At 60.9% G+C, this 115,343-nt stretch carries 102 protein-coding genes, 1 tRNA gene and 1 pseudogene (2 of these 104 cut by a window edge); 52 read left to right on the forward strand and 52 right to left on the reverse strand.

Annotation, left to right across the window (positions count from 1 at the left end):
- Positions 1-694, forward strand: partial view of a lipid A export permease/ATP-binding protein MsbA gene (gene msbA / locus P9875_RS25170; protein WP_099402833.1) — the end only. It extends 1,040 nt beyond the left edge of the window; the window shows 694 of its 1,734 coding nt (coding positions 1,041-1,734); its start codon lies beyond the left edge, outside the window; its stop codon occupies positions 692-694.
- A gap of 35 nt (positions 695-729) precedes the next feature.
- On the forward strand, positions 730-1,830 hold the full coding sequence (locus tag P9875_RS25175) for a glycosyltransferase family 9 protein (protein ID WP_099402832.1): 1,101 nt from the start codon (positions 730-732) through the stop codon (positions 1,828-1,830).
- Between the two features lie 15 nt (positions 1,831-1,845).
- Here the strand turns inward: P9875_RS25175 and P9875_RS25180 are convergent, their stop codons facing one another.
- The 4 genes from P9875_RS25180 to P9875_RS25195 form a co-directional block, all read right to left on the reverse strand.
- Positions 1,846-2,457, reverse strand: a complete 612-nt coding sequence (locus tag P9875_RS25180) for a response regulator transcription factor (protein WP_176387562.1) — start codon at positions 2,455-2,457, stop codon at positions 1,846-1,848.
- Entirely contained in the window at positions 2,444-4,039 is a 1,596-nt protein-coding gene (locus P9875_RS25185) for an ATP-binding protein (RefSeq protein WP_176387560.1), read from the reverse strand. Before P9875_RS25185 ends, P9875_RS25180 begins: the two co-directional genes overlap by 14 nt.
- 119 nt (positions 4,040-4,158) lie before the next feature.
- Complete coding sequence (locus P9875_RS25190; RefSeq protein WP_278316914.1) at positions 4,159-5,547, reverse strand: ATP-binding protein; 1,389 nt, start codon at positions 5,545-5,547, stop codon at positions 4,159-4,161.
- Complete coding sequence (locus tag P9875_RS25195) at positions 5,544-6,230, reverse strand: response regulator (RefSeq protein WP_278316915.1); 687 nt, start codon at positions 6,228-6,230, stop codon at positions 5,544-5,546. The genes P9875_RS25190 and P9875_RS25195 overlap by 4 nt, the downstream gene beginning before the upstream one ends.
- A 157-nt stretch (positions 6,231-6,387) precedes the next feature.
- On the opposite strand from P9875_RS25195, the gene P9875_RS25200 reads away from it, so the two are divergent.
- From P9875_RS25200 to P9875_RS25215, 4 genes are all read left to right on the forward strand, one after another.
- Complete coding sequence (locus P9875_RS25200) at positions 6,388-7,209, forward strand: MipA/OmpV family protein (protein WP_278316916.1); 822 nt, start codon at positions 6,388-6,390, stop codon at positions 7,207-7,209.
- 103 nt (positions 7,210-7,312) lie between these two features.
- On the forward strand, positions 7,313-7,795 hold the full coding sequence (locus P9875_RS25205) for a hypothetical protein (protein ID WP_278316917.1): 483 nt from the start codon (positions 7,313-7,315) through the stop codon (positions 7,793-7,795).
- Between the two features lie 66 nt (positions 7,796-7,861).
- Positions 7,862-8,857 carry a VirK/YbjX family protein gene (locus tag P9875_RS25210; protein ID WP_278316918.1) on the forward strand — a complete coding sequence of 332 codons (996 nt, stop codon included), beginning with the start codon at positions 7,862-7,864 and terminating at the stop codon, positions 8,855-8,857.
- A 113-nt stretch (positions 8,858-8,970) separates the two neighbouring features.
- Entirely contained in the window at positions 8,971-9,201 is a 231-nt protein-coding gene (locus tag P9875_RS25215) for a DUF6139 family protein (protein ID WP_278316919.1), read from the forward strand.
- A gap of 69 nt (positions 9,202-9,270) precedes the next feature.
- On the opposite strand, the gene dnaE is transcribed toward P9875_RS25215, so the two are convergent.
- Entirely contained in the window at positions 9,271-12,771 is a 3,501-nt protein-coding gene (dnaE, locus tag P9875_RS25220; protein WP_278316920.1) for a DNA polymerase III subunit alpha, read from the reverse strand.
- 176 nt (positions 12,772-12,947) lie between these two features.
- Between dnaE and P9875_RS25225 the strand changes: the two genes are divergently transcribed.
- The 28 genes from P9875_RS25225 (at position 12,948) to P9875_RS25360 (ending at position 44,537) form a co-directional block, all read left to right on the forward strand.
- Positions 12,948-13,844, forward strand: a complete 897-nt coding sequence (locus tag P9875_RS25225; RefSeq protein ID WP_278316921.1) for a sulfurtransferase — start codon at positions 12,948-12,950, stop codon at positions 13,842-13,844.
- Between the two features lie 487 nt (positions 13,845-14,331).
- Positions 14,332-15,414, forward strand: coding sequence for a dTDP-glucose 4,6-dehydratase (rfbB, locus tag P9875_RS25230; RefSeq protein ID WP_035821832.1), 1,083 nt, complete (start codon positions 14,332-14,334; stop codon positions 15,412-15,414).
- Positions 15,414-16,307 carry a glucose-1-phosphate thymidylyltransferase RfbA gene (gene rfbA / locus P9875_RS25235; protein WP_278318873.1) on the forward strand — a complete coding sequence of 298 codons (894 nt, stop codon included), beginning with the start codon at positions 15,414-15,416 and terminating at the stop codon, positions 16,305-16,307. Before rfbB ends, rfbA begins: the two co-directional genes overlap by 1 nt.
- A 3-nt stretch (positions 16,308-16,310) precedes the next feature.
- Complete coding sequence (gene rfbC, locus P9875_RS25240) at positions 16,311-16,859, forward strand: dTDP-4-dehydrorhamnose 3,5-epimerase (RefSeq protein ID WP_099402824.1); 549 nt, start codon at positions 16,311-16,313, stop codon at positions 16,857-16,859.
- Positions 16,856-17,770: a dTDP-4-dehydrorhamnose reductase gene (gene rfbD / locus P9875_RS25245; RefSeq protein WP_099402823.1), complete on the forward strand. Its 915-nt coding sequence runs from the start codon at positions 16,856-16,858 to the stop codon at positions 17,768-17,770. The genes rfbC and rfbD overlap by 4 nt, the downstream gene beginning before the upstream one ends.
- 74 nt (positions 17,771-17,844) lie before the next feature.
- Positions 17,845-18,615, forward strand: coding sequence for a glucose-1-phosphate cytidylyltransferase (gene rfbF, locus P9875_RS25250; RefSeq protein ID WP_278316922.1), 771 nt, complete (start codon positions 17,845-17,847; stop codon positions 18,613-18,615).
- Positions 18,615-19,682, forward strand: a complete 1,068-nt coding sequence (gene rfbG / locus P9875_RS25255) for a CDP-glucose 4,6-dehydratase (RefSeq protein WP_099404139.1) — start codon at positions 18,615-18,617, stop codon at positions 19,680-19,682. Before rfbF ends, rfbG begins: the two co-directional genes overlap by 1 nt.
- A 30-nt stretch (positions 19,683-19,712) precedes the next feature.
- On the forward strand, positions 19,713-21,041 hold the full coding sequence (gene rfbH, locus P9875_RS25260) for a lipopolysaccharide biosynthesis protein RfbH (RefSeq protein ID WP_278316923.1): 1,329 nt from the start codon (positions 19,713-19,715) through the stop codon (positions 21,039-21,041).
- Position 21,042: 1 nt separating this feature from the next.
- Positions 21,043-22,140 (forward strand): NAD-dependent epimerase/dehydratase family protein, encoded by a 1,098-nt coding sequence (locus P9875_RS25265; RefSeq protein WP_099401462.1) that lies wholly within the window; start codon positions 21,043-21,045, stop codon positions 22,138-22,140.
- A complete protein-coding gene (locus P9875_RS25270; protein ID WP_099401463.1) occupies positions 22,137-22,940 on the forward strand; it encodes a transketolase in 804 nt (267 codons plus the stop codon). Before P9875_RS25265 ends, P9875_RS25270 begins: the two co-directional genes overlap by 4 nt.
- A 40-nt stretch (positions 22,941-22,980) precedes the next feature.
- Positions 22,981-23,865: a transketolase family protein gene (locus tag P9875_RS25275; protein WP_423221805.1), complete on the forward strand. Its 885-nt coding sequence runs from the start codon at positions 22,981-22,983 to the stop codon at positions 23,863-23,865.
- A gap of 10 nt (positions 23,866-23,875) precedes the next feature.
- On the forward strand, positions 23,876-25,222 hold the full coding sequence (locus P9875_RS25280) for a lipopolysaccharide biosynthesis protein (protein WP_278316925.1): 1,347 nt from the start codon (positions 23,876-23,878) through the stop codon (positions 25,220-25,222).
- Positions 25,223-25,226: 4 nt separating this feature from the next.
- Positions 25,227-26,213 carry a hypothetical protein gene (locus P9875_RS25285; protein ID WP_278316926.1) on the forward strand — a complete coding sequence of 329 codons (987 nt, stop codon included), beginning with the start codon at positions 25,227-25,229 and terminating at the stop codon, positions 26,211-26,213.
- 150 nt (positions 26,214-26,363) lie between these two features.
- Positions 26,364-27,524: a non-hydrolyzing UDP-N-acetylglucosamine 2-epimerase gene (wecB, locus tag P9875_RS25290; RefSeq protein ID WP_341353809.1), complete on the forward strand. Its 1,161-nt coding sequence runs from the start codon at positions 26,364-26,366 to the stop codon at positions 27,522-27,524.
- Positions 27,521-28,789, forward strand: a complete 1,269-nt coding sequence (gene wecC / locus P9875_RS25295; protein WP_099401468.1) for a UDP-N-acetyl-D-mannosamine dehydrogenase — start codon at positions 27,521-27,523, stop codon at positions 28,787-28,789. Before wecB ends, wecC begins: the two co-directional genes overlap by 4 nt.
- A 77-nt stretch (positions 28,790-28,866) precedes the next feature.
- On the forward strand, positions 28,867-30,057 hold the full coding sequence (locus P9875_RS25300) for an EpsG family protein (RefSeq protein WP_158300086.1): 1,191 nt from the start codon (positions 28,867-28,869) through the stop codon (positions 30,055-30,057).
- Between the two features lie 71 nt (positions 30,058-30,128).
- On the forward strand, positions 30,129-30,986 hold the full coding sequence (locus P9875_RS25305) for a glycosyltransferase family 2 protein (protein ID WP_099401470.1): 858 nt from the start codon (positions 30,129-30,131) through the stop codon (positions 30,984-30,986).
- Complete coding sequence (locus tag P9875_RS25310) at positions 30,983-31,804, forward strand: glycosyltransferase (protein ID WP_099401471.1); 822 nt, start codon at positions 30,983-30,985, stop codon at positions 31,802-31,804. The genes P9875_RS25305 and P9875_RS25310 overlap by 4 nt, the downstream gene beginning before the upstream one ends.
- Before the next feature lie 75 nt (positions 31,805-31,879).
- Positions 31,880-33,013, forward strand: coding sequence for an N-acetyl sugar amidotransferase (locus P9875_RS25315; RefSeq protein WP_099401472.1), 1,134 nt, complete (start codon positions 31,880-31,882; stop codon positions 33,011-33,013).
- Entirely contained in the window at positions 33,010-33,624 is a 615-nt protein-coding gene (gene hisH / locus P9875_RS25320; protein ID WP_099401473.1) for an imidazole glycerol phosphate synthase subunit HisH, read from the forward strand. The genes P9875_RS25315 and hisH overlap by 4 nt, the downstream gene beginning before the upstream one ends.
- 3 nt (positions 33,625-33,627) lie before the next feature.
- On the forward strand, positions 33,628-34,386 hold the full coding sequence (locus P9875_RS25325; protein WP_099401474.1) for an AglZ/HisF2 family acetamidino modification protein: 759 nt from the start codon (positions 33,628-33,630) through the stop codon (positions 34,384-34,386).
- A 61-nt stretch (positions 34,387-34,447) separates the two neighbouring features.
- Positions 34,448-36,583 carry a bi-domain-containing oxidoreductase gene (locus P9875_RS25330; RefSeq protein WP_099401475.1) on the forward strand — a complete coding sequence of 712 codons (2,136 nt, stop codon included), beginning with the start codon at positions 34,448-34,450 and terminating at the stop codon, positions 36,581-36,583.
- Positions 36,522-38,270, forward strand: a complete 1,749-nt coding sequence (locus tag P9875_RS25335) for a heparinase II/III family protein (RefSeq protein WP_278316927.1) — start codon at positions 36,522-36,524, stop codon at positions 38,268-38,270. Before P9875_RS25330 ends, P9875_RS25335 begins: the two co-directional genes overlap by 62 nt.
- Positions 38,267-39,481 (forward strand): glycosyltransferase family 4 protein, encoded by a 1,215-nt coding sequence (locus P9875_RS25340; RefSeq protein ID WP_099401476.1) that lies wholly within the window; start codon positions 38,267-38,269, stop codon positions 39,479-39,481. Before P9875_RS25335 ends, P9875_RS25340 begins: the two co-directional genes overlap by 4 nt.
- A gap of 20 nt (positions 39,482-39,501) precedes the next feature.
- Entirely contained in the window at positions 39,502-40,446 is a 945-nt protein-coding gene (locus P9875_RS25345; RefSeq protein ID WP_099401477.1) for a UDP-glucose 4-epimerase family protein, read from the forward strand.
- Between the two features lie 5 nt (positions 40,447-40,451).
- A complete protein-coding gene (locus P9875_RS25350; RefSeq protein ID WP_278316928.1) occupies positions 40,452-41,012 on the forward strand; it encodes a sugar transferase in 561 nt (186 codons plus the stop codon).
- A gap of 77 nt (positions 41,013-41,089) precedes the next feature.
- Positions 41,090-43,012 carry a polysaccharide biosynthesis protein gene (locus P9875_RS25355; RefSeq protein ID WP_099401479.1) on the forward strand — a complete coding sequence of 641 codons (1,923 nt, stop codon included), beginning with the start codon at positions 41,090-41,092 and terminating at the stop codon, positions 43,010-43,012.
- Positions 43,013-43,307: 295 nt separating this feature from the next.
- On the forward strand, positions 43,308-44,537 hold the full coding sequence (locus tag P9875_RS25360; RefSeq protein ID WP_099401480.1) for a lipopolysaccharide biosynthesis protein: 1,230 nt from the start codon (positions 43,308-43,310) through the stop codon (positions 44,535-44,537).
- 280 nt (positions 44,538-44,817) lie between these two features.
- Here P9875_RS25360 and P9875_RS25365 read toward each other — a convergent pair whose 3' ends face one another.
- From P9875_RS25365 to P9875_RS25375, 3 genes are all read right to left on the reverse strand, one after another.
- Complete coding sequence (locus tag P9875_RS25365) at positions 44,818-45,342, reverse strand: IS630 family transposase (RefSeq protein WP_423221806.1); 525 nt, start codon at positions 45,340-45,342, stop codon at positions 44,818-44,820.
- 71 nt (positions 45,343-45,413) lie between these two features.
- Entirely contained in the window at positions 45,414-45,818 is a 405-nt protein-coding gene (locus P9875_RS25370) for a helix-turn-helix domain-containing protein (protein ID WP_278316929.1), read from the reverse strand.
- Between the two features lie 267 nt (positions 45,819-46,085).
- A complete protein-coding gene (locus P9875_RS25375) occupies positions 46,086-47,633 on the reverse strand; it encodes a DEAD/DEAH box helicase (RefSeq protein ID WP_278316930.1) in 1,548 nt (515 codons plus the stop codon).
- A 375-nt stretch (positions 47,634-48,008) separates the two neighbouring features.
- Between P9875_RS25375 and P9875_RS25380 the strand changes: the two genes are divergently transcribed.
- Entirely contained in the window at positions 48,009-48,227 is a 219-nt protein-coding gene (locus P9875_RS25380) for an oxidoreductase-like domain-containing protein (RefSeq protein ID WP_035821869.1), read from the forward strand.
- Here P9875_RS25380 and P9875_RS25385 read toward each other — a convergent pair whose 3' ends face one another.
- Positions 48,228-49,910, reverse strand: a complete 1,683-nt coding sequence (locus P9875_RS25385) for a methyl-accepting chemotaxis protein (protein ID WP_035821871.1) — start codon at positions 49,908-49,910, stop codon at positions 48,228-48,230.
- A 561-nt stretch (positions 49,911-50,471) separates the two neighbouring features.
- Between P9875_RS25385 and P9875_RS25390 the strand changes: the two genes are divergently transcribed.
- The 3 genes from P9875_RS25390 (at position 50,472) to P9875_RS25400 (ending at position 52,611) form a co-directional block, all read left to right on the forward strand.
- The gene (locus tag P9875_RS25390) at positions 50,472-51,191 is read left to right on the forward strand and encodes a Crp/Fnr family transcriptional regulator (protein ID WP_035828139.1); all 720 of its coding nucleotides are present in this window, start codon (positions 50,472-50,474) and stop codon (positions 51,189-51,191) included.
- A 270-nt stretch (positions 51,192-51,461) separates the two neighbouring features.
- Positions 51,462-51,953: a DUF4265 domain-containing protein gene (locus P9875_RS25395; protein ID WP_035821876.1), complete on the forward strand. Its 492-nt coding sequence runs from the start codon at positions 51,462-51,464 to the stop codon at positions 51,951-51,953.
- A gap of 256 nt (positions 51,954-52,209) precedes the next feature.
- Entirely contained in the window at positions 52,210-52,611 is a 402-nt protein-coding gene (locus P9875_RS25400) for a hypothetical protein (RefSeq protein ID WP_278316931.1), read from the forward strand.
- 56 nt (positions 52,612-52,667) lie between these two features.
- Here the strand turns inward: P9875_RS25400 and P9875_RS25405 are convergent, their stop codons facing one another.
- Positions 52,668-53,198, reverse strand: a complete 531-nt coding sequence (locus P9875_RS25405; protein ID WP_278316932.1) for a DUF2947 family protein — start codon at positions 53,196-53,198, stop codon at positions 52,668-52,670.
- The gene (locus P9875_RS25410; RefSeq protein ID WP_099401489.1) at positions 53,186-53,911 is read right to left on the reverse strand and encodes a pyridoxine 5'-phosphate synthase; all 726 of its coding nucleotides are present in this window, start codon (positions 53,909-53,911) and stop codon (positions 53,186-53,188) included. The genes P9875_RS25405 and P9875_RS25410 overlap by 13 nt, the downstream gene beginning before the upstream one ends.
- A gap of 125 nt (positions 53,912-54,036) precedes the next feature.
- Between P9875_RS25410 and P9875_RS25415 the strand changes: the two genes are divergently transcribed.
- Together P9875_RS25415 and P9875_RS25420 are read left to right on the forward strand one after the other, a co-directional pair.
- Positions 54,037-54,750 carry a YjjG family noncanonical pyrimidine nucleotidase gene (locus tag P9875_RS25415; RefSeq protein ID WP_099401490.1) on the forward strand — a complete coding sequence of 238 codons (714 nt, stop codon included), beginning with the start codon at positions 54,037-54,039 and terminating at the stop codon, positions 54,748-54,750.
- 96 nt (positions 54,751-54,846) lie between these two features.
- Complete coding sequence (locus P9875_RS25420) at positions 54,847-55,323, forward strand: DUF2726 domain-containing protein (RefSeq protein WP_278316933.1); 477 nt, start codon at positions 54,847-54,849, stop codon at positions 55,321-55,323.
- 16 nt (positions 55,324-55,339) lie between these two features.
- Here the strand turns inward: P9875_RS25420 and P9875_RS25425 are convergent, their stop codons facing one another.
- The 10 genes from P9875_RS25425 to ybiB form a co-directional block, all read right to left on the reverse strand.
- On the reverse strand, positions 55,340-55,675 hold the full coding sequence (locus tag P9875_RS25425) for an FKBP-type peptidyl-prolyl cis-trans isomerase (protein ID WP_099401492.1): 336 nt from the start codon (positions 55,673-55,675) through the stop codon (positions 55,340-55,342).
- 254 nt (positions 55,676-55,929) lie between these two features.
- Positions 55,930-57,027, reverse strand: a complete 1,098-nt coding sequence (locus tag P9875_RS25430) for a hypothetical protein (RefSeq protein ID WP_158300089.1) — start codon at positions 57,025-57,027, stop codon at positions 55,930-55,932.
- Positions 57,028-58,551 carry a DUF3696 domain-containing protein gene (locus P9875_RS25435; RefSeq protein ID WP_278316934.1) on the reverse strand — a complete coding sequence of 508 codons (1,524 nt, stop codon included), beginning with the start codon at positions 58,549-58,551 and terminating at the stop codon, positions 57,028-57,030.
- Between the two features lie 547 nt (positions 58,552-59,098).
- Positions 59,099-59,177, reverse strand: a tRNA-Ile gene (locus tag P9875_RS25440).
- 109 nt (positions 59,178-59,286) lie between these two features.
- Entirely contained in the window at positions 59,287-61,527 is a 2,241-nt protein-coding gene (rpoD, locus tag P9875_RS25445) for an RNA polymerase sigma factor RpoD (protein ID WP_046686139.1), read from the reverse strand.
- Between the two features lie 464 nt (positions 61,528-61,991).
- Positions 61,992-63,788 (reverse strand): DNA primase, encoded by a 1,797-nt coding sequence (dnaG, locus tag P9875_RS25450; protein ID WP_099376654.1) that lies wholly within the window; start codon positions 63,786-63,788, stop codon positions 61,992-61,994.
- Positions 63,789-63,917: 129 nt separating this feature from the next.
- Entirely contained in the window at positions 63,918-64,370 is a 453-nt protein-coding gene (locus P9875_RS25455) for a GatB/YqeY domain-containing protein (RefSeq protein ID WP_278316936.1), read from the reverse strand.
- Positions 64,371-64,560: 190 nt separating this feature from the next.
- Positions 64,561-64,773, reverse strand: coding sequence for a 30S ribosomal protein S21 (rpsU, locus tag P9875_RS25460; RefSeq protein WP_008451879.1), 213 nt, complete (start codon positions 64,771-64,773; stop codon positions 64,561-64,563).
- Between the two features lie 183 nt (positions 64,774-64,956).
- Positions 64,957-66,171, reverse strand: coding sequence for an NAD(P)/FAD-dependent oxidoreductase (locus tag P9875_RS25465; RefSeq protein ID WP_278316937.1), 1,215 nt, complete (start codon positions 66,169-66,171; stop codon positions 64,957-64,959).
- A 56-nt stretch (positions 66,172-66,227) separates the two neighbouring features.
- The gene (gene ybiB / locus P9875_RS25470; RefSeq protein ID WP_278316938.1) at positions 66,228-67,220 is read right to left on the reverse strand and encodes a DNA-binding protein YbiB; all 993 of its coding nucleotides are present in this window, start codon (positions 67,218-67,220) and stop codon (positions 66,228-66,230) included.
- Positions 67,221-67,377: 157 nt separating this feature from the next.
- Between ybiB and P9875_RS25475 the strand changes: the two genes are divergently transcribed.
- Together P9875_RS25475 and P9875_RS25480 are read left to right on the forward strand one after the other, a co-directional pair.
- On the forward strand, positions 67,378-68,055 hold the full coding sequence (locus P9875_RS25475) for a hypothetical protein (protein WP_278316939.1): 678 nt from the start codon (positions 67,378-67,380) through the stop codon (positions 68,053-68,055).
- A 143-nt stretch (positions 68,056-68,198) separates the two neighbouring features.
- Positions 68,199-69,260, forward strand: coding sequence for a 3-deoxy-7-phosphoheptulonate synthase (locus tag P9875_RS25480; RefSeq protein WP_278316940.1), 1,062 nt, complete (start codon positions 68,199-68,201; stop codon positions 69,258-69,260).
- 76 nt (positions 69,261-69,336) lie between these two features.
- On the opposite strand, the gene P9875_RS25485 is transcribed toward P9875_RS25480, so the two are convergent.
- A complete protein-coding gene (locus P9875_RS25485; RefSeq protein WP_278316941.1) occupies positions 69,337-69,744 on the reverse strand; it encodes a nitrite reductase (NAD(P)H) small subunit in 408 nt (135 codons plus the stop codon).
- A 208-nt stretch (positions 69,745-69,952) separates the two neighbouring features.
- On the opposite strand from P9875_RS25485, the gene tsaD reads away from it, so the two are divergent.
- Positions 69,953-70,993 carry a tRNA (adenosine(37)-N6)-threonylcarbamoyltransferase complex transferase subunit TsaD gene (gene tsaD / locus P9875_RS25490; RefSeq protein WP_278316942.1) on the forward strand — a complete coding sequence of 347 codons (1,041 nt, stop codon included), beginning with the start codon at positions 69,953-69,955 and terminating at the stop codon, positions 70,991-70,993.
- On the opposite strand, the gene eutC is transcribed toward tsaD, so the two are convergent.
- The 21 genes from eutC to ybaK all read right to left on the reverse strand — a co-directional run bounded on the left by eutC (position 70,994) and on the right by ybaK (position 92,097).
- Complete coding sequence (eutC, locus tag P9875_RS25495; protein WP_278316943.1) at positions 70,994-71,767, reverse strand: ethanolamine ammonia-lyase subunit EutC; 774 nt, start codon at positions 71,765-71,767, stop codon at positions 70,994-70,996.
- Positions 71,768-71,775: 8 nt separating this feature from the next.
- The gene (locus P9875_RS25500) at positions 71,776-73,164 is read right to left on the reverse strand and encodes an ethanolamine ammonia-lyase subunit EutB (RefSeq protein ID WP_278316944.1); all 1,389 of its coding nucleotides are present in this window, start codon (positions 73,162-73,164) and stop codon (positions 71,776-71,778) included.
- A 43-nt stretch (positions 73,165-73,207) separates the two neighbouring features.
- Entirely contained in the window at positions 73,208-74,671 is a 1,464-nt protein-coding gene (locus P9875_RS25505; RefSeq protein WP_278316945.1) for a TIGR01777 family oxidoreductase, read from the reverse strand.
- Positions 74,668-75,306: a DUF4166 domain-containing protein gene (locus tag P9875_RS25510; RefSeq protein ID WP_278316946.1), complete on the reverse strand. Its 639-nt coding sequence runs from the start codon at positions 75,304-75,306 to the stop codon at positions 74,668-74,670. The genes P9875_RS25505 and P9875_RS25510 overlap by 4 nt, the downstream gene beginning before the upstream one ends.
- Complete coding sequence (locus P9875_RS25515; RefSeq protein WP_219307885.1) at positions 75,303-75,857, reverse strand: GbsR/MarR family transcriptional regulator; 555 nt, start codon at positions 75,855-75,857, stop codon at positions 75,303-75,305. Before P9875_RS25515 ends, P9875_RS25510 begins: the two co-directional genes overlap by 4 nt.
- Before the next feature lie 67 nt (positions 75,858-75,924).
- Positions 75,925-77,040 (reverse strand): fatty acid desaturase family protein, encoded by a 1,116-nt coding sequence (locus tag P9875_RS25520; protein ID WP_278316947.1) that lies wholly within the window; start codon positions 77,038-77,040, stop codon positions 75,925-75,927.
- Positions 77,037-78,152 carry a sterol desaturase family protein gene (locus P9875_RS25525; protein WP_278316948.1) on the reverse strand — a complete coding sequence of 372 codons (1,116 nt, stop codon included), beginning with the start codon at positions 78,150-78,152 and terminating at the stop codon, positions 77,037-77,039. The genes P9875_RS25520 and P9875_RS25525 overlap by 4 nt, the downstream gene beginning before the upstream one ends.
- Complete coding sequence (locus P9875_RS25530; RefSeq protein ID WP_278316949.1) at positions 78,149-78,772, reverse strand: phosphatase PAP2 family protein; 624 nt, start codon at positions 78,770-78,772, stop codon at positions 78,149-78,151. Before P9875_RS25530 ends, P9875_RS25525 begins: the two co-directional genes overlap by 4 nt.
- A gap of 11 nt (positions 78,773-78,783) precedes the next feature.
- Positions 78,784-80,079, reverse strand: a complete 1,296-nt coding sequence (locus P9875_RS25535) for a F390 synthetase-related protein (protein ID WP_099401507.1) — start codon at positions 80,077-80,079, stop codon at positions 78,784-78,786.
- A complete protein-coding gene (locus P9875_RS25540; protein WP_278316950.1) occupies positions 80,076-80,906 on the reverse strand; it encodes an MBL fold metallo-hydrolase in 831 nt (276 codons plus the stop codon). The genes P9875_RS25535 and P9875_RS25540 overlap by 4 nt, the downstream gene beginning before the upstream one ends.
- Entirely contained in the window at positions 80,899-81,936 is a 1,038-nt protein-coding gene (locus P9875_RS25545; RefSeq protein ID WP_278316951.1) for an NAD-dependent epimerase/dehydratase family protein, read from the reverse strand. Before P9875_RS25545 ends, P9875_RS25540 begins: the two co-directional genes overlap by 8 nt.
- Before the next feature lie 10 nt (positions 81,937-81,946).
- On the reverse strand, positions 81,947-82,927 hold the full coding sequence (locus P9875_RS25550; protein ID WP_099401510.1) for a 3-oxoacyl-[acyl-carrier-protein] synthase III C-terminal domain-containing protein: 981 nt from the start codon (positions 82,925-82,927) through the stop codon (positions 81,947-81,949).
- Between the two features lie 32 nt (positions 82,928-82,959).
- Positions 82,960-83,868, reverse strand: a complete 909-nt coding sequence (locus tag P9875_RS25555; RefSeq protein WP_278316952.1) for an ion transporter — start codon at positions 83,866-83,868, stop codon at positions 82,960-82,962.
- An 80-nt stretch (positions 83,869-83,948) separates the two neighbouring features.
- Positions 83,949-85,700 carry a cation:proton antiporter gene (locus P9875_RS25560; protein ID WP_099401512.1) on the reverse strand — a complete coding sequence of 584 codons (1,752 nt, stop codon included), beginning with the start codon at positions 85,698-85,700 and terminating at the stop codon, positions 83,949-83,951.
- Positions 85,701-85,811: 111 nt separating this feature from the next.
- Positions 85,812-87,044, reverse strand: coding sequence for a metal-dependent hydrolase (locus P9875_RS25565; protein WP_278316953.1), 1,233 nt, complete (start codon positions 87,042-87,044; stop codon positions 85,812-85,814).
- A 41-nt stretch (positions 87,045-87,085) separates the two neighbouring features.
- Positions 87,086-88,747: a GDYXXLXY domain-containing protein gene (locus P9875_RS25570; RefSeq protein ID WP_099401795.1), complete on the reverse strand. Its 1,662-nt coding sequence runs from the start codon at positions 88,745-88,747 to the stop codon at positions 87,086-87,088.
- On the reverse strand, positions 88,744-89,703 hold the full coding sequence (locus P9875_RS25575; protein ID WP_278316954.1) for a DUF2157 domain-containing protein: 960 nt from the start codon (positions 89,701-89,703) through the stop codon (positions 88,744-88,746). The genes P9875_RS25570 and P9875_RS25575 overlap by 4 nt, the downstream gene beginning before the upstream one ends.
- A gap of 37 nt (positions 89,704-89,740) precedes the next feature.
- Positions 89,741-90,031, reverse strand: coding sequence for a DUF427 domain-containing protein (locus tag P9875_RS25580; RefSeq protein WP_278316955.1), 291 nt, complete (start codon positions 90,029-90,031; stop codon positions 89,741-89,743).
- Between the two features lie 70 nt (positions 90,032-90,101).
- Complete coding sequence (locus tag P9875_RS25585; RefSeq protein WP_099401516.1) at positions 90,102-90,773, reverse strand: DsbA family oxidoreductase; 672 nt, start codon at positions 90,771-90,773, stop codon at positions 90,102-90,104.
- A gap of 90 nt (positions 90,774-90,863) precedes the next feature.
- A complete protein-coding gene (gene plsY, locus P9875_RS25590) occupies positions 90,864-91,508 on the reverse strand; it encodes a glycerol-3-phosphate 1-O-acyltransferase PlsY (protein WP_235211734.1) in 645 nt (214 codons plus the stop codon).
- A gap of 97 nt (positions 91,509-91,605) precedes the next feature.
- The gene (gene ybaK, locus P9875_RS25595) at positions 91,606-92,097 is read right to left on the reverse strand and encodes a Cys-tRNA(Pro) deacylase (RefSeq protein WP_035821947.1); all 492 of its coding nucleotides are present in this window, start codon (positions 92,095-92,097) and stop codon (positions 91,606-91,608) included.
- 37 nt (positions 92,098-92,134) lie between these two features.
- Here ybaK and P9875_RS25600 point away from each other — a divergent pair, with 37 nt between their 5' ends.
- Entirely contained in the window at positions 92,135-93,106 is a 972-nt protein-coding gene (locus P9875_RS25600) for an endonuclease/exonuclease/phosphatase family protein (RefSeq protein ID WP_278316956.1), read from the forward strand.
- Positions 93,107-93,126: 20 nt separating this feature from the next.
- Here the strand turns inward: P9875_RS25600 and P9875_RS25605 are convergent, their stop codons facing one another.
- Positions 93,127-95,658, reverse strand: a complete 2,532-nt coding sequence (locus P9875_RS25605; RefSeq protein WP_278316957.1) for a sensor domain-containing protein — start codon at positions 95,656-95,658, stop codon at positions 93,127-93,129.
- A gap of 390 nt (positions 95,659-96,048) precedes the next feature.
- Here P9875_RS25605 and P9875_RS25610 point away from each other — a divergent pair, with 390 nt between their 5' ends.
- From P9875_RS25610 to P9875_RS25625, 4 genes are all read left to right on the forward strand, one after another.
- Complete coding sequence (locus P9875_RS25610; RefSeq protein ID WP_278316958.1) at positions 96,049-97,290, forward strand: efflux RND transporter periplasmic adaptor subunit; 1,242 nt, start codon at positions 96,049-96,051, stop codon at positions 97,288-97,290.
- Between the two features lie 3 nt (positions 97,291-97,293).
- Complete coding sequence (locus P9875_RS25615) at positions 97,294-100,407, forward strand: efflux RND transporter permease subunit (protein ID WP_278316959.1); 3,114 nt, start codon at positions 97,294-97,296, stop codon at positions 100,405-100,407.
- Positions 100,408-100,768: 361 nt separating this feature from the next.
- Positions 100,769-101,491 carry an MgtC/SapB family protein gene (locus P9875_RS25620; protein WP_035821955.1) on the forward strand — a complete coding sequence of 241 codons (723 nt, stop codon included), beginning with the start codon at positions 100,769-100,771 and terminating at the stop codon, positions 101,489-101,491.
- Positions 101,491-101,802, forward strand: coding sequence for a hypothetical protein (locus tag P9875_RS25625; protein WP_158301083.1), 312 nt, complete (start codon positions 101,491-101,493; stop codon positions 101,800-101,802). The genes P9875_RS25620 and P9875_RS25625 overlap by 1 nt, the downstream gene beginning before the upstream one ends.
- Here the strand turns inward: P9875_RS25625 and P9875_RS25630 are convergent.
- Together P9875_RS25630 and P9875_RS25635 are read right to left on the reverse strand one after the other, a co-directional pair.
- Positions 101,794-103,191: a sensor histidine kinase gene (locus P9875_RS25630; RefSeq protein WP_278316960.1), complete on the reverse strand. Its 1,398-nt coding sequence runs from the start codon at positions 103,189-103,191 to the stop codon at positions 101,794-101,796. The two genes, P9875_RS25625 and P9875_RS25630, sit on opposite strands and share 9 nt — an antisense overlap.
- Positions 103,184-103,864: a response regulator transcription factor gene (locus P9875_RS25635; RefSeq protein WP_070287908.1), complete on the reverse strand. Its 681-nt coding sequence runs from the start codon at positions 103,862-103,864 to the stop codon at positions 103,184-103,186. Before P9875_RS25635 ends, P9875_RS25630 begins: the two co-directional genes overlap by 8 nt.
- A 237-nt stretch (positions 103,865-104,101) precedes the next feature.
- Here P9875_RS25635 and P9875_RS25640 point away from each other — a divergent pair, with 237 nt between their 5' ends.
- Genes P9875_RS25640 through P9875_RS25650 form a run of 3 tightly spaced genes read left to right on the forward strand, consistent with a single transcriptional unit; the run spans position 104,102 to position 109,587 of the window.
- Entirely contained in the window at positions 104,102-105,226 is a 1,125-nt protein-coding gene (locus P9875_RS25640; RefSeq protein ID WP_278316961.1) for an efflux RND transporter periplasmic adaptor subunit, read from the forward strand.
- Entirely contained in the window at positions 105,219-108,323 is a 3,105-nt protein-coding gene (locus P9875_RS25645) for an efflux RND transporter permease subunit (protein ID WP_278316962.1), read from the forward strand. The genes P9875_RS25640 and P9875_RS25645 overlap by 8 nt, the downstream gene beginning before the upstream one ends.
- Positions 108,310-109,587 carry a TolC family protein gene (locus P9875_RS25650; RefSeq protein ID WP_278316963.1) on the forward strand — a complete coding sequence of 426 codons (1,278 nt, stop codon included), beginning with the start codon at positions 108,310-108,312 and terminating at the stop codon, positions 109,585-109,587. The genes P9875_RS25645 and P9875_RS25650 overlap by 14 nt, the downstream gene beginning before the upstream one ends.
- Positions 109,588-109,656: 69 nt before the next feature.
- On the opposite strand, the gene P9875_RS25655 is transcribed toward P9875_RS25650, so the two are convergent.
- The 6 genes and pseudogenes from P9875_RS25655 to P9875_RS25680 all read right to left on the reverse strand — a co-directional run bounded on the left by P9875_RS25655 (position 109,657) and on the right by P9875_RS25680 (position 114,752).
- A complete protein-coding gene (locus P9875_RS25655) occupies positions 109,657-109,860 on the reverse strand; it encodes a hypothetical protein (protein WP_099401527.1) in 204 nt (67 codons plus the stop codon).
- Between the two features lie 80 nt (positions 109,861-109,940).
- On the reverse strand, positions 109,941-110,858 hold the full coding sequence (xerD, locus tag P9875_RS25660) for a site-specific tyrosine recombinase XerD (RefSeq protein ID WP_278316964.1): 918 nt from the start codon (positions 110,856-110,858) through the stop codon (positions 109,941-109,943).
- A complete protein-coding gene (locus P9875_RS25665) occupies positions 110,855-111,367 on the reverse strand; it encodes a methylated-DNA--[protein]-cysteine S-methyltransferase (RefSeq protein ID WP_099401528.1) in 513 nt (170 codons plus the stop codon). Before P9875_RS25665 ends, xerD begins: the two co-directional genes overlap by 4 nt.
- Before the next feature lie 425 nt (positions 111,368-111,792).
- Positions 111,793-113,074 (reverse strand): annotated as a pseudogene (locus P9875_RS25670) (TRAP transporter large permease).
- Positions 113,071-113,643 (reverse strand): TRAP transporter small permease, encoded by a 573-nt coding sequence (locus P9875_RS25675; protein WP_035821976.1) that lies wholly within the window; start codon positions 113,641-113,643, stop codon positions 113,071-113,073. Before P9875_RS25675 ends, P9875_RS25670 begins: the two are co-directional and overlap by 4 nt.
- A 116-nt stretch (positions 113,644-113,759) precedes the next feature.
- Entirely contained in the window at positions 113,760-114,752 is a 993-nt protein-coding gene (locus P9875_RS25680; RefSeq protein WP_423221862.1) for a TRAP transporter substrate-binding protein, read from the reverse strand.
- Between the two features lie 135 nt (positions 114,753-114,887).
- On the opposite strand from P9875_RS25680, the gene P9875_RS25685 reads away from it, so the two are divergent.
- A protein-coding gene (locus P9875_RS25685; RefSeq protein ID WP_278316965.1) for a sensor histidine kinase crosses the window boundary here: on the forward strand, positions 114,888-115,343 show its 5' portion. The gene runs 1,563 nt beyond the window's last position; only the first 456 of its 2,019 coding nucleotides appear in the window; its start codon is at positions 114,888-114,890; its stop codon lies off the right edge, out of view.

A 115,343-nucleotide genomic window follows, 5' to 3' on the forward strand; every position in this document is an offset into this window, starting at 1 on the left:
TCAGGAACCGGCCCTGCGACACATCGATCTGAGCATTGCGCCAGGACAAACGGTCGCCTTTGTCGGCATGTCCGGCGGCGGCAAATCGACCCTGGTCAGCCTGCTGCCCGGCTTTTACTCGGCCAGCAGTGGCGAGATTCTGCTCGATGGGCAGAATATCGATGCCATCGCCCTGACCAGCCTGCGCAGCCAGATCGCCATGGTCAGCCAGCAGGTGGTGCTGTTCGACGATACCCTGGCCGCCAATATCGCGTATGGCGACGCGGCGCCGGACCGGCAGCGCGTCGAAGCGGCCGCCGCGGCCGCCTTCCTGTCGGACGTCATCGACGGCTTGCCCGATGGCCTGGAAACGCGCCTGGGCGACAACGGCTCGCGCCTGTCCGGCGGCCAGCGCCAGCGCGTGGCCATCGCCCGCGCGATCTACAAGGATGCGCCCATCCTGATCCTCGATGAAGCCACCTCGGCACTGGATACGGAGGCGGAACGGGCCGTGCAAGCGGCACTCGAGCATCTGATGCAAGGTAAAACCACCTTGGTTATTGCTCATCGACTATCAACAATTGAACGTGCGGACCGTATCGTGGTATTGTCACACGGGAAAATAATGGAAACCGGCAGTCACCAGCAATTATTGGATGCCAACGGCGCGTATGCCAATCTGCATCGCCTGCAATTTTCCCAGCAAGTGGCTTGACACCATCGAATGAATACCTGAAATCGTACTGATACATGACGCCTTTGATTCCCGCCGAACTTCTACAAAAGTCGGACAAAATTCTATTCATCGCCCATCTGGCGCTGGGAGACTTTACCTACCTGCAAAACGGTTTCCGCGCCTTTGCCGCGGCCTATCCGCATATCCAGATCCACCTGTGGGTCGACGAAGTGCGCCGCACGTCCGACGCCAAACAATGGGAAGGCTTGCGCACCTATTCGCTGTACGACTGGGTGGAGCAGTCGGGCCTGTTCGCCAAGGTGTACCGCAAGACCTACAGCCCGGCGCTGTACGAAGAATCACTGCGCGAAGCCAAGGCGGAACACTATCCCGTCGTCGTATCGCTGGCCCACGTGCGGCCACAGCAGTACGCTGACCTGGCCCGCGCGATCAGCCCGCACGGGCTGGTGATCGGCACGCGCAAACCGTTCAGCCCGCTGCGCCCCTGGCATTACCTGGCTTACCGCAAGATCGACGCCGTGCTGGCCTCGTATGCGGGACAGGATGCCGGCGAACACCATATCAGCAGCGTGTATGCGGACTGGTTCCACCAGTTGACGGGACTCGACATTCCCGTGGCCGAACGCTATCCCTTCGTCCACATTCCCGAACACGCGCTGCAGCAGGCGCAAGAGCAGCTGACGGACTGGGGCTTTGCCCCGCGCCAGGGTCCGCTCGTACTCCTGAACCCGTTTGCCAAGTCGCACAAGCGCGGCTGGCCGCTGGAACGCATCGCCGAGCTGATCGCGCGCATGCAGGCGATGCCGAAATGGAAAGATGCCTGCTTCCTGATCAATGCCATGCCGCAGGAACTGGCCAAGGTGAATGCCGTCGTGCAGGCGCACAAGCTGCCGCGCACGCAAGCCTTCAGCGCCGTCGACAACTTTTTCCAGCTGCCGGCCATGCTGGCGCAATGCGACCTGATCATTTCGGTGGAAACATCGATCATGCACCTGGCGAACGCCGTGCATGTGCCAGTGGTGGCGTTGATGCGCAAGAAAAATCCGGAATGGGCGCCGTTCGACAGCGCCAACAGCACCGTCATCACGGTGGCGCGGCGCAGCGACTGGGTCAAGGCGATTTCAAGCGATCAGGTATTGCAGACCATCGCCTAGAGAACGCTTTAACGGCTAGCCAGCGCCCAGCATGCTGATGCGCACCAGGTCGGCCACATTATCGACACCGAGCTTGTCCATCAGGCGCGCCTTGTGCACTTCCACCGTGCGCACGGAAATGCCCAGCACAGGGGCGATATCGCGGTTGTGCTGGCCCGTCACCACCAGTTGCATCACTTCCCGCTCGCGTGGCGTCAGGGCGCGCAGCAAGGCTAACCCCTCCACCTGACGCAGCAACTGACCGCGCGCATGCGCCTCGCGCGAAAACGCTTCCTCGATGGCTGCCAGCAGCTTGTCGTGATCAAACGGTTTTTCCAGGAAATCGCTGGCCTGCGCCTTGAAGGCCTGGCGTGCCAGGGCCACGTCGCCATGTCCCGTGATAATAATGACGGGCAGCATGCATTTGAGCTCCAGCAAGCGGCGCTGCAGGCTCAGGCCATCCATGCCCGACATGCGGATATCGACCAGCAGACAGCCGGCCCACTCGGGCCGCCAGCTGCGCAGGAAATCCTCGCCGCAGGAAAACAGGGCCGTGCGGTAGCCGCGTATGCCCAGCAGCAAACCCAGCGCATCGCGCACGGCGGGATCGTCGTCGACGATAAATACCGTCAAATTACTTGTCACCATACTCTCCTGTCGCGCCGCCACTGGCGCGCGCCAGGGGCAGGACAAAACGAAAAATGCCATGCTTGCCCACTTCGGCCCATAGCTGGCCGCCATGCGCTTCGACGATGCTGCGGCTGAGCACCAGCCCCAGACCCAGACCGCTGGCCTTGGTCGAAACGAACGGTTCGAACAGGCGTGCCGCCAGGCTGTTGGAAATGCCGGGGCCGCTATCTTCCACGGACAAGCACAGCCGCCCGCCGTCGAGCCGCTCGGCCGAGACCGTGATGCGGCGCCGGCCGCGCGGCTGGCCCATCACCGCATCCTGCGCATTGGCCAGTAAATTACGCAGCACCAGTTCGATTTGCAGCCGGTCGGCATTGACGGCCAGCGGCGACGGCGGCGCCAGCACCAGCTCGATGCCATGCTCATGGAACAGCGGCGTGAACTGGCGCGCCATGCCCTCGATCAAGGCGCCCGCCTCCACCGCTTCGAGCTGCATCGCGCCCGTGCGGAAAAAGTCGCGCAGGCGGCGCACCACGTCCGCGGCGCGTCCCGATTCGACGATCATATGGCCCACGGCCCCCTGCAGCAAGGCGCCCGTCTCGCCCCGCTCCAGCAAGTACTCGCACGCCTTGCCATAGGTCGACAAGGCCGTCAGCGGCTGGTTCAGCTCATGCGCGAGAGCGGCCGCCATCTCGCCGGCGGCGGCCAGGCGCATCGTGTGTTTCAGTTCGTTGGACACCTGCCGCATTTCATCGACGACGATGCCGATAAAAAATCCCACCAGCGCCAGCACGGCATCGAGCAATTGCAATTCATAAAACTGGATATCGACCGCATGCGTCCATTTCACGAGAGTGATGATGCACAGTTGCAATACAAACACGGCCAGCACGGCGCCATGCAAGCCCTGGCGCGAGGCGGCCCAGATCACGGGGAGAAACAGGAAGTAGAAATGCTTGTATTCGCAACGCACGATGGAACCGAAGAGGCTCCACAGCACGAAGCTGGCCAGGGCCAGATACGCCAGGGTTTCCCAGCGCCAGACGGCGGCATGCAGGCGCTCGCGCCCCCGTTCGCTGAACAGCACCCAGATCAGCGGCATCGACACCAGCATGCCGACCATGTCGCCGATGCCGAAGCGCCACACGGCCGTACCCCATTCGCCGGCCGGGATGCGTCCCGTCAGCGACAGCAGGGAAATATAGCCGAGCGCATTGAGCACGGTGCCACACAGCACGATGGCAACCCAAGCGCTCAGGCGGCGCCGGTTGTCGAAAATGTCGCTGCTGCTGAAACTGCGGCGCAGGACTGCGCCGATACCGCCATAGCCGAGCACCAGCCACGCCGAACAGAGCAAGGTCAGGGGCAGGCCTGCGGGCATGCCGCGCACCAGCACCTCGCCGGCCACCAGGGCGATAAACCACGGCAGCGCCGCCTTGCGGCCATGGATCAGCCAAAATACCAGGCCCAGCGCGGGATCGGGATTCCAGGGCGTGATGTTCAAACCGTACATCGGATCGATATACGTGGCCCAGTCAAACAGCAGATACAGGCCGACAAAGGCGGGATACGGCAGGTAACGGGACAAAAATGGGCGCATAACGGTGTTTTTTTAACTGTCCCGCATTATGCATTGCAAGCGTGCGCCACGCCATGCCATCTTGCGTTATAAGCACATGAAATAATCTTCATGCAATGCCGCAAGGCGCGCCGGCGCAGTCAGGCCTCGGCCAGCGGCAAGCGCACCTCCACCAGCAAGCCCAGGCCGCCATTACCTCTATGCAACTGAATCGTGCCGCCATGTTGGCGCACGACGGACGCGACGATGGACAAGCCCAGGCCGCTGCCCGGCTGCGCCTGCTGCGGCGCGCGGAAAAAGCGGTCGAACACGCGGTCATACAGGGCCGGCGCGATGCCCGGCCCCTGATCGGCCACATGCAACACGGCCTGGCCCCGTTCCGCATGCAGCGACACCGTCACGCTGCTGCCGCGCGGACTGTACTTGATGGCGTTCTCCACCAGGTTGTCGATCAGCGAGACCAGGCTTTCGCGCTGTCCGGCTACGCTGAGCGAGACGCTGGCTTGCAATTCGAGTTCGATATCGCACGCCTGGGCCAGGCCGGACAAGGCCGCCAGACGGTCTTGCAGCAAGGTATCGAGCGCCTGCCGCCGCGGCAACTCGCCCCCGCCCGCCTGCACTTCGCTGCGCGTCAGTTGCAGCAGCTGGCCCACCAGGCGCGCGGCGCGGTTGCCGCTGTTCAAGATACCGTCCAGCAGCTCTTGCTGGCGCGCGTCATGCGCCTGCCCCTGCAAGGCCTCGACATTCACGCGCATGGCCGCCAGTGGCGTGCGCAGCTCATGTGTGGCATCGGCGATGAAGCTGCGTTCGCGCGAAGCGCTGGCATCGACCCGCTGCAGCAGGGCATTGATATTGTCGACCAGCGCCGCCAGTTCGCCATGCGGCGGCTTGAAGGCCAGCGGACGCAAATCCTGCGGCCCGCGCGCCGCCACTTCCTGCGCCACCTTGCGCCACGGGCGCATGGCCAGGCGAATCGACAGCCAGGCCGGCATCAGCAGGAACGGCAGGCTGATCAGCAGCGGCAGCAGGTAGTAGCCGCGTGAATTGATCGTGATGAAAAATTGCCAGGCGCCGCCCACCTCCAGCACCGTCACGCGGGTGGTCCCTTCAGCCAGGCTGCGGCTGCGCCAGGCCTGGCCCTTGACGTACACCACTTCCATGTGTTCCGGGCCGGCGCTGCGGATACCGCTGGGCGCATCGGGGGACTTGTAGACCAGCTTGCCTTCGCGCCAGACGAGGATGCGCGGCGCCAGCTCCGGCACCTGCCCCATCTCAAACTCCTCGCGCAAGGCTTCGTCGATGGCGCGCAAGCTTTGCTCCTGGCGCTGCGGCTGTTCGGCCAGGTTATCGGCCACGCTGACAATGGCGTGCAACACGCCACGGGTCACATTGCTCGCTTCGCCCGCGCCCTCGACCAGCACATACGCCACGGCCAGGCTCCACAGCACGGTCAGCATCAGCATTTGCGCGACCATCAGGCGGCGCACCAGCGTGGGCCGGCGCAGCATGGCCCAGAAACGCCCCATCATGCGCCGGCACCGGGCGAAGTGGCTGTCTCGCTCTGCTGGTCGATGACATAGCCGACGCCGCGCACGGTACGGATATACCCTTCGCCGATCTTGCGGCGCAGGTTGCCCATATGCACGTCCAGGGTATTGCTGGCATTGGCCAGCCCGCCGGGCAGGATGTGTTCTTCCAGCACGCGGCGCGTGATGACCCGGTTGGCGCGCATCAGCAAGGTCTTCAGCAGCGCATATTCACTGGCCGTCAACTCCACGGGCCGCCCATGCACGCTGACACGGCGCGTGGGCACCTGCAGCAGCAGGCCGCGCAATTCGATGGTGTCGCCGTCAAAGCCATAGCTGCGGCGCGCCAGGGCGCGCACGCGCGACAGCAGCTCGGCCAGCACGAACGGTTTCACCAGATAATCGTCAGCGCCGCCATCGAGGCCCCGCAAGCGCTGTTCCAGCGTATCGCGGGCGCTGAGGATCAGCACCGGCAGGCGGGCCGCGCGCAGGCGGGCCAGCAAATCGAGGCCATCGCCGTCGGGCAAACCCAGGTCCAGCAACACCAGTTCACAACTGTCGTGCTCGATGCTGCGCGCCGCATCCTCCAGGCTGCGCACCCAGACCACTTGCATGCCCTGGTCGCGCAGGGCGATTCGCACGCCATTGCCCAGGTCCATATCGTCTTCAATCAGCAGTATCTTCATGGTGAGTATTAAACCACCGCAAGCTGAAGAATGGGTAAAGAAGCGCTCTTCATGCAATCTTAATAAAAGGCTCAGTTTTCCTTCATGGCAAGGATGAATACTGTCAGCAGTCAATCGAGCCACTCCGGACTCGGTTCTCCACCTGACGGAAAACACCATGCACGCACCCACAACCCTGCTGACCGCGCTGGCACTCGCCAGCGGCATGATCCTCAACCCGCTGGCCGCCGCGGCGGCCGAACCCGCCGCGGAAAATGTTTTCACCATCGGCGGCGGCGTCGCTGCCGTGTCCAGCTATTCCGGCGCCGACAAGCTGTCGGCCTCGCCCCTGATCATCCTCGACTACGCCATGGCCAATGGCTTGTTCATCAGCACCTCGCGCGGCCTCGGTTATGGCGGCCAGGCCGGGCCCTTCAGCTACAGCGCCGCACTGGGCTACCGCGGCAAGCGCGAAGACCACAAGCGCACGGGCGTTAACGGCTTCGGCGGCAGCGATTACCTGAAGGGCATGGGCGAAGTCAAGGGCAATGCCAGCGCCCTGCTCAGCGCCGGCTATTCCCCCCTGCCGGGTCTGTCGCTGAGCGTGTCGAGCGACATTCCCCTGTCGAACCGGGAAAACGGCGCGAATGTGCATTTCGGCGCCAGTGGCCAGATTTACGGCCGGGCCGATGCCAAGGGCATGCAGCAAGACAGCGTGAGCGTCAGCGGCCAGCTGGGCTGGGGCGAGCGCAAGTACGTGCAGACCATGTATGGCGTGACGGCCACCCAGGCCGCGAATACCTCGTTCAAGCAATACACGCCAAAAGGCGGTTTCTATGAAGCGCAGGCCACCGTCAACTGGGAGCACCGCATCGATGCGCGCTGGGGCGTCAACACGCTGATCGGCGTCGAGAGCCGCCTGGGCGACGCGGCAAAAAGCCCCATCGTGCAGCGCAAGACTTCGCCGATCGGCGCCGTGTACGTCACCTACCGCTATTAAAACAAGCGCGGCATAAGGGGAACCCGTACGCTGTTTCGCCAATTTACAGAGGGGAATGGCATGGATACCATGACCTGGTTTTCCGACTAAGGCCATCCCTTCCATGCATGCATCGCGCCTTGCCCCGCAACGCCACCGCGCCCCGGGCAACGCTGCGGGCGCAGGCGGCAAGCCGGACCAGGATACCTTGCTGCTGCTCTTGCCCGTCGAGCGCGCCAGCGACATCATCTACGGCGCGCGCTACGCCAGGCGCCTGCAGGAATGGGGTATCCAGGTCAGCATCCGCCTGCTGCACGTGACACCGGCGCCAGCGCGCCAGGCCGATGATTTGCCCCGGCACATTGCCGGCGCATGCCATGCGCTGGACCCGGCCACGCAGCAGATGCTGCACGAGGCGGGACTCTACCTGAGCCGTTCGCAGCTCGCCTTCAGCACGCATCTTTTCGCCGGCGAGCTGCTGTTTACGATCCTCGATACGGCTGAACTGCTCGGCTGCCACGAAATCGTCCTGCCGGACTACTGGCACGCAAGCTGGCGCGCGCCACGCGCAGCGCCACGGTCTTGCTGGCCGATAGCGACGGCATGAGCGGGCCGCCGCCGGCCTGAAGCGCCACCGGCGCTCCCCCATCCACATTCACATGGACACCCTTTGATGACACAAGCCATTACCCTGCACGCGGGCCTGAGCAATATGCCGCCAGGCATGTCACGCGTGCGCGAGCTGCTCAAGCTGCAATTGCGTGCACAGCTGCAGCGCCGGCAGACGCGCATCTGGCTGCAACTGCTCAATTCGCACCCCGTGTTCCGGGACTTGCTGCAAGCCTATCCGCACCTGATGCACAAGGTGTACCGCCCTTACCTGAGCACAAACCTGTCGTGCCGCCAGCGCGTCGCCTTGCTGGTCGAGCACTATCATTTCATCCTGCAACAGGGCTGGGGCAAGTTGATGACGCAGGCGGCGCGCGCGCCCGTACGGCTGGGCTCCGTGCCGGGAAAATCGGGCGCGCCCTATCATCTACAGCTGTGTTCGCTACAACCGATGGACCGTGAAGGCGAAATGGTCTTGCAACTGGCACATGGCGACGACGTGATCTACTCGATCGCGTTTAGCTTTTTCGGTTCCCGCGCGCCCGCCAGCATGGGCGTGGGCATCGGCTGCATCCAGGGTCCGCGCGGCGCGGAAGGCTTGCGCCGCGTGCGCGAGGCTACCCGCGACCTGCACGGCATGCGCCCCAAGGCCCTGATGGTGCGCCTGGTGCGCCAGCTGGGACATGATCATGGCTGCCGCAATATGGTGCTTGTAGGCAACGCCAACCGCGCCGTCCACCATTCCGCCAAAAAGGGCCGTCTGTTCGCCGACTACAATTCCCTTTGGCAAGAACTTGGCGCCCAAGAACGCAAGGATGGTGATTTTGAGCTCCCATGCGAAAACTTGCCCCTGCCTGCCCTGGAAGAGATTCCATCAAAAAAACGCTCGGAAGCACGCAAACGCCACGAACTGACGCTGGCCATGATCAGCAGCCTGCGTAGCGGTCTCGACACCCATCGCAGCCCGGTGCAGCTCACCGCGACCACTGCGGCGGCGGCCAAGGAAGTACGGCAAGCGGCCGATCTGGACGACGAAGACTACGCCTCCGCCGCCGCCTGAGCACCCGCTGGCGGCACACGCTTCAACCCATGCGCGGCCCAATCCTGTTACGCTAGCGCTATCGGCATGCACTGCGGTGCGCCGGTTCCCCCAACGCTTACTAGGAGGCATTCATGCGCGTAGACATCTACCGCCGGGCCGAGCACGACGGCATTTTTTCCTACCTCGCCGTGCCGGAAGGAAAGCTCATTCCGGAAGAAGTGACCAATACCGACTGGCAAATCGAAGCACGCGCCAGCGAAGTGGCCGACGATGCCGAGAACTTGCCCAACTACCATATCGAACAGCCGCACCAGCAGATCGCCGCCAAGGGCTATGCGATCACGGGCCTGAAAGACATGTAAACGAAAAAAGCCAAACCAGCATGTCCGCGGTTTGGCTTTGGCTTTGCTACATGCGCCGGGCGGTGCCGGTCAGTATTCGACCGCCACCTCTTGCGCGCCCAGCATCTGCTCCAGCGCCATCTGCAACTCATCCGATGGCGCCACTTTCCACTCGTCCCCAAACTGCAGCACGCAACTGACGCCTTGCGGGCTGACCTTGGCGGCGATCGGCAATCCGTCCACAGCCCGGTACGGCGTGATCACGTCGCTGATGCGTTTCATGTCCAGCGTCGTGGGCAAGGTCAAGCCCAGCTGGCGGCCATACTGCACCCGCGCGGCGATGATGTCGAAGGCGCTCTCGGCCGTGATGCGCAAGCCGCCCGAAAAACGGTCTTCCGACACCTTGCCCACGACGGCCAGGAATTCATCTTCCTTGAAGATTTTCCGGTTGGAATCGAACAGTTCGCCGTACACCGTCACTTCCACCGTGCCGCTCTTGTCGTCCAGCGTGACGATGAGGATCTTGCCGCGCTGCGTCATCTGCGTGCGCAAACCCGTGATGACGCCGGCCATCATGCGCGGTTCGCGCGATGGCGACAGTTCCGACAATTTCGTGCGCGCAAAACGGCGCGCCTCGGGCGCATACGAATCGAACAGGTGGCCGGACAGGTAAAAGCCCAGCGCGATCTTTTCTTCCGTCAATCGCTGTTTATCGCTCCAGACGGGCACCTTGACGTACTCGGGCGGCGCCACCATGTCGCTGTCGTCGCCGCCGAACAGGCTCACCTGATTGGCCGCCTTGGCGGCCTGGTCGGCGCATTCCATGGCGAAGGCCACGGACGCGAGCAGGATGGCGCGGTCGACCTTCAGGCAATCGAAGGCGCCGCTACGGATCAGCGACTCGATGGTGCGGCGGTTGATCTGTTTTTTATCGACGCGCTTGCAGAAATCGAACAGGCTCGTAAATGGCCCGCCCGCCTCGCGCGCGGCGATGATGGCTTCGATGGCGTTCTGGCCCGAGCCTTTCACGGCACCCAGGCCATAGCGGATCTGCGTGACTTTCTTGCCGCTCACGGATGGCGGCGCGCCGCTCGGCGTGAAGCGGTAATCGGATTCGTTGATATCCGGCGGCAACAAGGTCAGCTTGCAGATTTCCAGCGAGTCTTCCACCAGGATCTTGATCTTGTCCGTGTCGTCCATGGCCAGCGACAAGTTGGCGGCCATGAAGGCGGCCGTGTGGTGCGCTTTCAAATAGGCCGTGTGATACGACAGCAGAGCATAGGCGGCGGCGTGTGATTTGTTAAAACCGTAGCCGGCGAACTTTTCCATCAAGTCGAAGATCTCGTCGGCCTTTTCCGCCGTCAAGCCGTCTTTTGCCGCACCGGCGCGGAAGATTTCGCGGTGCTCGGCCATCTCTTCGGCCTTCTTCTTACCCATGGCGCGGCGCAGCATGTCGGCGCCGCCCAGCGAGTAGCCGCCGACGATCTGCGCCATCTGCATCACCTGCTCCTGATACACCATGATGCCGTAGGTTTCGGACAGAATCGATTCCGTGCGCGGATCGGGATAATCGAAACGCTCACCGTGCTTGCGCTTGCAGAAGTCGGGAATCAGGTCCATCGGGCCCGGACGGTACAACGCCACCAGCGCGATAATGTCTTCGAAGCGGTCGGGACGCGCGTCTTTCAGCATGCCCTGCATGCCGCGCGACTCGAGCTGGAACACGGCCACGGTCTTGGCCTTGGTCAGCAAGTCATACGACGGCTTGTCGTTCAGCGGCAAGGTGGCCAGGTCGAAATTGGCCTGCGCCGGATCGAGCTGCTTGATGTAGCGCACGGCGCGGTCAAGGATGGTGAGCGTGGTCAGACCCAAAAAGTCGAACTTCACGAGGCCGACGGCCTCCACGTCATCCTTGTCGTACTGCGACACGACGCCCGAATCGCCGCCTTGCGTGTACAGCGGGCAGAAATCCGTCAGCTTGCCCGGAGCGATCAGCACGCCACCCGCGTGCATGCCGATATTGCGCGTAATGCCTTCGACTTGCTGCGCCAGGTCCAGCAACTGCTTGACCTCTTCCTCGTTTTCCAGGCGCTCCTTGAGCAGCGGTTCTTCCTCGATCGCGTCGGCGATCGACACGGGTTTGCCCGGCTTGAACGGGATCAGTTTGGAGATGCCGTCGCAGAAGTTGTAGCCGAAGTCCATCACGCGGCCCACGTCGCGGATCGCGCCCTTGGCCGCCATGGTACCGAAAGTGGCGATCTGCGAGACCGCCTCCTTGCCATACAAATCCTTGACGTGCTGAATGACCCGGTCGCGCCCTTCCTGGCAAAAGTCGATATCGAAGTCGGGCATCGAGACGCGTTCTGGATTCAAAAAACGCTCGAACAGCAGGTTGTACTGCAATGGATCGAGGTCGGTAATGAGCAGCGAATACGCCACCAGCGAACCGGCACCCGAACCGCGGCCCGGACCGACGGGCACGCCGTTTTCCTTGGCCCACTGGATAAACTCGGCCACGATCAGGAAGTAGCCGGGGAATTTCATGTTGCAAATCGTGTCCGTCTCGAACTTCAACCGCGACTCGTAGCGCGGGCGCTCCTTTTCACGGCGCTCGGCATCGGGATACAGCTGCAACAAACGCTTTTCCAGGCCCGCCTGCGACTCGGCAACGAGGAACTGGTCGATCGTCATGCCTTCGGGCGTGGGGAAGTTCGGCAGTTGCGGTTTGCCCAGGGTCAAGGTCAAATTGCAGCGCTTGGCGATTTCCACGGAATTGGCCAGCGCGGCCGGCAAGTCGGCGAACAATTCCGCCATGTCGGCCTGCGACAGGAAACGCTGGCTGTCGTTGAAGCGCTTGACCCGCTTGGCGTTGGCCAGCATTTCACCTTCGGCGATACAGGTACGGGCTTCGTGGGCAATAAATTCTTCTGGAGAAATAAATTGCACGGGATGCGTGGCAACAACAGGCAAGCCCAGCTTGGCCGCCAGGGCCACCGCATGGCGCACCTGCGCTTCCTGGTTGGCCTGGCCGCCGCGCTGGATCTCGACATAGAAATGGCCAGGGAAAATCTCGGCCCAGCGCTGCGCGTTACGTTCGGCCAGGGCCAGGTTGCCATTCTCGATGGCAATGCCGACATCGCCAAAGTGCGCGCCCGACAGCGCAATCAAGCCATTCGCCGCACTTTCGCCCGGGTACAAGTCATAGGTATTCGTCGCCAGCGCCTGCAGCCACTCGATGCGCAGCTCGGCACGGCCCTTGTACTGGTTCGTCAGCCAGGCCGTCGACAGCAGTTCGCACAGTTGCAGATAGCCCATGCGGTTCTTCGCCAGCAACAGCAAGCGCGACGGTTTTTCGCGGTTGTCGTCATTCGTGATCCACACATCGACGCCGACGATGGGCTTGATGCCCTTGCCGCGCGCTTCCTTGTAGAACTTGACCATGCCAAACAGGTTCGACAGGTCGGTGACGGCCAGCGCCACCTGCTTGTCCTTCGCCGCCGCCTTGACCACGTCGTCGATGCGCACCAGGCCATCGACGATCGAGTACTCCGAGTGCACGCGCAAGTGGACGAAGGCAGGACCGGGCTGCATTGCTTGCTGTGAACCTGCCGGAGCGCCGGCCTCTTGCATTACCATTTCCATCCTGTGTACCGTTTCGTGCAAAATTCAATGGGGTCTATTCTACCGCGTCGCGGGTGCGGACCGGGTATCCTGCCTGGCCTGTCGGGCTTATAATATCGGCTGTTCAGTCTAAGCCGATCGCCATCATGCAAGCCATCCCCCCAGCAACACCCGCCGTTTCCGCCGCCGTCAGCCCGCTGGCCGCCTCGTTTGTCAATATCGCCGCGTATAAATTCATCACGCTAGCCGATACGGAAGCCATGCGCCCCTTGTATCAGGAGCAATGCCTGGCGCTGGAACTGAAGGGCACGATCCTGCTGACGCCGGAAGGCATCAATATGTTCCTGTCGGGCACACGCGAGCATATCGACAGCTTCCTCGCCTGGGTGCGCAGCGACGAGCGTCTGGCCGATCTGGAATGGAAGGAAAGCTTGTCGAACGAGCAATCGCACAAGCGCATGCTGGTCAAGCTGAAAAAAGAAATCATCACCATGCGCATGCCGCTGATCAAGCCGGAACTGGGCCGCGCCCCGTCCGTCGATGCGCATACGCTCAAGCGCTGGCTCGATGCCGGCGTCGACGATGCGGGCAAGCCCGTGGTCATGATGGAAACGCGCAACGCCTTTGAAGTGGACGTGGGTACGTTCAACAACACGCTTGATTACCGCATCGACAAGTTTACCGAATTTCCGGCCGTGGCTGCCGCGCACAAGGATGAACTGGAAGGCAAGACCGTCGTCACCTTCTGCACGGGCGGCATCCGCTGCGAAAAGGCCGCCATCCACATGAAGGAAATCGGCTACGACAGCGTGTACCAGCTCGACGGCGGCATCCTGAAGTATTTCGAGGAAGTCGGCGGAGAGCACTATACGGGCGACTGCTTCGTGTTCGACTACCGCACGGCGCTGAACCCGAAACTGGAACCGACGGAAACGGTGCAATGCTTCGTCTGCCGCGCCGTCGTCACGCCGCGCCAGCAGTTGGCGCCGGAATATGTGTATGAAGTGTCATGCCCAAACTGCCACGATAAAACGATGGTTTGATGCGTTTCCGATGTCGCCATTTCCCCGGCGACATCTTTCAAAAAAATCAATTGCACAATAACAATTGATCAGCATTTTCTCCGCCAGGCCTGGCGCTATCCGCACGCGTCAAAAAGCAAACAAATGTAACAATATTGGATTTGTTTGCCATTCTCATAAACACTAGCTTTCCCTGGCTCAGTGAGCCATGCAAAAATTCAATCGACGGCTGCTTCGCGCCGTCCCGCCCACATGGGCTTGTCTATGGGAAAAGAACAACACAGCCTGCGGAAAGCGTTGACCAGGACGCGCGTAAACTGCTGCAAACATGGCAATTTAAGGGGTTCTGAATTATAATCAAGAGTTAAGGATTGATTGATGTTTTCAGTTATTAACATCATGGAATATACGCATCTTGGATAGGCAGATTCCCGTTGCCTACTATTATTATTAAAGAAATGAATTAAGCAGCATCTCTTATTTGTATTTTTTTGCACAGGAAGCTCAGATGATTTTAGTGACAGGTGGCGCAGGCTTTATCGGATCGAATTTCGTTCTGGATTGGCTCGCGCAAAATAATGAACCGGTAATTAATCTGGATAAGCTGACGTATGCGGGAAATCTGAATAACTTGCTGGCGGTACAGAACGATCCACGCCACCTGTTTGTCAAGGGCGACATCAATGACGGTGCCTTGCTGGCACAGTTATTGGCACAGCATAAGCCACGTGCCATCGTGCATTTCGCAGCCGAGAGCCATGTCGATCGCTCGATTCATGGACCAGCAGAATTCATCAGCACCAACATCAATGGCACCTTCAGCCTGCTGGAAGCCGTGCGCGCCCATTGGCAAGCACTGCCTGAAGCAGAACGTGCGGCCTTCCGCTTCCTGCATGTCTCGACCGATGAGGTGTACGGGACACTGGGGCCGGATGATGCGCCATTTACTGAAACCACGCCCTATGCGCCCAACAGCCCTTACTCGGCAACAAAGGCAGCGTCGGACCATTTGGTGCGCTCCTATCATCACACGTATGGCTTGCCGACACTGACCACCAATTGCTCGAATAATTATGGTTCTTACCACTTCCCGGAAAAGCTGATTCCCCTGATTATTGCCAACGCGCGCGCAGGCAAGTCCTTGCCCATCTATGGCGATGGCCAGCAGGTGCGCGACTGGTTGTATGTCAGCGATCACTGCACGGCCATTCGCCGGGTACTGGAAAGCGGACGCACGGGAGAAACCTACAATATCGGCGGCTGGAACGAAAAAGCCAATCTCGACGTCGTGCACACCCTGTGCGACATCCTCGATGAACTGCAACCGAAGGCAACTGGCGGCAGCTATCGCGAACAAATCAGCTATGTTGCCGACAGGCCAGGCCATGATCGCCGCTATGCCATCGATGCACGCAAAATTGAGCGCGAACTGGGCTGGAAGCCGGCAGAAACCTTCGATACGGGCATCCGCAAGACGGTGCAATGGTATCTGGACAACGATGCATGGGTGCGCGACGTCCAATCCGGCGCCTACCTGACGTGGCTGGAAAAAAACTATACGGCCCGCGCCGAACAGAATACGGAGGCTTGATGGAAGCCAAACTGGCCCGCAGGGGCATTATCCTGGCCGGGGGCTCAGGCACACGCCTGTATCCCGTGACCATGTCGGTCTCGAAGCAACTGTTGCCCGTGTACGACAAGCCGATGATTTACTATCCGCTGACAACGTTGATGCTGGCGGGAATGCGCGACATCCTGATCATTTCCACGCCCGCCGATACGCCCCGTTTCAAAGAGTTGCTCGGTGACGGCAGCCAATGGGGGATTAACCTGAGCTATGCGGTACAGCCATCACCCGATGGTCTGGCGCAGGCGTTCATCATCGGCCGCGAATTCCTGGGCGATGCGCCCTCGGCATTAATCCTGGGCGATAATATTTATTATGGCCATGATTTCGAATCAAGCCTGTCTGCCGCTTCCGAGCGCACGGACGGCGCGACCGTGTTTGCCTATCATGTGCAAGATCCAGAGCGCTATGGCGTGGTGGAATTCGACGCCAATCAGCAAGCCATCAGCATCGAAGAAAAGCCCTTGCAGCCAAAATCGAATTATGCCGTCACCGGCCTGTATTTTTACGACAAGGACATCGCCGATATCGCCGCATCGATCAAGCCGTCCGCACGGGGCGAACTTGAAATTACCGATGTCAACCGCGTCTATCTGAACCGCGGCACGCTGAAGGTGGAACGCATGGGCCGCGGCATGGCCTGGCTCGATACAGGGACGCACGAGTCGCTGCTCGAAGCAGGCCAATTTATTGCCACCATCGAACACCGCCAGGGTTTGAAAGTTGCCTGCCCTGAGGAAATTGCTTACCGCAAAGGCTACATTACCGCCACCCAGCTGGAACAACTGGCCCAACCGCTGAAAAAGAACGGTTACGGACAATATTTGTTACGCCTGTTGAATGATAAGATTTTTTAAGCCATGCAAATTCAAACCACCGCCATTCCCGACGTATTGATCCTCGAGCCCAAAGTATTTGGCGATGACCGGGGCTTTTTTTACGAAAGCTTCAACCAGCAGCGCTTTGCCGACTTGACGGGTATTCAGGCCAATTTCGTCCAGGATAACCACTCCAAGTCCAGCAAGAATGTCCTGCGCGGCCTGCACTATCAGATCCAGCAACCGCAAGGCAAGCTGGTTCGTGTCGTTGCAGGCGAGGTCTTCGATGTCGCCGTCGATATCCGCGCCTCCTCCCCGACGTTTGGCAAATGGGTCGGTGTCACACTGTCTGCTGAGAACAAACGTCAGCTCTGGATACCTGAAGGATTTGCCCACGGCTTCATGGTGACCAGCGAGAGCGCCGAATTTCTCTACAAGACCACGGACTATTGGGCACCCGAATTTGAGCGCAGCATTGCCTGGAATGATGCGGATATCGGCATTGACTGGCCACTGAATGGAGACGCCCCCATCCTGTCGGCGAAAGATCAACTGGGCAAGCAACTGGCAGCTGCCGAGGTCTTTACTTGAAAATCCTCATTACTGGCAAGACAGGCCAGCTTGGACATGCATTGCAGAAACGCCTGCAAAACATGGGTGAAGTGATAGCGCTGGACCGCTCGCAAATGGACTTGGCCGACCTCGATCAGGTTCGAAGCGTGATCCGCACAATCGAGCCGGACCTGATCATCAATCCGGCTGCCTATACGGCCGTCGACAAGGCCGAGAACGAGCTGGCGCTGGCGATGCGCATCAATGGCGAGGCGCCAGGAGTCATGGCGCAAGAAGCCAAGCGACTCGGTGCAGCCATCATCCACTACTCGACTGACTATGTCTTCGACGGCAGCAAGGGCAGTCCATACACGGAAGACGATGCAACGGGTTCGCTCAACGCCTATGGCCGCAGCAAGCTGGCGGGCGAGCAGGCGGTGCGCGAAAGCGGCGCCAGCCACCTGATATTGCGCACAAGCTGGATATACGGTGAGCATGGCAACAATTTTTTAAAAACAGTGCTCCGCCTGGCACAGGCGCGGGATGAGCTGCGCATCGTTGCCGATCAACATGGAGCCCCCACCTGCAGCTCCAGTATTGCCGATGCCACGGCCTGCGCCATTGCCACATTGGGCTCGCCCTCCGGTTTAGCGACGGCAGGGGACGCCTGGACTGATGCGTGGAAACAACACTCGGGCCTGTATCATCTGACTGCACAAGGGGAAACCACCTGGTATGGCTTTGCCAAAGCCATCTTGGACCATCCATCAACGTCCAGAAAACCACCGGTCGTGCCTATTACCACGCAAGACTACCCATTGCCGGCAGCACGGCCGGCCTACTCGGTATTGTCCAGCGCGCGGTTTATCAAGACCTTCTGCGCATTGCCAGATTGGCATGATGCACTCACGCTTTGCCTCGACGGCATGGCCAAAGACCACAATCAGTAAGCAACAAAAGTTGCCAATCATACAATACCAGCGGCGCTAGCACCATCTACTTCGATCAAGAGGAATAATTAATAATGAAAGCAGTCATTCTTGCCGGCGGCCTTGGCACCCGAATTTCCGAAGAGACACATATCAAGCCAAAACCGATGATTGAAATTGGTGGAAAACCAATCCTTTGGCACATCATGAAGAGCTATTCGGCGCACGGCATTAATGATTTCGTGATTTGCTGCGGCTACAAGGGTTATGTCATCAAGGAATATTTCGCGAACTATTTCTTGCATACCTCGGACGTGACGTTTGATATGCAGAATAATCAGATGGAAGTGCATGCGCGCAATGCTGAACCCTGGAAGGTCACCCTGGTCGATACCGGCGATGAAACCATGACCGGTGGCCGCCTGAAGCGTGTCAAACAGTACCTGGAAGGAGAAGAGACGTTCTGCTTTACCTACGGTGATGGCGTCAGTGACGTCAATATCACTGAATTGATCGCCTTCCACAAGGCGCATGGCAAACTCGCCACCTTGACGGCGACCCAGCCGCCCGGCCGCTTCGGCGCACTGATCTTGGACGGGCAGAAAATCAATAGCTTCCAGGAAAAACCGCAAGGCGATGGCGCCTGGATCAACGGCGGCTATTTCGTGCTGTCGCCCAAGGTCATCGACTACATCGCCGAAGACAGCACCACCTGGGAAAAGCAGCCATTGGAGCGCTTGGCTGAAGAGGGGCAACTCGACGCCTTTTTCCATCGTGGCTTCTGGCAACCGATGGATACTTTGCGCGATAAGGTGCATCTGGAAGAATTGTGGCAATCGGGCAAGGCGCCCTGGAAGGCGGCTTGATGAATCCCGCATTCTGGCAAGGGAAGCGCGTCTTCCTCACCGGCCATACCGGCTTCAAGGGTGGCTGGCTGAGCCTGTGGCTGCAGCAGCTTGGCGCCGACGTGACCGGTTACGCACTGGAAGCGCCTACCACGCCCAGCCTGTTTGAAGTGGCCAATGTCGCGCATGGCATGCAATCGGTCATCGGCGACGTGCGCGATGGCGACGCCGTCAAGCGCGCCATGGCTGCCGCGCGTCCGGACATTGTCATTCACATGGCCGCCCAGCCATTGGTACGCTATTCGTATGTGAACCCGGTGGAAACGTATTCCACCAACGTCATGGGCGTGGTGAATGTGCTCGAAGCCGTGCGTGCCACGCCTGGCGTGCGCGCAGTGGTCAACGTCACCAGCGACAAGTGCTACGAAAACCGCGAATGGCCGTGGGGCTACCGCGAAAACGAAGCCATGGGCGGTTACGACCCCTACAGCAACAGCAAGGGCTGTGCCGAACTGGTGACGGCCGGCTACCGCAGTTCCTTCTTCCATGCGGATAAATACACCGAGCACGGCATTGCCCTGGGCAGCGGCCGCGCCGGCAATGTCATCGGCGGTGGCGATTGGGCGCTGGATCGGCTGATTCCAGACATGCTGCGCGCCATTGGCGCCGGGGAATCGGTCATGATCCGCAATCCCCACGCCATCCGCCCGTGGCAACACGTCCTCGAGCCGCTGAGCGGTTATCTGACGCTGGCGGAAAAACTGTACACGGAGGGTCCCGTGCATGCCGAGGGCTGGAACTTCGGTCCACACGATACCGACGCCAAGCCCGTCGAATGGATCATCGAGCGCATGACGCAAGAGTGGGGCGCTGGCGCCTCCTGGTCGCTCGATGGCCAGGATCATCCACACGAAGCGACCTATCTGAAGCTCGATTGTTCCAAGGCGCGCGGCCAGCTGGGCTGGCATCCGCGCTGGGACATCGGCCAGACGATCGTCAAGATCGTCGAGTGGCATAAGGCGTGCGATCAAGGGGCCGACATGCGTGCAATGACGCTGGCGCAAATTGCCACCTATCAAAATACCTAATTAATTACCTAATAAATTGAAGGCTGTATCATGAGCGAACAACTGACCCAACAACAAATCCGTGAACAGATCGCCGCCCTGGTGGCGCAATACGGCGCACTGGCCAGCGTGCCGAAGCCATTCGAACCTGGCGTGACGGTGATTCCACCGGCCGGTAAGGTCGTTGGCGCCCCTGAAATGGGTCTGATGGTCGAAGCGTCGCTCGACGCCTGGCTGACCACCGGTCGCTTCAACGATGAATTCGAAAAGCGCCTGGCCAAGTTCATCGGCGTCGAATTCCTGATCACCGTCAACTCCGGTTCGTCGGCCAACCTGGTGGCCTTTTCGGCGCTGACATCGCCAAAACTGGGTGCGCGTGCCATCCAGCCCGGTGACGAAGTCATCGGTGTGGCGGCGGGTTTCCCGACTACCGTCAATCCGATCCTGCAATTTGGCGCCGTGCCCGTCTTCGTCGACGTCGAGCTGGGCACCTACAATATCGACGCCAGCAAGATCGAGGCGGCCATCACCGATAAAACCAAGGCCATCATGCTGGCCCATACCCTGGGCAATCCGTTCAATCTGGAAGTCATCGTCGCGCTCTGCAAAAAATACAATCTGTGGCTGGTGGAAGATTGCTGTGACGCCCTGGGCGCCACCTACAACGGCCAGATGTGCGGCACCTTCGGCGATATCGGCACGATGAGTTTCTACCCTGCACATCACATCACGATGGGCGAAGGCGGCGCGGTGTTTACCAATAATCCGGAACTGAAAGCGATTGCCGAATCGTTCCGCGACTGGGGCCGTGATTGCTATTGTGCGCCGGGCAAGGACAACACTTGCGGCCAGCGTTTCTGCTGCAAGCTGGGAACGCTGCCGGAAGGCTATGACCACAAGTACACGTACAGCCACCTGGGCTACAACCTGAAGATCACCGACATGCAGGCCGCTTGCGGTCTGGCGCAGATGGACCGCGCGGCGGGCTTCGTTCAGGCGCGCAAGGACAATTTCGACTACATGAAAAACGGTCTGAAAAGCTGCGAGGAATTCCTGATCCTGCCGGAAGCGACACCGAACTCGGATCCATCGTGGTTCGGTTTCCCGATCACTCTGCGCCCTGAGGCTAATGTGGACCGGGTCAACCTGTTGACGTTCCTCGATCAAAACAAGATTGGCACACGTCTGCTGTTCGCTGGCAATCTGACACGCCAGCCCTACATGATCGGACGTAACTACCGCGTCTCCGGCGAGCTGACGAATACCGACCGCATCATGCACGATACTTTGTGGATTGGTGTCTTCCCTGGCTTGACCAAGGAAATGATGGACTTTTCGATCAGTAAGATTGAAGAATTCTTTGGCGTGAATTTTGACTAAAATGGATTGCCAGACCGCCAAGCCGACGAAGCGACACCAGCCCGGTGTCGCACGTGACGATCTTCAACTAATCCTCCAGCGCGTGCCAGCCAAGGTCTGGGATGCGCTGCGGAGACGCCGTGTGTTCATCACAGGCGGCACCGGCTTTGTCGGCTGCTGGCTGCTCGAAGCGTTGATCTGGGCAAACCAAGAACTCGAACTGGAGCTGCAGCTCATCGTGCTCAGCCGCAGTCCTGAGGCGTTCCGTGCCCGGGTGCCGCACTTGGCCGAACATGCCATCGTGTGTCTGGTCGAGGGCAATACCAATGCCTTGGGCCACATCAGCGAACCGTTTGATATGCTCATCCATGCCGCCACCGATGTAGCGGCGGCCAACGGCAAGCCGCACGCCGTATTCAACGACATCCTCGACGGCACCAGGCAGACTCTGGAGTTGGCCGTGCGATGCGGCGCCAGTCACTACCTGCTGACCAGTTCCGGCGCAGTGTATGGAGCCCAACCAGCGACGCTGACGCATCTGCCGGAGCTGCACGAGGGCGCGCAGGACATGTCACAGCCAGGCGCCGCGTATGGCGCGGGGAAAATCGCCTCGGAATGGCTGCTGGGCTGGTATGCGCGTGAACATGGCTTACATGCAAACATCGCGCGTTGTTTTGCGCTGCTCGGCCCGTATTTGCCCTTGGATGGTCATTTTGCCGCCGGCAACTTTATCCATAACGGCTTGCGTGGCGAACCCATCGTCATGCGAGGCGACGGCAGCGCCGTACGCTCTTACCTGTATGCGGCGGACATGGTGGTTTGGTTGCTGACCATTATGGTTAATGGCGAAAGTGGTCAACACTACAATGTAGGGTCAGAACACGCACTGAGCATAGGGGAGCTGGCCCAGCTAGTCGCCGCGCAGACCGATGCGCCCGTGCCCGTCAAGATGAGCACGGCGAGCGCCTCATTGGCGGCGCAGCGCTACGTCCCCGCCACAGCGAAGGCACGCAAGCAATTACAACTGGAGCAATATACCGATCTGCCATCGGCACTCGGTAAAACCATCGACTGGGCGCGGCTGCACATCATCCGCTCTACTATTGAGAAAAGACCATGACCAAATTCAATTCACGCGCCCTGCGCCGCTCCGTATTGCAAATGGCATACGCAGGTTCTACCGTTCATATCGCCTGTGCATTTTCGATTGTCGAGATCCTGGCGGTGCTGTACCGTCACCATCTGGACTATCCTGACAACGATCCCACATCTGCGCAGCGCGATCATCTGGTCTTGAGCAAAGGCCATGGCGTAATGGCCCAGTACGCCTGTATGCATGAAAAAGGCTGGCTCTCCACAGAGGAGCTGGGGAATTATTTCGCCGATGGCACGCGCCTAAAAGGCTTATCAGATGCACATGTTCCGGGCTGCGAAGTCAGCTCCGGTTCGTTGGGGCATGGTCTTTCCGTCGGCGTCGGCCTCGCCCTGGCAACCAAGTTAAAGGGCAGCTCGCAGTACTGCTATGTCGTCGTGGGTGATGGCGAAATGAATGAAGGCACTATGTGGGAAGCGATGCTGTTCGCTACCCACCATAGGCTCGACCAGTTGGTCGTGATTGTCGATGAGAACGGTTTCCAGGCCATGGGCAGCACTGACGAAGTAATGACGCCAGGCAGCTTCCAGCAAAAATTCACCGCCTTCGGCTTTGACACCGTGTCGATCGACGGGCATGACGAAACCGCGCTGGAAGACACTCTCAATACCCTAAAGCAACGCAAGAACGGTATGCCCAAAGCGATCATCGCCAAGACCGTCAAGGGCAAAGGCGTGTCCTTCATGGAGCATGACAATAGCTGGCATTACACCCGCCTGAACAGCACCACCTTTACGCAGGCCATGGCCGAACTGGAGCAACCATAATATGCGATCGACTTTTTCCCATGCCCTCGTCAAGGCTGCCATGAACGACCCGAAAATCGTACTGTTGACGGGTGACCATGGCTATGCCCTCTTTGACGATTTTTGTAAGACGGTACCTGGACAGTTCATCAATGCCGGTATCGCCGAGCAAAACATGGTCGGCATGGCCGCCGGCCTGGCCAAGGCTGGCTTCAAGCCTGTCGTTTACGGCCTGAGCGCGTTTGTGCCTGTGCGCGTGCTGGAGCAAATCAAGATTGACGTCTGCTATGAAAACTTGCCAGTGGTATTTATCGGCGACGGTGCGGGCCTGGTCTACAGCAGCCTTGGCAGCAGCCACCAGTCCACCGAGGATATCGCCGTGCTGCGCGCCATTCCGCACATGCGGATTCTCTCGCCAGGCGACACTTTCGAGATGGCATATGCAATGGAGCATGCGCTGGCGTTCCAGGCGCCACTGTACTTACGCATGGGGAAATCGGATCTGGGCGACGTGCACCACGCCCCTCTCACAGCGCAGTTGGGCGACCTAGTGCCGGCTCATCAAGGTACACCGGGACGGCTGGCCTTGCTGGCCACTGGTTCCATGTTGGGCCGCGCCATGCAGTTGTCACAACAACTGGGCAATTGCCCGGTCTGGAGCGCGCCGTCGATCAAGCCGATCAACCACAGCCAGGTTGCGGCGCTGACGCGCGAGGTGGCACATCTGGTGGTGCTGGAAGAACACGCCGAAGTGGGCGGCCTCGGCGGACTGGTCGCTGAAATCGTCGCAGGCCAGGCCGGCCAGCGGGCACAGGTGATTCGCTGCGGCATCATGGACCGCTTCTCCGAAAAATGCGGCAGCTATAATTACCTGATCACCGAACACGGCCTCGACGTTCCTACCTTGCTGACCAAGATTCGCATTGCCACCGGCATGGTTTCCTGAGCGCGACACGATGAAACAATTATTGATGGTGGCGCAAAAACGCATCGGTATGGATCGTGCGATTTTCGCGACGCTGCTTAACCGTGGCTCCTCGGCAATTGCCAATCTGCTCACGATTGCATGTCTCGCATGGTTCTTCACAGCCGAGCAGCAGGGTTATTACTATACGTTCGCCAGCCTGTTCAGTCTTCAGGTATTTTTTGAATTGGGGTTCACGTTTGTTCTGACGCAATTCTCCGCACATGAATTTTCAAAGGCGCGCGCGGAAAATAGTTCCCTCGCAGAACGCGAACACGCTTCTGCCAGGCTGCATGCGCTCATCCGCATGAGTCGGCGCTGGTTCATGCTCGTGGCCGTTGCCTTCTGGCTGAGCGTGACAGTGGCAGGTCTAGTCTTTTTCACAAAAAATCAGGCGCCGTCGAGCTCACTTGCCTGGCAGGGACCATGGCTGATGGCCGTGGCCGCATTTTCCTGCGGCATCCTGCTCTTGCCGCTCAATGCCATCCTCGAGGGCTGCCAGAAGATCAAGGAAGTCGCATACATCCGCACCTGGCAAGACCTGGTGGGCTTCGGCTGCTTTGGACTGGCACTCGCTGCCGGCGCGGGCCTGTACGCCATCGTCATCCTGCATGCCATGCGTGTACTGACGGGGCTGTTCCTGCTCAAACGCACGGGCCTGCTGGCCTGGCTGTCCGCACAGCGCGACAAAAGCAACACGATGATCGCCTCAATCTCGTGGAAAAAGGAGATTTTTCCTTTCCAGTGGCGCATCAGCCTGAGCTGGCTGTCTGGCTACCTCATCTTCAGCCTGTTCAACCCCGTCCTGTTCGCCTTCCATGGCGCCGCAGTGGCTGGTCAAATGGGCATGACGTTCGCTGTCTTCATGGGCATCACCAATATCGCGATGGCTTGGATCACCACCAAGGTACCGACTTTTTGCCAGCTGATCGCGCTCGACAAGCAGGACGAACTGAAAGAGTTTTTTCTCAGCACATTAAAGAAATCTTCACTCATCAGCGTGTTGCTGATCGGTGCAGGCCTGGTGCTGGTGCTGGGCGGACCAAAACTCTTCCCCGTGCTGGCCAATAAATTCCTGCCGGCCCAGGCCTGCATCTGGATCGCTATCTCCTGCATCGCCAATTTCTTCGTATTTGCGTCAGCCGCCTACCTACGTTCGTTCAAACAGGAGCCGTTCCTGATTCTGTCCGTATGCATGGCCGTCGTGACCGCCTTATCGACCTATTTTCTGGGAAAATACTATGGTGCAAATGGCATGACTTTCGGTTACATGGCCGCGACAGTGCTCATTTCACTGCCGTATGCCTTCATCATTCTGCGCAGAAAACTACGTAATTGACCATATGCACCAACGCACCTTTTTCGTCAGCCGTGGCGTACCATACTACATAGCGGCGCCCAGCTATACCGAACACTCGGCAGGTATTGTCGTCCTGCATCTGCTGTGCCATGCACTTAATGTATCGGGACAGGAAGCCTACCTGGTCATCGATTCACTACAACGCAACCGCAAGAGTAAAACCCGTGCCGGCCTCGCCACGCCATTGCTGACCGAGAAAATCCTGCGGTCTCACCAACGGCAAGGCCGTCAGCCAGTGGCAATCTATCCCGAGGTGGAGCAGGGAAATCCCTTTCACGCCAGCAAAGTGGTGCGCTACTATCTGAACAAGCCTGGCTTTTTTGACGGTGTGGCCAAATTGCGGGACGGTGAATTCAACTTGGCTTATTCTTCGGCCATGCTTGAAGGCTTTGCCGCGCCAGATCATATCCTGTATTTGCCGCTGATCAATACCGAACTGTTCCATGAGTCCGGCCACCGCACGCCGGGCAAGAGCTGCTTCTATCTGGGTCGCCACCGTACAGCCAAGGCCGACAGTCCGCTGATTAACAACGAGAGCGTGGAAATCACATTGTCCTATCCGGACAACAAGGAAGAACTGGCCGAGCTATTCCGCAGTTGTGAATATTTCATCAGTTATCAATTTTCCAGCCTCTGCATCGAAGCGACCCTGTGCGGCTGTATCGCTATCGTCATTCCCAATGACAACGCGCCATCGGCGCTGGTCAAGACGGAAACCCAGATGCACGGCATCGCCTGGGGTGCTGAGCCAGCCGAAATTGCACGTGCCAGGGAAACCTTGCCTCTGGCGCGTGCCCTCTACCTGGAAAAGCAAGCCCAGTTCTGGGTCAATCTTGATATTTTTATCGAGAAAACCCAGCGCCTTGAAGCTCCGGACGCCCGCATCGACCCGAGCCGTTATTTCGGCTGGCGCAAGTTCGGCCGGCGCCTGGCGGCGTTCGTCCAACGCAAATGGAAGGGACAGAAATGAGCCTCCAGAACCGTGCCGCCAAGCCCTCGGCCTTGTCCGGCGAAATAGCAAAATGTTATAATATGACCAGAGTCAGCCTGGCCATCGGCGTCCTGCCATCTACCGCACTGCCACGCCGCCCATCAGCGGTCGTTTCACCATCCACTACTCATGACCACTCTACTTTTGCAGCCTCGATTGAAAGTTCTATCCATTTTCGGTACCCGTCCGGAAGCAATCAAAATGGCGCCACTAGTTTTGGCGCTCGCCGCCGATACGCATTTCGAAGCAAAAGTCTGCGTTACCGGCCAGCATCGTGAAATGCTCGATCAGGTCTTGCAGTTGTTTGACATCACCCCCGATTTCGACCTGAAGATCATGAAGCCAGGACAGGACTTGAGTGACGTTACCAGCGCCATCCTGTCTGGCATGAAAGCCGTATTCGCCGAATTCACGCCTGACCTGGTATTGGTACATGGCGATACCGCCACCACTTTCGCCGCCAGCCTGGCCGCCTACTACCAACAAATTCCCGTCGCTCACGTGGAGGCAGGCCTGCGCACCGGCGACCTGTACGCACCTTGGCCTGAAGAGGGCAACCGGCGCCTGACTGGCGCATTGGCAGCCCTGCATTTCGCGCCCACAAAGACCTCGCAGGCGAACCTCCTGAGAGAAGGCGTCGATGCGGCCAGCATCGTCGTGACCGGCAATACCGTGATCGATGCTCTACTCGACGTCGTGCGCAAGCTCGCGCAAGATACGCAACTGCGTGCCCAGATGGAGTCCCAGTTCGCCTTCCTGGACCCGCAAAAGAGAGTCTTGCTGGTCACCGGACACCGTCGCGAGAGCTTCGGCGACGGTTTCGAGCGCATCTGCAGTGCGCTGGCGGCGACGGCGGCGCGCTTCCCCGACGTGCAGATTGTCTATCCCGTCCACCTGAATCCAAACGTCATGGAGCCGGTACGACGGCTGTTGGCGGGCATCGGCAATGTGCACCTGATCGAGCCGCTCGATTATCTGCCGTTCGTCTACCTGATGAACCGCGCCCACCTGGTGCTGACCGATTCCGGCGGCGTTCAGGAAGAGGCCCCGTCGCTCGGCAAACCGGTACTGGTCATGCGTGAAACCACGGAACGTCCGGAAGCGGTCGAAGCCGGCACCGTGCGCCTCGTGGGCACATCCGTCGAAACCATCAGCGAACAATTGGCGCTCCTGCTGTCCAACGACGCCGCTTATGAAAGCATGAGCTTTGCCCACAATCCCTATGGCGACGGCGCCGCCTGCGCGCGCATCATCGCCTCCATTCTTCAATTCTACCGTCCGACACCATGAAATTTGATTCCGTTTCCATCATAGGCCTCGGCTACATCGGCCTGCCAACCGCCGCCGTATTTGCTTCGTTCAAGAAAAAAGTCATCGGCGTCGACATCAGCCAGACCACAGTTGACACCATCAACCGCGGGGAAATCCATATCATCGAACCCGATCTCGATATGGTTGTCCAGGCTGCGGTAAGCCAGGGTTACCTGCGCGCCACCACGCAGCCGGAAGCAGCCGATGCCTTCCTGATCGCCGTGCCGACCCCGTTCAAAGGCGATCACGAACCTGACCTGTCCTACATCAAATCGGCCAGCAAGGCGATCGCCCCCGTGCTCAAGCGCGGTGACCTGGTCATTCTTGAGTCGACCTCGCCAGTCGGCGCCACCGAACAGATGTCCGCATGGATGGCCGAGGCGCGCCCGGACCTGACGTTCCCGCAAAGCCATGGCGAAGCATCTGACATCCGCGTGGCGCACTGCCCTGAACGCGTGTTGCCCGGTCATGTCTTGCGCGAACTGGTGCAGAACGACCGCGTAATCGGCGGCATGACGCCGGCCTGTTCACAGGCAGCCGCCACGCTGTACCGTACTTTCGTGGAAGGCGAATGCGTCATTACCGATGCACGCACGGCAGAAATGTGCAAACTGACCGAAAACAGTTTCCGCGACGTGAATATCGCGTTCGCCAACGAACTGTCGATGATTTGCGACAAGCAGAATGTCAATGTGTGGGAACTGATCCGATTGGCCAACCGTCACCCGCGCGTCAGCATCCTGCAACCAGGGCCAGGCGTAGGCGGGCATTGCATCGCCGTCGATCCCTGGTTCATCGTGAGCCAATCGCCAGAACAGGCGCGCCTGATCCGTAGTGCGCGCGAAGTCAACGACAGCAAACCAGAATGGGTCATGCAAAAGGCTAAAATCGCCGTCGCCGATTTCCTGCAGCGCTACCCGGACAAGACGGCACGTGATGTGACCATCGCCTGTCTCGGCCTGGCGTTCAAACCCGATATCGACGATCTGCGGGAAAGCCCGGCGCTGTCGATCACGCGCAGCATCGCTGCCAGCCATCCGGGGACGGTGCTGGCGGTAGAACCGAATATCACCGCCCTGCCCGCCAAGCTGGCCGATACACTGCAATTAACGGACGTGAATGATGCCTTGCTCCGGGCGCAAATCGTGATCCTGCTGGTTGACCACAAGACGTTCAAGGCCATCCCCGCAAGTCGCCTGAGCGAGCATCTGGTAGTCGATACACGCGGTATCTGGCAAGGTTAAACGTTGCAGCCGGAGCCCAGGCTGCGGCAACAATTTGTTTCAACCTCCTGGCTTGCGCCATACCCGCATTTAACGTATTGTCATCGCCGCGCTGGAATGCTCTGCTGGCGGAGTCATACCCGCATCCTCGCGGGCATTCACCGGTGCGCTGGAGCAAGCAAATACCCGCGCTTGCGCACCGGATGCAGACACAGCACGTGCCAGTCGGCATTCAATTTTGCGCGAAGACATTATCAGCGATGGAAGTATACTTTTTTTTATTCACCTTGATTGCAGTATTTTCTTTCAGCCGCAATGAAACGTCGCGCGTATCGTTTTTTGCGCTTGGCATACTGCTGTTCCTGTTCGCTGCCATGCGCGGCGAAGGAGTTGACCGCGATTACCATGGCTATCTGGAATATTACGACTATGTACTGGAGTCAGAGTTTAAAAACGTAGAACCGACTTTCATTCTCATTGCAAGTCTGGCCGACCGCCTGTTCTCCTCCAGCCTGATGATTTTCTTCGTGTATGCGTTTCTGGGAGTGGGCATCAAACTGTACGCGATTAATCAAATCACGCCGCACCGCAACCTGGCGTTGCTGGTTTATTACTCGATGTTTTTCATGCTACTGGAAATGACGCAAATCAGGGTAGGTGTCGCGGCAGGTTTCCTGCTACTGTGCATCCGGCCTATCCTGAAGCGCAACCTCAGGCAATTTTTGTTATTCTCATGCCTGGCATTTGCATTTCATTATTCTGCCATCATTATTTTTCCATTGTATTTCCTGACTGGCAGCAGCACCAGCTTGAAAAAATATGCCTGGCTGATGCCAGTTGGCCTGATCATGTATTACATCGGCATAGACATTTTCAGCACATTAAAGATGCTACCGATTGATTTGATCCGGCTAAAAATCGAGAATTACACGGAACTTGCGTATTTTGATCCCGACATCAATTTTCTCAATTTTCCATATGTAATGCGTTGCTGCATTGCCTATGTCCTGTATTGGCATATCGATACCCTGAGGCGGATAAATCCCTACATTTCGCTTCTGTTGAAGATTTATTTTCTGGCCCTGTTTATATTCGCTGCCTTTGCCAGTGTTCCAGCAATCAGCTCGCGTACCAGTGAGCTGCTGCTTATCGTGGAAATCGTCCTGCTGCCGAATCTGGTGTACCTGATCAAGGATCGAAGAATGGCGATAGCAACCATTATTGGCATTTGTTTCGCATATCTGTTCTTTTTATTATTTTCAACGAATCTGCTGGAGCCGTATTTCTAGACCGATGATGTTCCCTTCAAACAACGGCGCCACCCGAGCGTAATTTCACAGGCAATAGTAACAATATATTTATGCGTTCAAGCTCAGTTATCGCAATTATCGTCAGTTATAATGGGGAAGAAAAAACCTGGGCAACCGCGCAGGCGCTTCTGTCTCAGGTCGATTCCATCCTCATCGTCGACAACGGCTCCGATGCGCAATCAATGCGTACGCTTGAGGAGCTAGAAAAATGCGAACGTGTTGCAATCATGCGACTTGGCAGCAATCGCGGTATCGGCTACGCGCTTAATGCCGGCTTGCTCCATGCGAAAGAGCAAGGCGCCGCTTGGGTACTGACCATGGATCAGGATAGTGTCGCGGAGCCCGGCATGGTTGATGCCATGCTGGCGGCACATGCGCGCGACAGCGGCGCACTGTGCCTGTCACCCAACCTGGTATTGCATGGTGAGCCTAGGGCGGCCGTCCATGCGGGTAAGGTGAAGTACGCTATTACCTCTGGCAACCTGGTCAACATGAACATCTATCGCAGCGTCGGCAATTACAATGAAGCTTACTTCATCGATTGCATCGATATCGAATTTTCATTACGCGTCAGGCATGCTGGTTTTTCCATAACCAAAGTCGCCGATGCTGTGCTCTACCACGAACTTGGGGCGGCACACCAGGTACCGAAACTGTTCAAGCGCTACTACACGTTGCATTCGCCATTGCGGCGTTATTATATGTACAGGAATTTTATGTATTTTTCACAACAATATCTGCGATCCGATTTTCGCTTCATCTTGAAATTTGGTATCGCACACGGCATTTTATGTATGCTCGTGCTCTTTTACGACCCGCAGCCCCGCGCCTCCCTGCGCATGATGGCCCGTGGCGTCCGCGATTTCTTTAGCGGAAAAATCGGCGCCTATCCATTGGAGAAAAAATGAAAATCGGCTACGTTTGCACTAATTACAATAATACGCAGTTTACGCGCGCCGCCGTCGCATCGCTGGTAAAAAATGACGATCATGAATATCAAATCGTCATCGTTGATAACAATTCGGCGCCGGATAGCATCGCGTCCCTGCACCGTTTGAAGGATGAGTTTCCGGATATTACCGTTATTTTCAATCCTGACAATTCCGGCTACTTCCCTGGCCTGAATATCGGCATCAACCATTTACGCAGCCACCATGCTGACATCAACTACATGGTGGTCGGCAACAACGATCTAACCTTCCGGACGGATTTCCTGCAGTCAATCGCCTGCCACAAAGCACTATTCCAGACCTATCCCGTGGTATCGCCGGATGTCATCACCGTGGACGGCATACATCAGAACCCGCACGTCATTGATGGAATCAGCAGGTTCCGCGAACTCATGTACGATCTGTATTATGCCAATTACTATCTGGGCCGCTGCATCAAATGGATCGCCTCCTTGACCCAGCGCGCGAGTGATCGTCGCGATGAAGAACAGTGGGAAACTGGACAGGTCATCATCCAGGGCCACGGTTCATGTTATATCCTCGGGCCGCTGTTCTTCGAGAAGCTGCAGCAGTTGTGGGCGCCGACATTCCTGATGGGCGAGGAATACTTCTTGAGCAAGCAGGTTAACGATGCCGGCATGTCCATCTATTACGAACCAGGCATCCAGGTGACCCATCACTGGCACGCGACGATTGAACAATTACCCAGCCGGGCGGTATGGGAAATGGCCCGCAAGTCACACAAAACCTATCGGGAATATGTGAAAATTTTTTAATTCCCCGTCCGGCACTGGCGCCGACACCGTCAGCCCCAGAATATAGTCACACATCATACCTAGAGAGCAGCACGAATGAGAGAGTACCAAGTTTGCAGCAATTGCGTGATGGATACCACCGATACCCAGATCGTCTTTGACGAACATGGCGTATGCGACCATTGCCATGATTTCAACGATCATGTCCTTCCCAACTGGCATCCGGACGCCGTGGGCGAACGTGAATTCCAGGCGGTGGCCGACAAAATCAAGCTCGAAGGCCAAGGTAAGCCTTTCGATTGCATTCTAGGTATGAGCGGTGGACTCGACAGTTCCTATCTGCTGCACCTGGCGGTGAAAAAGTACGGCTTGCGCCCGTTGGTCTTTCACGTCGACGGCGGCTGGAATTCGGACATTGCCGTCAGCAATATCCAGATGCTGGTGGACGGCCTGGGCATGGATCTTTACACTGAAGTCATCAATTGGGAAGAGATGAAGGATCTGCAACTGGCATTCTTCAAATCCGGCGTGCCCCATCTGGATATCCCGCAAGACCACGCGTTTGTGGCGACGCTCTACCATTTCGCCAACAAACACAAGATCAAGTACATCTTAAATGGTGGTAATGTCTCGACCGAATGCGTACGCAATCCGCTTGACTGGCTCTATTACGGCACCGACCTGCGTCAGATTCGCGACATCCATGGCCGGTTCGGCAAGCGCAAGCTGAAGACCTTCCCCTTCAGCGGCATCCTGTTCCATAAGTTTTACCTGCGCTATATCAAGGGCGTGCGGGTAGTCAAACCGCTCGACTACATGCCATACAGCAAAAAAATCGCGATCGACACGCTCGCCTCGACCTATGGCTGGCGGGCCTACCCGCAAAAACACTTCGAGTCCCGTTTTACCCGTTTCTACGAAGGTTACTGGCTGCCGACACGCTTCGGCATGGATACGCGCCGCGTCCAGTTCTCTAGCCTGATTCTGACCAAACAGATGACACGCGAAGAGGCGTTGGAGGAACTGCGCAAGCCGGCCCACAATCCGGCCACCATCGACGAAGAATTCGACTATATCGCCACCAAGCTGGACATCTCGAGTGACGAGTTGCGCGATTGCATGAACTTGCCCAAAAAATCTTACCGCGACTACAAGAACCAGCGCGTCCTCTTCAACCTGGGTGCGGCGATCCTGAAAAAACTGGGCGTGGAAAGGGCCATCAAGCGATGATAGCGATCGTCAATTATGGCCTTGGCAACATCAGCGCCTTTGCCAACATCTACAAAAGCCTGGGCGTGCCATTCATACTGGCTGATACCGCGAGTCAGTTGCGCGACGCCAGCAAGATCATCCTGCCCGGCGTTGGTTCCTTCGATCACGCGATGCAATTGCTGCAAGCATCCGGCATGCGCGGGGAATTGAACCGCCTCGTGCTCGAAGAGAAGCGGCCGGTACTGGGCATCTGTGTTGGCATGCAGATGCTCGCCCTCTCAAGCGACGAAGGCCGCGAAACTGGGCTGGGTTGGATAGATGGCGTGGTCCGCAAGATCGATGCGGCCCGTCCAGGCCACGAGCTGCTGTTACCGCATATGGGCTGGAACAGTGTGCGCTCACTCAATGACAATGCTTTGCTCACCGGACTCGACATGGAATCGGAATTCTATTTCCTGCATTCCTATTACTTCGATTGCAACCAGGCCGGCGACGCCTTCGCCGATGTCGAGTATGGCACCCGCTTCGTCTGCGGCGTGAATCACGAAAACATTTACGGCGTCCAGTTTCACCCTGAGAAAAGCCACCGTAACGGCGTGCGGCTACTCAAAAATTTTGCGGAGTTATAAGCCATGCTCAGAGCCAGAATCATTCCCTGCCTGCTGTTAAAGGATGGCGGCTTGGTCAAGTCCGTCAAATTCAAGGACCACAAATACGTCGGCGATCCTATCAATGCGGTCAAGATCTTTAACGAGAAGGAAGTCGATGAGATCGTTGTGCTCGACATCGACGCCAGTGCCGAAGGACGCGAACCGAATTATCGGCTGATCGAGAACCTTGCACGCGAGTGCCGCATGCCCTTGTGTTATGGCGGCGGCATCAAAACGGTACAGCAGGCAAACCGTATCTTTGCACTGGGCGTGGAAAAAATCGCCATCAGTTCGGCGGCAGTGTCAGATATCGGGCTGGTCAGCGCATTAGCGGCCGAAGTCGGTTCGCAAAGCGTGGTGGTCATCCTGGACGTCAAGAAGCGGTCGTTCGGCCGTGGTTATGAAATCTATATCAACAACGGCAAAACCGGCACCGGCCTGTCGCCTGTCGATTTTTGCAAACAACTACAGGAACACGGCGTAGGCGAAATTTGCATCAATGCCATCGATCGCGATGGCATGATGGAAGGCTATGACCTCGATCTGATCAGTGCCGTGCACAAGTGCGTCAAAGTACCGATGACGGTGCTGGGCGGCGCCGGTTCGCTGGACCACATCAAGGACATGATCGCCCGCTTCGGCATCATCGGCGTGGCCGCTGGCAGCTTGTTCGTCTTCAAGGGAGCGTACAAGGCTGTCCTCATCAGCTATCCATCACGCCAGGAACGCGGCTTGCTATGACCGTGTGCAGCGCCGCCATACCGTTCCAGCCCTACCCACTATTTTATGCATTGGTAATTTTGTGAAACAGATCCTTCAAGACATGGCAAATGGCACCACCTCGCTCGTCGAGGCACCCGCCCCCGCCCCTTCCAGCGGCAGCCTGAACATTTTCACCACGGTGTCGCTCATTTCCGCAGGTACCGAACGCATGTTGGTCGGGTTCGGCAAGGCATCGATGCTGGACAAGGCACGCCAGCAGCCCGACAAAGTCAAAATGGTGCTGGAAAAAGTCGCCACGGATGGCCTGATGACCACCATCGATGCGGTACGCTCGAAACTGGCCCAGCCATTACCTCTCGGCTATTGCAACGTGGGCGTGGTGGCAGAAACCGGCTCGCGCGTGAGCGGCTTCAAACCGGGAGACCGCGTCGTGTCGAACGGGCCACATGCTGATATCGTCAAGGTTCCCATGAACCTGTGCGCGCGCATCCCCGACACCGTAAGCGATGAAGCCGCAGCCTTCGTGGTAGTGGCCAGCATCGGCTTGCAAGGCATGCGCCTTGCGCAGCCCACGCTGGGCGAAAGCTTTGTCGTCACCGGCGTCGGCCTGATCGGCCTGCTGACCGTGCAACTGCTGCGCGCACACGGCTGCCGCGTGCTGGCAATTGACTTCGACGAATCGAAGCTGGCCCTGGCGCGCCAGTTCGGCGCTGCCACCTGCAATCCGGGCCGTGGTGAAGACCCGGTAGCGGCCGGCATGGCATTCAGCCGTGGCCAGGGCGTCGATGGTGTCATCATTACCGCATCGACCAAGTCCAATGACCCGTTGTCTCAGGCGGCGCGCATGTGCCGCAAGCGCGGCCGCATCGTGCTCGTTGGCGTGATCGGTCTGGAAATGAGCCGCGCCGACTTTTATGAAAAGGAATTGAGCTTCCAGGTATCATGTTCCTATGGTCCAGGCCGCTATGACCCCAACTACGAAGAGCGAGGCCAGGATTATCCGCTCGGCTTCGTGCGCTGGACCGAACAGCGCAATTTCGAGGCGGTGCTTGACATGCTGGCCAGCGGCCAGCTCGATGTCGCGCCCCTGATCACCCACCGCTTCGCCTTCGAAGATGCTCCTAGCGCTTATCAGGCATTGACGGACGACAAGGCGGGCCTGGGTATTCTGCTTCAATACCCGTCGCCAACGGCTGAGCGCGTCAAGCGTCAGGTCACCCTGGCGCCTAACGCCACCTTCCAGGCGGAACGCCCGGTACTGGGTTTCATTGGTGCAGGCAACTACGCTTCGCGCGTGTTGATTCCCGCTTTCAAGGCCGCTGGCGCACAATTTCACAGCATCGTCACCGCTGGCGGCATCAACAGCGTTATTCACGGTCAGAAAAGCGGCTTTGCCGAGGCATCAACCGATGTCGGCGCCATGCTGTCCATCGCCGCCATCAATACGGTAGCGATCGTCACCCGCCACGATACCCACGCGCAACTGGTTTCGCAATCGCTGGCGGCCGGCAAGCACGTCTTCGTTGAGAAACCGCTGGCCATCGAACACCGCGAGCTGCAGCAGGTACGCGCCGCCTACGATACAGCCCACGGCGGCGGTAGTGGGCCACAGTTGATGATCGGCTTCAACCGCCGCTTCTCGCCGCAAGTGCAAAAGATGAAATCCCTACTGGCCTCGGTCGCCGAACCGAAATCATTCATCATGACGATGAACGCGGGGGCAATCCCGGCCAATCACTGGACCCAGGACAATGCCGTGGGCGGCGGCCGTATCATCGGGGAAGCCTGTCATTTCATCGATCTGATGCGTTTCCTGGCAGGCAGCGAAATCATCTCGGTGCAGGCGCGCCGCATGGGCGACGCTCCCGGCGTGGCAATTACTGAAGACAAGGCATCGATCACGTTGGGCTTCGCCGATGGTTCCTTCGGCACCATCATGTATCTGGCAAACGGCGCCGCCAACTACCCGAAGGAACGGGTAGAAGTGTTTACGTCGGGCCGCGTCCTACAGCTCGACAATTTCCGCAAGCTCAAGGGCTTTGGCTGGCCGGGCTTTTCGCGCATGAACCTGTGGAAACAGGACAAGGGGCAGCAGCAATGCGCGGCGGCCTTCCTGGCTGCGGTACAAAGCGGCGTGCCGGCGATCGCTCCGGGTGACATTTTCGAAGTGGCGCGCGTCACCATCGAGGTTGCCGAATTATTGCGCCAGCAATGAGATTGCACCACATGAACTTACGTACCCGATCCCAGGGGAAATTCCGTTGAAGCCCGGCCTGCTCCTCTACTGGCATACGCTGCGCCACCTGAAGCCGGTGCAGTTTTATGGACGGCTGCTGTTTCGCATGCGCCGGCCACGCCCGGACCTGCGCGCAGCACCGCCGCTACGTCCACTCGCCGGTACCTGGCAACTGGCGGCGCGGCGCGATCCCAGCCTGACCGGCGACGGCAGTTTCTGCTTCCTCGGACAGAGGCACGACCTATCCGCCATCGATGGCTGGAATGACGGCACTCTGGACAAGCTGTGGCTGTACAACCTGCACTATTTTGATACCCTCAACGCCAGCAATAGTATGGCGTTGACAGCCCAGCACCAGCGCCTGCTGACGCGCTGGATCGAGGCGAATCCCACGGGCCATGGTAATGGCTGGGAGCCGTATCCTATGTCCTTGCGAATCGTCAACTGGATCAAATGGGCGCTGGCGGGCAATACGCTCGATACCCGACAGCTCAACAGCCTGGCGGTACAAGTGCGCTGGCTGGCCGGACGCCTGGAGATCCATTTGCTGGGCAATCACCTGTTTGCCAATGCCAAAGCGCTGCTGTTCGCCGGTCAGTTTTTTATGGGGCCGGAGGCCGATGCCTGGCGCGTCACGGCGCTGCGCATCCTTGCGCGCGAAGTGCCCGAACAGATCCTGGCCGACGGCGCGCATTTTGAACTGAGCACGATGTACCACGCGCTGGCCCTGGAAGACATGCTGGATCTGCTGAATCTGGCGCAAGCGTTTGACGCGCTCGACAGCCAAGCCAGCGACTGGCGCAGCCGCATTCCGGCAATGCAATCCTGGCTAGCCATGCTCAGCCATCCCGACGGTGGAATCGGCTTCTTCAACGATGCCGCTTTTGGCATCGCTGTGGAAACTACCGAACTGGCGCGCTACGCGGACAGCCTCGGCTTCCCTGCGCCGCAGGCGCCCACAGACGGCGTCACCCACCTCGCGGCCAGCGGCTACCTGCGCCTGCAACTAGGGGCATCTGTGCTGCTGCTCGACGCCGCCGCCGTTGGCCCGGACTATCTGCCCGGTCATGCGCATGCGGACACATTGTCATTCGAATGGTCGCTGTCCGGCCAGCGCCTGCTCGTCAACAGTGGCACTTCGCAGTATGGGCTGGGCGCCGAACGCCTGCGTCAACGAGGCACTGCCGCGCACAATACCGTGCAAATAGACGGCGCCGATTCGTCCGAGGTCTGGAGCGGCTTTCGCGTGGCGCGCCGAGCCTATCCACACGAGATCCGCATCGATGCACCGGGCCCTGTCTTGGATATCGATTGCGCGCACGATGGCTACTTGCGCCTGCCAGGAAAGAATATCCACCGCCGTCACTGGCGCCTGGCCGCCGGCGCGCTCGCCATCCACGATCGCGTGAGCGGCCCATTCCGCCTGGCCGAAGCGTTTTTCCACCTGCATCCGGCAATCCGCGTGGCGCCCGGCGCCGGCCGGCGACAATGCACGCTGCTGCTGCCAGATGGCAGCGCCGTGCATGTCGCCATCGACCAAGGCAGCATCAGCGTGCAGCCTGACCACTGGCATCCGCGCTTTGGTGTCAGTCAGGAAACGCATTGCCTGCAGATCCGCTTTGAAGGCGCGGATCTGACTACCTGCTTCAGCTGGAACCATTCATGAGAATTTTAGTTTTAAGTTTTTATTATCCGCCTGACCTCGGTCCCGGCCCTTTCAGGGCATCGGCGCTAGTCGAGGCGCTACGCGAAACCTCGCCGGCCGGCACGCATATCGACGTAATCACGACCATGCCGAACCGCTACAGCGGCTTTAGCGCGGCCGCGCCAGCACTGGAAGAGTTCCCTGGCCTGACGTTGCACCGTATCAACTTGCCCGCACACCAAAGCGGCATGCTGGATCAGTCAAAGGCCTTCCTCACCTACGCCCGCAACGCCGTCAAGCTAGCCCGTCACAACAAGTACGATCTGGTCCTGGCCACCTCGTCTCGCCTGATGACGGCCGCGCTGGGCGCATGGATCAGTCGTCGTGCGGGTGCATGTCTGTACCTCGATATCCGCGACATTTTTGTCGATACCATCAAGGATGTGCTGCCGAAGCGCTTTGCGCGCGTGGCCAAGCCCCTGTTCTCCGTACTGGAAGGCTGGACCATGCGTCGCGCCAGCAAGATCAACCTGGTCTCGGCCGGCTTCGGCGAATACTTTTCGACGCGCTACCCGCACCAGCCATACTCCTTCTTCACCAATGGCATCGACGATGAATTCTTGCCAGAGGCCCTACCGCTGGCAGCGCCCCCGCAAGAAAAGCAGGGCAAAGCCCTGTCGGTGCTGTACGCCGGCAATATCGGCGAAGGCCAGGGTTTGCACACGATACTGCCGCCGCTGGCGGCACGCATGCGCGGGCGCCTGCATTTCAACGTGATTGGCGACGGCGGACGGCGTGCCGCACTGCAGGCCGCGTTGGAACAGGCCGGCGTGGACAACGTGACGTTGATGGCGCCGATGAAGCGCAGTGAACTGATTGCCGCCTACCGCGGCGCCGATGTGCTGTTCGTGCATCTGAATGACTATGCCGCCTTCAAAAAAGTGCTGCCGTCTAAATTGTTCGAATATGGAGCGATCGGAAAGCCCATCTGGGCAGGCGTGGATGGCTACGCAGCACAATTTGTTGCTACCGAAATCCCCAACGCCGCCGTGTTTTATCCATGCGACGTCGATGCCGCGGTGAATGCGTTTGACAGCCTGCACCTGCATGACACGCCGCGCCCCGAATTTATCACCAAGTTCTCCAGAAAAAACATTGTACGGGCGATGGCGCGCGACATTGTAACGCTGCTGCCACCCGCAGCGGGTGAGCGCGGCGCGGCAGATCGTTGACGTACGGAATTAACACATACATGAAAAAAATACTCGTAACGGGCGCCAGCGGCTTTGTCGGCTCCGCGCTTTGCCAGACACTCATCTCCCGCGGCTGGCCCGTGACGGGATCGGTACGCGTGAAAAGCGCGCCTTTTCATTACGCCAGCGGCGCACTGAACGCCAGCACCGACTGGTCTGCGGCACTGGACGATTGCACCTGCGTCATCCATCTGGCCGCGCGCGTGCATGTCATGAAGGAAGCGGCCGCCGATGCGCTTGCGGCGTACCGCGCCGTGAACGTGGACGCGACCATGCAGCTGGCGCGCCAAGCCGCGGCGGCCGGCGTGCGGCGCTTCATTTTCGTCAGCAGTATCAAGGTCAATGGCGAAGCGAGCGGAAAACATCCCTTCCGCGCCAGCGATGCACCGGCACCGTGCGACCCGTATGGCCAATCGAAAATGGAAGCAGAGCAGCAATTGCAGGCATTTGCCGCCACCAGCGGCATGGAATTGGTGATCGTTCGCCCCCCCCTCGTTTATGGGCCGGGTGTGCGCGCCAACTTTCAGCGCCTGATGGAGCTGATCAAGTCTGGCTGGCCGCTGCCTTTCGGCGCGGTCGGCAACCAACGCAGCATGGTAGCGCTGGACAATCTGATCGATTTGCTGCTGGTGTGCTGCACGCACCCAAAAGCGCCAGGCGCGGTTTTGCTGGTGTCCGATGACCATGACGTTAGCACCGCCGAGCTGGTGCGCATGCTGGCAGCACCCATGGGGCGCCGCGCGCGTCTGCTGGCCGTGCCGACCTCGCTGATGCGCGTGGCAGCGGCAGCCATCGGAAAATCCGCGCAGGCAGACCGCGTGCTCGGATCGCTCCAGATCGATGTGGCACCGACCAAGCGTTTGCTCGACTGGCATCCACCTGTTGCGATGCAAGCCGCATTGAACCAGACAGTGACCGACTTCCTGAACCATATCAAGAGCTGACAAACATGAAAAGACTGTTCGATTTACTATTGGCGCTATGCGCAATGCTGGTACTGCTGCTTCCGTTTATCATCGTGGCACTGTTGGTCAAGGCCACATCCAGCGGACCGGCGCTATACTGGTCCGACCGAGTGGGACGCCACAACCGCTTGTTCCGCATGCCCAAGTTCCGTACCATGCGCGTCGACACACCAGCGGTGGCCACCCACCTGTTAACCGACCCGGCCAGATTTCTGACGCCGCCAGGCTCCTTCCTGCGCAAGTCAAGTCTGGATGAGTTACCACAGTTGTGGAGCATCCTGTGCGGCGATATGAGTTTCGTCGGCCCCCGTCCTGCGCTATTCAACCAGCAGGATCTGATCGAGCTGCGCACGCGCTACGGCGTCGACAAGCTGTTGCCGGGACTCACAGGATGGGCCCAAATCAACGGTCGCGATGAATTGCCCATCCCCGAAAAGGTGAAACTTGATGTCGAATACATGCAACGCCAATCGTTTGTGACCGATCTACACATCATTCTGCGGACCTTTCTGAAAGTCGTGCGCCGGGACGGCATCGTGCATTGAGGAATCACTCTGCGAACAGAACAGACCAAGCCACGCATCGCCATTGCGGCTAGCGGCACCTTTAAAAAAACAGGCACATGAAAAAATTTATTGTACTACCGAGGTTTCAAAAACAGCTGATCGCCATCATGACCGACATGTTTTTTTTGCCACTGACCTTTGCCTTGGCGTTGCTGCTGCGTTACGACACCGCCAGTCTGGCGCTGTTTTCTCAGTATCTGTGGCTGATCCTCGCGGCCCCCCTGATTTCAGTGCCCGTGTTCATTCGGCTCGGCTTGTACCGTGCGGTGGTGCGCTTCATTGACCACAAGATTGTGTACGTCGTCATCTTGGGCGTCACCATCTCCGTGGCAGTATTGGTCGCGATGGCAGCATTCGCTTCGCACATGGTGGGCTATTCGCGCGGCGTATTTGGAATCTACTGGATCAGCGCCATTACCTACGTGGTGGCAAGTCGTTTTGTGGCGCGCGGAATGCTGCGCCACACCAATGCCGAGAACGATATTGTCAAAGTGGCGATTTACGGCGCGGGCAAGGCGGGTAGCCAATTGGCTAGCGCTTTACGTGCCGGCAATGAATACCTTCCCGTCGCATTTATCGACGACAAGCCTGAATTGAAAGGCGCCATGATCGCCGGCATCAAGGTACATTCTGCAGCCTCGCTAAGCCAGCTAATCGAAAAAACCGGCATCAGCGACATCTTGCTAGCCATGCCCTCGCTGAGCAAAAGCCAGCAAAAACGCATTCTGGACCAGCTCGAACGCTTCAAGATCAAGATCAAGGTGACCCCGCCCATTGCCAGCCTGATCACCGGCGAGCTACGCGTGCAGGATGTGCGCGATATCGAAATCGAAGACTTGCTGGGACGAGACCAGGTCGCCCCCGATGCTTGCCTGATCGCCAGCGGCATCACGGGCAAGGCCGTGATGGTGACGGGCGCTGGCGGCTCAATTGGCTCTGAACTGTGTCGCCAGATCATCAGTTTGCGTCCCAGCCGGCTGCTCCTGCTGGACATGTCCGAATTTGCGCTATATTCGATCAAGCAGGAACTGAAAGGCCTGAAAACTGCGCAAGGATTAAAGGTAGAACTGCTGCCGTTCCTCGGTTCGGTGCTGGAGACTGAAAAGTGCACCGCCATCCTGAAGACCTTTGCCATTGACACCATTTACCACGCCGCCGCCTACAAGCATGTGCCGCTGGTCGAGCACAATCCGATCGCAGGCGTACGCAACAATGTATTTGGAACCTGGAGCATCGCCCAGGCAGCAATCGCGGCCAATGTGAAGTCATTTGTCCTGATCTCCACCGACAAGGCGGTGCGTCCGACCAATGTTATGGGCGCCACCAAGCGGTTGGCGGAACTGATTTTGCAAGCATTATCCCGCGAGCAAGAAAACACGCGTTTCTGCATGGTTCGTTTTGGCAATGTGCTCGGTTCGTCCGGCTCTGTCGTGCCGCTCTTTCGTCAGCAGATCATTCAGGGCGGACCGATCACCCTGACCCATCCAGAAATCACGCGCTACTTCATGACCATCCCCGAAGCGGCTCAGTTGGTTCTGCAAGCAGGGGCGATGGGCGAAGGTGGCGATGTCTTTGTGCTCGACATGGGCGAACCGGTAAGAATCATGGATCTGGCCGAGCGCATGGTGCACCTGAGCGGGCTGGAAGTTAAAAGCAAGTCGGCGCCCGATGGCATCGATATCCAGCATGTGGGCCTGCGTCCGGGCGAAAAACTCTACGAGGAACTGCTGATCGGCGATAACGTCGAGGGAACCGAACATCCGTTGATCATGCGTGCCCAGGAAGCGGAAATTCCTTGGATCGAGCTGCGCCCTTTGCTGGAGCAACTCGACCAGTGCTGCATCCGCTTCGAATACGACCAGGTGCGCGCCTTGCTGTTGCGCGCAGTGCACGAATATGCACCCCAGTGCGGTATCGAAGACCTGATCTGGCTGGAACGCCAGAAACCCGGCACGCCTGGCAAGCCGGACCGTCCCTGAAGCATATTCCGGCGCCGCCAACGGCGGCCGGGCCAACAACAGACATCGCGAAGCTCCTTTCAGACCTTCCTGTCGCCTGGCAAGCGGAGCCAATACCCCCGTGATGTTTCATCAATGGCATCAGTCATGCATAAGGTTGCTTGTGCATTTCGGTACTCTCTCAACTTCGAAAAAGTAGCCATCTCGTTTATACTGTGGATGAAATGAGCGTATTAAATATTTCTATTTATCAACAAAAAATATCCCCTCTTTCTTGATTACCAATCGATTCCGCATAACACCCGCAAAGAAAATTATGATAAAAGTAAATGAATTTAAAATTAACAACGAGGATGAAAATACGGGCATTTCATTTACGCAACTGATCATGGTATTCTGGAGTCAGCGCAAAATGATTTCTGCCATCACGCTAGCAGCGACGGCGATCGGGATCGGTGTCACCCTGGCATTTCCCACCTATACCAGCGTCGGCTATCTGCAAATCGGCTCAAGCATTCCCATCCAATTGGAGCGAAAAAAAGACTTCGAGGCATCGCAGGGCATCACAATATCGGACTACAAACGTTATTCTGCCGCCTTCAATACCAGCGAACGGTTCAACGATTTTATCCAGGAATACAAACTCGACAGCCAAACTGGAATTGATCAATTACGCGGCGCATTTTCTTCACGCAAAGGAATTAGCTCGAGTATAGAGCCGATCTACCCGTTTACCAAACTCGATGCAAAAGATCTGGTCATGGAACAGCCGAAGAATGGCAGCAACAATATTATTGGCGTTCTGATTCGTTACGAAAATAAGGATCCGATAATCGCCAAAAATATGGTGGAATTACTCGGCCGTTATACCCTCGACAGCATTATGTATATCTTTTATGCAGACCTTTTGCGCTACAGACTGAATGAAATCGATGCCAAGATCATTCGCCTTGAAAATGACATTCTTGAAAATAACATGAATCTGGAAGAGTATGAACGCAGAAGCGTCGACTTGAAAAAGATTATTGCACGCCACCCGGAGGCCAACAACACGGGCATCCAGGCAATCGTTTCGGTAACCGAAGAGAATTCTCGTTTCCTGGCGCCAAGAACGCAGTTGATGACCACTGAAGTCCAAATGTCCGAAGCCAATGAGAAAAATATCCGCGCCAGATACAATGAAATGCAATACAAGATTCTGCGCGAGTATTATCTCCTGGCCAAAAAGACTCTGGACAGCACTCGATCTGGTGAAACGATGCTACACGCCATGACAACGATTAGCGATACTGTATTCAAGAACAAGAATTTGAAAGATGAAAACGTTCAGAAAGTTTACAATAAAATCTCGATGGACAATAAGGAGGCGATCAACGTCTTCCATGAACAAAGCCGCTTTATCGCTGGCCCGAGCCTGCCGAAGAATCGCTCCACCAGCCTGTCCAAAATGACCATCGTCAGCTTTATGGCCGGCTTGGTTCTTTCTTTAATCCTGGCTTTTGGTCGCGACCTGCTGGCGACTAACCGCATGAAGCAGCAAGACTAAGTGAGTGTAGACAAATCAATATCGGAATCGTGGCATGCTATCGCGATATGGGAGGAGCATGACATGGCAACGAAATATCCACTCGACGGCACGGAGCGGTCAAGCAGAGCCGGCAGCAGACGGCCTGCGTTGAAGCTTAAGCATATCGCAGTTTTTGCACGATATCGTGATGGAGCGCGCGCAGGCCAGCTTGCAGGAAATCGCCGACGAACTTCATCGCCGCTGTGCTTTACGCGTGTGCCCAGCAACGACTCGTTGCGCGCTACGCGCGCTAAAGTAGTCAGACGAAATTTATTGTGAATACAGTTCCGAAACCTTTCATCAAGGATTCCACCTCGCTCAGCAACTCGCTTCCTTTCAGTCCGGCGAAACGGCGCCAGAAGTACTTAGCCTGTTTCCACAGAATCTCGATGCGATTCAGTTCCGGGCTGTGAGGGGGCAAGTAATACAGAAACAGCCTCTGTGCCATCCATTTCCGTCGGCATTTCTCAATCTGCGGCCCCTTGTGAAATGACGCATTGTCCAGTACGACAATGCGCGGCACGGTATGTTTTTGTGCCGCAAGCTCGTCGAAGAAAGCGATCGCGTCGTCGCGTACTGTCGGCCGACGTTGCGTTCGCCAGTACAGCTTGTGGTCATGGCGCAGCGCTCCCAGGATATTGACGCGCTCGCCATGCGACAGCGGTTCCACACCACGCGTCTGTCCAATCGGCGACCAACCCGACTGAATCGGCGGATTCGGGCTGAAACCGGACTCGTCATAAAACAGTAATTCGCACTGCCCGGTACGTGCCTGTTGATCCAACTCGCCGATTATTCGTGCGGCCTTGCCGAAAGGTTCCGGCGGATGCTTTTTTTTAAACTGTAGCGGTAGCGCTAGTAGCTGAACTGCATCTCGTGCAGATATCGTCTTGCCGTTTCCTGGCTGATGGCTGGCAAACCTTCCGTTTGCGCCAAGGTCCGCAGCAGGCTGTTGGCGCTGCCCCCATCGGCTTGCGCCAATGCTCGTAGTGCCTCTTGCTGTTGATCTGTCCACTTGCGTTTGCGCCCGGTATGATGGCCTTCATAAAGACCCATCAGCCCTTGCTTGTTCCAGCGTCGCCGCCATGCTTCAATGCTGTTCAGATGGACATGGAATTCATTGGCCGTTTGCTGCAAAGTCAGTCCTTGGCTCAAGCGAACTATCGCTTGGGCACCTATGCGTACACGTGGATGCGGATGAAAAACACCCATGTCGCGCAATGTTTGCTGTTCAGCCTGTTGCAGTATCAGTAATTTCATCACATCAACCCCTGCGTCGTTGCCTATCAGGCTTTGACAGCAAAAATTGACGAATTACTTAGTAATCGGCGCCCTGTCGATCCCGCCATACCATTGAGTGATGCTTGAATTTATTTTCCGGTCAGCTGACGCGTCACCGTTGAGAAAAGACTTTCGCGTGTATATACATACGCATCAGGCATGCACACCATGAAAAATGCAGAGGCAAGCTATTTACCGCCTCCGCATGAGCCGCCATCCCGCTGGAACAGCAGCGCGTAACACTTACTACTTCAACAACCCACCCAACAACGCCGCCACCTTCTGCTTCGGTTTGGTGGCGACTGGCGCCATGCTGGCAGCAGCGGGAGCAGCTGCCTTGGCCGGCTCATATGGCTTCAAGAACCAGGGATCGGCCTTTTCGCGGCGGGCGCCCGGACCAAAGGCGGGACGCGCACCGCGCTCGGCGGAGCGGCTGTCGCGGCTCTCGCCGGCATGGCGGCTCTCCGGGGCGCGTGCGGGACGCGCTTCGCCGCCTTCGCTGCGGCGCGGTGGACGGCGCTCGCTGTCGCTGCTGCGGGCAGGTGCGGGATTGAAGCCCGTCAATTCACCGCGCTTGATGCTTTGCTTGATGAGTTTCTCGATATCGGCCAGCAAGCGCTCGTCTTTATCCGAGTAGATCGAAATGGCGTCGCCCGAGGCGCCGGCGCGGCCCGTGCGGCCGATGCGGTGCACATAGTCTTCCGCGTTGTACGGCAAGTCGAAGTTGATGACGCAAGGCAAGTCGGAAATATCCAGGCCGCGCGCCGCCACGTCGGTGGCCACCAGCACGTCGATCTCGCCCTTCTTGAACGATTCCAGCGCCGCCATGCGTTCCTGCTGGCTCTTGTCGCCGTGAATCGCCGTGGCGCTCATGCCTTCCTGTTCCAGCACGCGGGCCAGGCGCGAGGCGCCGATCTTGGTGTTCGAGAAGACGATAACCTGCTTCAGGTCGCGCTGGCGCAGCAGATGGGCGACCAGGGCATGCTTCTGGTCTTCCGTCACCTTGTAGACCACTTGCGTGACCTTGTCGGCCGTCTGGTTGCTGCGCGCCACTTCGATCGTCAGCGGATCGTTGAGGAAGGTGGCGGCCAGCTTCTTGATTTCCGGCGAGAACGTGGCCGAAAACATCAGGTTCTGGCGCTGCTTCGGCAACAAGTTGATGATGCGTTGCAAGTCAGGCAGGAAGCCCATGTCCAGCATGCGGTCGGCTTCATCCATGACCAGCATTTGCACCTGACTCAGGCTGATGTTCTTTTGCTCGATATGGTCGAGCAAGCGGCCTGGCGTAGCGATGACGATTTCCACGCCGCCGCGCAGGATGACGGTTTGCGGCTTCATGTCCATGCCGCCGAAGACGACGGTCGAGCGCAACGGCGTGTGCTTGGCGTAGGCCTTGACGTTTTCGGCTACCTGCACCGCCAGTTCACGCGTCGGCGTCAGGATCAGTGCGCGCACCGGGTGGCGTGCCGGCGACATGCTGCTGCTGGCGTGCGCCATCAGCAACTGGATGATCGGCAAGGAAAAACCGGCCGTCTTGCCGGTGCCCGTTTGCGCGGCACCCATCACATCGCGGCCTTGCAGCACGACGGGGATCGCTTGTTCCTGGATCGGTGTCGGATGGGTGTAACCCTGGTCGGTCAGCGCGCGCTGGATTTCAGGCGCGAGGCCAAAGTCGGCAAAAGTCAGGCTGGGAGCAGCGGATGCGGCAGGTGCTGGTGCAGGCGCAGCGGCGACGGGCGCCGCTTCAGGGGCAATCGCCGGGCTGGGCGTAGGAGTCGATTCGGTTTCAGACATAAATTTTCTGGTGTGCCTCCGCACTGCGGAAGCCATGCTTTCTCAATAAACAACATTTCGGGGCACAGGCAGCTCCGTCTTGCAAGCCATGGATCATTGTTCTTGCGGCACCTCCGTGCTCCGGGACATGCTGTAGGGCGTATGCGGGAGCGTCGAAGAGATGTGCTGCGATGGCGGCGGAGATCGCGCCGGCGGAACATCGCGCGCAGAAGATACAATATCAGTGCTGTAAACGATACCCTAATTCACCGCAACTGTACACGGAAACCGTGATTTTTGAGCAAAAAGCGTTCCAGCAACGGCACGCCGGGATGCCGTATGATGCCTGCTCCTATGCCTGCTTCGATGCCAGCTCCACCGTCCCCAGCCATCACCATGCCCACCCCGCCTTTACCGCACGATCCGCAACCGCAAGCGCCCAGCAAACCGGGCAATGACGAATGCTGCCACAGCGGTTGCACCTTTTGCGTGCTGGAAATGTACCAGGAAGACTTGGCCGCCTACGAAGAGGCCCTGAGAGCGTGGCAGCAGCGCCAGCAAGCCGCTGCCGCACCCGCCACCCAGGGTGTCAAGAAACCGCGCAAGCGCGCCTGATCAGAAGCTTTCCCACTCATCCACTGGCGCCGCGCGACGCGCCGTGCCGGCCAGTTGACGTGGCGCAGCTGCCGGCGTCACGGCTGCCGGCGCCTTGACGGCCTTGACAGGCGCACGCGATGTGGCGGCGCTCGCCACATCGAGCTTGAAGATGCTGACCACTTCGCTCAGGCTGGCTGCCTGCTCCTGCATCGATTCGGCCGCCGCGGCCGCCTCTTCCACCAGGGCCGCATTTTGCTGCGTCACCTGGTCCATCTGGGCGATGGCCTGGTTAACTTGCTCGATACCGGCGCTCTGCTCGCTGCTGGCGGCCGTGATCTCGCTCATGATGTCCGTCACGCGGGTGATGCTGGCAACGATGTCATCCATCGTGCGGCCCGCCTGATCCACCAGTTTCGATCCCGCCTCGACTTTCTCGACCGAATCGCCGATCAGGACCTTGATATCCTTGGCCGCCGCGGCCGAGCGTTGCGCCAGGTTGCGCACTTCCGTGGCCACGACGGCAAAGCCGCGCCCCTGTTCGCCTGCACGCGCCGCCTCGACAGCCGCATTCAGGGCCAGGATATTGGTCTGGAAGGCAATGCCGTCGATGACGGCGATGATGTCGACGATCTTGCGCGACGAGGCATTGATCGACGCCATCGTGCCCACCACTTCGCCGACCACCTTGCCGCCCTCGATGGCGATGCTCGACGAGGTCAGCGCCATGGTGTTGGCCTGGCGTGCATTGTCCGCATTCTGCTTCACGGTCGACGTCAGCTCTTCCATTGACGAGGCCGTTTCTTCCAGCGAACTGGCCTGCTCTTCCGTGCGCGACGACAAATCCTGGTTGCCGGCGGCGATCTGGCTCGACGCCGTGGCAATGGTATCGGTGCCGCTGCGCACCTGGCCCACCAGCGTCTGCAGGCTGGCGTTCATGTCTTTCAGGGCCTGCATCAATTGCCCCGTTTCGTCTTGCGATTGCACAACGATATGCGCCGTCAAATCGCCAGCGGCCACCTGGCGCGCCACGCCGACGGCCGCGATCAGCGGACGCGCCACGCGGCGCGCCACCCACAGCGCCAGCAGCATGCCGATGACGACGATGCCCACCACCAGGCCGATCAGGCTGGCGCGCGAGGCCGCATACGTTGCGTCGGCGCTGGCGCTCGAACGCACGCCGCCATCCGTGTTAATCGACACCAGTTTATCGAGGAGCACCATCATGTCCGCCATGACCTTGGCCGACGGCCCCACAGCCAGCGCGCGCGCCTCTTCCTTTTTCATCTCGCGCGACAGGCTCAGCATGGTTGCATGCAAGCGCATGAATTCATCGTTGAGCGCCAGGAAGCGTTCGAACGCTTCCTGCTCGCCCGGCTCGGAAATCAGGCTGCGGTACTTGTCGCCGTCCACCTTCAGCTTGGCCTGGGTTTCCGTCATGCGCGTTTCGTTCTGCGCCATGTCGGCATCCTGTGCGGCCAGCATGTGCGCCAGTTCCCAGCGGCGGAAATCGCTGACATCACTGCGCATATTCATGGCCGCCAGCACGCTGGGCATCCAGTTCTCGGACAGGTCGGTCGATGCGGTATTGATGCGCGCCATGGAAAAGATCGCCGACACGCCCAGCGCGGCCGTCAACAGCAGCACGGCGCCAAACGACAAGATCAGCTTGGTGGCAATTTTCAAATCAAAAAACCATTTCATGCGTTGCGTTCCTTCATTAAACGGGTAAACGGGACAAGACAGCCGCGCGCCGGCAAATGCACGGCGCGGGCAGTGAAGCGACCAAGGAAGGCATCGCAGGTTGCAGCGGAAGTGAGCAGTGATGGAGAGCAAGAGTAGCGGCTCATCCCGACACACAAATCAAATTTCCGCAATGCAACATTTTATCACCGTCGTACGGCAGCGCAGAGTGGTTTGATCAAGGCATGCAGCCAAAGTTCACGGGGAGCTGGCAGGGGAGCCTGTTTTTTGCCGTTTGTTTCCAGAGAGAAAAAAATGCAGATCAGGCGTAGGAGTTGGATGACACGAGGCAATGTTCCTAGCCTACATAAGCGCGTCGGCTCATCCGATGCACGTCCGCTGCCCCTGGTTCTATAGTGGATACAAGATTCAGCACAACGCTAGCAAGCCATAAAAGCAGCGCCATCCAACAAAATCAGAAGACGAGGCCCTACCATGTACAAAGCTTATAGCAACCTGACACCAGCCACGAATACCCACGCCGCCGCCCAGCACAACTGGCAAGCCGCTCCCGCCACACCGATGATCAGCATCACGGGCGCACAACAGAACGAATTGCTGCGCGCCTTGTCGCGCGCCGATCTGGAGCGCCTGTTCTGCCAACTGGAACTGGTCGCCTTGCCTGCCGGCAAGCACCTGTTCGATTGTGGCGGCAAGATTGAATACACGTACTTCCCCACCAACGCCATCGTTTCCCTGCTGTATGTGATGGAAGACGGCGCCACCACCGAGATCGCCGTCATCGGCCGCGAAGGTGTGGCCGGCGTGGTGCTGTACGAAGCCGAACGCGCCACCTGCACGGCCATCGTGCAAACGGCCGGCTACGGCTATCGCCTGAAAACAGCCTTCCTGCGCGAAGTGTTCAATGAAGGCGGCGCACTGGCACAATTGCTGATGCGCTACACCAGCGCCATGTTTGCGCAAATGGCACAGAACGTGGTGGGCGGCCGTCATTGCAGCATCGAACAAAAACTGTGCCGCTGGCTGCTGGACCGCCTCGACCGTTCGCTGTCGAACGAGCTGAAGGTGACGCAAGACACCATGGCCAACATGCTGGGCGTGCGCCGCGAAAGCGTCACCGTCACGGCCCGCAAGCTGCAGGACGAAGGCTTGATCCAGTACCGCCGCGGCACCGTCGAAGTGCTCGACCGCGAAGGCCTGGAAGCAGCCGCCGGCAATTGCTACAAGGCCGCCCGCGCCGGTTTCGAACAGTTCCGCAGCGGCATCAGCGCCCACAACTAATACTCAGCGCCAAGTCATCCGCGCAAGCACGCTTCGGCGTGCTTTTTTCATTCCAGGGTATTGAGTCCCCGTCGAGCACACTTGACCGCCCGTCACTTCGACGCGCACGAGGCCACATGAACAGCCAATGTCCGCGCCCCATTCTTCATTGCCTTTCCTCGTTTGCACCGTTGCGTATCCTGCCAACAGGCACGCACCCGGTACAATATTGCAATAAACCACAAGCCGGCACGCCCCGCAGCGCGTCGCGCCGGCACTATGAAAGAATGAATGGAAGACATCAATTGCGAAGGCTTGCCGCACATCCGCGTACTGGCAGGCGAAAACACCAGCGGCCCCGTGTATGAAACCCTGCCGGCGCGCCAGATTGACGAGCACGTCTACGAACTGCTGGCTTCGCCCGGCCTGACGCTGAACCTGGCGCGCGGCGACATCGTCAGCATCGCCGACCCGCTCGCTCCCGCCGAAGTATTAAAGCGCGGCGGCAACTTCTGCATCCAGATCTATGCCGACGATGTGCCGCAAGCAGCAGTGGACCAGCTCGAACGCGACGTGCAAGAACAGCTGGGCGGCACCATGGACGGCCAGTACAAGGGCAACCTCACCTTCAGCGTGCCGGGTCACCACGGCATCTACAGCGTGAATGGCCCTTTCGACGCCTTCCGCGAAGCGACGGGCGTGGAATGGTACTTCGCCAACATCTACGTCAACCTTGATGACGACGATGACGAAACCTTGCTCAACTGGTGGGTGGATATGTAAAGTTCCTCGTGCGCCAGGCAAGACCATGACACGCGTCAATGCGTCGTATTGCCCTGGCGCACATCAAGATACCTGTCCCCCATCTTGCGTACGCTCTATCTACCGTCAGCCACAGAGAGAAACGCCATGCCCTACATCGCGAGTGCCGACTATGCAAAGCAAAAAGAAATCGTAGGAAATGGCGAGTGCATCACCCTGGTCAGGCACCTCACCGGCGCCACTGACTCTTCGCTTTGATCGCTCCGAACTCTTTCGAATGAAGCCGCTCGCACTGCTGGCATTTTCCATCGCGGGCATGGCGATGCAGTACGCTGCCGCAGCCCCCCTTGTCTCCGTTTCTTGCCCACAAGCGACTCCCTCTATCTGGAACTTGCCAGCCGCCAGGCTCGACAGCGTGCGCGTGCTGTCCTATCCGGCGGATCGGCCGCCGGTGGACGGCGAGGCCTTGCCCATCCTGGCCCCGATCAGGGAGTGGACAAGTGCCGGTACCTTGTATCAACGCTGGGATATCAATTTCGATGCCCCACACTATCTGTTTCAGGTGGATTGCCTGTATGCCGCTACCGAGCGCTACCTTCGCATGGATTTGCCGGGCGTCAAACAGTGCGTCGCAGCCGTTAAACAGCGAACGAAAATAGTCAGATTTAAGTGCAAATAGGTAATGCGGCTGGCATTCAGCCATAGCGCTTATCGCCACCGGATGGATGCATCCCGTTAAACGGGCTGCAAACCTTCCTCACCACCCGCCAGCGCTCCCTGTGGCGAGAAATAGACGAACTTGCCCGTGGCAGGCTGGTACAGCAAGGGGCCCTCGTCAGAAATGGCCAGCAAGCAAGGCCAGCATGCGGCAAGCGCGGCCGGTGTCAGTGCATAGACGCGTGTCCGGCTGGCCATGAAAAAGACGGGTGCCGCCACGACAGCGTGAAAATAGGAAGAGAGAAACCTTGCCACGCAGCCATCCTGCGCCGGGTGTTCGCTGGAAACGGCATCGAACTCGGCCAGCCAGTCCGGCCCCGACACTGTAGCCTGCAGGCGATGCCCCGCGCGCAGTTGCATGGGATGCGTCTCGTCGGGATGGGCCGACACATGGCGCGTCCACAGTTGCGCCGCCGCATCGGGCGTCAGCGCTTGCACCTGTGCCAGCGTCTGTGCCGCGACGGCGAAGTCGGCATCGAAGAAGGGCCAGTCCGGCGCAGGCTGCAGCGGCCGGCCAGCGGCACCGCCCAAACTCCCTACGATTGACATATCTCAAGGTAGCGGCCCAGCACCTTGTCCATGCCAAGCTCAAGGCATTCAACCACCAGCGCATGGCCGATCGACACTTCCAGGATGCCAGGAATGTCCAGGAAGCGCGCCAGGTTGTGCAAATCGAGATCATGCCCCGCATTCACGCCCAAGCCCAGCGCCTGCGCCCGCCGCGCCGCCTGCAGATATGTATCAAACACGGCATCGGCCTGCGCGCCGCCATAACTCTCGGCAAACCGCTCCGTGTACAGCTCGACCCGTGCCGCCCCCACCTCGCGCGCCCATTCCAGCGCCGGGTAGTCTGCATCGACAAACAGGCTGACGCGAATGCCCAGGTCGTTCAATTGCGCAATGGCGGGACGCAGCAGCGCCGTGTGCTGTTCAATGTCCCAGCCGTGATCGGACGTCAATTGCCCCGGCATGTCGGGCACCAGGGTGCATTGCGCGGGGCGCGCGCTTTTTACGACTTGCAGAAATTCCGCCGCCGGATAGCCCTCTACATTCAGCTCGCGCCCCCGCTCCGCGCACAGGCGCTGCAACGGGGCAACATCATCGTAGCGCGCATGGCGCTGGTCCGGACGCGGGTGCAAGGTGATGCCGGCGGCGCCCAGGTCGAGAAAGCGCGCGGAAAACGCCAGCAGGTCGGGGAAGTTGCGGCCGCGCGAATTGCGCAGCAGGGCGATTTTATTGACGTTGACGGAGAGCTGGGTCATGAGCAGGAGTGAAGTAAGGGTGACAGGTCTGGCAGCGATTGTAGCGGATCGCCCGCGCAAGGCACGGCCAACCGAACTCAACGCTACGTGCTACGATGCAAGACAAGTTCCTTTCAATACATACCATGACCTACCAGCTCTTCCTGTTTGACCTCGACGATACCCTGCTCGACTTCCGGGCGTCCGAAAAACGCTCCTTCCTGCACACCATGCACGAACTGGGCTTGCGCGACGGCATCGACGGACTGTTTTCCCAATATCAGGCGATCAACGTCGACCTGTGGAGACGTTTCGAAACGGGTGACGTCACCAAGGATTTCCTGAAAGTGGAACGCTTCCGCAAGACGTTTGCGCTGAACGGCATCGCCATCGCCCCGGAACTGGCCAGCCGTTTGTATCTGGACTCCCTGCCGGACACGGTCGTGCTCATCGATGGCGCCAGAGAAGTGTGCGAAACGCTGTCGCGCATCGGCGAAGTGGGCATCATCACCAACGGCGTCGAATCCATCCAGAACCGCCGCATCGCCGCCTCCGGCCTGAGCGACTACATCTCCTTCGTCGCCACCTCGGAAGCGTGCGGCCACGCCAAGCCGGACGTGCGCTTCTTCGAATATGCCGCCAATATGGCGCGCGCATTCAGCAAGGAAACAAGCATTATCATCGGCGACCGCCTGGACGCCGACATCCTCGGCGCCAACCGCTACGGCATAGCCAGCTGCTGGTTCAACCCGGACAGCATGGCCAATACCTCGGCGGCCATCCCCACCTGTGAAGTGGCCAGCCTGCATGACATCGTGCCAGCGCTGGGCATGATACCGGTCAACTTGAAACAGGCTTGATCGCCAACAAGCGCACCACCTGAAATACGCTGGCAGCGGCACGAAACATGCCGCCGTTCGCGTACCATCAGGATTCGTCCATTCTGGTGCCAATCCATGCCGTCTTACACCGTCCTTCTCGCCATCGCGGCAGTGATCCTGTTCCTTGCCATGCTGGCCACGCGCCAGGCTGCCAAGTCGCGCAAGCCGCTGAGGCTGCACAGAAAACCCGTGATGACGGCGCGCGAGCAGCAGATGTACCACCTGCTGCAGACGGCATTCCCGGAATGCACGGTGCTGGCACAAGTGGCGTTTTCCGCGCTGGTGACGGCGAAAGGATGGGCCAACAGAAACCGTTTCGACCGCAAGGTGGCCGATTTTGTTCTGTGCAGCAAGCAACTGAATGTGCTCGCCGTCATCGAGCTCGACGACAGCAGCCACGCCGGCCGCGAACGCCAGGACAGGGAACGCGATGCCATGCTCAAGCTGGCCGGCTACGTGACCTTGCGCTATGCCAACTTCCCCACCCAGCAGGCGCTGCGCGCCGATGTCGAGCAGCTGCTGCTGAAAAAAGCCGGCGTCGTATCTGTCTGATGACACCATCCAGACATCAATCGCGCGTCAGCACTTCCAGCAATTCGATCTCGAAGATCAAATTGGAGTGCGGCGGTATCAAGCCCACCTGCCGCTCGCCATACGCCAGCGCCGCCGGCACCCACAGCTTGCGCGTGCCGCCGACCTGCATGCCCTGCAAACCCAGAATCCAGCCCTGGATCACCTTGTTATTGCTCAACACACAGCGAAAAGGCTCGCCCCGCTTATGCGACGAGTCAAACTCCGTGCCATCTTCCAGCCATCCCCGATAGTGGGCCGTGATCAGCGCGCCACGCGCCGCCGCCTTGCCATCACCGACCACGATATCGTCAATCTTCACTTCAGCCGTCATCTCGTTTCATCCCTCATCAATCGCAATGCCGCGATTGTACGACAGCACGAAAAAAGCTCCGGCAGTCACCCGCCGGGGCTTCAATCGATACTGCGAGTTCTGGTGGGCCTCCCGTGAGTCGAACACGGCACCAATGGATTATGAGACACACACATAATATTATTAATATGGAAATTACAGCATCAGAAAAATAACAATATTCTACGAAAAGCTATCTGTAGAAAATGATTCTAGATGCCGGTTATCTAATTAATTTAAACGCGAACCCGCTCTCCAACCGGAGCAAGCAAAAACTCAAACACTGCCTGCCCTAACATCGTCCATCGCGTATCATCCTCCAGAAGCTTTAACGTCGCTCTTTGATTACTATCCTTTAGATATTCAACGGTCTTTTCGAGTACCCGCTCACCTAGACCATCAATCTTGGAACAGGTACAGTTATCGCCCACCTCCTCAACTTTCCCTGCACAACTCACGCACAGCTTCCTTTTCCTTTCAAAATGATGAACAAAGGTCTTCCAGTAAGCGACAGTACCAGCATCTTTTCTTTGTATCCAGGATAAACTACAGCCTGACTTAATATCTAGATATTTCCACATCTCTAGTTTGTAGCCCTTAATATCGTTTAGATTATCAATTAACTTATTATAATCAGGGCTTACTTTATCAAGAATTTCAACAGGAATAATATTCTCCAATTCGCGCTCATCCAATACTATATGTTTGACAATATTTCTAGAGCCATCAGAAATATCTCGACATGATTTTGATGTAAAGGAATCGCCGAAACCTGGGTGAAGTTTATCGCTATCAGTCAAACATAAGCATGGAGAATACTCCCCTTCAATGTAGCTTTGCAAAGATCGTGGGATTCCAGACCCACCGCCACTTCGGCGCCGCACTGGAACATTAAAACCATTAAACTTATTTCTTATTTTGTAAAATTCAGAAAATATAACATAAAGCTCGGTATCCCTATCATTCTCCGCTAATAATGTACTCTGTAGCAAACCATATTTAAAATAGCTTAACGGAACGCGCCAAGTCTTTCCAACCCTGCGAACACCCTGAAACTCTGCTGCATCATCCAAATAAACGACAACATGATAGCCAATTGTAGAAATAAACTCCTTATAAGAAGGAACTTTATTATACAATGCCTCTAAAATTTTTTTCCCGTTAATACCAATTTTACCCCCTATTTTGCCGTGCAAAATTTTCAAATGCTTCATTTCCATGAATAGAAGATGATGCCGATTTTGATACGCAGAAAGAAGAGACATTAGTGCTTGATGATGCTCTTCAGAATCCGCCTCTATGTTTTCCAAGGACTTATCAAGAATGAATAGCATTTACCACTCCGGCTCAAAAAACCCGATCGGCCAGTTTTGCAAATAGCCCTCTTCGTCAAATCCTGATCTTGTTATTTCCGATTGACCATTTTCATTTTTTGAAAATAACAATATTTGCACATCACTATATGCTAATTTTCCCTCACCAATTATCTGCCCCAACCGATTTATCAGATGATTGCTATGGGTTTCTATAACCAGTTGGGTAGACATACTACCATTAGCAACTGACGCAAAAACATCCGCTAATTTAGCTTGAAGCGCGGGATGTAGATGCAATTCAGGCTGTTCAATAACAATACAACTAGTCTGATTCGATCTGGTATGCCGTCTTTGCGATGCCCAAATCTGCGTAATTACAGGAAGTATTTGAGAAAATCCGAAACCAATGTCAGCCAAATTAGAATATACATCTTCGCCCTCTTCTCGAACTACAATTGCTACATGCCCCCCAGAACTCTGAGTCTTGACCGAGAACCCAAAATTCTTGCCGATCCACTCATTAAACTCTTCCAAAAGCCATGGGCCCATATTATCTATAAACATCGCCATGTTTTCGCCCTTGGAATCAATCTCATCGATACCAAGTTCCTGCTTACGATAAAATCTTTGAGCTGTAGCTCGAATTGGCTCAATATATTTTACGCCTGCATAATATGTTCGTAACGAATCATCCAGCAAAGCTAGAACATCGTTAATTTTAGAGGCAAAAACCATTTCTTCAATATCATGCACAACTTCATATACACGAGCACGAGCGTACTCTTCAAAATCCTTGAATAATACATCTATCCTGTCACATATCTGACTCGCCAAAGTATAACGTTCAAATATTGGTGTAGTGTAAATTGCCTTAAGAAGAGCATCTTGAAAAGGAAAATCTTCTCTAGCTACTCTTTTTGCTATTTCCTCTCTAAATGGATATGCATTTTCAAAAAGTGTCTTCTGAGCTGCAGGAGTTCTCTCCCTAACAATTGTAAGAATTGGCAATATTCCCTGATAAGACACATCTGTGTAGTCTGTGACTTTCGGCTTCCATCGCTTACGTCCGCAAATTATTGATTCTATATTATTTAATTCATTTACCTTCAACTCCAAGTCAAAGCCAAGCGCCTGTATCGAAATTGATGGCGAATAGCTCCTGCCAACTGTAGAATTTTTAATATTAATTGTTATCTTTGCCTCAAAATTACCGACCGAACTGTCTCGGTACATAGTTCTTGAATTGAGCTTTGCCTCGCTAACAACATTAATTCTAAAAGTAAAATCTATTCCATGCTCCTCTTCACCTCTTTTTAATGTCTCAGAAAAAGAACCAAAATCAGCTCTATCACCGAACCATAAGATTGGAGCTCTTTTTTTCGCCTCGCAACTTTGTCTAATTAATGGAAATGAGCGAGCAAAAGTACTTTTTCCTGCACTGTTTTTACCAACAAGAATCGTTATGGGAGCCAACCTGATCTCCTCATCCATTGATATCGACCGTACATTATTTAAAGAGATACTTCGAAGAATTGGCTCCATGCCTATTTCCTAAAAAATAAAATTGCAATCAGAAAAGTCAAATGCGTTACATATTTAAAATTGAATCTTGGTAACTTTATCACACATCGCACGGTCGAAGAAATTTCCAACCTGTAAGAGTTGGTAGCCGATCTACATAAACTGCCAAATGAGATGCTGAAAAATGAGCATATCGACGAACCATCTAAGCGCTCCCCCAGCCGCCAAGCTCTTGAATAACATTCAGAGGGATTCCGCGGTAGCAGGATCAGGTGCGCCATTAACGGAGTGGCAGGAGTGGCAGTGTCAGGTCCGCCATTCAGACACAAGCTCAACCATAGCTGCATTAAACATCTATGATGGCCTGCGGCATACTCAATTGTGAATACATGATTGAATGGTAGGCAAAGTACGCAACGCCTCTTACGCGCTCCGTACCGCCATAAAGATAAAATTAGTGGCAAAGCCAGAACCAGCCCATCCAAACGAAAAAATTGCGTTGACCGTTTCGCGCATAAAAAAAGCCCCGGCAGTCACCCGCCGGGGCTAATTCTCTACTGCTAAATTCTGGTGGGCCTCCCGTGAGTCGAACACGGCACCAACGGATTATGAGTCCGCTGCTCTAACCAAGCATGAGCTAGAGGCCCGGGGAACTGCGGCGTGGCGGCGCTGTTGATGCCCGCCTCGCGCGGCCGTTTTGGAAACGGACACGCGAGGATAGGGGTATCAGGGGCGTACGTCAAGCCCTATTGGCTTCTAGTTGCCTTCCAAGAAGCTTTTCAGCTTGTCGGAGCGCGATGGGTGGCGCAGCTTGCGCAGCGCCTTGGCTTCGATCTGGCGGATGCGCTCGCGCGTCACGTCAAATTGCTTGCCCACTTCTTCCAGCGTGTGGTCGGTGGACATCTCGATGCCGAAACGCATGCGCAGCACTTTCGCTTCGCGTGGCGTCAGGGAATCGAGCACGTCCTTGACAACGCCGCGCATGGACGCGTGCAGGGCCGCGTCGGCCGGCGCCAGCGTGTTGTTGTCCTCGATGAAGTCGCCCAAGTGCGAATCGTCGTCGTCGCCGATCGGCGTTTCCATCGAGATCGGTTCCTTGGCGATTTTCATGATCTTGCGGATCTTGTCCTCGGGCATTTCCATCTTGATCGCCAGGGTGGCCGGATCGGGTTCCGCACCTGTTTCCTGCAGGATCTGGCGCGAGATCCGGTTCATCTTGTTGATCGTCTCGATCATGTGCACGGGAATACGGATCGTGCGCGCCTGGTCGGCGATCGAGCGCGTGATGGCCTGGCGGATCCACCAGGTCGCATACGTCGAGAACTTGTAGCCGCGGCGGTACTCGAACTTGTCGACGGCCTTCATCAGGCCAATATTGCCTTCCTGGATCAAATCGAGGAATTGCAGGCCGCGGTTCGTGTATTTCTTGGCGATCGAAATGACCAGGCGCAAGTTGGCCTCCGTCATTTCACGCTTGGCCTTGCGCGCCTTCATTTCACCGGCCGCCATCTGGCGGTTGATGTTGCGCAAGTCCGGCAGCGGCAATACAACACGCGCCTGCAGGTCGATCAGGCGCTGCTGCAGTTCCTTGACGGTCGGAATGTTGCGGCCCAGGATGGCGCTGTACGCGTGTCCTGCGTTGACTTCGCCATCGACCCAGTCGAGGTTGGTTTCATTGCCCGGGAAGACCTTGATGAAGTGGGCGCGCGGCATGCCGCAGCGGTTCACTGCCACGTCGAGGATCTGCTTCTCGATATGGCGCACTTCGTCGACCTGGCCACGCAGGGTGTCGCACAGCTTTTCCACGACCTTGGCCGTGAAACGGATACCCAGCAACTCTTGCGAAATGGCTTCCTGCGCCTTGGCGTAGGGTTTCGAGTTGTAGCCTTCTTTTTCGAAGGCGCGGCGCATCTTGTCGAATTGCTGCGAAATGATGGCGAATTTTTCCAGCGCCGTGCGTTTCAGGGTTTCAAGCTGCTCAGCGGAGAAGCCGGCGGCGCCCGAAGCGCTCGCTTCTTCTTCCTCTTCTTCTTCCTCTTCTTCCGCTTCGCCTTCTTCCTCGTCTTCTTCGACGGGCGCGGCCACGACAGGGGCGGCGGCGACCGGTTCGTTTTCATCGACGAGGCCGTCGACGATTTCGTCGATCTTGATCTCTTCGTTGGCGATGCGGTCGGCGGCGGCGATGATCTCGGCGATCGTCACGGGACAGGCGGAAATGGCCTGGATCATGTCTTTCAAGCCATCTTCGATGCGCTTGGCAATCTCGATCTCGCCTTCGCGCGTCAGCAGCTCGACCGAGCCCATCTCGCGCATGTACATGCGCACGGGGTCGGTGGTGCGGCCAAAGTCGGAGTCGACGGTCGACAATGCCGCCTCGGCCGCCGCTTCCGCCTCGTCGTCGCTGGTGACGACGGCAACGTTATCGGACAACAACAACGTTTCCGCATCGGGCGCGTGCTCGTAGACGGCGATGCCCATGTCATTGAAGGTACCGATGATGCCTTCGATGGCTTCCGGATCGACGATGTTTTCGGGCAAGTGATCGTTGATTTCCGCGTAGGTCAGGAAACCGCGTTCCTTGCCGAACTTGATCAGGGTCTTGAGTTTCTGGCGCCGGCGCTCGAGTTCTTCCTCGCTCGCTTCCGTGTCGGACGAGAACGCATCCTTCAGCAGCGCGCGCTCTTTCGCCTTGCGGTCCTTGGCCTTGGCCTTGTCGACGGCCTTCAGTTCGGCCCGCTCGACGGCGTTCAGGGCGGCGACTTCATCATTTTCTGGCTGGAATTCTTTTGGCTTGCGGCCGCGGCGGCCTGGCACTTTTACCGACGGCAAGACATAACCGGACGTATCGATCGCGGCCAGGGTGGCGGCGTCGGTGGTCTGGCTGACCACGGGCGCGCTGGTGACGCGCGCTTCTGGCCGGTCGAGCGCCTTTTCGGCTTTCGTGGTAACTTTAGTGGGCTTTACAGCCGCTTTGGATTCGGGTTTCTTGATTGGCACAGGCGCTTTCGATTACACAACGACTTGCTTTACGGTGGATTAGGATAAAGTTTGCTGCCAGTTCCCTGTCTACCTGCGGGAACCACCATCTTCGAACCTGCCGACTACGCAAATTCGACACTGTTACGTTACTTACACCTCATCGGCCACGATCCGCGGGAAGCGCAGCAATTCCTGTCCACCGGCTGTTGCCAGCCGCCTCGGCAAAAATTCCTGCATCGACCGCGTTGGGAGCGAGAGCCTGGCGCGGCTTGCCAGCGTCTGCGAGCCTTGCCCGCAACGCCGAAAGCGCCTGTTGGCCCTGGCTGCCGACACGATCCACCGCGCCGATCAAGAGCCTAACTTACTGAAAACAAATACTATTTACGAAACAGAACTAGCTTGCCAAAGCACACAATACTTAGCATTTAATTATAGCACGCGAAAAATGTTTTTCCAGTGCGCGCCATACCGTCAAGACAAGGTTAGCGATTCACCAACTCGGCATCGCGCTCGCGCTCCAGCGCCCCTTGCTCCTGCATGATTTCGCGGTAGCGTACACCAATTTTCTCGGATGGCAAACCCGACGCAAACAATTGCTGCAATTCCGCCTTCAAGGCATTCAATTTGATCTCGCGGATGGTGCTTACCAGCCACGACAATTCGCTGTCGTAATCGGATTCCGTGCCGGCCGCGATCTCGCCGATGATCTCGTCGTATTCGCTGCCCAGCTCCTTCAACTGCTGCGCCAGCGCGGCAAAACTGCCGTGCTCGCCCAAGGCCTGGCCTACGGCCACCAGCTGCCCCAGGCTGTGCGCGGCATCGGGCCCCAGGTGCTGGAAGGCGGCCAGGGCGGCCTCGTCGATGCGCATCGTCAGCGGCGGATGCGCCACCAGCATGCGCATGATCTTCAATTCCAGCCCGACAGGCACGGGGCGGCCCGATTTCGGCGGCGCGCGGCGCGCCACGGCAACGGGCTTGGCCAGCTCGAACAGGGCTTCGATCTCGGCCGGCGTGGACTGCGTCAGCTGGGCCAGGCCGCGCACGATCTGCAGGCGCAAAGACGATGGCGCCATCAGTTGCAGCAGGGGCTTGGCGTCGAACTGCACGCGGGCGCGCCCTTCCGGTTCCGACAGATCATGCTCGCCCGACACTTCCTTCAGCAAGAATTGCGACAGTGGCATGGCTTCATGCACTTGCTGCTCAAACCCCTCGGCGCCGAATTCGCGGATATAGCTGTCCGGATCGTGTTCCGACGGCAGGAACAGGAACTTGATCGTTTTATTGTCCGACACGTGGGCCAGGCTCGCTTCCAGCGCGCGGCGGGCGGCGCGGCGGCCGGCCTTGTCGCCATCGAAGCTGAAAATCACGTTATCCGTCTGGCGCAGCAGTTTTTGCACGTGGGTGGGCGTACACGCCGTGCCCAAGGTGGCTACTGCTTGCGGGAAACCCATTTGCGCCAAGGCAACCACATCCATATAACCCTCCGTCACCAGCACGTAGCCGGCATCGCGGATGGCCTGGCGCGCCTCGAATAAGCCATATAGTTCGAAACCCTTGGAAAACAAGGGGGTTTCCGGCGAGTTCAGATATTTCGGTTCGCCATGGTCGAGCACGCGGCCGCCAAAGGCGATCACTTGCCCCTTGGTATTGCGAATCGGGAACATGATGCGTTCGCGGAAACGGTCGTAGCGCTTGCGGTTGTTGCCCTCCTCGTCGACCTTGTCGATCACGAGACCGGCCTCGGCCAGGGCCACCACGTCGTAATCGGGGAAGACGGAGCGTAAATTGTCCCATCCGCCGGGCGCAAAACCCATGCCGAAGCGAGCGGCCACTTCGCCCGTCAAGCCCCGGTTCTTCAGGTAGGCGATGGCTTCCGGCGCGTGGCGCAATTGCCCACGGTAATAATCGCAGGCCTGCGTCATGGCGTCGGACAGGGCCATGCTTTGCGCCTGGATCTGCGCGCGCTGGGCCGGCGGGATCTTGTCGTCCGCTTCCGGCACGACCATGCCCACGTTCTGCGCCAGGTCCTTGACGGCGTCGACAAAACCCATGCCCGAGTACTCGATCAGGAAGCCGATCGAGGTGCCATGCGCGCCACAGCCGAAGCAGTGATAGAACTGCTTGGTGGGGCTGACGGTAAAGCTGGGCGATTTTTCACTGTGGAACGGGCACAAGCCCATGAAATTGGCGCCACCTTTTTTCAGTTGCACATAGCGCCCCACGACATCGACGATATCGACGCGGTTGAGCAAATCGGAAATGAAGGATTGAGGTATCACTGGCTAGGGCGGGTCTTGTTATAGGTCAGACTATACTACCGCACGTGGCCTGAGGTTGAGCCAGGTCAACGTGTGGGCTGTTAAGAGGCTGCCAGCGCGACGGCTGGCAGCCCTTGCTACTATTGTTGCTTACGCTGCCGGCGTCAAGGCTTTCTTGACCAGGGCGGACACCACCGTCATGTCGGCGCGTCCGGCCAGCTTCGGCTTGACGATGGCCATGACCTTGCCCATGTCTTGCGGACCGGCGGCGCCCGAGGCGGCCACGGCGGCAGCCACTTCGGCCGCCACTTCTTCGTCCGACAGGCCGGCAGGCATATAGCCCGTCAGGTGCACCAGCTCGGCTTTTTCGATGTCGGCCAGGTCGGCGCGGCCACCGGCTTCGAACTGGGTGATCGAATCCTTGCGCTGCTTGATCATCTTTTCCACGATGGCCGTCACGTGGGCATCCGTCAATTCGATGCGCTCGTCGACTTCCTTGCGCTTGACTTCCGCCAGCAACAGGCGAATCGTGCCCAGCTTGCCCGCTTCCTTGGCGCGCATGGCGTTTTTCATGTCTTCGGTAATTTGTTCTTTCAAGCTCATGGCAATCCTCGTTGGTCAGTAGGTGGGTGCTCGTGCGCGGCTACCATCAGCGGGCCACAAAAGCGAAAACCCGCTGCGGCGAACCGGAGCGGGTATGCGACTCATCTGAAGTATCACTCCAGGCGAATCAAAACAAAACCCGTGGCGAACAATGCGCCGAACTACCCGGGTTGGTTCTGACTGAACAGTCTTAGAATAATTTTTTCGGCAGTTGTTGGCTGCGGATGCGTTTGTAATGACGCTTGACAGCAGCTGCCAGCTTGCGCTTGCGCTCAGCTGTTGGCTTTTCGTAGAATTCGCGTGCGCGCAATTCGGTCAGCAGACCCGTTTTTTCGATGGTGCGTTTGAAGCGACGCATTGCGACTTCGAACGGCTCGTTTTCTTTAAGGCGAATAGTGGTCATGTAAAATTCAAACCGTTGAGGTGGTGTATAGGAAGAGATAGATAGTAGCAGCTTTTATTCGGAAAGGGAAGCCCCTCCCCCACTTGCGTGCGGCATGCAGCCTGCGGTCGCTGCCGGAATGTGGCGTAAACCACGCACCGGGGCCAGCGCACCGGGCGCCAGAACCCCATCCTACAGACTTGCTTACTGCAAGGCAATACCTGCCGCCACGCCCGAAGCCCAGGCCCACTGGAAGTTGTAGCCGCCCAGCCAGCCCGTCACGTCGACCGATTCGCCGATGAAGTACAGGCCTGGCACTTTATTGGCCATCATGGTCTGCTGCGACAGTTCGCGCGTATCGATGCCGCCGCGCGTCACTTCCGCCTTGCGGTAGCCTTCGGACCCGTTCGGCACGATGGACCAGGCATTGATGGCTTGCCCCAGCTTGCGCAGCTGCGCGTCGGGCATGTCGGCGATGCGCGCGTCCGGCGCCAGGCCGTTGACGGCCAGCAGGCAGTCCGCCAGGCGCTGCGGCAGCCATTGCGCGACGATATTGCCCAGTTGCTTCTTCAGGGTGCCCTTGCCTTCGATCAAGGTTTGCGCCACGTCCACTTCCGGCAGCAGGTTGATGACGATGGGCTCGCCCGGCAGCCAGTAGCTGGAAATCTGCAAAATCGCCGGACCCGACAGGCCGCGATGCGTGAACAGCAAATCTTCGCGGAAACGCGCGCCCGTTGCCTTGCGGCCTTTCAGGCTACCCGTTTCCACGTCCACTTCCAGGGCGATGCCGGACAGTTCCGCGAACGGCGCCCAGCTGGCCGCATCGAACGTCAGCGGCACCAAGGCCGGACGCGGTTCGACCATCGTCAAATCGAATTGTTTGGCGATGCGGTAGGCAAAATCCGTGGCGCCGATCTTCGGGATCGACAGGCCGCCCGTGGCGATGACGATGCTGGCCGTCTCGATGGCGCCGCTATCGGTCTGCAGCACGAAGCCGCCGTCATCTTGCTGGACAACATTGTCGATCTTGCACGGCATGCGCCAATGCACGCCGCCAGCGGCGCACTCGTCCTTGAGCATGTCGATGATCAGCTCGGCCGATTCATTGCAAAACAGCTGGCCCTTGTGCTTCTCGTGGTAGCCGATCCGGTATTTTTTCACCAGCGCGAGGAAATCCTGCGGCGTGTAGCGCGACAGCGCGCTCTTGCAGAAATGCGGGTTTTCCGAGAGGAAGTTCTGCGGGGTGGCGTTGATATTGGTGAAATTGCACCGTCCACCACCGGAGATGCGGATCTTTTCGGCCAGCTTGGCCGCGTGATCGATCAACACCACGCGCTTGCCCTGCTGGGCGGCCACCGCCGCACACATCATGCCGGCCGCGCCCGCGCCGATCACTGCCACATCAAATTGTTTTGCCATAAGAATTCCGGTCACCGCTGATTACAAAGACGCCATTGTAAACTGCGGCGACGCGGCTAGCGCGGCCGTGCCGCAATCTGCCGCGATGTCGTCAAGCATTGTTCCACCTGCCCGGCGATCGACGGCGGCACGGGCACCTCGCCGCACAGCACGGCCGCGATCCAGGCCGCCGTGGTGGCCGCATCGCGCTCGGCCGGCAAATGCGGCAACTCTTCCACCAGCAACTGCTTTTCCACCAGCACCGTGCGCTCCACGCCATGGAACCAGTCGATCTGCTGCGCCTTGTTGGCGTTGGCCACCGTTTCCCCCTCCGTGCCACGCATGAGGAAAGCGTCGCCGCGCGCGGGATCTGAGGCGGTGAGGAAATATTCACCAAGCATTTCCAGATATTCCGGATGCGTGTACGACACCAGACGCAGGGCGGGACCGGCAAACGGCTGCATGATTTTCACCAGGGTGTGCGTGGAATTGCGCACGCCCAGCACGCGCCGCAGCGACAGCATCCAGGCCAGGCGCGGCGCCAGGGCCTCGATGGACAGGAAGGCGGCCTCCCCGCGCGCCATGGCGGCCTCGGCTTGCGCGTGGTCGAGCGAGGCCGGGACGCCCAGCGCTGCCAGCACTTCGGCCGTCGTGATGCGGCCCGGATCGCTGGTCACGCCATGCACGAGTACGGGCGCGCCCGCGCGCGCCAGCAGCAGCGCCAGCAAGGCCGTCAGGTTGGCCATCTTGCGCGCGCCGTTGTAGCTGGGAATGATGATCGGTGCGAATTCGCCGGCCGGCGCAGCCAGCGGAGCGAACGACGCTTCGGCAGCGTCGAGGAAGCCGGCGATCTCGTCTACCGATTCGCCCTTGATGCGCATCGATAACAAAATGCCGCCCAGTTCCAGGTCCGACACGCGGCCCTCGAGCATGGCGCGGTACAGAGCATGGGCATCGTCGCGCGTCATGCTGCGCGCGCCGTTCTTGCCGCGTCCTATTTCTTTAATGAAACGTGCTGCGGGGAATGGCTCTCCGGCCACATCGGTATGGGGTATGGAAACAGTCGTCATGGCGCCAGCTTACACGGATTTTTTCCCTTGCAGAGGGGCTGGAGGGTGCCATAGGCGCCGATGCAACAGTCTTTCCAGCTATTTTTTTACGAATTTGCTGCGCGCCTGCATCCAGACGCGCCGCCGCTGCGTATAAGACTGCACAGGGGGACTCATCATGGAACACGCGATCAAACGGGAAACTGCCTTCGTCGGCATCGAAACGAGCAAGCTGCTGCTGAAAGCCGTGCTGCTCAAGGGCAACGAAGTGCTGTGCAAGGTGCTGGAAAACGACGTGGCCGGCTACCGCTGGCTGCGCAGCTGGCTGCAAAGGAACGACGTGCCCGTCATCGGCTTGCGCGTCTGCATGCGCCTCGATATGCCGCACAGCGAGGCGCCCGCCCGCATGCTGGCCGACATGGGCATGCTGGTGTGCGACGCCCAGCCCGCGCAGCTGGACGACTATCTGCGCTGCCAGGGCTTGCCCGATGACGCGGCGCACAGCGCCGTGGTGCTGGCCAACTACTGCGCGCACCGGCGCCCCGCGCGCTGGACGCCGCCCTCGCCCGCCTATGTGGAACTGCGGCTATGGCTGCGCCGCCTGCACGCCATCGAGGGCGTGCGCCAGCAGGAATCGGCGCGCCTCGATGCGCATCTGCAGGCCGGCCAGCATGCGCTGCACGCCCTGCTGCGCCAGCAAATCGCCTGCCTGGACGCGCAGATACGCCAGCACGAAAGCGCCATCCTCGAACATGTGCGGCGCCATCCAGGCCTGCCCCAGCCGCCCGAGCTGGCCGGCAACTACCAGCGCATCGCCCGCTACAGCGTTGGCGCCAGCCTGGCCGGCGGCCATTGAGCACACAGGGGGCCGGCCACGTGCCGGCCATGCCATAAAAACAACTGATGCATTCCCGTTTTTGTCCCATCCCCGCCGCCAGGCCGCATTTCCGCTACACTATTGTCTCTTAAGAACGCAATAGCGAAAGCCGAGCCAGAATCATGAATACGCCAGACATCGAAAATATCAACGTCACCTCTTTCGCGCCCATGCCGACACCGGCCGAACTGCACGCCAGGCTGCCCCTGTCGGAGAGCGCCTTCGACACCGTCAGCCGCGGCCGCGAAGCGCTGCGCAACATCATCGACCGCAAGGACCAGCGCCTGTTCGTCGTCGTCGGTCCGTGCTCCATCCACGACCCGGTCGCCGGCCTCGATTACGCGCGCCGCCTGAAAGCGCTGCAAGAGGAAGTCAAGGATACGATGCTGCTGGTGATGCGCGTGTATTTCGAAAAACCGCGTACCACCACGGGCTGGAAAGGCTACATCAACGACCCTTACATGGACGATTCGTTCAAGGTCAACGAAGGCATGGAAAAGGCGCGCCAGTTCCTGCTCGACGTGTGCGAACTGGGCCTGCCCACCGCCACCGAAGCGCTGGACCCGATCTCGCCGCAGTACCTGGGCGACCTGATCGCCTGGACCGCCATCGGCGCGCGCACGACGGAATCGCAGACGCACCGCGAAATGTCGTCCGGCCTGTCGACCCCTGTCGGCTTCAAGAACGGCACCGATGGCGACATCAGCATCGCAGTCAACGCGATTTTGTCGTCGGCGCACCCGCACTCCTTCCTGGGCATTAACGGCGAAGGCAACGTCGCCATCGTGCGCACGCGCGGCAACGCGTATGGCCACGTCGTGCTGCGCGGCGGCGACGGCCGTCCGAACTACGATTCGGTCTCGATCGCCATCGCCGAACAGGCGCTGGCCAAGGCCAAGCTGCCGGCAAACCTGGTGGTCGACTGCTCGCACGCGAACAGCTATAAAAAGCCGGAACTGCAACCGCTGGTGATGGCCGACGTGGTCAACCAGATCCGCCAGGGCAACCGTTCGCTGGTGGGCGTGATGATCGAATCGAACATCGTCGGCGGCAACCAGAAAATCCCGCAAGACCTGTCGCAACTGACCTACGGCTGCTCCGTCACCGACGGCTGCATCGACTGGGACACGACGGCCACCATGCTGCGCGACGCGCATGCGCACCTGCTGAACCGCCCGAAGTAAACAGCTGGGGTCAGACCCCCTCTTGCGTTGGCGCTGAACCTGGCGTTAGCGGCATTGAGGGTCTGACCCCAAACACCTATGCCATCTGCACATGCGGCAGCACGGCGAACGATCCCGCCAGCGCCTGTTCGGCCTTGCTGGCCGGGATATTGAGTTCATTGACGTCCAGGTAGATACGCCCGTCCAGGATGCGCACGGCGTACAGGCGCGCCATGCCCTGCACGGGCGCCACCAGGCGGCCCGAATCGAGCTCGATGATCCAGCTGTTCTTCGGCCCCATCAGGTTTTTCTCCATCAGCACCCCATGCGCCAGCGGGCCGCCCAGGCAAGGCACCGTGTCGAGCAGCGCGTACACCGTATCGTCCGCCGCGCGAAACAGCGCCACGCCCGGCAAGTCCTGCCACGCCAGTCCCCGCTGCACCATGCGCACGCCCGCCAGCGGCATGTCCTTCAGGCGGCAAATCATTTTCCATTGTTCCGACATTGCTAGCTCCTTGAAAAAGGCACACGCTTGCCTAAGCAAGAGCGATGCCAGTGCCGCACAGGCGCAAAGCAGCCAGAATCCCGGGCAAAACCGGCCCGCGCCGCACTGCGCAAGTGCACACTGCCGCCGAAATGGTGCGCCGGCCGCACGGTGGACTGGCCGGCTTTCCTTTACAATGGCGGATTACTCCTCCCTATTTAGCACCTTCATGATTGTTCTTGGCGTCGAATCCTCCTGTGACGAAACCGGCCTGGCCTTGTACGACACGCAACGCGGCCTGCTGTCGCACGCCCTCTACTCGCAAGTAGCCATGCACGAGCAATATGGCGGCGTGGTGCCGGAACTGGCGTCGCGCGACCATATCCGCCGCGCCATCCCCCTGCTGGAAGAAACCCTGGCCAAGGCCGGCATCACCCTGCCCGAAATCGACGCCATCGCCTACACGCAGGGTCCGGGACTGGCCGGCGCGCTGCTGGTCGGTTCCTCCGTTGCCTGCAGCCTGGGCCTGGCCATCAACAAGCCGGTGCTGGGCATCCATCACCTGGAAGGCCATCTGCTGTCGCCGTTACTGGCGTCCGAGCCGCCGGAATTCCCCTTCATCGCCCTGCTGGTGTCGGGCGGTCACACGCAGCTGATGCGCGTCGATGGCGTGGGACAGTACACGATGCTGGGCGAAACGCTCGATGATGCGGCCGGTGAAGCGTTCGACAAATCGGCCAAGCTGCTGGGCCTCGGTTATCCGGGCGGCCCCGCCATTTCGCGCCTGGCCGAATTCGGCGACCCGCTGGCCTATAAACTGCCACGCCCGATGCTGCACTCGAAGGATTTCAACTTCAGCTTTTCCGGCTTGAAGACGGCCGTGTTGACGGTGGTGAAAAACCATGAAGAAAAAGTCATCGCGAACATCTGCGAACAGGACAAGGCGAATATCGCGCGCGGCTTCGTCGACGCCATCGTCGACGTGCTGACGGCCAAATGCGTGGCTGCCCTCAAGCACACGGGCTTGAAACGCCTGGTGATCGCCGGCGGCGTGGGCGCCAACACGCAACTGCGCGCCTCGCTCAACGCGGCGGCCGCCAAGAAGCGTTTTAAAGTGTATTACCCGGAGCTGGAGTTCTGTACCGATAACGGCGCCATGATCGCCTTTGCCGGCGCCATGCGCCTGCAGATCAATCCCGACGCCGCCAAGCACGATTACTCGTTCAACGTGCGCCCGCGCTGGCCGCTGGATGAAATCCGCGAAATCTGATCACGCCAGCAGGAAGTTGCGCGTGCCCGCCAGGGCCGCGCCCTCTTCCACCGTTTCATCCTTCAATGCCACGCCAGACAGCTGCCGGCTGAACGCCTGCGACAGCAGATAATGCAGCCGGTACGCCGCCTGCGCATACGCCAGCCCCTCGGGACGCACATTCGAAATGCAGTTGCGGCGCTCGTCCAGCAAGCCCACCTTGGGCGCCCACGTCAGGTACAGGCCCAGGCTGTCCGGAGAACTCAAGCCCGGCCGCTCGCCGATCAGCACCAGCACGGCGCGCGCCTGCAATAACTCACCCACCTCGTCACCGACGGCCACTCGCCCCTGCGCCACGATGTGCAGCGGCGACAGCGTCCACGCTTCCCGCGCCAGCCGCTCGCGCAAGGCGGCCAGGAACGGCGCCGCATGGCGCTGCACGGCCAGCGCCGACAGGCCATCGGCCGCCACCAGTGCCAGGTCGACTCCCTTGCTACCTCCGACCAGCCGCGCCCGCGAAGCGTCGTCGAGGCGGCGCCCCAGGTCGGGCCGTTGCAGATAGTCGGCGCGCGTGGTGGCCGCGCTGTGCAGCTGCACGCAGTCTTGCCCTTGCGCGGCCAAGTCGCGCGCCAGGGCTTCGCCATCGAGCGCCAGGTGCACGGCGTCGCGCGCCTGCGCGTGGGCCAGCTGGAACGCCAGTTGCGCGCTGGTCGGTACGCTGACGCCACGGCGCCCCAGCGCGATGCGCGCCGCCGTATGCGCGCGCAGGGCCTGCCAAGGGTTGGTTTCGTCCATGCGTCCTCCTAGTCGTCCAGGCGCAGCAGGGCCGCATGGAAAGCCGGCGCCAGCGCTTCGCTCAAGCGGCCCTGCGCATCCGTGATCCGCATGCGCGCCAGCCAGGCTGCGAATTCGGGCGCCGGACGCAGGCCCAGCACACGGCGCGCATACAGGGCGTCGTGGAACGAAGTGCTCTGGTAGCCGAGCATGATGTCGTCCGCGCCCGGCACGCCCATGATGAAATTGCAGCCGGCCACGCCCAGCATGGTCAGCAAGGCGTCCATGTCGTCCTGATCCGCTTCCGCATGGTTGGTGTAGCACACGTCGCAGCCCATGGGCAGCCCGAGCAGCTTGGCGCAGAAATGGTCTTCCAGCCCCGCGCGCATGATCTGCTTGCCGTCGTACAGGTACTCGGGGCCGATGAAACCGACGACGGAATTGACCAGCAGCGGCTGATACGCGCGCGCCACCGCATAGGCGCGCGCCTCGCACGTCTGCTGGTCCATGCCGTGGTGGGCGCCGGCCGACAGCGCGCTGCCCTGCCCCGTCTCGAAATACATGACGTTGTTGCCCACCATGCCGCGCCCCAGCGACAGGGCCGCCGCCTGCCCCTCGGCCAGCAGGGACAAGTCGATGCCGAAGCTGCGGTTGGCCGCCTGCGTGCCCGCCACCGACTGGAACACGAGGTCGACGGGCGCGCCACGGCGTATCGCCTCGATGGTATTGGTAATGTGCGTGAGCACGCACGACTGGGTGGGAATTTGATATTGATCGATGACGGCGTCGAGCAGGTGCAGCAGCGACACCACCTGCGCCACATTGTCGGTGGCGGGATTGATGCCGATCACGGCGTCGCCGCTGCCCAGCAGCAGGCCATCGAGAATGGAGGCGGCAATCCCCGTGGCGTCGTCCGTCGGGTGGTTCGGCTGCAGCCGCGTGGACAGACGGTTTTCCAGGCCCAGGGTATTGCGAAAGGCCGTGACGACCCGGCACTTGCGGGCCACCAGCACCAGGTCCTGCAAGCGCATGATTTTTGAGACGGCGGCCGCCATTTCCGGCGTGATGCCGGCGGCGACGCGCGCCAGCGTTGGCGTATCTGTCGCGTCATCGAGCAGCCAGTCGCGAAAGTCGCCCACGCACAAGTGCTCGATGGGAGCAAAGGCGGCACGCTCGTGGCTATCGATGATCAGGCGCGTGACTTCATCCTCTTCATACGGCACCAGCGCTTCATTGAGAAATGTCAACAGCGGCACGTCGGCCAGCGCCAGCTGCGCCGCCACCCGCTCGCGCGCGCTGGCGGCCGCCACACCGGCCAGCACGTCGCCCGAACGCAGCGGCGAGGCCTTGGTCAGCAGCTCTTTCAGGCTGGCGAATTGGTAAACATGGCTGTCTATCGTATGGCTGAAGCGGGGCATAGATTGTGCTCCAAGGCATCCCAATGGCCCATTCTACGCCAGGCTACAGGCTGCGCAGCGCCCCTTCCAGCTGCGGGTAGCGGAAGACAAAGCCGTCGGCCAGCAAACGGCGCGGTGCGACCCTTTGGCCTTCCACCAGCAAATCGGCCTGCTCGCCCAGCAAGGCGCGCATGAGCAAGGCCGGCGTGGGCATGACGCTGGGGCGGTGCAGCACGGCGCCCGCCACCTGGGCGAAGCGACGCTGCGCGATAGCTTCCGGCGCGCAGAAGTTATACGCGCCGCCCACTGCCTGCTCTTCGCTGCGGCGCGCCAGATGGGCGATGCCGCGGATCACGTCGCGCACATGCACCCACGTGACCCACTGCTTGCCGCTGCCCAGCGGGCCGCCCACGCCGAAGCGGACCGGCAGCAGCATCTGCGGCAGCGAACCCTGATGGCCGAAGACGAGGCCAAAGCGCATGCAGCCCACCTGCACGCCAAATTTCTCCGCCTGGCGCGCGGCCGCTTCCCATTCCTGGCACAGCTGCGACATGAAGATGGCTTGCGGCGCGCTCTCCTCCGTCAATTCCGTCGGATCGCCCTGCGGCTGCACGCCGTAGTAACCGATGGCCGATGCCGACAGCAGCACTCTTGGCTTGTGCTGCGCACGGGCGATCCACGCCACCAGGTCCTGCGTCAGCGCGACGCGGCTGCGGCGCAAGGCGGCCTTGCGCGCGTCCGTCCAGCGATGCCCGACGATGCGCGCGCCGGCCAGGTTGATCACCATGTCGATGCGCTGCGCATCCGATAAGGCGTCCAGCGACTGGATGCAGCGCACCTGGCCGTCGAACGTCCACGCGGCCTGTTTCGGCTGGCGCGTCAGCACCGTCACCGCATGGCCGTCGGCCAGCAAGGCGCTGACCAACTGCTGGCCGATAAAACCCGTGGCGCCCGTCACCAGCACGGACTGCGGCGTGCTGGCAAAGCGCAGGCTCTCCTCTTGCTCTGCCGTCTCCTGCACTTGGCGCAGTCCCAGCTGCCACACGGCATACGCGTCGCGCAGGCCGGACAAGCCCACGCCCACGCCGCACAGAGCGAGGAAGACGCTGAGCCAGCCATACGGCTGCCACACGAGGGCCGTCGGCAAGCTGGCCCATTCGCTGCTGTTCAGGGCCAGCAGGGCGATGAAGGCGCCCGCATTAATCGCCAGCACCGTGTGCGTGACCCGCTCCGTGGCGGGCAAGAGGCGGGTCTGGTCTTCGACGACGAAGTCCCACAGGGTCAATACGATTTCCACGCCAAACACGATGACCAGCACCCAGGCCCAGGCGCCATGCCATTCCCAGGCCGCCAGGCCGACGAACAGCAGGCTGTAGATCAGGGCGCGCGTGGCATGGATCGTCAATTCGAGGCGCGCCGACGCCTTTTGCGGCAGCGCTTCCGTGATTTCATGGTGGTAGATGGTGTCGAAGGCGCCCAAACAGCCTTGCGCCGCCATCAGTTGCAGGGCCAGCAAATGCGTATTCATGGTGTCTCCTTTTCCGGTGCGGCGGACTCGCGGAACACGCCGGCCTGGGTGAACGTGGTGCCGAACAGGGCGTGGCGAATCTCGATGCGGATGTTGAACTGCTGCGGCGTCTCGTTGCGGTGGCACAGGTAGGTCTTGCCGGGCGTGAGCACGCCGGGCAGCGGCAGGCGCCAGCCGAAAAGGTCGAGGAAATAGCCGTCGCTGGTGAAGTGCAGGTTGCCGTCTTCCACGTGCAGCAGCAGCTTCATGCCCAGGCCCAGGCCCACGTATTCGAGCACCTCGCCCTTCGCGCTTTCGGCCATGTAGGAAGTGAAGCGGATCGGCGCGCGGCCATGCAGGCGGTAGGTGCGCTGCTTGAAGATGAAGGGGCAGCCGGGGCGCGAATAGACTTCGATATCGACGGGGAAATCCGCGTCGTCATACGGAATCAGGGCGCCATCGATGAAGGGGCGCGTCAGCCAGCCGAGGAACTTCCCCAGGCGCGAGCTGCTAAGTTCACTGAGCTCACCCCGGTAGTACAAAGGCTGGCCCGGCGCGGGATTTTTCTCGAAGCGGCGGCGGATGTCCGGGTGCAGGGTCAGCCACTGCGCGCCCATCACCTTCTTGAACAGTTCTCCTTCGGACGGGCCGTTCATGATTTTGCGCGCTTGCCAGGTTTGTCGTCCGGGCTGAGAAACTTGGCCACCTTGCCACCCATCGACAGCATGCGCTGCAAGGTCGCTGGCGGCAAATTCTTGTAGTCGCTATAGGTGCTGCTGAGCATTTCCAGGAAGGCCAGCACTTCGCCCATGCGTTCCAGGGTCGCCGGTGGTATCGCCGCATCGTGCTCGCCCTCGATCGCGCATTCGCGCAGCACCGTCAGGGTGGGATCGATCTCGCGCCGCTTGCGCTCCTCCATGATGACCCTGAAGATTTCCCACACATCCTGCAGGGCGACGAAGTGGTCGCGCCGGTCCCCCATCACGTGCGTGATGCGCGCCAGGCCCCAGCTTTGCAATTCCTTCAGGCTGTTGCTGACGTTGGAGCGGGCCACGTTCAGGCTGGCCGCGATGTCTTCCGCCGTCAGCGGTTCATTCGCCAGGAACAGCAGCGCGTGGATTTGCGCCACCGTGCGGTTGACGCCCCAGCGGGTGCCCATCTCCCCCCAATGGAGAATGTACTTTTGCGTGGTCGGACTCAGCTCCATGATTTTCTCTTATTTCTGTCGTTACAGAAATGTAAGATGAAACAGAAATCGAGTCAAGCGCGATTCGTCAGGACTGTGCGGGCGGCTGGCCCATGGCGCGCAGGAATTGCTGCTGCGAGGCGTGCAGCTGGCCGTAACCGAGTTCGCGGTAGACGAGGCCGTGGCGCGGCGCCAGTTCTGCCAGGATGCGCGCCAGCGCCGGATAGTGGCGATGGTTCCAGGTGGGGAACAGATGATGCGTCAGGTGCAGATTCAAGCCGCCCAACCAGTAACCGAGCCAGCGCAAGGCGCGCGGTTTTGGCGTCCAGTCGCAGGCCGTATAAAACGTGTGCTGATACCAGTCATGCGGCAAGGTGCCGTCTGGCCCCGGCTGGAAAAACTCCACTTCGGCCCAGTGCGTACCGAGGATCAGCGCCACCAGCGCGCACGAGGCGATCATCTGACCCACGAAATACGCGCCCAGCACCACGCCCCAGCCGATGCCGTGCTGCTGCAGCACCCACATGGGCAGCGCCAGCACCAGCGCCACGTGGCCCAGCTTCCAGCCGAGGAACGACAGCCAGCCGCGCCAGCCCTGCAAGCGGCTGTGCGCGGCCACGGGCGTCTTGCCGAAGCGGTCCAGCCAGTCGCCATACCAGTTCAGGTACGGCAGCGACAGGGCAGCCACCACGGGCCAGTACAGGTACTGGTAGCGGTATTGCGGCGACCAGCGCTGGAACGGCGTCTGGCGCAGGAAGGGATTGGGTTCCGTGTCGAGGTCATAGCCTTCCACGTTGGCATACGTATGGTGAAAATGCACGTGGCGGATGGTCCAGAAATCCGTGTCCACGCCCACGGGCAAGCCCACCAGGCGGATCAGCACGCGGTTCAGGCGTCCCTGGCGGAAGACGGCGCTGTGGGCCGCATCGTGCAGGGTATTCATGGCCAGCGCCATGGCCGCGACCAGGCAAGCGACATAGCTGGCGACAAACGGCCAGGTGCCGCCGGCGCTCAAGGCCAGCGCATACAGTCCCACCGTCAGCGCGGCCAGGAACAAGGTTTTCGCATGCAGGCGCGCATCGCCGAAGCGGTGTTTTCCTTCGTCCGCCAGATAGGCATCGGCCCGCGCGCGCAATTCGCGGCGGAAGGCGGAATCGCGGGCGGGCTGGAAGCGCAGCGGCGGCAAGGAAGACACAGGCTTCACGCGCGCGTCTCCGCCGCCGCCGGCCACCACAGGCGGCGCGCGCCATCGAGGCCATGCGCCAGCAACGCGGTCAAAAACACCATGCCCCACGCATCGCGTGCGCCATACCAGCCCAGGTACAGGGCCGGCATGGCCAGCGCGATGGCCACCCAGGCGATGGCGCCCCAGCGCCGCGCATCCGACAAGCCGCCCAGCGCCAGGGTGCCGCCGAAGATCAGTGCGAACAGGATCGCCTGCTGCGCGCCGGCCAGCGCCGCTTCGTGGTTGACGTAATAGATCACCAGGCCAAACAGAATCACGCCGCCGATGCCGATGAACAGTTCGGGCACCTCGAAAGTGCCGCGCGACTGCCAGTGGGGAAAGCGCGCGCGCAGCCAGGTAAATAATTTGCCGTTGCTGGCCAACAGGGGGTTGTGCGTGGGCGTCATGCCTTTCACGCCATAGCGCATTTCCACGCCCTCGAGTTCGGGCTGGAAGCTGCCGAACAGCCGGTCCCACAACAGCAGGGTGCCGCCGAAATTGCGGTTGATGTAGCGTTTATCGGTGCCGTGGTGCACGCGGTGGTGCGACGGCGTGATCATGAAACGATCGAGGATGCCGGACTTGTTCACCAGCGCATTGTGGTTATAGAGCTGCACCGTGTAATGCAGCGACGAGACGACGAGGAAGATTTCCAGCGGCACGCCCAGCACGGCCAGGATGGCGATGAAGGGGAAATTCGTCAGCGAGGAATACCAGGAATTGCGCACGCCCAGCGACAGGTTGAAATGCTCGCCCTGGTGGTGCACGACGTGCACGGCCCACAGCAAAGGGATTTTATGGTGCAGCCGGTGCATCCAGTAAAAGCACAGGTCCCAGGTAAAAAAAGCGAACACCCATTGCGCCGCCACGGGCCACTGGTCGACGATGTGCAGGTTCACATGGCGCAGCAGCAGGGCGAAGGCCGCCACTTCCACGCCGCGAAATACCCACATCAGGATATGGCCGGAATTGAGGTTGAAGATCACGTCCTTCCACGGCACGGGCGTCTTGCGTACCCATTTGAGTATCAGCAGTTCGGCCAGCACGAAGGCCAGCATGATCAGGAACGACAGGGCAAATGGATTCATCATGGTGCGGTTTTGATGGAAACGGCGCGGCGGGCAGCCAAGGATACCTGCATTTTCGCCAGCATGCCGCCAGCGATGCCGACAGCCAGGCCGGCGGCCAGGTCGATGCTCACGTGCCGGCGCAGCGCGATGATGGCGTAGCAGATGGCCGCGCCCAGCACCAGGGACAGCGCAGAGCGCAGCAGCTGGCGTTTGTCGCACAAGGCCCACACGCACAGCAGGGTCAGGGCGCCGTGCAGCGACGGCAGGCAGTTTTGCGTGGAGTCCGCCGCCTGCAGCATGCGCAGCGCCTGCGTGCTCCACGCGCTGCCGTCGCCCACGGGCGGATACGCGAGCGTGGTCGGATACAGCAGGAAGACCACGCCGCACGCCAGCGCGGAGAGCGCCATGGCGCGTGCCAGCCAGCGCACGCGGGCCGCATCGGCCGCCAGGTAGGCGTACGGGATCAGGATAAAGAAGGACAGGTACAGCCAGATGGCAGAGTCGCTGTAGGGGATGGCGCGGTCGATGGCCGTCTCGGGCAGCAGTACCCCCTGCCCTTGCAGCAAGTCGCTGGAAAAATACACGAGGCCGACGCTGCCCCAGCCGGCCAGCAAATGCAGCAGGCGGCTGCGTACGGTCATGGAAGAAGGATTCATGCGGTGGCAAGACGCCGGATGCGGCGCCGTTTCATGGTGGGGTCAAAGGGAGGCAGTTCGCGGCTCGTCGTCCAGGCGAGGCTATCGACAGCCACGCCCAGGCCGCGCAGCACCGTTGCCAGGTGCGCGCGCAGGGCGGCCAGGCCGGCATCGTCGAGCGCCGCATGCAGTTGCAAGGCCGCTTCGCCCGATTGCACCAGGCGGTAATCGGCGTCCGCCGGCAAGGCTTGCGCAAACGCGCGCGTCAGCACGTCGGCAAACACGGCGACGGGCGCACCGCCGCGTGCAGAGGGAAGCAGCAGCATATCGTCGCAGCGCCCTTCGATGCCGTCGATGGCGCGCGTGGCCCTGCCGCACGGGCATGGCGTGGCGCGCGCGAGCAAAATATCGTCCAGGCGGTAGCGCACGATGGGTTGCGTGATGCGCGTAAAGTCCGTAATCACGGGCACAAAACGGCGTTCTTCCGCATCGAGCCACTGCGGCTCGATGTGCACGTATTCTTCGTTCAAATGCAGCACGCCGTGTTCGCAGCTGCTGGCAAGGAAACCCTCGGTGGCCTGGTAGATTTCATGCACGGCGCCAAACGCCTGCACGATCAGCGCGCGGTCCTGCGCTTCCAGCACTTCGGCGACCGAGATGACTTTTTTCGGCGCCAGCGCCAGGCTGCCGTCGATGACGCGCAAGGCCAGCTGACGCAGCACCTGGGCCGGCGCGACGACGACGGAGGGTTGATAGCGCGCCAGCTGCGCGCACAGGCTGTCGAACGGTTCGAACAAATCGTAAAACGCAAAGGTCAGCCACGGCGAGCGCACGGCCGTGTACAGATTGCTGTTTGCGCGCAGGAACAGCGCGACCCGCTCGCCGGAAAACAGGCCGTCGGGCAGCGCCTTGGCCAGCATCACGCCCGCCCACTGGGCCTTTTCGCGCGGGCTGACGGTAAACACGGCGCGCTTCGACGAGGTACCCGACGACAGCCCCACCGTGATGTCGCCGACGGCCGGCGTGAAGTCTCGGCTATGCTCGGCCGCCATGGCCGCGTCCATCGCCTGCGCCAAAGTCACCCCTTGCGTGTTCATGGCATCGAAATGCTCGAGCATCAGCGCCTTGTTCATCGTCGGCCACTGCGCCAGCGGCAAGTTGCGGTATGGGGCAAAGTAGCGGCTGCGCGCGCACAGCACATCGATGAAACGGGCCAGCTGCCGCTGCTGGTAACTTTCCAGCTGCGCGCGGTCCGTAAAACGCAGGCGGCGCGTGCGCCAGTACGATAGCAACAGCCAGACAATACGCTTCACGGGCGGCCCGCCACGGCGATATAGTCGAGCGTGTCTTCATGCGTGATGCGAATCTGCGCATTGCCCGACTGGTGCAACTGGTGCAGGCGATTCAGGGTTTCATAGTACGGCGCGCGCTTGTGCTGGATGATGAAAGACAGTTCCGACGGTCCGCGCAGCTGCTGGAAGCTTTCCGGCACCCAGGCCGCGTCCGACGCCAGCAAGGTCCAGCCGCCATCCTGCAGCACGAAGGCACCCAGATGGCCGATGGCGTGGCCGGGCAAATCGACGATGTAAATCTCGCCCGTGCCGCTGACGTCGCGCCCGTGCGTGAATGGCAGCAGGGCCGACGGCAGGGCCGTTTCGGGCACGCTTTCCACGAAATCGAGGCGGTCCGCAATATCGTTCGGCAGCAGTTCAGGCACGAAGGCCTGGCGCACGGCGGCCACGCCGGACAGTCCCCGCACCGCATCCCAGCCCGTTTTCGAGGCCATCAGCCGCGCGCCGGGAAAATCGCGCATGCCCGCGATATGGTCGGCATGGAAGTGCGACAGCAGCAGGGTGTGGATGTCGCCGGGCGACACGCCATGCGCGCGCAGCTGGCCCTGCAGCGACTCGTTTTCGTCGAAGAAAATCGGCGTCACCCACGCGTACATGCGATATACGCCTTTCGACGTGGCGGCGCGGAAGTGTTCGGCGTAACCGGTGTCCCACAGGTACAGGCCCGCGCGCGTCTCGATCAGGTAGGCGCGCGAGGGGAAGCAGCGGCTGGCCAGCCCGCTGCCTTTCAAGACCATGCAGGACGGATGGGTGCAATGGCCGACGCGAAACGCGGTGATCCTAGCCATTGCGCTCCTTGCCCACCTTGTGCGCCGCCGCTTCCTGGCGCATCCACTGCGCCGTCAGCGCGATGCCTTCCTGCAGGCTGACGATGGGACGGTAGCCGAGCACCTTGCGCGCCTTGGCGTTATCGAGCGTCATGTCGAAACTGAGCGCGCCGATGCTGTAGGGCGTCAATGATGGTTCGCGGCGGGTAAAGCGCGAGGCGAACTGCATCAGGCGGGCGACTAACGCCAGCACGCGGTAAGGCACGCTGACGATTTCGAACGGCTGCTGCAGATGGTCGCAGAACAGGGTGCGCAAAATGTCGCACAGGCGCGCCGGTTCGCCATTCGTGATGTTGAAGGCGGCGCCGGACGCGATGGTCTTGTGCACGGTGGCCAGCCACATCGCATGCACGACGTTGTCGACATAAGTGATGTCGATGCTGGCCGCGCCGCCGTTGGGCAGGGGCAGCTTGCCGCCGCGCTGTTCCAGCACGCGCGCCAGGCGCGGGATCAGCACCTGGTCGTGCGGGCCGAAGATGGCGCGCGGGCGCAGGATCACGCACGTCATGCCGCGCTGGCGGTCGACGCAATCCTGCACCAGCTTTTCCGCCATCGCCTTGCTGCGCGCATACGCGTTGACGAAAGCGTCGGGACGGAAGGTTTCCGGCACCTCGTAACGGTTGCGGTAATCGAAATAGATGGCCGGCGTGGAGATGTGCACGAAGCGCGCCACGTGCAGGCTGGCGGCTGCGCGCAGCAGCTGCGCCGTGGCCGTGACGTTGGCGGCGATGAAGTCGCGCTCGGCGCCCCAGGGCGAGGACAGCGCGGCGCAGTGCCAGACGGTGTCCATGCCGCGCACCAGCTCATCGACCTGGCGCGGCGATGCCTGCGCCAGGTCGAGCGCGACGAATTGCGCGCCCATGCGTTCGAGTTCGCGGCCCACGGCGGCGTTGCGGCCCGTGGCGCGCACTTCCACGCCCTGCGCCAGCAGGGTGCGCACGGCATTGCGCCCCAGCCCGCCCGTCGCTCCCGTGACCAGTATCCGCCTCATCACACCACCTTCACAGGTCAAGTATCATGCCGCCGATGGTCAGGCCCGCGGCCGTGCCCATCATCAGCAAACGCTGGCCTGCCACGGCCCGCCCCGTCATCACCGCCTCGTGCAGGGCGGTGGGCAGGGACGCGGCCACCTGGTTGCCATGCGTTTCAAATATCTTGATGATTTTAGCATCGGGGACGTCGAGGATGCGCGCCGCATGCGCGAGTCCCAGCGGGCTGGCCTGGTGCGGCACGACCACGTCGACTTTTTCCAGTCCCGCGCCCGATTCCTTCATTAGTTCCGCGAGGAAATCCGGCATCACCTTGACGGCCAGGCGGAACACGGCCTTGCCATCCATGCGGAACAGGTAGTCGCCCGGTTCGCAGCCGTTGCGCGGGTTGCGCTCGGTGCCGCCGCCACGGATTTCGCAGTAGCGCCGCCCTTCCGGATACGTGCCCATCTTGTAGGCGCGGATGCCGGCGCTGCCGTCGCCCCGCTCGACGATGACGGCGGCGGCGCCGTCGCCGAAGATCATCGACGCTTCCGGCTCGCTCCAGTCAACCCCGCGCGAGGCGAGGTCGGACGAGACGATGGCGATGCGCCGGTAGGCGCCGCCGGCCAGCATGGACGCGGCCACGCGGAAGGCAGCCATGAAGCTGAGGCAGCTGGCATTGACGTCGAAGCTTTGCGTGCCTGGCGGCAAGCCCGCATGTTCGGCCACGAAGCAGGCCGTGTTCGGCAACGCCTGCTCGGGCACGCCGTTGGCGCAGATCAGCAAGTCGATGTCGGCCGGACGCAGGCTGGCATTCTTCAGCGCGTCGAGCAGGGCGGCGGCGCCCAGCTGGCTTTGCGATTCATCGGGCGCGGCGACAAAGCGCGACAGCACCCCGCTCTTGCGCAAGGTATAGCCAGCCGGATGGCCCAGTGTCAGGTCCAGGCTGGCGGAGGTAACGCTGTGCGACGGCACGGCTTTGCCCGTCGCGATCAGGCGAACTGGAATCATGTTGGCCTTAACAAAGTAAATATGGTTATGAATTAATCACGTGCCAGCGGCGGCAATGCGACACCGCAGTTCTTGCAAAAGTTGGCATCGTCATCGAGCCCTTCTTTCAGGCACGTGGGACAGGTACGCGTGGTGACCAGCTTGGAACTGCGCTGTACCGTCATTTCCGCGCTGATAATGCCGGTAGGCACTGCCAGGATGCCCCAGCCGAGCAACATCATCAGCGAAGCGATGGTGCGCCCGATGTCGGTCTTCGGCGTGATATCGCCGAAACCCACCGTGGTCATGGTGCTGATGGCCCAGTAAATCGACGTGGGGATACTGCTGTAACCGTTCTCCGGCCCTTCCACGACGTACATCACAGTACCCAACAGAAAGACCACCATCATGACAAAAGACAAGAAAATGAGGATCTTGCGCCGGCTGGCCAGCAAGGCACGCCCCAGCACCGTGTATTCATGCACATACGACGTGAGCTTGAGGATACGGAACATGCGCAGCAGGCGCAAAATACGCACGTCGATCAGCACGTGCGCGCCCGGCAGCAGCAAGCCGATGTAGGTCGGCACGATGGCCAGCAAATCGATAACGCCGAAAAAACTCTTGGCATAGCGTACCGGATGTTGCAGACACGCCAGGCGGGCGAAGTATTCGATGGTAAATAAAATGGTGAAAAACCATTCCAGCGCCGTCAGCCAGGTGCCATAGCGCTCGGCCACGGAGGCGACACTGCTGAGCACGACCACCGTCACGCTGATCAGGATGGCGGCGATCAGCAGCAAATCGAAGGCGCGGCCCGTGCGCGTTTCCGCCTCGAAAATGACGGTGTACACCTGCTCGCGCCAGCCCCGCTCGGGCTTGCCATATTTTTGCTGCGTTTCCTGCGCCGCCAGCTGCTGCGGCGTCAGGGGCGCCGCTCCGCTCTTCGTCGCGGCTTTCATGTGGATAGTGTGCTCATATACTATTATTGTATAGATAATTTACAAAGCACGGCGACACGCACGATTGCCTGACAACAACACTACGACAGCTTCTTCGCCAGCAGCACGGCATTGCGCCGCTCGCGCTCGGCTTGCACGATGTCCGTCGTGCGCGCTTCCGACAGGCCCACCGTGTGCAGCACGGTGGCCGTCAGCTGCAGCGCGGACTCCAGCGCCTCGGGCACGACCAGGGTGGCGCCCGCCTGTATCAGGGCCACGGCATGCGCCTCGTCACGGGCCCGCGCATACACGGGCAGCTGCGGATATTCGCGGCGGATCGATTTGACGGCATGCAGCACGGAGGCCGCATGATCCATGGTCAGCACGACGGCGGCGGCCCGGTCCGCATTGACTTTTTGCAACAGTTCCGCGCGCGACGCATCGCCGAAATACACGGGAAACCCGCGCGGATGCAGGGTCGTCACCAGGCGCGCATCATTTTCAATCGCCACGTAGGCGATATCCTGCTCCGTCAGCACCTTGGCCAGCAATTGCCCCACCCGGCCGAATCCGGCGATGATGACGGTGCTGCCCTGCGGCGGCGGCGCGCCGTGCGCCAGGTCGGCCAGCTGATGGTGGTGGCGCTTTTCCCACCAGTTGCCGAACGCGCGCGCCGCCTTGGCCAGCGCCGGCGTGGCGAACAGGCTCAGGCCCACCACCAGCATGACGAATTGCGCCACCTGCGGGCCGATCAGCTTGGTACCGAGCGCATACGCGACAACGATAAAGGCGAACTCGCCGCCCTGCCCCAGCAGCACGCCCGTTTCCACGGCGCGTCCCCAGTGAAAGCCGCCAATGCGGAAAATCACGCTGATGACCAGGGTTTTCACCGCAAACAGGCTCAGCACTGCCAGCGGAATCAACACGGGCGACTTGAGGATTTCGCGCACGTCGATCTGCATGCCCACGGACATGAAGAACAGACCCATCAACAAGCCCTTGAACGGTTCGATCGTCACTTCCACTTCATGGCGAAATTCCGTTTCCGCCAGCAGCAAGCCGGCCAGCAAGGCGCCCAGCGCCATCGACAAGCCCGCCAGATAAGTCAGGCCAGCGATACCGAGGGTGCTGAGCAGGGTCAATGCCATGAAGACGTCGGGCTGGCGTTTCTTGACGAAAAACTGGAACAGGGGGCGTATCACTCTGCGCCCCAGCAGATAGATGAGCAGGATGGCGCCGGCCGACTTCACGGCCGCAAAGCTGAGCAGATAGGCCAGGTCGTCGCTGCGCCCGCTGGCGAACACGTCGATCAGGATGAACAGCGGCACCACCATCAAATCCTGGAACATCAAGATGGAAAAGCCCGCCTGGCCGGCCGGCGTCTGCAGCGAGCGCTGGTCGGTCAGCAACTGCATCACCACGGCCGTGGACGACAGCGACAGCACCAGGCCCAGCACGATGGACGCTTCCAGCGACAGACCAAAGTAATACGCGACGCCGCCGATCAGGCAGGCGCTGACGGCCACCTGCCCCACGCCCGCGCCAAATACCCAGCGCCGCAGCGCCCACAGCCGTTCCGTCGACAGTTCCAGGCCGATCATGAACATCAAAAACATCACGCCCAGCTCGGCCAGGCCGCTCACCTGCTCGGCACGCACGAACGAGAAATACGTCAGCCACGTGAAGTCGCCGGCCCACAGGCCGAAGCCGAACGGGCCGAACAGGGCGCCCACGGCCAGGAAGCCGAGCACCTGATTGACTCTCAGGCGTTGCAATAGCGGAATAAAAATCCCGGCCAGGGCGAGAAACAGCAGGGTTTCCCGCAAATACGGTAAGGCGTGTTGCTCTTCCAAAATAATCCTAACTCAATGATATCCATGCCGAATTGGCAATTATTGCATGCTGAACCGTGGCAAAACAGGCGCACACGCGATATTTTTTCCCAGGAGCAACATCTCCGCTGTCTATTTCGGCGGCGCCAGCATGTCGGCGCGGGGGCGGTCCCAGCCCGGCACGTAGGCGGGACACGGCCGGTTGCGGAACTGCTGCAGTTCCACGGTGGTGAAATTTGGCAGCATGCCGGGGTTGAAACGCACGTCCGTCAGCTTGTCCGCATTCAACCTGGGCATGCGGGCAAAGCGGAACCAGGCGTCGACATAGCAATTGTCTTCCTGCAAGGCACGCAAGGCGGCCAGGCTACCCGCCGCCTGGGCGGAGACGGCAATGCCGGGCGCCAGTTGCCGGCCCTGCCTGCTGGTTTCGGTCAGGCCGGCCGGGCAGGCGGCGGGCGCCAGCGATGCGGGCAGCAGGCTCAGGGTGCCGCGCCGCAAGGTGTACACGTCCGTTTTGCTGTCGAGCGAGACGTAGATCCAGCACAGCGGGTTGCTGGGAAACGCCGTCATCGACACGTCCCACACGCGCGTGCCGGGATCGAGCCGCTGCACGGCCGCCTCGATGCGCGTACGGCCGAGGGCCGAAGCCACGCCCTGCGTACCGATGAAGGTGGTGGCCAGCGCGAAAGCCAGCAGCAGCGGCCCGCGCCCCCGTTCGCCGGCCCGCCCTTGCAGCACGGCCAGGATCGCGCCCAGCCCCAGCAGCACGGCCAGCGAGGCCGGCGCCAGATAGGTTTTATAGGTGAAGAAACACAGGGCCGCCGCCAGCCCCGCCAGCAGCACGCTTTTGACGATGCCGTAGCGCAAGGACATGATCACGGGCACGCCCAGCAGCACCCAGAACATGGGCTCGACGATGAAGACCATGTCGCCATACAGCCAGCGGCTGTCGAACGGATAAAACGGGTGCAAGCCATAGGAATTGAGGAAATCCATGCCCATGTGCAAGCAGAATCCCAGCAGCAGACAGGCCGCCAGGCCGATGCGGGCGGGCACGCTGTTTTTCAGCAAGCGGCGCGCGCCGGGCCATAGCAGCCACAGCAAGGCCAGCAAGAGCAGCGCCTGCGGCAAAGCCAGCAGCAAGGTGTGCGTGTGGCCACGGTGGTGCAACATGTAGCCGAAGGGGCGCGGCAACAGTTTTGTCAGCACCAGGTCCAGGTCGGGCGCGTTGCTGGCAAACCATGCCGAAAACAGAAACAGCGCACGCCGGGTGCGCTGTGCGGGTAGCTGCGGCTCGGGCGGCAGGCTGCGGTGTACCAGTTCGCCGACCCCGAGGCCGATGACCGAATGCGTAATATTATCCATCGGGCAATTTTACAGGATGCCCGCCCCATAGTGGTCCCGCGCTACAGCTTCTCCAGCTCCGGGCCACGCATGCCCACCAGCAAGGCGCGGCCGTCGGGCAGCACGCGGAACTCGCCATAGCGGGCCTTTTCCCAGCGCGCCGCCTCGCCTTCCTTGAAGAACCAGGCATCGCTGACCAGCACCCAGTTCCCATCCTTCGGCGTCAGTTCGAGCAGGAATTCGCCGGGCGCCAGCGCCTCGCTGGTGTACGGGCGCAGCAGTTCCGCCACGCCGCGTGCATCGCGCGTGGCCACCACGAGGGGCCGGCCGGGCGCCCGCTCCACGCTGGCCAGGGTGGACAGCACGCCGAGGCCCTGGAAATTGAGGCGCATATAGTCGCCCTGCATCAGCGAGCGGGGATCGACGGGCGCCAGTTCCACGAAGATCGCTTGTCCTTTGGCAATCAGCTGCTCTTTTTGCCAGATGCCGCCATTGGCCACCAGCAGCACCAGCAGCAAGCCGCCCAGCACGCCCAGGCGCACAGCGCGGTGCTCCAGAACCACGTCCGCCGGTTTGCTTTCCACCAGGTGCAGCACGGCGCCGCGCGTGGCCAGCCACGACAGCGCGCACAGCACGGCGCCGGCCACGGCCAGCAGCGCCGCCTTGCTGGCCAGCGGCCAGGCCAGCTGATAATAAAAGCTGCCGATGATCCACGCCGCCGCCAGCGCGGCCGCCACGGCCACGCGCGAGCGCCCGCTCGTCACGCAATACGCGAGGATCAGCAGCACGGGCCCCAGCGCCGGCATGAACCAGGACAGCACGATCAGCACCAGCGCCACGCCGATGGCCGGCAACTGGCGCAATGCGGGCCAGCGCCATCCCGTCCAGGCAGCGGCCGCCGCAGCCAGCACGAGCGAGACGCCATTCAAGGCTTGCGCATACCAGGCGATACCCTGGTGCCGCGTCACTTCGCGCGCCACTTCGCCGGCAAAGCCACCGCCCAAGGCGCCACCCAGCATGAAGGTCATGCCGGACCAGAAGACCAGCCCCAGCAAGATTGCCAGGACCCACCCCGTCGACAGCGATTCCAGAAAGGCGGCGACGGGTGCGCCGCGGCCATCGTTGAACGCTTGCTTCTGCAGCCAGTGGGCGGCCAGCCAGAAGGCCAGGGCCAGCATCCAGGCAAAATACAGCTCCGTGGGATCGTTCTCGAAAATCCAGTCGCGCGTACTATCGACGATGCCCAGTCCCAGCAAGCCGCAGGCGACCAGGCCCAGCAACACGCGCAGCCAGTCGCGCGGCAAGGCGGCGGCCACCATCAGACATGCCAGGCACAACAGCAGCGACGCCGTCTGCGTGGAATAGTCGCGGTACAGGGCATAGCCGAGCAAGCCGCCGCCCACCAGCAGGCAGGGCACGGCCAGCTGCTCGACGAACAGCGCCACGCCGCGCGCGCGGATCAGCAGCACGGCCACGACCAGCACGATGGCGGCCACGACATACGCGCCGGGACCGTGGCGCACGACGCTTTCCAGGCCCACGCCCAGCGCGATCATCAGGGGAATGGCAGCCAGCCAGGCGCCGAACGCCGTCATCAGCACCAGCGGCCACGGCCGAACATCCTGCACGGGACGGGTAGCGTTGGGCGGCAACAGGCCGGCGCGCGTAGCGTCGTCGATCAGGGTGGCGAGCGCGTCGGCTCGTTGACTATTCACATTGTTCATGCCGTCTCCCGGCGCGTGCGCCACAAAATGCCTTGCACGGTCAAGGCCAGCAGCACGGCGGCCAGCAAGCCCAGCATGGCCAGCGCGCCCACGCCATCGCCCTGGCCGTTGAACAGCACGTGCGTCAGGCCGCCCACCAGCAAGGTGTTGATACCGAGCGCGACGGCGCTCAGGCCGAACACGTCAAAGAACCGGCCGGTGGCCAGCAAGACGCCGGCCACGAGCAGCAAGCCCAGTCCGGCCCAGTACGGTGATTCGATATCGTGGCCGAACAGGGCGCTGACGGCCGTGCCCGTGATGAGGATGGTGGCAAGCACCAGGCCCAGGCGCAAGGCCCAGCTGCCCGCGCCCGTCCAGCGCGCCAGCAGAGGCGAGACAAACGCACAGGCAAGCAGCACGGCCAGCCAGCCGCTGACGAAAATGCCCAGGTCGGCCGAATCGATGCGCCAGCTATGGCGCGCCTGCGCCTGCATCCACAGGGTGGCGGCCGTCGCCAGTATCAGCATCCACGGCGTCCACAGCACGTCGCTGCGCGCGACAAAACACAGGGGCAAGGCCAGCACGGCCCACAGGGCGAACAGCTGCCACGGATCAGCGCCCGTCTGGTACGTCTGGCCGAAGTAAGCGAACAGGCCGCCGATGGCCAGCAAGGCCAGCAGCAGCAAGGGGACTCTCGCCCTGGGCACGGCAAACGCGCCCACGCAAGCGGCGGCCAGCACCGCTTGCAGCAGCGCGAAGCGGCCCATGCGGCCGAAGTCTTCCCAGTTGGCGGCGACCCAGCAGATCAGCCCCATGCCCAGCAGCACGGCGCCCAGCACGGCCACGCCGCGCGGCAGCCAGTAGGCCAGGCGCGCCGGTTCGCGCTGGAAGCCGGCCACTTCCTGCAACTGCCGGGTTTGTTGGGCATCGAGCGCATGGGCCGAGGCGAGTTGGTACACGGCGAGGCGTAAATCCATCGTCTGCTTTCTTTATCGGGAAATTGGGGGAGCCAGGTCAGCGCTCGACGCTGACGCCACGCCAGAAGGCGACGTGACCGGCAATTTGCTTGGCGGCATCCTTGGGCTCGGGGTAAACCGAGGCCGCGTTGGCATTCGTCTGGCCATCGACGACGACGTCGTAATAGCTGGCCGTGCCCTTCCACGGGCAGACGCTCGTGTGGCTGCTGGGACGCAGGTAGTCCTGCGTCACTGCCGACAAAGGAAAATATACATTGTTTTCAACGACTTGCACCTGCGCATCGGTGGCTTGCGCGATGACGGCGCCATTCCAGCGGGCTGTTGGCATTTGACTATCCTCCTTCTGCGCCGAGTGTAGCGCAAAAAGTCCGCCATGGCGCGCGCCATTGGCGCCTGGTTCAGGCGCCGGCGATGATCTGGCGCAAGGCTTGCTCGAACACTTCGGGCGGCTGGCCGCCGGAAATCAGGTGGCGCTCGTTGATGATGACGGCCGGTACCGAGTTGATGCCATTTTGCTGATAGAACTGTTCCTGCGCGCGCACCTCGTCCGCATAGGCGCCGGAGGCCAGCACGTCGGCCGCTTTCACGGTGTCTAGCCCCACCTTGCCCGCCACTTTCAGCAGTACTTCGTGCGACGAGGGATTTTGTCCCTGCGTAAAGTAGGCATCGAACAGCGCCATCTTGAGTTCTTTCTGGCGCCCTTCCAGTGCGGCCCAGTGCAGCAGACGGTGCGCGTCGAAGGTGTTGTAGATGCGGCCGCGCTTGTCCATGGCGAAGGTAAAGCCCAGCTGCTCGCCGCGCGCACGGATGGCTTCGCGCGACTGCGCCATCTGTTCCGGGGTGGAACCGTATTTGCGGGCAATGTGCTCGCCGATATCCTCGCCTTCAGGCGGCATATTGGCGTTCAGTTCGAAGGGCTGGAAGTGGATGTCGGCCTGGACGGTGTCTTGCAGCTTGTCCAGCGCCTGCTCCAGCGATTTCAGGCCGACCACGCACCAGGGGCAGGAAACGTCGGAGACGAAATCGATACGGACGGGGACGGGTGTGGCGGAGGTGGTGGAAACAGTCATGGTGGGCAGCCTTTGCGCGAATCGGTGGCGGCCGCACCGCGCGGCGCCGCAAGCACAGCATATGCGTGCGGGCCGCGGGAAATCAAGCGCTTACTTTTTCTTGACGGGCGCCTTGGCCGCATCCTTCTTGCCACCGATCTTGCTTTCCTTACCAGAGAGCAAGTTCGCGATGTTCTGGCTGTGGCGGTAAGCCAGCAGCACGCTCATGACGATGACGGACAGCAAGATGGGATCGACGCCGAACAGCAAGCCATAGTAAAACGGCGCGAACAGGGCCGCCACCAGCGCTGCCAGCGAGGAATAGCGAAACGCGTAGGCAATGATCAGCCAGGTGGCCAGGGTAGCCAGGCCCAGCCATGGATTGATGCCCAGCAGCACGCCGAGGGCCGTGGCCACGCCCTTGCCGCCGACAAAGCGGAAGAACACGGGCCACAAATGGCCAAGAAAAACGGCGATGGCCACCAGGGCCACGGCCATGTCGCCCACACCCAGCGCAGTAGAAAAATGGTCGGCCAGGAACACGGCAAGCCAGCCCTTGGCGCCATCGCCCAGCAGGGTCATGATGGCGGCGCCCTTGTTGCCGCTGCGCAGCACATTCGTGGCGCCCGGATTTTTCGAGCCATAGGTGCGCGGATCGGCAATGCCGTAGACCTTGCTCATCACCACGGCAAACGATATCGAGCCGAGCAAGTAAGCGGCCACTGTCATTGCCACGGTTGTGATTACTGGATTCATTTCTTCCCTTTATTGTGTTTATTACACCAGCATCGAGGCTGGCGCAGCAGAATATACACCAGCGCCCGGTCCGCGGACAGGGCGGTATCCAGTTTTCTTAATCCTGCAAGGCGCACTGCACCGGCTTGGCCTTGAGCAAATCGAGCAGCACCTGCGGCGCCAGCGAGACGAGGAAACCGCGCCGCCCGCCATTGATGTAGATGCGTTCGAGCGCCAGGATCGACTCTTCCACGTACACGGGCATGGCCTTCTTCGTGCCGAACGGCGAGGTGCCGCCGATCATGTAGCCGGAATGGCGCTGCGCCACTTCCGGCTTGCACGGCTCGACGGACTTGCAGCCGATGCCACGCGCCAGGTTCTTGGTCGACACCTTGCAATCGCCATGCATGAGCACGATCATCGGCTTGGCCGCCTCGTCCTGCATCACCAGGGTCTTGATCACAGAGTGCTCGGGCACGCCAAGTTCGCGCGCCGAGACGCTGGTACCGCCGTGCTCTTCGTACGGATACGGATGTTCTTCAAAGGAAACTTGATGCTTGCGCAGCAGCTGCGTCGCCTGGGTTTCGGAAATATGCTCTTTTTTAGCCATGCGTGATACGCTGATCGTTCAGTGAGGAGTGCTAATTATGCAGGAAGAAATCCGCTTTGCCACATTCAATGTCTGCAACCTTGCCCCCGCCGGGGCGAAATTGTATGACAACCTGGAACCGTTGAGCCCGGCGCAATACGCAGCCAAGGCGGAGTGGACGGCGCGGCAGATCGACCTGCTCGACGCCGACGTGATCGCTTTCCAGGAAATTTTCTCGCAAGCGGCCTTGCGCGACGTGCTGTCGCGCACGCGCCATTACCGCGAAGCCACCGTGGCCGGCTACGACGCGATGGATGCTAGCGGGCGCATGCTGCCCACGGTGGCGCTCGTGTCGCGCCTGCCGCTGGCCGGCGCTGGTGTTGCCTGGGCGGATTTTCCTACCGGCGTGAGCGTGTCCGCCGAGGACAACGCCTGCCGCTTTGCCCGCGCCCCCCTGCACGTCCAGGTCATCTTGCCTGGTGGACAGCTCACGGATGTGGTCGTCGTGCATTTGAAATCGCGCCGGCCCGATTACCGCCATGGCGACGGCTACGATGCGGCCAGCTACGCGCTGGCCAACCTGCGCTCGCTGCAGCGGCGCGGCGCGGAAGCCGTGGCCCTGCGCGTGCTGGCAAGCGAACTGGGCCACAGCGGCCGTCCCCGCATCGTGCTGGGCGACTTCAACGACATCGCCAATGCCGTCACCACGGCCATCGTCATGGGCGCGGGCGCGCCGTGCGAACCGCATGGTGACATGCCGGAAATGCGCGCGCGCCTGTACGACGCCAACGCCATCCAGCTGCGCCAGGATGCCCTGCGCCACGTGGGCTACACGAATATCCACGACAGCGCCTACATGACGATCGACCACATTCTCGTGTCCGAACATTTTCATCCTGCCTCGCCGCGCGCCATCGGCGTGCTGCAGGAAGTGACTTATCTCAACGACCATTTGCTGCTGGGCTTGCCATATGCGTCCGACCATGGCCAGGTGCTGGCGCGCATCAAGCTGCTGGGAAACATTGATTAACTCTGTCACTAATGCAATAACTAATGTAACAACTTCGCCAGCACGCTGCCCTCCACTTGCGCGCTGGCATAGCGCCCCTGGTATTGCTGGCAACCCTGCCCCCGCAGATACGCCAGCTGCTGCGCCGTTTCCACGCCTTCGGCGATCACCGTCAATTGCAGTTCGCGCGCCATGGCGATGATGGTGGCGGCGACGGCCGTGTCGGACTCGCCTGCCGCGCCATCGGCGGTGGGCAGAAACGAGGGGTCGATCTTGAGTTTATCCACCGGGTAATGGCGCAGATTGGCCAGGCGCGAATAGCCGGTGCCGAAGTCGTCAATGGCCAGCCTGGCGCCCAGCGCGCGCAGTTGCGCCAGCACGCCGGCCAGGCGCGCGCCGCCCTTCATCAGCAACGATTCCGTCACTTCCAGTTCCAGGCAGCCGGCGGGCAAACCCGACACGGCCAGCGCCTCTTGTACGCTGAGCAATAAATTATTGTGCAGGCATTGCGCCGGCGACAGATTCACGGCTACGCGCCAGTCATGGCCCGCATCGTGCCAGGCGCGCGCGCGCAGGCAGGCGTGGCGCAGCACCCAGTTGCCGATCGACACCATCAAGCCGCATTCCTCGGCCACGGCGATGAAGCGCTCGGGCGGCAGCACGCCCAGTTGCGGGTGGCGCCAGCGCAGCAGCGCTTCGGCGCCGAGGATCTGCCCGCTGGCGACATCGAGCGCGGGCTGGAACTCCAGCACGAATTCATCGCGTCCCAGCGCTTCGCGCAAGCCCTGCTCCAGGCTGGCCCGCTCAACGATTTGCGCATTCATCTCGGCATTGAAAAACTGGAAATTATTGCGCCCGCTTTCCTTGGCGTGGTACATGGCGATGTCGGCGTTGTGCACGAGGCTGTCGATGCCGTCGCCATCGCTGGGAAAGATGGCCACGCCGATCGAGGTCGACACATGCAGTTCGTAGTCGCCCAGCTGGTACACCTGCGTCACGGCATGCAGCAGGCTGGCCGCCACGTGGGCCACCTGGTCGATGCCGCCCACCTCGGCCAGGATGATGACGAACTCGTCGCCGCCATGCCGGCTGACCGTGTCCACGCCGCGCACGCAGCGCACGAGGCGCCGCGCCACTTCCTTGAGCAGCAAGTCGCCCACGTGGTGGCCCATGCTGTCGTTGATGTGCTTGAAGTGGTCGAGGTCCAGGTACAGGATGGCCAGCATGCTCAGCTTGCGCCGCGCGGCCGCCAGCGCCAGCGACAGCCGATCCAGCAGCAGCACCCGGTTCGGCAAGTCGGTGAGGAAATCGTGCTCGGCCAGGTGGCGCGTGTGTTCCTCGTTTTTCTTGCGCTCGCTGATGTCGCTGAGGATGGCCAGGTAATTGCTCAATTGCCCCTGCGGGTCGCGGATGGCCGTCAGCGACAGCCAGGCCGGGTAGCGCCCGCCCGCCTTGCGCTGACCCATGATGTCGCCTTGCCAATAACCGTTCGCCTCGACTTCGTCCCACACATGGTCGAAAAACGCGGGCGCATCCGGCTCCACGCCCTGCAGGACGAACGGTTTACTAAGCATGTCGTCCAGGCTGTAGCCGCTGATCTCGCTGTACGCGGGATTCATGCTGACGACGCGCTGCTGCGGGTCCAGCACGACGATGGCCTCGCGCGCATGCTCGACCACCTGTGCCGACAGGTACAGAGCCCGCTCGGCCAGTTTGCGCGAGGAAATATCGCGGATCACGGCATAAAACAGATAGGTGTGGTCGAGCGTGACGGACGTGAGCAGCACTTCGCCCCAGAACAGCTCGCCCGTGCACGTCTGATAGCGCCAATCGTAGCGGCAATTGCCGTCCGCGTGGGCCTGCGCCGCCAGTTGCGTGCCGTGCAACGAGGACAATGCGCCATCAGGCTGGCGCAAGGGGGAAAAATCGCTGAGACGGCGCCCCAGCAGCCGCTGCCGGTCTTCACATTGAAACAGGGCAATGGCGGCCGGATTCGCCTCGGCGATATGCTCGTCGCGCAGCAGCAGAATGGCATCGGCGGATTTCTGGTACAGCTGGCGGAAATTGTCGCCCATCAGCAGCAAGGCGCCCTGCGCGGCGCCATCCTGGCCGCTGGCCGTGATGTCGACATCGATGCAGACCACTTGCCGCACGTGTCCGGACTGCATGACGGGGAATACGGTGGAACAGATGCAGCGCGGCGTGGCCCCGTCGGCGCCCAGCTTCCACAGACGCGTGCTGCGCGCCTTGCCGCTCTCCCACACGGCCGCCAGTTCACCGGCAAGCTCCCCGGCCACGGTGGCGGCATCCGGCAGCGCGGCGGCCACCCTGGCCCACGGCTGGCCCAGCGCCAGCTCGGCCGTCACGCCATACAGGCGCGCGGCGCCAACACTCCAGTAGCGCACGATGCCATCGCGGTCGATGCCGCGCACGGCCAGGCCCGGTGCCTGTTCGACGGCGGCAACGATGATGGACAGCAAATCGAGCGCCTTGCCGGCCGCGCCCGCCTGCGGTTCGGCAGCGGCCAGCAAACGGCCCGGCGACGGGGCGGCTCCGGCAATCCGATCAGACATCAGCCCCCCGTGGCGCGGCCGCGCGGCGACCGGCGGGCGTATGGCCTGTCCGGTGGCGCAACCATCCTGACCATTCTTGCGCGCCGGCGAATCGGCTTCTTGAGGATGCGCAAGCATCGTGACGTGCGCGGCGTCGACGCGGGCAAGTTGGTTCCGGTCGCCGTTTTTTGCATTCCAGCCCCGATTTTGTGCAATCTGTCGCACGGGTATGGCGGCCGGACTTGAATCTTCCTAAAGTGGCAACATGCGCATCGCCGTGAACGGCCGCAGCGGCAGGCGTGCTGCCTGCGGCCACCACGGTGATGCGCTACCCGAATTCTCCCGGCCAGCGACAGGCCGGCCGTACCGAGACCTGGCGCCGAAGCCCTGCGCCGCTCCTGAAAAAAACCTATGAAAAACGAGACCCTGCCCCCCGCCTCCCCCCTTGCCGCCACGCGCCGCCGGCGCTGGCGTACCCCCGTGCTGATCCTCGTCGTGCTGGGCCTGGCCGGCGGCGGCTGGACGGTGATGCAATCGAAGCAGCAGGCCGCCAAGGCGGCCGAACTGCAGGCGAGCAAGAAGAAGGAACAGGAAAAGACGCCCGTACATGAACTGGCGCAGGGCGACGTGGCCGCCATTGCCGCGCGCGCGCTGTCCATCAGCCTGCCCCTGTCCGGTTCGCTGGCGCCCTTGACCCAGGCCACCATCAAGGCCAAGGTTTCCGGCGTGATCGAGGCAACCACCTTGCAGGAAGGCCAGCAAGTGGCGAATGGGCAAATCCTCGTGCGTCTGGACGCGGCCGACCTGCGCGCCCGCCTGACGCAGCAGCAAGCCATGCTCGACGAAGCGCAGGCGCGATTGTCGATGGCCGGCAAGAATGAAGCGAATAGCCAGGCCCTGCTCAAGCAAAAATACATTTCGCAAACGGCCTACGACACGACGCAAAACTCGGTCGACCTGGCGCGCGCCAATGTGAAGTCCGCCGCCGCGATGGTCGACATCGCCCGCATCGCGCTGGCCGACACCGTGATCCGCGCGCCGATGGCCGGCATCGTCAGCAAGCGCCACCTGCAGGCCGGCGAAAAAGTCTCGCCCGACATGCCCGTCTACACCATCGTCAACCTGGCGCAACTGACCCTGGAAGCGCCCGTGCCCAGCGCGGAAATCCCCCGCATCAAGCTGGGCCAGGACGTGCATTTCAAGGTCGACGGCTTCGGCGCGCGCGACTTCGCCGGCAAGGTCACGCGCATCAACCCCACCACCGAGAGCGGCTCGCGCGCCATGCTCGTCTACATCGCCGTCGACAATGGCGATGGCGCGCTGCGCGGCGGCATGTTCGCCAAGGGCAGCATCGTCACCGAGCGATCAGTCGTGGCGCCGCTGGTGCCCCTGACGGCCGTGCGCAATGAAAAGCAGGGCCCCGTCGTGTATGCGCTGGTGAACAACAAGGTCGTCGCCCAGCCCGTCACTCTGGGCTTGCGCAACGAGGATGAAGGCTATGCGGAAGTCACCTCCGGCCTGGTGCCGGGCGCGAAAGTCATCATCGCCAAACTCGATGGCGTCAAGCCGGGCCACAGCGTGACCTTCGCCGCGCCAGCCACCTCCCCAACCGTGCCCGCCGCGCCGGCAGCCGTGCTGGCACGGAAGGATTAAGCCATGTGGATGACCAAAGTCAGTATTCAAAACCCCGTCTTCGCCACCATGGTCATGGTGGCGCTGGTGGTGCTCGGCATCTTCTCCTACCGTGGCCTGGGCGTGGAAAGCATGCCCAGCGTGCAGTTCCCGTTCGCCGCCATTGAAGTGAACTATCCGGGCGCCTCGCCCGAAGCCGTGGAAAACGACATCACGCGCCCCATCGAGGACGCCGTCAACACCGTCAGCGGCATCAAGACCATCCGCGCCAACTCGTGGGAAGGACGCGCCGGCGTCTACCTGGAATTCGAGCTGTCGACGAATATGGACAAGGCCATGCAGGACTTGCGCGACAAGGTGGCCCTGGTGCGTCCGCGCTTCCCGAAAGAAGCCAAGGACCCGTTCATCGCCCGCGCCGAAGGCGACAACGAACGCCCCATCGCCACCATCGTATTGACATCGACCGGACATGACCTGCGCGCGCTGTCGACCATGACGGAGCAAATCATCAGCAAGCGCTTCCAGAGCGTGGCTGGCGTGGGACAAGTCAAGCTGCGCGGCCTGCGCGCGCGCCAGATCCTCATCAGCATGAAGCCGATCGAACTCAATGCCCAGGGCATCGGCGTCGATGAGGTCATCCGCGCCATCCAGGCCACGAATACCAATCTGCCGGCCGGCTCCATCAGCCATGGCGCGGCCGAACAGCTGGTGCGCGTGGAAGGCAAGATCAAGGATGCGCGCGAGTTCGGCAAGATCATCGTCGCGCGCCGCGCCGTCGGCCCCGTGTACCTGGACCAGGTGGCCACCGTCGTCGACGGCGAGCAGGAGGAACTGTCGATTTCGCGCATGAACGGCCAGCAAGCCGTGACGATGGAAATCACCAAGGTGCAGGACGCCAATGTGGTCGAAGTGGGCACCGGCATCCTGAAAGTGGCGGCGGACCTGCAAAAGACCCTGCCGCCCGATATCAAGCTGCGCGTGCTCGACGACGAATCGGAACGCGTGCAAAGCCAGCTCAATAACGTCAAGCGTACCATCATCGAAGGCGCCGTGCTGACCATGGTGATCGTCTTCCTGTTCCTGCACTCGTGGCGCTCGACCATCATCACGGGCTTGACCCTGCCGATCTCCGTGCTGGCCAGCTTCATCGCCATGAAGGCCTTCGGTTTTACGCTGAACTTTTTGACCCTGATGGCGCTGTCGCTGTGCATAGGCCTGTTGATCGATGACGCCATCGTCGTGCGCGAAAACATCGTGCGCCACCTGGGCATGGGCAAGAATCACTACAAGGCGGCCAACGACGGCACCAATGAGATCGGCCTGGCCGTGATGGCCACCACATTCGCCATCGTCGCCGTGTTCGTCCCTGTCGCCTTCATGGACGGCATCATCGGCCGCTTCTTCCTGCAGTTCGGCATCACCGTGGCCGTCGCCGTGCTCGTCTCGCTGTTCGTCAGCTTCACGCTTGACCCCATGCTGTCGTCCGTCTGGCGCGACCCCGTCAAGGACCGCTTCAAGTACGTGCCGTGGCTGGGCCGCTTCATGGCCTGGATCGAGACGGGCATCGACCGCCTGCACGTCTGGTATGGCAAGGTACTGAAAGTGGCCCTGCGCTGGCGCAAGACCACCCTGGCCACGGCCGTGGCCCTGTTCGTGGGCAGCCTGATGCTCGTGCCCATGATCGGCGGCGAGATGTTCCCCGAGACGGACCAGGGCTGGGTCAACCTGCGCTTCAAGACGCCCGTCGGCTCCAGCCTCGAATACACGGATAGCAAAGTGCGCCAGATCGAAACGGCCCTGAAGGAATTCCCCGAAATCGACAGCCTGGTGGCCAATATCGGCACGCCCGATGGACGCAACGCGGCCGAGGTGAACCTGAAACTGACGGACCTCAAGACGCACAAGCGCCGCTCGCAGCAGGAACTGGAAAAGCTGATCCGCGAACGCCTGGCGCCGATCGCCGGCATCACTCTGTCCGTCGGCAACCGTCCCATCTTCATCGCCATCCTTGGCACGGACGAAGGCAAGCTCGATGCGGTGGCGCACCGCCTGATGGACAAGATGCGCACCATCAAGGGCCTGGCCGACATGGAGTACAGCCAGGAAGGCGCCAATCCATCGACCACCGTGAAGATCAATAACGAACTGGCCAGCGACCTGGGATTGTCGGTGCAGCAGATCGGCAATGCCCTGCGTCCTTTTGTTGCGGGCGACACGGTCAGCCACTGGCTGGCGTCCGATGGACAAAACTATGACGTCAACGTGCAGCTGCCCAAATCAGGCCGGCAAAAGGTGGCCGACCTGGCCGACCTGTCGCTGGCATCCAGCAAGCTTGACGCCAACGGCAAGCCCGTCATGATTCCGCTGCGCCAGGTGGTCGAATTCGTGCCCTCGTCCAGCCCGCAAGTGCTCAAACGCCAGGCCTTGCAGCGCCGCGTCGCCATCTATGCGGGCACGCAGGGCCGCCCCGCCGGCGACGTCGACGCCGACGTGCAGAAAGCCATCAAGTCCATCGACCTGCCACCGGGCGTGCGCTTCGACGTGGCCGGCAATGCGCAGCAGATGGCCGAAACCATGGGCGGCGCGATGATGGCGCTGGGGATCGCCGTTATCTTCATCTACCTGGTGCTGGCCTCGCAGTTCGGCAGCTTCTTGCAGCCGATCGCCATCATGGTGTCCCTGCCGCTCTCCTTGATCGGCGTGCTGGCCGCGCTGCTGATTACGGGCAGCACCCTGAACATCTTCTCCGTGATCGGCTTCATCATGCTCATGGGCTTAGTGACCAAGAACGCGATCTTGCTGGTCGACTTCACCAACCAGCGCCAGCGCGAAGGCCTGGGGCAGTTCGAGGCGCTGATGGAAGCGGGGCAAGTGCGTCTGCGCCCCATCCTGATGACGACCCTGGCGATGGTCTTCGGCATGCTGCCGATGGCCATCGGCATGGGCGACGGTGGCGAATCGCAGGCGCCGATGGGCCGCGCCGTCATCGGCGGCGTGATCACCTCGACCTTGCTGACACTGGTGGTGGTGCCCGTCGCCTACACCTACCTCGACAGCTTGGGCAAGCGCGCCGCGCGCTTCTTTGGCGGCGGTGAGCATGCCGAATCCGCAGACGACGGCAAGGCACACGCCCACTGAACTACCGGTCGCCTTCACCGTCCCCGCATTGGCGGGGACGACGCGGCGGCTACCTGAAGAGAGCTTCAGTTGACCAAAGCTGCCCCACTGGCTAGACTGTCCCCGTTATCAATGATATGGAGTGACTCGTGGGTGCTTGTTCCAGTGACAGTAGTCGATTGACCATCGGCGATCGGCCTTAGGCAAGACGCGCGCATTCCGCCCGCCCTGCCCATGGCAAGGTGTGGTTTTACCAGCGACAGTACTCTCTCGTCGCCACTTCCCTCCTCATCGTTCCACCGTTATTCGTCTGCTGCCCCCTTTCGGGGCGAATTGTCTTCGCCCTTGCACTCGCCTGTTCCTCCCCAGCCGGGAGAAACTGATGGTGGTATTTGACTTTGCGCTGCGCGTTGCCGCAGCCTTGACCCTGGGCGCCATGATCGGCGCCGAACGCCAGCTGCGCCAGCGCATGGCGGGCCTGCGCACCAACGCGCTGGTATCCGTTGGCGCCTCGCTGTTCGTGATGGTTTCCGTGCTCGAAGGCGATAGCGCCGGCCATATGCGCATCGCCGCGCAGGTGGTGTCCGGCATTGGATTCCTTGGCGCCGGCGTCATCATGCGCGAAGGCATGACGGTGCGGGGCTTGAACACGGCCGCCACCCTGTGGTGCTCGGCCGCCATCGGCATCCTGTGCGGCCTGGGCTTCGCGCTGGAAGCGGCCATCGGCACGGGCTTCGTGCTGATCGCCAACCTGGTGCTGCGCCACCTGGCGCAACGCATCAACGCGCACGGCAGCGAAGCGGGCATAGAGACGGAAAGCATCTACCGCGTCACGGCCGTGTGCGAGGCGGAGCAGGAAGTCCAGGTGCGCAACCTCATGCTGCGCATGATCAGCGGCATGCCGGCGCTGATGCTGCAATCGCTGCACAGCGAAGATGCCGCGCACGCCGGGCGCATCGAAGTGCGCGCCGACCTGCTCACGCCCCTGTCCAGCCTGGGATTGCTGGAGCAGATCGTCAGCCAGGTCAGCCTGGAAGGCAGCGTCTCGGCCGTGCGCTGGGCGCTGGTCAACAACGCGGAATTTGTCGCCGAACGGGGAGTCTGATGATGAAAAAATTCTTTCACTGGTTTGCCAGGCAAGCGCCTGTCGTGGCCACCTACCGCCTGACCGTCACCTGCCCTGCCGCGCAAGCCGACCACGTGGTGCGCCTGCTGCTGGCCGAACTCAAAGGCGCGGGCCTGGCCCCGTCGCAAATGCTGCGCAGCTGGGACGAAGCCCGGCAAGTGGTGCAGCTGATCGCCACGGTGCTGTGCCAGGCCGTGCAGCGCGCCGTGCTGGTGCGCTTCGTCAACCGCGCGGGCGCCTGGCCGCAAGTACGGCAAGTGCGCTGGGAAGGCGTCGCGCCTTCAATCTGAGGCCGGCAGGCGCATGAGGAACAAGGCGCCGCCTTGCGGGCGGTTCTGCGCCTCGATGCTGCCGCCATACGCATGCACGATGGCTTGCGACAGGGCCAGTCCCAGGCCAAAGCCGGGCGCCTCGCCCGCCCGCGCCTGGGCACCCCGGTAAAAGCGTTCGAACAGATGCGGCAAGTCTTCCACGCCGATGCCCGGTCCTGCATCCGCCACGCCGACGATCGCCTGTTCGCCCTCGCGCGCCACGTGCAAGGTGATGATGCTGTCGGGCGGCGAAAACTTCACGGCGTTATCGAGCAAGTTGGCCAGCACCAGATCCACGGGGCCGGCCGCCACCCGCGCCTGCACGGGCACACTGCCATCGAAGACAATGCGGATGCCGCGCTGCGCTGCTGCCTTTTCCAGGCGCTGCGCGGCCGCCTGCACGAGCGGATTGAGTGCGATGGTTTCCACGGCATTGCGCTCCTGGCCCACGTCCAGGCGCGTGAGCATCAGCAATTCTTCCACCAGGGTCGTCAGGCGCTGCACTTCATCGAGGCAGGACGCCAGCGCGTCGACATACTCGGGCGACTCGCGCGGGCGGCGCAGGGTGATTTCAATTTCCGTGCGCAGGCGCGACAGGGGCGAGCGCAATTCGTGCGAGGCGTCGGCCGTGAAACGGCGCTGCGCATCGTAGCCGTGTTCCAGGCGGTCCAGCATGGCGTTCAGGGTATCGACCAGGCGGCCGATTTCGTCCTGCGTGCCGGGATGGGGCAGGCGCTGGTGCAGGCTGGCTTCGCCGATCGAATGCGCCTGGTCCACCACGTCGTCGATGGCGCCCAGCACGCGGCGCGTGAGCATTTCGCCAGCCAGCCCCACGGCCGCCAGCAAGGCCAGCGCCATGGCGCCAAACAGCACGGTGGCCGCGGCCAGCACGTGATTGGTGTCGTCGAGCGAACCGGCCACCTGCACGGCCAGGCCCGCGCCGGACGTGGGCACGGGAATCGACACCATGCGCAGCGGCTCTTCGCCGAACTTGGGCAGCGTCTCGAAGACGGTCTCGCCGGCCGCCAGGCGCGCCAGCAGGGCGGTCGGCGCCGGCAGCTGCGCCGCCTCCAGGTTGCGGCTGCGCGCCAGCACGCGGCCTTCGCCATCGATGATCTGCACCAGGCGGTCCAGGCGCGTCAATGAGGGCTGCGCCAGGCCCGGCGCCACCTCGTGCACCTGCACGGGCTGGCGCGGCGCGGCCGGCAGCATGGCCATTTCCGTCTCGGCCAGCGCCAGCAGGGCCGCATCGAGCTGGCCATGCACGGCGCGCGACAAGCCCCAGTAGCCGGCCAGCGCCGTGCAGGCGACGATGGCGAGAATGACGGCCAGGTGCACCAGCAGCAAGCGTTTGCGAAAGCTAGCCACCGTGGTTTTCCGCCAGGCGGAAACCGCGTCCGCGCACCGTGTGGATCAAGGGCGGCAAGCCCGGCGCATCGACCTTGCCCCGCAGGTTGCGCACGTGGACGTCAATCAGGTTATCGATGCCGATCAGGTCCGCCTGCCAGATCTGCTCGGCCAGGCGCGCGCGGCTGACCACCTCGCCCGCCTGGCGCAGCAGGATCAACAGAATCGCATACTCCTTGGGAGTGAGCACCAGTGGCGCGCCGGCCCGCGTCGCCTGGTGGCTGACGGGATCGAGCGTCAGATCGGCCAGCGCCAGCACCAGCGGGCGGCTGATGTCGGAGCGGCGCAGCAAGGCGCGGATGCGCGCCAGCAGCTCCTCGAATTCGAACGGCTTGGTCAGGTAATCGTCGGCGCCCGTGTTCAGGCCCGCCACCCGGTCGGCCGTGGCGTCGCGCGCCGTGAGCATCAGCACGGGCGTCTGGATGCCGCGCGCGCGCAAGTCGCGGCAAAAATCGATGCCCTGCTTGCCCGGCAACATCCAGTCCAGCACGATCGCGTCGTAATCGACGGCATAGCTTTCATCCTCGCCCTCTTCCGCGCTATGCGCCACGTCGACGACAAAACCTTCTTCCTGCAAGCCGCGGGCCAGCAGGCGCGCCGCCTTGCGGTCGTCTTCCACCAGGAGGATTCTCATGCCTGCCTTTCGCGTCGCACCTTGTTTTCCATGCTTTGCATTTTACCGCGCCGCAGCGTGCGCACACGGAACCTGAAGAATGATTCAGGCGTTCTTGGGCGCTTCTTCAGGAGCACATTGTTATGCTTTCCCGGCGCTGTAGTGACACTGTGACGCTGCTTGCACTCCCCTCTGAACGCCCGCCTGGGCACGGCATCCACACATGCCCCATCACCATCAATAACAAGGAAACACGGGATGAACACGACCACCCGCAACGCCCTGGGCGCCAGCTGCGCCCTCGCTCTCGCCTGCTCGGCCCTGGCCGGCTGCGCCAAGCCGACGCCGGCGGCCACGCCGCCCGCCCAATCGACGCACCTGGACGACGGCAGTATCGCCGTCGACAAAATGTCGCCGCTGCGCCAGCGCCTGCAGATCGCCGCCGTGCAGGAACAGGACATCGCCACGCAGACGCAGGCGCCCGGCAGCATCGAGGCGATGCCGGAAAAACTGGTGAAAATCACACCGCCGCTGGCCGGGCGCATCACGCGCTTGCAGCGTTCACTGGGCGACAGCGTGAAGGCGGGCGACCCGCTGTTCACGCTCGACTCGGCGGAGCTGAGCGCCGCCTATGCGGACGACAGCAAGGCCAGATCCGCCCTGCTGCAGGCGCGCCAGGAGCTGGAACGCCAGAAGACGCTGTTCGAGGCGGAAATCGCCGCGCGCAAGGAGTACGAAGCGGCGCAGGCAGCCTTTGCGCAGGCCGGCAGCGACGCGCAGGCCAGCGCCGACAAGCTGGCCCAGTACGGCGCCGGCGCGCGCGGCACCCGCCGCGACTATGTCTTGCGTTCGCCCATCGCCGGCACCGTGATCGCCATGGAAGGCGCCCAGGGCGGCTACTGGAACGATATCAACGCACCCGTCATGACGGTGGCAGATCTGTCCACCGTGTGGCTGTCGGCCAACGTGGCCGAAAGGGATCTGGCGCAGGTGGCCGTGGGCCAAGCGACCCGCATCACGGTCGACGCCTGGCCCGGCAAGGCTTTCGAAGGCAAGGTCGCGTATGTGGGCGCCGTGCTCGATCCCGAAACGCGCACGGTGAAGGTGCGCGTGGCCATCGATAACCGCGCCGGCGCCTTCAAGCCCGGCATGTTCGCCCACGCTGGATTCGCTGGCGCTTCCCGCCGCGCCCTCCTCGTGCCGGCGGCCGCCGTGCTGCAAAGCGGGCCATCGACGCGCGTGATGGTCGAGCGCAGTCCGCTGGTATTCACGCCGCGCACGGTGGAAGTGGGCGCCAGCCATGGAGACCAGGTGGAAATCGTCTCGGGTTTGCGCGCGGGCGAACGCATCGTCGTCAAGGAAGGAGTGCTGCTCAATGATTGACCGTGTCATCGCCACCTGCTGCCAGCGGCGCGGCATCGTCTGGCTCGTGCTGCTGTTCGTCGCCGCCTACGGCGTCTATTGCTGGAAGCAGCTGCCCATCGAAGCCTATCCCGACATCGCCGACGTCACCTCGCAGATCGTCACGCAGGTACCGGGCTTGGGCGCCGAGGAAATCGAGCAGCAGATCACGATTCCCCTGGAGCGCGCCCTGCTCGGTACTCCGGGCATGCACGTGCTGCGCACGCGCAGCCTGTTTGCGCTGTCCTTGATCACCGTGGTGTTCGAGGATGGCAGCGACGGCTACTTCACGCGCGAGCGGCTGCAGGAACGCCTGGCCAGCGTGAACCTGCCCTACGACGCCAAGCCGGGCCTCGATCCCTATACCTCGCCCACGGGCGAGATCTACCGCTACACGCTGGAATCAAAAACGCGCTCCCTGCGCGAACTGTCCGAACTGCAATTCTGGACCGTGATTCCGCGCCTGCAGCAGGTGCGCGGCGTGGCCGACGTGAGCAATTTCGGCGGCCTCACCACGCAGTTCATGCTGGAACTCGATCCCGCAAAACTGGACAGCTACGGCTTCTCGCTGGCGCAGGTCAAGGACGCCATCAACGCCAACAACATCAGCGGCGGCGGCAGCGTGATCGACCGCGGCCAGCAATCGTACGTGGTGCGCGGCGTGGGCTTGCTGCATACCCTCGACGACATGGGCAATGTCGTCGTCAGCAGCAAGGATAGCGTGCCCGTGCTGGTGAAGGACTTGGGCAGGCTCGCTTACGGCAACGTGGAGCGGCGCGGCATCCTCGGCAAGGACGACAATCCCGATACCATCGAAGGCATCACCCTGCTGCTCAAGGATTTCAATGCCTCCGAAGCGCTGGCCGGCATCCATGCGGCCGTGGACGATTTAAATGCCAAGCTGCTGCCGAAGGATGTGAAAGTCGTGCCCTACCTGGACCGCAGCTCGCTGATCGACGCCACCCTGCACACGGTCGGATTTACCCTGGGCGAAGGCATGCTGCTCGTCGCCCTGGTGCTGCTGCTGTATCTGGGCAGCCCGCGCGCGGCCGCCATCGTCGCGCTGACGATCCCGCTGGCCCTGCTGATCGCCTTCATCTTCATGCACCATTTTAAGATTCCCGCCAACCTGCTGTCGCTGGGGGCAATCGACTTCGGCATCCTCGTCGACGGTTCCGTAGTGGTGCTGGAAAACATGCTGCTCCGCCGCGAACGGGATCAGGAACGGCCTCTGACCCTGCAGGACGCCATCGACGCCACTTTGCAGGTGGCGCGTCCCATCATGTTCGGCATGGCAGTCATCATTGCCGCCTACCTGCCCCTGTTCGCCTTCCAGCGCATCGAATACAAGCTGTTCTCGCCGATGGCGTATGCGGTGGGCGCGGCGCTCGTGGGCGCGCTGGTGGTGGCCTTGGTGCTGATTCCCGGCCTGGCCTGGCTGGCCTTGCGCAAGCCGCGCCGCACCTTCCATAACCGCGCGCTGGACAAGCTGGCGGGCGCGTACGGCCGCTTCCTCGAGCGCATGGTGGGCAGGAAGCGCTGGGTGGCGATGGTGTGCGCAGGATCGCTCGCGGCGCTTGCCATCCTGGGCGGCAGCATCGGGCGCGACTTCCTGCCCTATCTCGATGAAGGCTCCTTGTGGCTGCAGGTGCAGATGCCGCCCGGGATCACCCTGGACAAGGCCTCCGGGATGGCCAGCGAATTGCGCCGCGCCGCGCTGGAATTCCCGGAAGTGTCGACCATCGTCACGCAGACGGGACGCAACGACGACGGCACCGATTACTGGACGCCGTCGCACATCGAGGCCAGCGTGGGACTGCATCCCTATAAAAGCTGGAAGTCCGGCATGAGCAAGCAGCAGCTGATCGCCAAGATGAATGAACGCTTCTCCCGCATGCCCGGCTTTACGGTGGCCTTCATGCAGCCGATGATCGACGGCGTGCAGGATAAATTGTCGGGCGCGCACAGCGACCTGACGGTGAAAATCTTCGGCAACGACCTCGATGAAGTGCGCGCCATCGCCGGCAAGGTGGCCAATGTCCTCAAGACTGTCGACGGCGCCTCCGACGTGGCCGTGGACGTCGAGCCGCCCCTGCCCAACCTGAAGGTGGAACTGGACCGCGCCAAGGCGGCCCGCTATGGCATCAATGCGGCCGACGTGGCCGACCTGATTGCCACCGGCATCGGCGGCGCGCCCATCGGCCAGGTGTATGTCGGCGAAAAAAGCTACGACATCGCCGTGCGCTTCCCGCCCGCCACGCGTTCCAACCCGGACGCCATCGCCAGCCTGAAACTGACGGCCGCCAATGGCGCGAGGATCCCGCTGGCGCAGGTGGCCACCATCAGCACCACCTCGGGCGAAAGCGTGATCGTGCGCGAAATGGGACGACGCCACATCATCGTGCGCCTGAATGCCCGCGGACGCGACCTGGCCGGTTTCCTGGCCGAAGCACGCCCGCTGGTGGCGCAGACCGTGGCCAACGAGCATCAGCGCATCAGCGTCGAATGGGGCGGCCAGTTCGAGAACCTGCAGCGCGCGCAAAGCCGTTTGGCCCTGATCCTGCCGATGACCCTGGGCGCCATGTTTTTGCTGCTGTTTGGCCAGTTCCGCAACCTGCGCCAGCCCGCGCTGGTCTTGCTGGCCGTGCCGCTGGCCATGCTCGGTGGCCTGGCCGCGCTGCACCTGCGCGGCATGACCTTGAACGTGTCGAGCGCCGTCGGCTTCATCGCCCTGTTCGGCGTGGCCGTCCTGAATGCCGTGCTGATGCTGGCGCAGATCAACCGCTTGCGCACCGACGAGGGCAAGAGCTTGCGCGAGGCCGTGCTGGAAGGCGCGCGCGACCGCATGCGCCCCGTGCTGATGACGGCCACCGTGGCCGCCCTGGGCCTGACGCCGGCCATGCTGGCGACAAGCCTTGGCAGCGACGTGCAGCGCCCGCTGGCGACCGTCGTGGTGGGCGGCCTGGTGACGGCCACGGCATTGACCTTGCTGCTGTTGCCAGCCCTGTATTACCTGATCGAGGCGCACCTGCAAAAACGCCAGACGCATACCGAAGGAGAACCCCATGACACGTTTTAATGTATTGCTGGCGGCCTGGCTGATCGCGCCATGCGCCCTTGCTACGCCCTTGAGCTTTGACACTTACCTGTCCGCCGTGGAAAGCCACAGCCTGGAACTGCAATCGCAGCAGGAAGGCATCGTTGCGGCCAAGGCCGGCGTCGGCATCGCTGGCTTGCGTCCCGACCCTGAGTTCACCTTGGGCGCCACGCGCGAAACCGTGCGCAGCGTCGAACACCGTCCCGTCACGTGGAACCCGGCCATCAGCATGGCCATCGAGACGGGCGGCAAGCGCGCCGCGCGCATCAAGGCGGCGCACAGCAACGTCGCGCTGGCAGAGGAAACGGTGGCCGGCTTCAAGAGCGAACTGTATGGCACGGCCGCCGCCGCGTTCACGGAAGCGTGCCGCACGCGCGAAGTCGTCGCGCGCAAGGAGCAGACCATGGCGGCCCTGTCGACAGTGGTGGAAGCGAACGCCGTGCGGCGCAAGGCGGGCGACGTGGGCGGCATCGAGCTGCTGCAGTCGCGCGTGGAGCGCGACCAGTTCCAGGCCGACCTGGCGCAGGCGCGCAGCGAGGCGGACAGCGCCATGTTGAATTTGTCGCCGCCCTTGGGGCGCCAGTTCGACGCGCTGTTTCCGGACGCGCAGCTGGCGTGCGACTTCGCCGCGTATGCCGACCAGGATGCCAGGGTGCTGGTGCCGCAAGCGCTCAATGCGCGCAGCGACGTGCGCATCGCCCGTGCCACCGTGGACAATCTGCGCGACGGCGCGGCCCTCGTGCGCGCCAACCGCTCGGTCGATCCGACCGTCACCGTGGGCCTGGCCGCCGCGCGCGGCTACCATGACGGCATCGATACTGGCGGCAATCCCGTCGACGGTTCGCCCCGTTCGCGTGCGCTGTCCATCTCGCTGGCCATCCCCATTCCCCTGTCGCGGCGCGACAAGGGTGACATCGTGCAGGCGGAATCAAGTGTGACGCAGGCGATGCTGGCCCTGCGCCAGGCGGAACTGGCGGCGGAGACGCAGGTGCGCACGGCGCAGCGGCAGCTGCGTGCGGCGCAGGACAGGCTGGCGCGCTACCGTGACGGCGTGCTGCTTGACGCGCAGAAGGTGGTCGACGGCATGCGCCTGTCTTACGTCAAAGGCAATGCCTCGCTGCTGGAATGGCTGGCGGCGCAGCGTTCGGCCGATGAGGCCTACCAGGGCTATGTGCAGGCGCGCGCCGATGCGGCCATCGCCAGCACGCAGCTGCAACTGGCGATCGGCCAGCGGCCGAGTTTGTAGCGGGGAGAAAGTAGAACGAGGGGATACCGGCGCGGCGATGGTGCCGCGCAGGTCATCAAGAACGGGGAGTTACTGCGGCTGGACGGGAGCGTCGCCTTCGGCGGCCGGATCGGCGTCATCGGCGTCGTCCGCTTCCGGCTCATCGCCTTCGCTGCCATCGGCCGGCTTCGGATTGTTCTTCGCTTCCAGCTTGCGTCTGGCTTTTTCCTCGGCTTTCTTCTTCTTTTCCAGCTCTTTTTGCCGTTTTTCGTATTGGAAATTTGTCTTGGCCATTTACTACCTCTTTAGTTTTTTATTGTTACAGATAAGCACATAGGACACATTATGACGCAGTTGGAGCAAATACAAAATTTTTAGCCGCGCGGATGATGCTGCGCATGCAGCAGTTTCAGCCGTTCGCGGGCCACGTGCGTGTAAATCTGCGTGGTGGAAATATCGGAGTGTCCCAGTAACAATTGCACAACACGCAAGTCCGCGCCATGGTTGAGCAAATGCGTGGCGAACGCATGGCGCAGGGTGTGCGGCGACAGCGGCGCCGTGATGCCGGCGCTCAGCGCATGTTTCTTGATAATGACCCAGAACATTTGCCGGGTCATGGCGCCCCCGCGCCGCGTGACGAACAGCGCGTCGTCCATTTGCCCGTCGAGGATGATGCCGCGCGCCTCCTTCAGGTAGCGCTCTATCCACAGCCGCGCCTGCTCGCCGAACGGCACCAGCCGCGTCTTGCTGCCCTTGCCCGTGATGCGCAGCACGCCATCGTTGAGGCTCAGCTCGACGGATTTCAAGTCCACCAGTTCCGACACGCGCAAGCCGCTCGCATACATGAGTTCCAGCATCGTGCGTTCGCGCAGGCCCAGCGGCGTGCTCACGTCAGGCGCCGCCAGCAAGGCTTCCACCTGCGCTTCGCTCAGGGTATGCACGAAGCGCGCGGGCTGCTTGGCCGAGACCATCTTCAGGCAAGGGTCGGCGGCGATATGCTTGTGCCGCAAGGCCAGCTGGTAAAACCGCTTGAGCACGGACAGGCGCCGGTTCGACGACGTGGCCTTGCTCTCGTCGTGGCGGGCGGCGAAATACGCTTCGATATCGGCCGGGGACACGTCGTACAAGCCCTCGCGCCCGGGCCGCGCCACTTCCAGCCAGCGCGCAAACAGCCGCATGTCGCGCCGGTAGGCATCGAGCGAGTTTTTCGACAAGCCGTCTTCCAGCCACAGGCTGTCGCAGAATTCGTCGATCAGGGTGGCGTTGTCGGGCGCCAGCAGGCTGTTCATCATCGTGTTGACCACCCCATGCCCGCCACGCCTTCATGCGCCAGCAGCCAGCGCTTGACGCCCAAATGAAATCCCGTCGCGTCGTCGTGGTGGGCAAAACCGCCCAGGCCGCCAGCAGCCGTCACGCGGTGGCAGGGTATGACCACGGGAAACCAGTTGGCGCCGCAAGCCTGGCCCACGGCGCGCGGGGCCGAGCCGATCAGGCGCGCCACGTCGCCATAGGTGCGCACCTGGCCGCGCGCAATGCCGCGAATCGCCGCCCACACCCGTTGCTGGTAGGCGCTGCCCGAAGCGGCCAGCGGCAGGTCGAAGACATAATCGGGATCGCGGAAATAGCGCGCCAGCTGCTGGCACGCCCGCTCGGAAACGGCATCCTGCGCGTCTTTTTCCGCGAAGTGCGGCGGCAGGTAGACCAGTTCGCATAACTGGCCATCCTGCGCGCGCACGCCCATGGCGCCGAACGGCGCGGCCACGATGGCGCTGAACAGTTCACTGCCCTGTTGTTTTTTCATCTGCTGATCATTGTTCAAGTGTGGCATATATGCAACCTGCCGGCGCGGGAAACCGCACCACGGGAATTATGCACCGTCTTTGGGCGTGCCGGCGGACGTTTCCCGCGCACGAAAAAAAAGCGCACCAGTCGGTGCGCTTCAAATATTGCTTCACGTTCCCGGTCGTTTGGGTCCGCCGGTGCCGGCTTGTGGCCGCAGACAGCTATGACTCAACAACTTCTGTGAAACGTGTGTCTCCTCAATATATCCCCGGTATCAATACCGTTTTTATAGACCACTCCCCCACTAACCTTGTTGCCAATTCTGTATTTCAGCCTTGCTACCGGGGCGCATATGCATATACGTGTTTCCCCTTAAGGCTGCCCATCATAGCGCATTTATTCGGCCGGATCGACTTTTTTTGCACCATGACGGGGACAACTGTTTTAGTTGTAAATTAAATTTGGCAGCCACAGCGAGATTTGTGGTACGTAGGTAATCAGGCCCAGGAAGGCCAGCATCGTCAGCAGCCACGGCATCACGGCCACGGTCAGCTCCGAGATGCCCATCTTCGTGATGCCGGACGCCACGTACAGGTTCAGGCCCACGGGCGGATGGCACATGCCGACCTCCATATTGACCACGATCAGGATGCCGAAGTGCACAGGGTCGATACCCAGCTTCATGGCGACGGGGAACAAAATCGGCGCCATGATCAGCACGATGGACGACGGCTCCATGACGTTACCAGCCAACAACAGCAGCACGTTGACCACCAGCAAGAAACTGATCACGCCCAGGCCCTTGCCCGTAATCCACTCGGCCATCGCTTGCGGAATGTTTTCACTGGTCATCAGGAACGAGAACAGCACGGCATTGGTGATGATGTACAACAGCATCGCCGACATGGCGGCCGAATCGAGCAAGACCTTGCCCACTTGCTTGATCTTCAAGTCCTTGTAGACGAAGACGGCGATGATGAAGGCGTACACGGCAGCCATGGCGGCCGCTTCCGTCGGCGTGAAGGCACCCGAATAGATGCCGCCCATGACGATGACGATCAAGAGCAAGCCCCAGGCGCTCTTCTTGAACGTGACGAAGCGCTCGCCCCAGCTGGCCTTTTTCATGCGCGGATAATTGTGCTTGCGCGCCAAAAACCACGTGGTCAGGCCCAGCAGCATGGCCAGCATCATGCCGGGAATCACGCCCGCCATGAACAGTTTACCAACGGACGTGTTCGTGCTGACGGAATACATCACCATCACGATCGATGGCGGTATCAGAATGCCCAGCGCGCCCGAGGTGGTGATGACGCCGGCGCCGAAACCGCGCGGATAGCCCTGCTTGACCATGGCCGGCAGGATGATGGAACCGATCGCCACCACGGTGGCGGGGCTGGAACCGGAGACGGCCGCAAACAGCGCGCACGCCATCACGCCGGCCAGCGCCAGGCCGCCATGCCAGTGCCCCACCATGGAGCTGGCGAAGTTGATCATGCGCCGCGCCACCCCGCCATGCGTGAGGAAGTTGCCCGCCAAAATGAAGAACGGGATGGCCATGATCTCGAATTTCTCGATGCCCGTGAAAATCTTCAGGGCCACCGATTCGATGGGCACGCTGGTCATGGGTAAACAGGAACGTCAGTACCGTCAGGCCCAGCGAAATGGAGATCGGCATGCCGGTCAGCATCAACGCCAGCAGCAATGCAAAAATGATCAGCGCGTTCATGCCTTGGCTCCTTTTTCTTCAGCCGTCAGTTCGTCTTCCAGGCCCTCGACGTGCGAATGGTCGTGTTTCGGCAAGGCGCCCGTCTTGATGAAATGCACCATCACTTGCAGGAAGCGGAAGCACATCAGGTAGGAACCGAGCGGCACGGCCAGGTAGACCAGCCACATCGGCACTTCCATGTCGGCCGAAGTCTGGTCCGTGTGGCCGATCGACCACACGAAGCTGGCGCCCAAAGTACCGACGATGCCCGTAAACAGGGCGCCGGCACCGAGGCCGAAGACGATGAAACGGTCGCGCCAGCGCGGGTTCATGCGGTTGATCAAGACATCGACGCCCACGTGGATGCCCGTGCGCACGCCGTACGCGGCGCCGAACTTGGCCATCCAGACGAACATGTAGATGCACAGTTCCTGGGCCCAGCTGGTATTGATTTGAATCAGGAAGTCTTGCAGGCCGGGGATAGGCAAGCCTGCCAGGTAGCGGTGCACGACCGCGACGAAGATGATGAAGGTGGCCGCGCCCATCAGGGTCGCGATCAGCCACTCTTCCAGGTGATCCAGAAATTTCATGGTGGACTTTCAAAGAATGCGGGTACGCTGGCACCCGCGCAGGACGCGCAGGTGCCGTTGCTGCAGAAAGACAGGGAGGTCCCTGACAGCCGCGCCGGGTGGCGCGGCCAGCGCGATTACTTCGCGCTTTCCTTGTTGATGGCCGAGATCAGGTCCTTGCCGATGCGCCCTTCCATGGCCTTCTGCACGGGCGCCAGCGCCTTGCGCCATTCGGCCTGTTCCTGCACCGTCAGGGTATAGATCTGCGTCTTGCCCGCTTTCTTGATGGCGTCGAGGGCCTGGTCGTTATCGCGCTGGGCGATGGCTTTTTCAAACGTCGTCGCCTCGCGCATGGCTTTTTCCAGCTGGCCGCGTATATCGGGCGGCAAGCCGTCCCAGAACTTCTTGTTGACGATGACGGCATAGCCCAGGTAGCCGTGGTTCGACACGGTCACGTGTTTTTGCACTTCATGCATCTTTTGCGTGTACATATTCGATGGCGGATTTTCCGTGCCGTCGACCACGCCCGTCTGCAGCGCCTGATACACTTCCGAGAAGGCCAGCACCTGCGGATTGGCGCCCAGCGCGCGCATTTGCGCGTCGAGTACCTTCGACGACTGGATGCGCATTTTCAGGCCCTTGAAGTCGGCCGGGCTGTGCAGCGGCTTGTTGGCCGACATCACCTTGAAGCCATTGTCCCAGTAAGCCAGGCCCGTGATACCCTTGGGTTCCAGTTTTTTCAGCAGGCTCTTGCCGATTTCGCCTTCGGTGACGTTGTACAGCGCCGTCTTGGTGGGGAAGATGTAGGGCAGGTCGAAGGCTTCGAATTCCTTCACGCCCAGCGGGCCGAACTTGGCCAGCGACGGTGCCAGCATCTGCACGGCACCCAGCTGCAGGGCTTCGAGTTCTTCCTTGTCCTTGTACAGCTGGCTGTTCGGGTACAGTTCGACCTTGACCTTGCCATTCGTGGCTTTTTCGGCCAGCTGCTTGAAACGTTCGGCGGCCTGGCCTTTCGGCGTGTCCGTCGCCACGACGTGGCTGAACTTGATAACGATGGGGGCTTGCGCGTAAGCGTGCACGCCGGCGGTGGCGCCTATGGCCGCGCACAGCGCGACGAACATGGTTTTCATCTGCATTATTGTCTCCTGAGTGGTTTTTGAAAAACTTTATTATTTGTCTACTTGGATATTGTGCCAAAGAAACTGCCGCCGCTATTGTGGTTAACCACAATAGCCGGCTCCCAATAAGCCGCTACCCTGCCAGCCATGCCGACTCCCCCCACCCTTGCACGCCGCTTCAAGCTATCGAGCCCGATGCGCTGGCTGCTGCCCGTCATCCTGCTGCTGCTGTTCCTGTCCATCCTGTTCTGGCTGCCCTGGCAGGCGCGTCAGATGGAAAGCAACGAGCGCCAGGAGCAGCTGATCGCCGATACGCTGTGGGTGGAGCAGACCATCCGCTTCCAGTTGGCGCGCAACGAGGAAAGCCTGTTCAACCTGGGCGTGGACATCGCCAGCAGCTCCCTGTCGGCGGAAAAAGTGCACGAACGGCTGCAGCAGATGTTGCGCAATGGCCGTGAATTGCAGCGCGTGCTGTGGCTCGACACCAGCGGCAAGGTGCTGGCCACCAGCGACAACAGCCTGCCGCATGCCCTGTCGTTTTCGCCCGCCTCGCTGACGGCGGCCGACAATGCACGCCGTTTGCACCGGGGCCAGTACGCCCAG

The sequence above is a fragment of the Janthinobacterium rivuli genome, from assembly GCF_029690045.1.
Classification (GTDB): Bacteria; Pseudomonadota; Gammaproteobacteria; order Burkholderiales; family Burkholderiaceae_D; genus Janthinobacterium; species Janthinobacterium rivuli.

What these genes read in the sequence shown, in the direction of transcription:
- P9875_RS25175 (WP_099402832.1), top strand. Translation starts at nt 730, where the DNA reads ATGACGCCTTTGATTCCCGCCGAACTTCTACAAAAGTCGGACAAAATT.
- P9875_RS25180 (WP_176387562.1), bottom strand. Translation starts at nt 2,457, where the DNA reads ATGGTGACAAGTAATTTGACGGTATTTATCGTCGACGACGATCCCGCC.
- P9875_RS25185 (WP_176387560.1), bottom strand. Translation starts at nt 4,039, where the DNA reads ATGCGCCCATTTTTGTCCCGTTACCTGCCGTATCCCGCCTTTGTCGGC.
- P9875_RS25190 (WP_278316914.1), bottom strand. Translation starts at nt 5,547, where the DNA reads ATGATGGGGCGTTTCTGGGCCATGCTGCGCCGGCCCACGCTGGTGCGC.
- P9875_RS25195 (WP_278316915.1), bottom strand. Translation starts at nt 6,230, where the DNA reads ATGAAGATACTGCTGATTGAAGACGATATGGACCTGGGCAATGGCGTG.
- P9875_RS25200 (WP_278316916.1), top strand. Translation starts at nt 6,388, where the DNA reads ATGCACGCACCCACAACCCTGCTGACCGCGCTGGCACTCGCCAGCGGC.
- P9875_RS25205 (WP_278316917.1), top strand. Translation starts at nt 7,313, where the DNA reads ATGCATGCATCGCGCCTTGCCCCGCAACGCCACCGCGCCCCGGGCAAC.
- P9875_RS25210 (WP_278316918.1), top strand. Translation starts at nt 7,862, where the DNA reads ATGACACAAGCCATTACCCTGCACGCGGGCCTGAGCAATATGCCGCCA.
- P9875_RS25215 (WP_278316919.1), top strand. Translation starts at nt 8,971, where the DNA reads ATGCGCGTAGACATCTACCGCCGGGCCGAGCACGACGGCATTTTTTCC.
- dnaE (WP_278316920.1), bottom strand. Translation starts at nt 12,771, where the DNA reads ATGCAGCCCGGTCCTGCCTTCGTCCACTTGCGCGTGCACTCGGAGTAC.
- P9875_RS25225 (WP_278316921.1), top strand. Translation starts at nt 12,948, where the DNA reads ATGCAAGCCATCCCCCCAGCAACACCCGCCGTTTCCGCCGCCGTCAGC.
- rfbB (WP_035821832.1), top strand. Translation starts at nt 14,332, where the DNA reads ATGATTTTAGTGACAGGTGGCGCAGGCTTTATCGGATCGAATTTCGTT.
- rfbA (WP_278318873.1), top strand. Translation starts at nt 15,414, where the DNA reads ATGGAAGCCAAACTGGCCCGCAGGGGCATTATCCTGGCCGGGGGCTCA.
- rfbC (WP_099402824.1), top strand. Translation starts at nt 16,311, where the DNA reads ATGCAAATTCAAACCACCGCCATTCCCGACGTATTGATCCTCGAGCCC.
- rfbF (WP_278316922.1), top strand. Translation starts at nt 17,845, where the DNA reads ATGAAAGCAGTCATTCTTGCCGGCGGCCTTGGCACCCGAATTTCCGAA.
- rfbG (WP_099404139.1), top strand. Translation starts at nt 18,615, where the DNA reads ATGAATCCCGCATTCTGGCAAGGGAAGCGCGTCTTCCTCACCGGCCAT.
- rfbH (WP_278316923.1), top strand. Translation starts at nt 19,713, where the DNA reads ATGAGCGAACAACTGACCCAACAACAAATCCGTGAACAGATCGCCGCC.
- P9875_RS25265 (WP_099401462.1), top strand. Translation starts at nt 21,043, where the DNA reads ATGGATTGCCAGACCGCCAAGCCGACGAAGCGACACCAGCCCGGTGTC.
- P9875_RS25270 (WP_099401463.1), top strand. Translation starts at nt 22,137, where the DNA reads ATGACCAAATTCAATTCACGCGCCCTGCGCCGCTCCGTATTGCAAATG.
- P9875_RS25275 (WP_423221805.1), top strand. Translation starts at nt 22,981, where the DNA reads ATGAACGACCCGAAAATCGTACTGTTGACGGGTGACCATGGCTATGCC.
- P9875_RS25280 (WP_278316925.1), top strand. Translation starts at nt 23,876, where the DNA reads ATGAAACAATTATTGATGGTGGCGCAAAAACGCATCGGTATGGATCGT.
- P9875_RS25285 (WP_278316926.1), top strand. Translation starts at nt 25,227, where the DNA reads ATGCACCAACGCACCTTTTTCGTCAGCCGTGGCGTACCATACTACATA.
- wecB (WP_341353809.1), top strand. Translation starts at nt 26,364, where the DNA reads ATGACCACTCTACTTTTGCAGCCTCGATTGAAAGTTCTATCCATTTTC.
- wecC (WP_099401468.1), top strand. Translation starts at nt 27,521, where the DNA reads ATGAAATTTGATTCCGTTTCCATCATAGGCCTCGGCTACATCGGCCTG.
- P9875_RS25305 (WP_099401470.1), top strand. Translation starts at nt 30,129, where the DNA reads ATGCGTTCAAGCTCAGTTATCGCAATTATCGTCAGTTATAATGGGGAA.
- P9875_RS25310 (WP_099401471.1), top strand. Translation starts at nt 30,983, where the DNA reads ATGAAAATCGGCTACGTTTGCACTAATTACAATAATACGCAGTTTACG.
- P9875_RS25315 (WP_099401472.1), top strand. Translation starts at nt 31,880, where the DNA reads ATGAGAGAGTACCAAGTTTGCAGCAATTGCGTGATGGATACCACCGAT.
- hisH (WP_099401473.1), top strand. Translation starts at nt 33,010, where the DNA reads ATGATAGCGATCGTCAATTATGGCCTTGGCAACATCAGCGCCTTTGCC.
- P9875_RS25325 (WP_099401474.1), top strand. Translation starts at nt 33,628, where the DNA reads ATGCTCAGAGCCAGAATCATTCCCTGCCTGCTGTTAAAGGATGGCGGC.
- P9875_RS25340 (WP_099401476.1), top strand. Translation starts at nt 38,267, where the DNA reads ATGAGAATTTTAGTTTTAAGTTTTTATTATCCGCCTGACCTCGGTCCC.
- P9875_RS25345 (WP_099401477.1), top strand. Translation starts at nt 39,502, where the DNA reads ATGAAAAAAATACTCGTAACGGGCGCCAGCGGCTTTGTCGGCTCCGCG.
- P9875_RS25350 (WP_278316928.1), top strand. Translation starts at nt 40,452, where the DNA reads ATGAAAAGACTGTTCGATTTACTATTGGCGCTATGCGCAATGCTGGTA.
- P9875_RS25355 (WP_099401479.1), top strand. Translation starts at nt 41,090, where the DNA reads ATGAAAAAATTTATTGTACTACCGAGGTTTCAAAAACAGCTGATCGCC.
- P9875_RS25360 (WP_099401480.1), top strand. Translation starts at nt 43,308, where the DNA reads ATGATAAAAGTAAATGAATTTAAAATTAACAACGAGGATGAAAATACG.
- P9875_RS25370 (WP_278316929.1), bottom strand. Translation starts at nt 45,818, where the DNA reads ATGAAATTACTGATACTGCAACAGGCTGAACAGCAAACATTGCGCGAC.
- P9875_RS25375 (WP_278316930.1), bottom strand. Translation starts at nt 47,633, where the DNA reads ATGTCTGAAACCGAATCGACTCCTACGCCCAGCCCGGCGATTGCCCCT.
- P9875_RS25380 (WP_035821869.1), top strand. Translation starts at nt 48,009, where the DNA reads ATGCCCACCCCGCCTTTACCGCACGATCCGCAACCGCAAGCGCCCAGC.
- P9875_RS25385 (WP_035821871.1), bottom strand. Translation starts at nt 49,910, where the DNA reads ATGAAATGGTTTTTTGATTTGAAAATTGCCACCAAGCTGATCTTGTCG.
- P9875_RS25390 (WP_035828139.1), top strand. Translation starts at nt 50,472, where the DNA reads ATGATCAGCATCACGGGCGCACAACAGAACGAATTGCTGCGCGCCTTG.
- P9875_RS25395 (WP_035821876.1), top strand. Translation starts at nt 51,462, where the DNA reads ATGGAAGACATCAATTGCGAAGGCTTGCCGCACATCCGCGTACTGGCA.
- P9875_RS25400 (WP_278316931.1), top strand. Translation starts at nt 52,210, where the DNA reads ATGAAGCCGCTCGCACTGCTGGCATTTTCCATCGCGGGCATGGCGATG.
- P9875_RS25405 (WP_278316932.1), bottom strand. Translation starts at nt 53,198, where the DNA reads ATGTCAATCGTAGGGAGTTTGGGCGGTGCCGCTGGCCGGCCGCTGCAG.
- P9875_RS25410 (WP_099401489.1), bottom strand. Translation starts at nt 53,911, where the DNA reads ATGACCCAGCTCTCCGTCAACGTCAATAAAATCGCCCTGCTGCGCAAT.
- P9875_RS25415 (WP_099401490.1), top strand. Translation starts at nt 54,037, where the DNA reads ATGACCTACCAGCTCTTCCTGTTTGACCTCGACGATACCCTGCTCGAC.
- P9875_RS25420 (WP_278316933.1), top strand. Translation starts at nt 54,847, where the DNA reads ATGCCGTCTTACACCGTCCTTCTCGCCATCGCGGCAGTGATCCTGTTC.
- P9875_RS25425 (WP_099401492.1), bottom strand. Translation starts at nt 55,675, where the DNA reads ATGACGGCTGAAGTGAAGATTGACGATATCGTGGTCGGTGATGGCAAG.
- P9875_RS25430 (WP_158300089.1), bottom strand. Translation starts at nt 57,027, where the DNA reads ATGCTATTCATTCTTGATAAGTCCTTGGAAAACATAGAGGCGGATTCT.
- P9875_RS25435 (WP_278316934.1), bottom strand. Translation starts at nt 58,551, where the DNA reads ATGGAGCCAATTCTTCGAAGTATCTCTTTAAATAATGTACGGTCGATA.
- P9875_RS25455 (WP_278316936.1), bottom strand. Translation starts at nt 64,370, where the DNA reads ATGAGCTTGAAAGAACAAATTACCGAAGACATGAAAAACGCCATGCGC.
- rpsU (WP_008451879.1), bottom strand. Translation starts at nt 64,773, where the DNA reads ATGACCACTATTCGCCTTAAAGAAAACGAGCCGTTCGAAGTCGCAATG.
- P9875_RS25465 (WP_278316937.1), bottom strand. Translation starts at nt 66,171, where the DNA reads ATGGCAAAACAATTTGATGTGGCAGTGATCGGCGCGGGCGCGGCCGGC.
- ybiB (WP_278316938.1), bottom strand. Translation starts at nt 67,220, where the DNA reads ATGACGACTGTTTCCATACCCCATACCGATGTGGCCGGAGAGCCATTC.
- P9875_RS25475 (WP_278316939.1), top strand. Translation starts at nt 67,378, where the DNA reads ATGGAACACGCGATCAAACGGGAAACTGCCTTCGTCGGCATCGAAACG.
- P9875_RS25480 (WP_278316940.1), top strand. Translation starts at nt 68,199, where the DNA reads ATGAATACGCCAGACATCGAAAATATCAACGTCACCTCTTTCGCGCCC.
- P9875_RS25485 (WP_278316941.1), bottom strand. Translation starts at nt 69,744, where the DNA reads ATGTCGGAACAATGGAAAATGATTTGCCGCCTGAAGGACATGCCGCTG.
- tsaD (WP_278316942.1), top strand. Translation starts at nt 69,953, where the DNA reads ATGATTGTTCTTGGCGTCGAATCCTCCTGTGACGAAACCGGCCTGGCC.
- eutC (WP_278316943.1), bottom strand. Translation starts at nt 71,767, where the DNA reads ATGGACGAAACCAACCCTTGGCAGGCCCTGCGCGCGCATACGGCGGCG.
- P9875_RS25500 (WP_278316944.1), bottom strand. Translation starts at nt 73,164, where the DNA reads ATGCCCCGCTTCAGCCATACGATAGACAGCCATGTTTACCAATTCGCC.
- P9875_RS25505 (WP_278316945.1), bottom strand. Translation starts at nt 74,671, where the DNA reads ATGAATACGCATTTGCTGGCCCTGCAACTGATGGCGGCGCAAGGCTGT.
- P9875_RS25510 (WP_278316946.1), bottom strand. Translation starts at nt 75,306, where the DNA reads ATGAACGGCCCGTCCGAAGGAGAACTGTTCAAGAAGGTGATGGGCGCG.
- P9875_RS25515 (WP_219307885.1), bottom strand. Translation starts at nt 75,857, where the DNA reads ATGGAGCTGAGTCCGACCACGCAAAAGTACATTCTCCATTGGGGGGAG.
- P9875_RS25525 (WP_278316948.1), bottom strand. Translation starts at nt 78,152, where the DNA reads ATGATGAATCCATTTGCCCTGTCGTTCCTGATCATGCTGGCCTTCGTG.
- P9875_RS25530 (WP_278316949.1), bottom strand. Translation starts at nt 78,772, where the DNA reads ATGACCGTACGCAGCCGCCTGCTGCATTTGCTGGCCGGCTGGGGCAGC.
- P9875_RS25540 (WP_278316950.1), bottom strand. Translation starts at nt 80,906, where the DNA reads ATGGCTAGGATCACCGCGTTTCGCGTCGGCCATTGCACCCATCCGTCC.
- P9875_RS25545 (WP_278316951.1), bottom strand. Translation starts at nt 81,936, where the DNA reads ATGAGGCGGATACTGGTCACGGGAGCGACGGGCGGGCTGGGGCGCAAT.
- P9875_RS25550 (WP_099401510.1), bottom strand. Translation starts at nt 82,927, where the DNA reads ATGATTCCAGTTCGCCTGATCGCGACGGGCAAAGCCGTGCCGTCGCAC.
- P9875_RS25555 (WP_278316952.1), bottom strand. Translation starts at nt 83,868, where the DNA reads ATGAAAGCCGCGACGAAGAGCGGAGCGGCGCCCCTGACGCCGCAGCAG.
- P9875_RS25565 (WP_278316953.1), bottom strand. Translation starts at nt 87,044, where the DNA reads ATGGATAATATTACGCATTCGGTCATCGGCCTCGGGGTCGGCGAACTG.
- P9875_RS25570 (WP_099401795.1), bottom strand. Translation starts at nt 88,747, where the DNA reads ATGAACAATGTGAATAGTCAACGAGCCGACGCGCTCGCCACCCTGATC.
- P9875_RS25575 (WP_278316954.1), bottom strand. Translation starts at nt 89,703, where the DNA reads ATGGATTTACGCCTCGCCGTGTACCAACTCGCCTCGGCCCATGCGCTC.
- P9875_RS25580 (WP_278316955.1), bottom strand. Translation starts at nt 90,031, where the DNA reads ATGCCAACAGCCCGCTGGAATGGCGCCGTCATCGCGCAAGCCACCGAT.
- P9875_RS25585 (WP_099401516.1), bottom strand. Translation starts at nt 90,773, where the DNA reads ATGACTGTTTCCACCACCTCCGCCACACCCGTCCCCGTCCGTATCGAT.
- plsY (WP_235211734.1), bottom strand. Translation starts at nt 91,508, where the DNA reads ATGAATCCAGTAATCACAACCGTGGCAATGACAGTGGCCGCTTACTTG.
- ybaK (WP_035821947.1), bottom strand. Translation starts at nt 92,097, where the DNA reads ATGGCTAAAAAAGAGCATATTTCCGAAACCCAGGCGACGCAGCTGCTG.
- P9875_RS25600 (WP_278316956.1), top strand. Translation starts at nt 92,135, where the DNA reads ATGCAGGAAGAAATCCGCTTTGCCACATTCAATGTCTGCAACCTTGCC.
- P9875_RS25605 (WP_278316957.1), bottom strand. Translation starts at nt 95,658, where the DNA reads ATGTCTGATCGGATTGCCGGAGCCGCCCCGTCGCCGGGCCGTTTGCTG.
- P9875_RS25610 (WP_278316958.1), top strand. Translation starts at nt 96,049, where the DNA reads ATGAAAAACGAGACCCTGCCCCCCGCCTCCCCCCTTGCCGCCACGCGC.
- P9875_RS25615 (WP_278316959.1), top strand. Translation starts at nt 97,294, where the DNA reads ATGTGGATGACCAAAGTCAGTATTCAAAACCCCGTCTTCGCCACCATG.
- P9875_RS25620 (WP_035821955.1), top strand. Translation starts at nt 100,769, where the DNA reads ATGGTGGTATTTGACTTTGCGCTGCGCGTTGCCGCAGCCTTGACCCTG.
- P9875_RS25625 (WP_158301083.1), top strand. Translation starts at nt 101,491, where the DNA reads ATGATGAAAAAATTCTTTCACTGGTTTGCCAGGCAAGCGCCTGTCGTG.
- P9875_RS25635 (WP_070287908.1), bottom strand. Translation starts at nt 103,864, where the DNA reads ATGAGAATCCTCCTGGTGGAAGACGACCGCAAGGCGGCGCGCCTGCTG.
- P9875_RS25640 (WP_278316961.1), top strand. Translation starts at nt 104,102, where the DNA reads ATGAACACGACCACCCGCAACGCCCTGGGCGCCAGCTGCGCCCTCGCT.
- P9875_RS25645 (WP_278316962.1), top strand. Translation starts at nt 105,219, where the DNA reads ATGATTGACCGTGTCATCGCCACCTGCTGCCAGCGGCGCGGCATCGTC.
- P9875_RS25650 (WP_278316963.1), top strand. Translation starts at nt 108,310, where the DNA reads ATGACACGTTTTAATGTATTGCTGGCGGCCTGGCTGATCGCGCCATGC.
- P9875_RS25655 (WP_099401527.1), bottom strand. Translation starts at nt 109,860, where the DNA reads ATGGCCAAGACAAATTTCCAATACGAAAAACGGCAAAAAGAGCTGGAA.
- xerD (WP_278316964.1), bottom strand. Translation starts at nt 110,858, where the DNA reads ATGATGAACAGCCTGCTGGCGCCCGACAACGCCACCCTGATCGACGAA.
- P9875_RS25665 (WP_099401528.1), bottom strand. Translation starts at nt 111,367, where the DNA reads ATGAAAAAACAACAGGGCAGTGAACTGTTCAGCGCCATCGTGGCCGCG.
- P9875_RS25675 (WP_035821976.1), bottom strand. Translation starts at nt 113,643, where the DNA reads ATGAAATTTCTGGATCACCTGGAAGAGTGGCTGATCGCGACCCTGATG.
- P9875_RS25680 (WP_423221862.1), bottom strand. Translation starts at nt 114,752, where the DNA reads ATGAAAACCATGTTCGTCGCGCTGTGCGCGGCCATAGGCGCCACCGCC.